Here is a 115,343-nt window from a genome sequence, read left to right as displayed (position 1 = left end):
GATTAAAGATTATTATGACGAAAAAGAAAATACCGGTTTTGAATATGCTTATATTTATCCTGGAATGAACAAGGTTGCTCAAGCAGCAGGAAGAGTAATAAGAGATAAGGATGACAAGGGAACGGTATTATTAATAGATGATAGATTTTTAAAAAATCCTTATAGAAAATTGTTGCCTAGAAGTTGGAACAGTATAAAAGTTTTAAATTCCTTAATAAGAACAAATAATAAAAGAGGTTAAAATGGTTTACAATAAAAAAGAAATATTAAAATTACTTGATAATAAAAATATTAAATATAAGTATATGGAACATGAGGCCGTAAGCTCTATAGAAGAAATTGAAAATGCTAATATTCCAAAATCGGAACAAATTGCTGTTAATCTATTTGTAACAGATAGAAAAAGAGAGAACTTTTATTTAATAGTTGCAAATAGTATGAAAAAAGTAGATTTAAAACAAGTACGTGAAAAAATAGGTTCTAAGCGTTTGAGTTTTGCTTCATCTGAAGATTTAATGAAATATTTTAAAGTCAAACCTGGAGCTGTTTCATTATTTGGTGCTTTAAATGATAAGGATAAAGTAGTTAGGATTTATATTGATGAATTTTATAAAAATAGAACAATAGGACTTCATCCTAATGACAATACAGCGTCAATCTGGATGGAAACTAATGATTTAGTAGAAATAATAAATGAAAATGGAAATTTGTTGGAGTATATTGAGATTTAAAACCAATAAGAAATATTTTAGAATCAAGTTGTAATTTTATAAAATATTATGCATAAATTGACAAATTCTTCCTATACTGTTAGGCTTTTTAAAGAAGTAATTATTAATTTAAGGAGGAGTTTTGTGAGTAATTTACCTAATTGTCCAAAATGTAATTCTGAATATACATACGAGGACGGACATTTGATTATATGTCCTGAATGTGCCTATGAATGGAATCCGGATGTTGTAATGGAGGAGGATAAGGTTAAAGTATACAAGGATGCTTTTGGAAATGAATTAAAAGACGGGGATTCTGTAACGGTAATCAAGGATTTAAAAGTCAAAGGGAGTTCAGAAGTAATTAAAAGGGGTACTATTGTTAAAAATATACTGTTAAAAGATGGGGACCATGATGTTGATTGTAAAATTCCAGGATTTGGCAATATGGAATTAAAAACGGAGTTTTTGAAGAAAATTTAAAGTTATTGAAAATTTTATCCTATTTAATTAGAACTAGTTGATAAGGCATCTACTATTTTAGTAGATGTTTTTCTTTAATATGATATTCTATATTAGTATATATTAATAATAAGGAGTGTTGTAAATGGCAGAATGGAACTCAAAACAATATTTGAAATTTGAAGAATATAGAACTCAGCCGGCAAGGGATCTAACAAATAGGCTTTTAAAATACAATCCTAATACTATTTTAGATATTGGATGTGGTCCTGGAAACAGTACTGCTGTTTTAAAGGAAGCTTTTCCAAATGCATATATTAAAGGAATAGACAGTTCTGAAAATATGATAGAAAAAGCTAAAAGGACATATCCTAATATTGATTTTGAAATTTGTGATATTTCTAATATAAAAAATAAATATGATTTAATTTTCTCCAATGCCTGCATTCAATGGGTACCGGATCATGATGTATTAATTCCTAAATTAATGAATAATATTGAAGAAAATGGCATATTGGCAATACAAATACCAATTAATAATTCTGAACCCTTGTATAAAATCGTAGATGAAATAGTACTGGACCCTAAATGGAACTTTAATCATAATAAAATACATAAAATTAGAGCTTTGGAATATGAAGAATATTTTAATATACTGTCAAAATGCAGTAGTGATTTTGAAATATGGATTACTAAATATTTACATAGGATGGCGTCTCATAAGGACTTAATAGATTGGGTAAAAGGTACAAGTTTGCGTCCTTATTTAGATGAGCTTTCAGAAGAAAAAGGAAAAGAACTGGAAAGTGAAATTTTAAATCAAGTTGAAAAAGTTTATTCTTTAATGGATAATGGTGAAGTAATTCAAGGCTTTAAAAGATTGTTTTTTATTGCTAAGAAATAAATTTTAAATAAAAATCTATAATATGAATATAATTGTAATTTTTAATATTTTTGTTTGAGAGGGGATATATGAACAAATCACATCATTTATTAGAAGGTAATATTACCAAATCCATAACAAAAATGGCCTTGCCTTTAATGGGTATAGCATTTATTCAAATGGCTTATACGCTAGTAGATTTAATTTGGCTTGGTAGACTTTCAACGGCAGCAGTAGCAGCTGTTGGAACTTGTGGATTTTTTGTTTGGGCAGCTCAAGCTATTACTTTAATTACAAAAACCGGAATGTCCGTTGGTTTGTCTCAGGCTTATGGCAGAAGAGATGAAGAGGCGATAACCAAAACAACTATAAGTGGTTTTCAAGTTAATTTAACCCTATGCCTTATAATTATGGGAATATTTATAATTTTTAGAAAACCCTTATATGAATTTTATGGCTTGGAAAAAGCTGTTGAAAAATTGGCTTTAGAGTATCATATGGTAATTTCAGTTGGGCTTATTTTTACATTTTTAAATCCGTTTTTTGCTGCTATATTTTACTCACAAGGTAATAGTTCAACACCTTTTAAAGTTTCAGTAATAGCTTTGGTTTTTAATATTATTGCAGACCCTATATTAATTTTTGGAATAGGACCTTTTCCTAAATTAGGAATGGCCGGTGCTGCAATTGCTACAGTAATGGCACAGGCAATAGGAACAATACTGTATATTTACATAGGTGTAAGGTATGGTGAATATTATGCTAAAATCAACTATTTTAAATCCTTTACACCAAGATATATTATACAGACAATAAGATTAGGATTACCTGCATCAATACAAAGTTTAGTTCACTCATTAATAGGTATAAAATTAAATCAATATATAGCAATTTATGGAGCAGTAGGAGTTGCTACCTATGCAGTAGGTTCACAAATAGAATCAATATCATGGATGAGTTCAGAAGGATTTGCAACAGCCTTTACATCTTTTTTTGGACAAAATTATGGTGCAAGGAACTTTGATAGACTTGAAAAAGCCAAGAAAGTTTGCATTAGACTTACTTTGGGAATTGGTTTATTAGGTTCGGCAATAATGATATTTGGAAATAGTTTTTTATTTAGAATTTTCACACCGAATGACCCTGCTGTAATAACAGAAGGAAGCAAATATTTAATAATTTTAGGTTTGACTTCAGCCTTAATGGCCTTGGAAATAGGAACAGGTGGCATGTTAAATGGACTTGGGCTGACTAAATATCCGGCTATGAATGCAATAGTATTAAATGCAGCAAGAATTCCAATAGCATATTTTCTTATGAAATTTTTAGGACTTACGGGAATATGGGTAACTATGAGTTTGTCAGGTGCATTAAAGGGAATTGTTATAATTATAATATTTAAATATATTGAAAAAAGAACAAATGGCTTTAGAAATAATATGGAAAAATTTCAAAGAGGTGTAAGAACCTAAGTTTTTAATTTTCATAAATTATAGTATAGGTAATTATATATTCTTTTAAGAGAATTTCATTTTGATTTAAATTATAAATTCCAACAGGATTAGGGTTAAATCAAAATGAAATTCTCTTTTTTTAGTAATGGGAAATATGTTTATTAAAATAATAGAAATGCTAAAAAGAATTAATCCTTAGTAAGTAGTTTTTTATATGTTAAGTCTATACCTAAAGCGCCTAAAGGTGCTGTAATTAAAATTGACAAGACTGCAACTGTTAATATGATTTCTCCTGAAGATAGTCCCATAGCAAGTGGGATTCCACCAATTGCCGCCTGTACTGTAGCCTTTGGCATATAGGCAATCATACAAAATAGTCTTTCTTTCATATTTAAATGAGTCTTTAGTAAACATAGAAAGACTCCAAGTAATCTAAATAATAAAACCCCAAATACCAATATTATAGCTGAAAAACCGGCAGCGAAAGCATATTTTAAATTTACTGTAGCCCCAACTAAAACAAATAATAAAATTTCAGCACCTACCCATAATTTAGAAAATTTAGAGGATAATCTATTAGCTAAAACAAGATGTTTTTTCTGTATTGTAATTGCTAAAGCCATAATGGCCAATAATCCTGAAAAAGGTATTATAGTAGTAAAACTATCTTCTATTGTAACTAAAATAAAAGCAATTCCAAGAATAATTATTGTTTTTAAAGAATCCCTTAAATGAGTTTTTCTAAAAAGTTTTACAAGAACAAGCCCTGTTATAATTCCAACTAAAGCACCGGTAAGTATTGAAATTGGTATTTGCAAGAAACTAGAAGCTGTAATTGTTTCTCCTTGAGCTAAACCTGTCAATATAGTAAAAATTACTATTACAAAAATATCATCTACTGAAGCACCGGCTAATATTAGTTGTGGGATGCTTTTTTTTGTTCCATAATTTTCCTTCATTAATTTTAGCATTTTAGGTATTATTACAGCAGGAGAAACCGCACCTACAACAGCTCCCATAATTGCAGCATCCAACATGGAAATACCTAAAAATTTTGGTGCTAATATTATCATTCCAAGCATTTCAAAACAAGCAGGAATAAAGCACATTAGAATAGCTGGTCGTCCTACTTTTTTCAAATCTTCAATATTTAAAGAAAGACCTGCTCTTGTTAAAATAATTATTAAAGCTATTTTTCTTAAATCTGCAGATATACTTAGTATTGAATTATCAATTAAATTTAGGGCATAGGGACCTAAAATAATTCCAGTTAACAACATTCCAATTAAATTTGGTAATTTTAGTTTTTTGAAAATCTCTCCTAAAAGTATTCCCAATATAAATATTAAGGCTAAACTAAATAACATATACTCCTCCTAAATAAAAAATGGTAATCTCTTACAGAGACTACCATAAATAGACATAAAAAGACCTCTGCAAAAACAGAAGTCATCAACTTTAAAAAAGTGGTTTTGGCTAAGCCAAGGGAGAACCTCATTCCCTAAAAAAATTATATTGTAATAAAAATACTTTGTCAAATCAATAGTAACTTGAAAAATATAGTATAAGATATATAATTTAATAGCTTGTATTTTTAATAAAATAAAAAATAGGGGATAAAATGACAAGAAGAAAAAAGAAAGAAATTACTGGTATTATTAAAGAAAATAGATTTCCAAATAAATCAATTATGGAAGCAGATAATAAAAAATATATATTTAAAGGTGGAATAAAGGGGCAGGAAGTTAGGATTGTTACGCAAAGAAGAAAAAAAGATTACACAGAGGCAAAACTGGTTGAAATTTTAAGTAAATCCGAAATTGAAAGAAGAATTCCTTGTCCACCATTTGGAATTTGTGGTGGTTGTGCCTACCAAACGCTAGAATACGAAGAAGAGTTAAAGTTAAAAGGAGAAATGTTAGAAAATTTATATTCTGATATCTATAGTAAAGAAATTATTATAAATCCTAGTCCAAGTTCAACAGCCTATAGGAACAAAATGGAATATAGTTTTGGAGATAGGGAAAAAGGCGGAGAATTAACTTTAGGAATGCATTCCAAAGGTAGATTTTATGAAATTTGTGAAACGGATAATTGTAATATTGTAAATGAAGGTTATGAAATAATTCGTAAGGCAGTACAAAATTATTTTAGAGAAAATAATACATTATTTTATAAAAAAAGAAACCACGAAGGATTTTTAAGACATTTAATTGTCAGGTATTCATTTAGTGAAAATGAATATATGGTAAATTTAGTTACAACTTCTCAAGAAGAACTAAATAAGGAAGAATTTATAGAATTATTATTAGGCTTAAAGTTAGATGGAAAAATAAAGACTATAATTCATACAGGAAATGATTCTTTATCTGATGCAGTAGTTCCTGAAAAAGTAGATATCTTATTTGGAGATGGTTATTTAACGGAAAAATTGTTAGGACTTGAATTTCAAATATCGCCATTTTCGTTTTTTCAACCAAATCCAAAGGCAGCAGAAGTATTATACTCAAAGGCTTTAGAATTTGCAGGTAATATTAACAATAAAACAGTTTTTGACCTATATTCAGGAACAGGTACAATTGGTCAGATTTTTTCACAAAAGGCAAAAAAGGTAATAGGTATTGAAATAGTAGAAGAAGCTGTAGAGAAGGCAAGAGAAACATGTAAATTAAATAATATTTCCAATGCAGAATTTATAGCAGGAGATGTTCTTGAAAAAATAGAAGAATTAAAGGACCAAGCAGACATTATTGTATTAGACCCTCCAAGAGATGGAATACATCCAAAGGCAATTAAAAAAATAATTAATATAAAATCGGAAAAGTTTGTATATATTTCCTGTAATCCAGTAACACAAGTAAGGGATTTAAAAATATTTTTGGAAAATGGATATAAATTAGAAAAAATGGAATTAGTAGACCAGTTTCCACGAACCGTTCATGTTGAAGCCCTAGCCCTTCTTACGAAGTAAGAGTGGCAGGTCAGCAGATGGTTCAACTCAATAACAAAAGTTTTTGAAGAACCAGTTGCATCAGACCTACTAATAAATCTTGTAAAAAGATTTTAGTTAGGTCTAGATCATGTAAAGACTTCTCAAGAAAATGAAGGTAAAGCATGAAATTTGATTGGGAACAATCTACGATTTAAGAAGATGGTTAAGTTAAATAGTAAACTGTAATTTATTATGGAAAATCATATATAAGAAATTAGATTTAAGAGAGAAAAACTTAATTGAGGGATTTAATAATGAATAAGGTTGATTTTCTTAGTTGTTATAGAATTCTGGCCAAGTAATTAACGTAAAAAAGATATATTAGAATATTTTATATATTAATATAAATAAATTTATGAAAGACTTAGATATATTTAGAAAATTAAGAGGAGAGAGAAAATGAGATTTATTTCATGGAATATTGATTCATTAAATGCAGCCTTAACGGCTGAATCGGCACGTGCTATATTAAGCAGGGAGGTGCTGAATACAATTATAAATTATGAACCGGATGTTATAGCCCTACAGGAAACCAAACTGGCTAGTACCGGTCCTACAAAAAAACACTTGAAAATTTTAGAAGAAATGTTTCCGGCTTATGAAATTGTATGGAGTTGTTCGGTAGAACCAGCACGTAAGGGTTATGCAGGAACTATGTTTCTATATAAGGAAGATTTACAACCGTCTGTTTCATTTCCAACTATTGGTGCCCCAAGTACTATGGATGCAGAGGGAAGAATTATTACTTTGGAGTTTGAAAATTTTTATTTAACCCAGGTTTATACACCTAATGCAGGTGATGGTTTGAGCAGGTTAGAGGAAAGACAAGAGTGGGATATAAAATATGCAGACTATTTGGAAAAGCTTGATAAAGAAAAGTATGTTATAGCAACAGGTGATTTCAACGTAGCCCATAAAGAAATAGACCTAGCCCATCCTAAGAACAATATGCAGTCTGCCGGATTCACCAAAGAAGAACGTCAAGGATTTACTAATCTCTTAGATAGAGGATTTACAGATACCTTCCGATACATCCATGGTGATGTTGAAGGGATATACACTTGGTGGGCTCAACGTGCAAAGACAAGTAAAATCAATAATTCAGGCTGGAGAATCGACTATTGGCTGGTTAGTGACCGTATTGCAGATAAAGTTATTAAATCCGAAGTGGTAAATTCAGGTCCTAGACAGGACCATGCACCAATTTTGTTGGAAATTGATTTATAGTAAATTTACAAAGTGAGCTAAAAAGCACTTTAACTAATTAAAGAGGGGATTTGTTTTTTGTTAAAGTAATAAAATACAATTTTAATTAAAAGGACTCAGGTTATATTCTAGCCGAACCTAGGTTATTTTCTTTTATTTGCAGAAATTCTAAGTAATGAATTATAGATTAAATAAATGTATTGCTATATAGCTAAATAATTTAAAGTACAAATATCAAAGAGAACAGTATTAAATGTTTAGGATGTGTTTAAATGAAAAATTTTAAAAGAAACAATGCTTATTTTTCTCTATGTGGGTTAAATTGTGGATTATGTAATATGAGATTAAGTGGGCATTGTCCAAGTTGTGGCTGTGGAGAACATCACTCATGCTCTATTGCAAAATGTAGTTTAAATTACAAAGGCATTGAATATTGTTTTCAATGTGATAATTTCCCCTGTGAAAAATATAAAGATGCTGATAAATATGATTCTTTTATTACACATCTACACCAATTCAAGGATATTAAAAAATTTCAAGAAATAAGTGAAGTAACTTATACTAAGGAACAGATTGCAAAAGTTGAAATTTTAAATTTTCTTCTAGAGAATTATAATGCAGGAAGACAAAAAACTTTCTTCTGCTTAGCTGTAAATCTTCTGGAATTAGAAAACATAAAAGAAATCGTAAAACATTTAGAGGAAAATGAAGATTTAAAAAATATGCAAATTAAAGAAAAGGCATTACACGCTGTAGATCAGTTTAAAAGCTTAGCAGAAAATTATGGAATAATTTTGAAATTAAGAAAAAAATAACAATAAAATAGAAATTAAAAAACAAGGTCAAGATATTAAATATTTAAAATATCTTGACCTTGTTTTTATATAATGTACTAAATTAGAAACATGAAGGTATATATGATTAAATTACAGAGGGAAAGTTATAAAATAGAATATTAAACAATACTTTCATAAGGAAAACCAGACCATGGTAGATGGACATTAGATAAGAAATAAAATATTTAAAAGAATTTGCTTGTAATAAGGACAATTATAATACTTAGGAAAAAGAGGATATAGCAAAATTCAAAATTTATAAGAAAAATTGCTTCTAAAAGCTTTATTTATAATACAATATTATAGATAATAGTAATTTATCATTCAAAACTTTTAAAAGCTAATCAATTAGTAAAGGCCATTTAAAAGTAAATTTTAAAATAAGTTAAAATAATAGTTTCTTTACATATGAAATAATGTTAATATGCTAATCATAAAGATTATAATCGGAATTGAAATAGAATCTTTAATAGAAATATTAATATTGTAGATTAGTGATTTATAATGATTAACTTTAAAAGTTTAAATTCTTAGGGGGAACTTTATGCAATGGGAACACCTGTTTGAAACACATATACTAAATAGAGGATTGGATTATTACAATAGAGGGTTAGTTGAAGATTTTAAAGAAAATAATAACTTAATTAAAGCTACTGTAATTGGAGCTGAAGATTATGAAGTTACTATAGGTATTGAAGATAGTATGGTACATCATATGGAGTGTAATTGTATGTACGCTCGTAAAGGAAATAATTGCAAACATATGGCAGCTTTACTTTATTACTTTGAAGAAAATAAATACGAAAATACCCTAAACGAAACTATTGAAAATACAGATGACTATATTAAAAAAGTCGTAGAAGAGGCTGATTTAAATATATTACGGGAATTTTTGGTGGAGATATTTAAATCGGATAAAAAAATATTTTATAAGTTTTTAACTCTACACAATCTTGATGTAGGTAATATCGATTTAGAATTATATAAAGAAGAGATTAATGATATTTTTGAGGATTACGAAGACAACGATGGATATATCAATTATTATAATGCCTATGATTTCATTTCTGATTTAGAGCAATTCATAGATGATACTGTAATGGTGTTACTAAAAGGTCACAAATACAATGAAGTATTTGATTTAATAAGACACATCTTTATTTATACTGGAGATCAAAGTATGGATGATTCAGATGGGGGAACTATTTTCTTATTTAATAAGTGTATAAAAATCTTAAGAGAAGTAATTTCTGTAGGCGATAAGATGTTAAATAGAATTATTCTTGACTGGGTTCTGAAGGAGGTAGAAAAGCCTTCAAATGATTATATAGAACATTATTTGGAGGATTTTTTATTTGATGTTTTTAGAGGAGATGAATTTATAGAGGTAAAGAAAAGGCTCATAGAGAGAAAGATAGCATATTTTAAAACTAAAGACATAGAAGAATTCAGTGAATATAATAGTGAAAAATGGATAATGAGAAACATAGCCTTAATGGAGGAAGAAAAGCTACCTGTAAAAGAAATTATGCAATATTGCGAAGAAAACATTATATTTCATAATGTTAGAGAATATTATGTTCTAAAATGCATAGAGGAAGAGGATTATTTAAAGGCGATTGAAATATTAAAAGACGGGAAAAAAGCAGATAGAGAATATAAAAGATATATTAAGGACTATAGCCTACAGTTAAAGGATTTGTATAAACTGACGGATAATATTGAAGCATATGAGAAGGAATTAAATTTATTAGTTTTAGAATATTGTCCAGGAGATGTAGAAATATTCAAGGAAATAAAACAGCTATACGCTAAAGATGAATGGAAAGAGAAGAGAGAAGAGGTTTTTTCTAAATTGCCAAACTATTATTTAGGGAATTTATTCAAGGAAGAAAGGTTGTATGACCGTTTATTGATTCATGTACAAGCTTCTGAAGGAATTGGTAGCTTACTAAGATATGAAGATGTATTAAAGGAAATTTATCCTAAAGAACTATTAGATAAATATGAATATGAACTAGAGGAGTTTGCAGCCTTTAATGTAAATCGAAAGAGTTATCAAGAACTTGTTTCTAATTTAAGAAGGATGTTTACTTACTCCAAGGGAAAAGAAAGGGTAGAAGATATTGTAAATAGATGGAAGAAAAAATATAAGAATCGTCCTGCGATGATTGAAGAATTAAATAAATTGTAAGTCTATTAATGTAAAGCTAAGTAAAGGTTGTAAAAGATAGGTATATTAATTTTTAAAATTATACTTATTAAATTATGCCAAGTAAATATATAAAGTGAGATATAAATATGATTATATACGCTACAAAACAAACATTTGAAAGATATAATTTAAAGTACCCAAAGGAATTATCCACCCAATTAGGACCTATTGTTAAGTCGATTATTAAGAAAGAAAGTGGAGATAAAATTCTTGAGTGGGGAGCGAAATTATTTTATTTCGACAGGCGAAAATGTATTCAGGTTGTAAATTTTGCAAGTAAATTGACCCTGTTTTTAATTGATATTAAAGTTGCAGATATTGAAAATATTGGGGACTTAATGGTAAATTATTTATTTGAACTCTATAAAAAAGATAAATTGATGATTAAAGCAATAGAAAAGTTAATTGAGGAACATCCAATAATTTGCTTTGAAAAACTTATAGATAAAAGTATAATTGCTACACTTAATGAGACACAAAGGTCATTTGCAGAAGATGGTTACAGGTTCTTTGATTTTATAGAGGAAGGTATTTTAAATTCTATAGAAATTAACAGACAGGTTAACTTTGACTGGATTTTTTCTTTAAAAATAAATGAAAAGAAAGAATATATTTATGCAGGAGAAAAATTTAGGGAACTTTTATTAGAAAGATATTATATGGTTTAAAACATTAAATGGAAATAAAGCAGAGGATTTTATTGCAGATATTGAAAATGTGGAAGGCAAGGAAGCTCAATTGATAAGGGCAAAAACCACAGGGAATTTTAAACGAGGGAATGAGAAAAATAATAGAATTAAGTGATACAGAATTTTTATTATATTTATACCTCTTATTTTAATCTATACGATTATATTGTACATAGATAGTCGGATGACTACCGATACACTTTGCTAATATTAATTCTGAAGGGAAGTTATTTTATGGATTCTTTAATTAATATGAATAATGCTATGACATATATAGAAGAACATTTAAAGGATGATATTGATTATAGCCAGGTAGTTAAAATAGCGCGTTGCTCAGAATATCATTTTAGACGGATGTTTTCTTTTCTATCGGGAATAAGCTTATCGGAATATGTTCGCAGAAGAAGATTAACACTAGCAGCAGTTGATTTAAAAGATTCTAACACAAGAATTATTGACATTGCAGTGAAATATGGTTACAATTCTGCAGATTCATTTACAAGAGCATTTTACAATATGCATGGTATACTTCCATCAGAAGCAAGAAGCGATAATGTTAAATTAAAAGCATATCCTAAAATGACCTTCCAACTTTCAATTAAAGGAGGGATAGAATTGAATTATCGTATTTTAGAAAAAGAACCTTTTAATCTTGTGGGATTTAAGAGAAGAGTTCCTGTTATTTTTGAAGGAGTTAATCCGGAAATTGTAAAAATGAACGAACTTTTAACAGTAGAAGCAATTAAAAAACTAAAGGAAATTTCTAATGTTGAGCCAATGGGAATTATTAGTGCCTCTACTAATTTTTCAGAAGGAAGAATGGAAGAAAAGGGAGAGTTAGATCATTATATTGGAGTAGCAACTACCAATAATGGTGAAGGTGGTTTTGATGTATTAAAAATTGATGCAAATACTTGGGCAGTATTTGAGTCCATGGGACCATTTCCGGAAACCCTTCAAAATATTTGGGGAAGAATATATTCTGAGTGGTTCCCATCTTCAGGCTATGAGCTAGCTGAAGGTCCGGAAATATTATGGAATGAAAGTGCCGATACATCAAGACTGGACTATAAAAGTGAAATTTGGATTCCTGTAAAAAGAAAATAGTTAGAACTATGAAAATGCGATTAAGTATTAATACTTAGTCGCATTTTTCTATAAAATAAAAAGAGATAAATATGAACTATTTATACAGTAAGGTAAATAATGCTAATATAGGTTATGGAGAGCTTAAAAATATTACTAATGTAACTTTTATATTTTAGAAATGTTTTCGATTAATTAGGTATTATTTTTAATAATATGTAAATTTTGACAATTGAATTTTAACATGATATCATGAAAAAATATATCGTATATTAATCTGATATTTTATTTAATAAATGAGGCGTTCTAAGGTTACCCCTAGGATATAGCATTGACTATAGGGTGGCTTAAGGAACGTTTTTTATAATTATAAGGAGGCTAAAGCATGGATAATAAAGCAATGAATAAAAATATTACCAAATCTCTACTTGTTTTTACCATTCCATTAATTTTAAGCGGATTATTTCAGCAGTTGTTTAATTGGGTCGATGCTTTTATTGTTGGTAATGTTGAAGGTGAAATGGCTTTAGCCGGAATTGGAGCAACTACATCTATTTATAATTTATTTGTTACTGTTATAATAGGTTTTACTTCCGGTTTGGCAGTATTATCTGCTCAACAATATGGAAGGGGCTTAGAGAAGAAAATAAAAACCACCCTTTCTTCTTATTCAATAATACTAGGTGGAATATTCCTAATAGTTTCTATTATAGGTGTTATTTTCACCAATAAAATTTTAATTATTATGAATACTCCTGAAAACATATTTTCAAGTGCGAAAAGCTATATGGAAATTATGCTTATAGGTATACCATTTCTTGCTATATATAATACATATTCTGCTGTTTTACGTGGTATTGGCAATAGTAGGGCTCCATTTTTTTCTATATTGGTTTCTTCTGTGTCAAATGTAGTACTGGATATTCTTCTAGTTGCTGTTTTTTCTTATGGAGCTGCCGGAGCTGCCATTGCAACAGTAATTTCACAAATAGCAATGACAATATTTATTATTGGATATACTAGAAAAAATTATCCAATGCTTAGTTTTTCCTTTTCCGATAAAAATATTTTAAATTTAGATTCTTTTAAAGAAGGAACTATGTTTGGTTTACCTCCTGCAATTCAATCTGGAGTAAGTTCAGTAGGAAATGTTTATCTTCAACAGTTTATGAATGGCTTTGGTGAGCAGACAGTTGCAGCCATTACAACAGCCTATCGTGTTGATAGTGTTATTTTTCTTCCAATAATTAACTTTAGCTCAGGTATTGCAACAATTGTTGCACAAAATATAGGGGCCGGAAATAAAAAACGGGCAAAAAAGGTCTTTAAAATTGGAACTATTATGATGGTATTTATATCTCTAAGCTTAACTTTCTTAGTACTTATATTAGGAAAATATTTAATTGCAATATTTGGCTTAACAGCTGAATCGGTAGCTATTGGAAAATCTTTTTTCTATGCCATTGCTCGCTTTTACTTGATTTATGGTCTTAGTATGGCTATTAGAGGTTATTTAGAAGGAAATGGTGATATGCTTTTTTCCGGTATTGTCGGTATACTTTCTCTACTTGTAAGAATTGTTTGCTCTTATGCTTTTAAGCCGGTATTTAATAATATGGTAGTTGCCTATGCAGAAGCATTTTCATGGATTTTCTTATTAACGGTATTTTTGTTACGTTTATATCAAAAAAATAGGAAAGAAAAATTGGAAACTTAGTTTGTATTTAAGACTATATTAGCAATAAATTTTTAAAAGAACATTAAGTCCTTTAAACTTAATGTTCTTTTTTATAGGGAAATATAATAGTTAGTGGTATTATAATTAGTAGTAAAAATATATGAAGATAAAAAACTAGTATTATTAAAGGAAGTTTTATGGTATTTTTAAATTAATAATGGAGAGAATAATGAAAATCAAAAAAATTAAGAATATTTCAGGAGAACACCTAGAAAAAGTTGAAGGAACAAATGACTGGTATTTTCAGAGTCATTTTAAGGGGGAAGTGGTGGATCTTTATGAAGTTGAAAATCTTTATAAAGAAGGATACGATTTTGAAGGAATGAATATAAGAATAATTCATTTTCCAGATGGTCAGGTATTTGCACCTTTTTCTCTACAAGAGAATGTATATAGAAAATCCTGTATGGGATGGTGAAATATTTTGGATTTTAAGAGTTGATTTTTCAAATAGATTAATAGAAATTTGGAAATATTTTCCAAAAGAAAATAAATTAGAAAAAGAAACAGTCCTATTTCTGTCTGAAATAAGAGATTGTTATAATTTGAAAATACAGCTAAGTCCCATTACACTTTATAGACAAGATGGAGGTATTTTGGATATTATATGGCCGGAAAAAAAGATTATAGAAATAGAGGACTCAGAAAGTTTTTATTATAGAGCTAATGAGGATTTGTATTTTACTAAATGGATAGAAGAACCTTATTTTTATAATTCTTCTGAGGAGGTTATTCTTAAATATCATTATTATGAGGAAGTGGTTATAAGGGAATTAAAAACTGGAAATATTAAAGAAAAATTTAAGGGAACAATAGAAAGAATGCCTAATGGAACTTTTTGGCTAGTATAATGAAAAACATTGGAGGAAACATGAATAGAAATAATTTGTTAAAAATCTTAAAAAATTGCGAAAAGAACAAAGAAATTGTAAGGATATATTTAAAATATGAAGATAATTATTATTACTATATACCTATAAAAATAAATGAAGAATTCTTTTTAGGAACAGAGGAAGAAGATTTTTTATTAGATGGATACTCAATTAGAAGAATTAAGGATATAAAATCAGCAGAACCAAGAGATGATTTAACAAGTACTATTATAAAAGAGGAAGGTCTCTTAGAGAATCTTATAATTCCGGAAATAGATTTAAATAGTTGGGAAAATATATTTTCTAGCTTAAGTAAAATAAATCAAAATATAATTATTGAAGATGAATATAATGAAGAATTTTGGATTGGAAAAATTATTGATATAAAGAGGGATTATATACTGTTTAAACATTTTGATGCAGATGGAATTTGGAGTGAAGAACCTATAAAAATAGGGTATAATATAGTTACATCAATAACTTTTAATTCACGTTATGTTGATGTATTTTCAAAATACGTTTAAGAAAAGGAAATATTTAAATAAAGTAGGCTATGGAAATAAATAATAATGATTTAGTAAGAGAAGAGTTAAGCAAACTAAAAGAAAATCCAAGGTTCTTTGAAATGGATAAGGTGTTACAACATGGAAGGACAACTGTACTTGAACATAGTGTAAAGGTAGCCTATTTAAGTCTTGCTATTGCTAGAAAATATAAGTTAAAAGTAAATTACAAATCTTTAATAAGAGGGGCTTTACTTCATGATTATTTTTTATATAATAGAAAAGATAATACTCATGAAGGGTTTCATGCTTTTACCCATGGCAAAACAGCAGTAAATAACGCAAAAAAAGATTATGAAATTAATAAAATTGAGGAAGATATAATATTAAGGCATATGTTTCCTTTAACAATTACTCCACCCAAATATAAAGAAAGCTGGATAGTTTGTCTAGCAGATACACTTTCAGCTACAAAGGAGTTTGCTTTAGGAGGAAAGGAAAAAATATTTACAATTTTTAATAGAATTAAAGAGGTACAATGAAAAATATTGAATATAAAAGAATGATTATTAATGAAATAAAATCATTAAAAGAAGATTCCAGATTTATGGAAACTGTTAATTTTATGCAACATGGAAACACATCTGTATATGAGCATAGTTTAAAAGTAGCTTATATTAGTTGTAAAATTGCATATAAATTAAAAGCTAATGTTGATTATAAAACCTTAATAAGAGGGGCACTTTTACATGACTACTTCCTATATGACTGGCATGATAAAAATGCTCATGAAGGTTGGCATGGTTTTAGACATCCAAGAAAAGCTTGGAAAAATGCAAAAAAAGAATTCGACTTAAATAGAGTAGAGGAAGATATTATTCTGAAGCACATGTTCCCATTAGTTCCATTATTTCCATTGTTTAAGGAAAGTTGGATAGTTTGTTTAGCTGATAAAATTTCTGCAGTTTATGAAACTATGGAAAGAAAAACAGTAAAAGCTTAGCCTCTAAAATAAAAAATACTGCATAGTAGTTGCTATGCAGTATTTTTATACTATAAATAAAGTAGGAGAAAAATGGATAATATAAAATATTTAGAACAAGAGCTTTTTTAAGTGAAAAATGGATTTAAACTAATAGAAAAGCAAGCAAAAATAGATTATGATAAATATACTAATTTGGAAATTAAAAATATTGCATATAGGGCTTATAAATCAGAAATCTATCAAGTAAGGATGTATAGTGTGTTTCTACTAGGGTATTTATCTAAAAATAAAGAAGAGTTGAATTTTTTAAGAGATGAAGTTTCAAAAGATGAAAATTGGAGAGTACAGGAAATACTAGCAAAATCATTTAATGAATATTGTAGTAGAATTGGCTAAGAAAACTCCTTAACTATAATTGATGACTGGCTTGAAAATAACAATCCAAATACAAGAAGAGCTGTTACAGAAGGTCTTAGAATTTGGACTAATAAGCCATATTTTAAAGAAAATCCCAAAGAAGCAATATTAAGACTTTCTATGTTAAAAGAAGATAAAAGTGAATATGTTAGAAAATCCCTTGGTAATGCAATAAGGGATATAAGTAAAAAATATCCAACACTTATAAAAGAAGAATTAAAAACATGGAAGTTAAAGAATAAAAAGATTATACAGGTTTATAAACTTGCAAATAAATTTATACAGGAGGAAAAATGAAAGAGACCTTTGCAGTACCCTGTGTTGGGGCTATTATTGAAAAAGAAATAAATGGCGAAAAACACATCTTAATTCAGGAAAGAGAAAAGCTGGAGTATTATAATCAAAATGGACTTTTAGAGTTTCCCGCAGGTAAAATTAGGGAATATAGCAGTGGATTTCACCAATCATGATATTCTTGGGAAATCCTTGCATTAGACCTGCTTACAAATCAAAGATTTGTGCTAGGGCTTAAGAAAATATATTCGATGCTTTAAGACGTGAAGTAAAAGAGGAAACTGGTTTAGTAATTACTAAAATTTTAGGGGAAGATGAATCCTTTTATACAGAGGTAAATGGAAATAGGGTTATAAACTTTACTCCTTTTTGTGTATGTCAAAATATGTCCGGCTTGTATTCAATAGTTTTAAATGTTTTTATCTGTTATGCAGAAGGGGAGCTATTGGAAAAAACCGATGAAAGCATTAATATAAGATGGGAAAGAGTTGAGGATGTAAAAAGAATGTTACAAGAGAATAAGGAAAAGTTTTTCCTTATGGATATAACTCCATTAAACAAATATCTAAATATAAAATAAAGGACTTTCTAACTAGAAAGTCCCTTATTTTTGTGTAGTTTAACTGATAAAAAATATTTCTTATAATATTTTGTAAAAAATAAAATTGCAAATATTGCAGTAACTGTTTCTGCAATAGAATGACCAAACCAAATTACATTTGCTCCTAAAAATATAGGAAATATAAAATTAAATATAGGAAGTACTATTAATCCTCTAGATAAGGACAATATTAGTGCTGATTTTGTTTCCCTTACAGATTGGAAAAAGGAAATAAATAAAATATTTAAACCAGCAAATACAAATCCCCAAAAATATAATAGGGTTTTGTCATAGGTAAAGTTTATTAACTCTATATCATCTGGTGAGAAAATTGTTATAAATGGTTTCGCAAATAATACAACAAGTATATATATTAAAATTCCGATTCCTGTTACAGCCTTAATAGAGAAGCTAATAAGGTCCTTATTTCTTTTTGAATCTTCTCTTCCGTTAAAATAGCTGAAAATAGGTTGTAGTCCTTGAGAAATTCCCAAAAATACCGTAAGAATTATCAAACTTAAATATCCTATAACCAAATAAGCTGCTAATCCTATTTCTCCGTAACCATTTTTAATTATTGTGTAATTATATATAAATGTTACTATACCAATGGTAAACTCCATTATAAAAGCTGGGAATCCTAAAGTAATCATTCTTACAATTTCTCTTATTTTTCTAACTAGATGTGAAATTATAGGTTTTGTAAAATATAGGAATCCTTTTTTAGATATAAAATGTGGTAATAGTATAAGTACACTAAAAATTGGTCCTAAAGCAGTTGCTAAAGCTGCTCCTGCAATTCCCATATTTAATGGATACATAAATACATAGTCTAAAACAATATTTGATACAGAACCAACTACTAAAGCAATCATTGCTAATTTTGGTCTATTGTCATTTCTAGCTAGTCCACTAAGTAGAAAGCTAAATAATAGAAATGGTGAAAAAGTTAGTATATACCATAAATATGTTACAGCCTGGTCATGAATATCTGGAGTAGAACCTAATAGGTTAGCTATTCCGTTAATGAAGACATTTCCAAAAACCACAATTATAATACTAATCAATCCTAAAACTAAAATAGATAAATTAAAAGTTTTATTAGCATCTTCATTTTTATCTTTACCTAAGTAACTGGATATTATTATTCCAGCTCCAGATGAAACTGCTAATGATATTGCTATTAAAAACTCAACAACAGGAACTGATACAGCAGCAGCAGCCATTGCATCTCTTCCTAAGCGGTTACCAATAAAAATACCATCAACTATTAAATAAACCGAATTTAGTAAAAGTCCAAACATCTGCGGTAAAGCATATTTAATAAACAGTTTAAAAGAATTTTCTTTGTACATAAAAGCCTCCGAATCATTATTTTAAATTGCCTAAATAAAAAAGCCAGTGTTGTGCAACACTGGCCTACTACACAAAAAAATCCCCGGCGGGAAGTTAATATATAGAATATTATCACATTGAAATGGTGTAGTCAACAAAACAATATATGAAAATAAAATAAAAATTAAAAATCCCTTATTAAAATAAAAGGGATTTTTAATTATAGAGTTATTATTTCATAATCTGAATTGATGTAAGGTTCCATTGGTGGATGTCCTAATAAATCTCCATTAAATGTTAAATTTGTATTTTCTTTAATAAAATCATATACTCCCATTTGTTTTGAACATGCTTCACAAACAGAATCAATTAAGTTTAATTCAATAACCTGCTTAAATAAAGGATTATTTTTTTCCGTCATTGTTTTTACCAATGCGGTAGATTTTCCCTCAATAACAATTTTTGTGTCTATGCCTTTCTTATGCATATCAATTGCATTAAACAGTAAATGTAAAAAACACATTTCTTCACCTTGAAAAGCAAAAAATACTACTTTTTTCATTTATTTTCTCCTCCTATATAGATTATAAATATATATTACCCCTTTATTATAGGGAAAACTCAAATATGAATATATGCTATATAAAAATCTAGGAAGTTCTGATATCATATTAAATAACATAAAAATGAAGAAAGAGCCAATCCACAAAATTGTGTTTATTATATATAAAATAATGAATTATTGTTGATTAAGTTCATTATACAAGGAGAAAGTATGAATAAGAAAAAAATTTTCGGACTAATAATTATTATAATAGGAATTATTTTTATTTTTATTACACCTATTATGAAATTTTTTATAAATAATAAAGTTGATAACACCTTAAATGATTTTGAAGAGTTAAAAGTAGAAGAAATTGAAAACAACAATGAAGAAAAGGCTGATTTTGATTTTGAGAATATTAGTGAAATTTCACCATCTAAGGTTTTACTCAATCCAGGAGAAATCAATAAAAATCTAATAGTAGGACAAATAGTAATTCCAAGTTTGGATTTAAACCTTACTATATTTAAAGGCTTAAGTGAAAATGAGTTATTTGCAGGCGTAGGTACAATGAAGAACAACCAGATTATGGGAAAAGGAAACTATGCTATAGCCGGTCATTACGCAGAAAATAATACATTGTTTGGAGACTTAACATCAATAAAAATTGGTGATATAGTAAAAATAACTGATAAAAACAATATTTATGAATATGAAATTTACGACACAAAAGTTGTTGACCCTAACCAAATAGATTTAATAGAAGATACAGAATCAGAAAAAAGAGGTAACCCAATAATTTCCTTAATGAATTGTTATTATGAAGGGAAAAAATTTACCGGAAATAGATTTTTTGCCTTTGGAGATTTAGTTAGTGTTAAAGAATATAGGGAAGAAGAAATGATAAGAAAATAAATTTAGAAACACCAAGTAATTATAAATTGTACACTTGGTGTTTTTACATTTATTTATATATTAATTTACTTTTTAATTGGTCATAGTTAAAACTTTTATTAGGGTCTATTTTTTCAGTAATTAAATAATCAATATCGTTATGGGATGCTAGATTAATATAGGAATTATAGCCGAATTTTGTTGAATCTGCCAACATTAGTTTTAATTTTGAATTATTAATCATATTCTTCTTTATTTGAGCCTGTTGGTAGTCGGCTTCATAATAGCCATTATTATCTAAGCATTTACAAGAAAGTAAGCATAGATCTGCATTAAAATCTTTAACAAAAGTAGAAGCATATTCACTAACTATTGAAAGTGAATTGGTTTTTACTACCCCTCCAGTTAAAAAAACTTCAACATTATCTGAATATCGTAGCTCAGTCGCTATTTTAATACCGTTTGTTATAACTTTTATATTGTGAAAAGATGATATATATTCAGTTATAAAATATAAAGTTGAAGATGAATCAATAAAAATTGATATGTCATCTCGTAAGAAATTTGAAGCTAAATTACAAATTCTTTTTTTAGCTTCTTTATTATCCAAGGCTCTTAAAGTGGCAGAAAACTCCGTTGTCGTGTTTGTTATTAAGGTTGCACCACCGTGGGTTCTCCTTAGTAATCCATTTTTTTCCAATTCTAAAAGGTCTCTTCTAATAGTTGAGGGACTACAGTATAGGATTTTGCATAATTCTTTTACACTAATATTTTTTTTCTCATATAATATATTTTTTATTTGATGAATTCTTTCTTCCGGTATCATATGGCCTCCTTTGAATAAATTTGAAGATTTATGACTGGTTTTATGTAACTATATGTATATATTATCATAATATCCTTCAAAAGAGTAAAAACAACAAAATGATGTTATAATTATAACAAGAAAGTTGGTGATGTAATGAAAAAAGTTCTTGCTATTGATATGGGTGCAACATCAATTAGGGGAGTTATAGGATACATCCAAGATGGGAAATTAAAAACTGAAACTGTTGATAGGTTCACACATGAAATAGTAGATTATGAAGGAAGAAAACGTTGGCAATGGGATAAAATAGTTAATAACATAATTGGAATGATTTTAAATCATAGTAAAGAGATTTCCAGCGTAGGAATTGATACCTGGGGAGTAGATTTTGGACTGATTAATAAAGAGGGTAAGCTTATAGAAAATCCGGTTTCCTATAGAGATATAAAAAACAGCCTAGGAATAAAATATGCGGAAAAATATATGTCTAAAGAAGAAATCTTTTTAGAAACAGGAAATCAAATAATGGGTATGAACTCTTTATTTCAATTATTAACATATAGAAAATTAAATCCCAATAAGTACAAAACCATCGATAAAATATTGTTTTTACCGGATTTAATAAATTACATATTAACTTCAGAAATTTGTTCTGAATTAACAATAGCATCTACAACTCAAATGTTAAATATAAAGGAGAAGAAATGGAATCTCGAGATGCTAAAAAAATTTTCAATAAATGAAAACATATTTCCTCAAATCATAAAAAACAAGTCTATAATTGGAAAAACAAATAGCTCCTTAGATGAAAGATTAAAGGAAACAAATGTAGATGTAATTTCAGTTGCATCACACGATACAGCCAGTGCAGTATATTTAACTAAAGCTTATAATGACAGAGAATATGCTTTTTTGTCCAGTGGTACTTGGTCACTAATAGGTTGTTGTACAGAAGAGGCAATAATAAACAAGGAAGTGTTTAAATCTGAATTGACAAATGAAATTGGCTTTGATTCAAAGAATATGTTTTTTAAAAATATAACGGGTCTTTATTTAATTGAAAGATTAAGAAAAGAATTAAAAAATATTTATAAAATTGATTTTAACTATTCGTATATAACTGATTTTGTAACAAAGACTAAACCATTTGAAGCTTATATAGATACTGATTATGTAGATTTTGCAAACGAAGAAATATCTATAATTGAATCTATGGAAAAATACTTGATAAATACAAAGCAAGAATTATTAGATGATAAACGCAAATATTTTAGAGTAATTTATGAAAGTTTAGTTTTTAAATATAAGGAAATAATAAATGAAATTGAAAAAATAATAGGATATAGTTTTAAAGGTATTCACATTATTGGTGGAGGAGCTAAGGCTGAGTTTTTATGTCAAATGATAGCAGATGGATTAAATAAAAAGGTTTTAGCAGGGCCTTATGAAGCTACTGCAATAGGCAATATTTTAGCACAGTTGTCAGTAGTTGAAGGTAAAAAAATAGATGTAGATAAAATTATAAAAAATACTTACAAGGTAAAAGAATATTTACCCAAAAATTGTGAGGACTGGATAAAACAAAATAAATAACCAAATAAATAGGAGGGAAAGATGAATTATCCAAAAATAGGAATAAGACCGGTAATTGACGGAAGATGGGGCGGAGTAAGAGAAAGTCTTGAAATTCAGACGATGAATATGGCTAAAAATGCAAAAAAATTAATAGAAGATAATATAAAATATGCTGATGGAACAGCTGTAAAATGCGTTATTGCCGATTCTACTATTGGTGGTGGAGCAGAAGCCGGCAAATGTGCAGAAAAAATTTGCAACAGAAAATGTAATAGCAACATTAACAGTAACTCCTTGCTGGTGTTATGGAACGGAAACAATGGATTTAGATAATAATACAATTAAAGCAGTATGGGGTTTTAATGGTACAGAAAGACCGGGAGCGGTTTACTTGGCAGCTGTTATGGCAGCTTATGCTCAAAGAGGATTACCGGCATTTTCAATATATGGAGAACATGTTCAGGATTTAGATGATACAACAATACCTGAAGATGTAAAAGAAAAAATATTTAAATTCGCAAAAGCAGCAATTGCAGTAGGACAAATGAAGGACAAAGCTTATGTAAATATAGGCTCAATATGTATGGGTATAGCAGGCTCAGATGCTAATGCAGAATTCTTCCAAAAATATTTAGGAATGAGAACTGAATGGGTAGACATGACCGAAATATTAAGAAGAATGAAACTTGAAATATATGATAAAGATGAATATGAAAAAGCATATGCATGGATAAAAAACAATTGTACAGAAGGACAAGATATTAATAAGGGGAAAGATTTTCCTGATATTATAAAAAAATCCAAGGTTGTAGATCCTGACAAAGATTGGGAATTTATTGCTAAACATGCAATAATTGTGCGAGATATTATTGAAGGAAATCCAAAATTAAATGAATTAGGATGGCATGAAGAAGCATTAGGAAGAAATGGTATAGCAGGAGGATTCCAAGGACAAAGACAATGGACTGACTGGTTACCAAATGGTGATTTTACAGAAGCTATAATGGCATCTACTTTTGATTGGAATGGTGCAAGAAAACCTATGGCATTTGCAACTGAAAATGATACTTTAAATGGAGTATCTATGTTATTAGGAACTCTTATAACAAATAAAGCACCTTTATTCTCAGATGTTAGAACCTATTGGTCACCAGAAGCTGTAAAAAGAGTTACCGGTAAAGAACTGGAAGGAAAAGCTAAAAATGGAATTATCCATCTAATAAATTCCGGTGCAACGGCACTAGATGGCACAGGAGCAGCTAAAGACGAAAATGGTAATGGTGTAATGAAAGAGTTCTGGAATATGACAGAAGAGGACATAAAAGCTTGTTTAGAAGCTACAAGTTGGGATAGGGCCAATTATGAATATTTTAGAGGTGGCGGTTTTTCATCTCATTTTAAAACCGGTGCAGAAATGCCACTTACCATAATAAGAGTTAATATTATTGATGGAGTAGGTCCAACATTGCAAATTGCAGAAGGATATACTTGTGTAATAGATGAAGAAATTCATAAAATATTAGACGAAAGAACAGATAGAACTTGGCCAACAACTTGGTTTGCACCAAGAATTGGAACTAAGGGCTTTGAAACGGTTTATGATGTAATGGCTAAGTGGGGAGCAAACCATTGTGCATCAGTATATGGACATGTAGGTGCTGATTTAATTACTTTAGCAAGTATGTTAAGAATACCTGTAGTTATGCATAATGTTCCAGATGAAAAAATATTTAGACCACATTCCTTTAATGGATTTGGGACAAAGGATTTAGAAGCTTCCGACTTTAGAGCTTGTGAATATTATGGACCAATATATAAATAAGGAGATATTATGCTAAAAAATATTCCTAAAAATTTATCTCCGAAATTAGTGAAAACTTTAATGGAGATGGGTCATGGAGATGAGATAGTTATAGCAGATGGAAATTTTCCATCTGCTACTATATCAACTAATGTTGTTAGAGCAGATGGTTTGAAAGCTGATGAATTATTGAACAGTATATTGAAATTGTTTCCCTTAGATTATGAATATAGTAAAGAACAAGTGTTTTTAATGAAAGTGGTTGAAGGTGATAATTATAGACCGGAAATTTGGGAAAATTACAAAACTATTTTAAAAGATTCAGGTGAAAAACATTCTATTGGATATATAGAAAGATTTGAATTTTATGAAAGAGCTAGGTCAAGTTATGCTGTAATAGCAACAGGTGAAGAGGCATTATATGCAAATATAATTCTTAAAAAGGGTGTTGTTAAATAAGGAGAAAGCAATGTATAGTATTCTATTGGAGATGAAAGGAATTTCCAAATCATTTGGCAAAGTTACAGCACTTAAAAATGTTGATTTTGATTTAAGAAAAGGCGAAGTCCACGCTCTTATGGGAGAAAATGGAGCTGGTAAATCCACGTTAATGAAAATATTAACAGGTATATATTCTAAGGATTCAGGAAGTATTATCTTTAATAATAAGGAAGTAGAATATAATAATCCTAGAGAATCTCAAGATGATGGAATAGCTATTGTTCATCAAGAGTTAAATATGATGAATGATTTAACAGTTGCAGAGAATATTTTTATTGGTAGAGAAACTACTAATGGAATTTTTATTAAAGATAAGGAATTAAATCAAAAGGCAAAGGAACTTATAAATTTACTAGGTGTTACTATAGATCCTAAAAGTAAAGTAGGAGATATAAGTGTTGGAAAACAACAAATGGTAGAAATAGTTAAAGCTATTAGCAGTAATGCAAAAGTAATCATTTTTGATGAACCTACTACGGCATTAAGTGAATCTGAAATTATTGAACTTTTCAAAATAATTGGACATTTAAGAGATAGTGGGATAGGTATAATATATATTTCTCATAGGATGGATGAAATAAACAGGATAACCGATAGAGTTACTGTTATGAGAGATGGAGAATATGTAGGTACTGTAAATACTAAGGAAACATCTAAAGATGAGTTAATAAATATGATGGTAGGTAGAGTTATTTATGAAGATCCTAAAAGTGAGAGTAATGTAAAAAAAGATGCGCCGGTTGTTTTAGAAGTTAAGAATTTAAATGTAGGAAAGCATGTAAAAAATGTTAGTTTTAAATTATTTAAAGGAGAAATTTTAGGTATTTCTGGACTAATGGGGTCTGGGAGGACAGAGCTGGCTAGAGCCATTTTTGGAGCGGATAAAAAAACAGGGAACATTATTATTAATGGAGAAGAAAAACAAATAAAAAACACCACAGATGCTGTAAAAGAAGGTATAGGATATTTGTCAGAAGATAGAAGAAGATATGGTTTAATAACAGACTTCGATGTATCTAATAATGTGGCAATGTGTAGTTATGATAATTTTATGAATGGTCCCTTAATTGATGATTCTAAAATAGATAGGGCTACTATAAAATACAAAGAGGATCTTTCAATAAAATTTGGTGATATAAAGCAACCAGTAAAGACTCTTTCCGGTGGAAACCAACAAAAAGTAGTTATAGCAAAGTGGCTAGAAAGAGAAAGTGATATTTTAATATTTGATGAACCAACTAAAGGAATAGATGTTGGTGCAAAGAGTGAAATTTACTCATTAATGAATGAACTTGTAAATAAAGGTAAATCAATAATTATGATATCTTCTGAAATGCCTGAGATATTGAGAATGAGTGACAGAATTCTTGTTATGTGTGAAGGAAGAAAGACAAAGGAACTTTCAATAGAGGAAGCAACACAAGAGAAAATATTAAAATATGCAACATTGAGAGAAGGAGAAGAATAGATGAAGAAGAAAGACAAAATTGAGATTAAGGAAGTTTTAAAATCTCAAAGGTTAGTTGCAACTATTGCATTAATCGCTATTTATTTGTTTTTTTACATAAAAAGTGTTCCTTTTAGATCATCTACTACTACAGCTAGTATATTTGATTCATCATATTATTTAGGTTTTCTAGCTATAGGTGTTACATTTGCAATCGCAACTGGTGGTTTTGATTTATCTATGGGAACATCAATGATATGTTCAGCACTTATAGCTGGATACATCACACAAAAATATAATTTACCAATGATAATTTGTTTATTAATGATTTTAGCAATTGCAACATTTTTTGGTGCATTTAATGGATTTTTAATTACCAAACTACATATTTCATCATTTGTAGCTACATTAGTAACTCAAATGATTACAACAGGATTAGGTTCAATAGTCACAAACGTTCAAACCATAAATTATCCATTAAGAGGAGCGGAAGGCGGGTGGTATAAATCCATCTTTAAATTAGATAGTGGTTTTCCAGTAGGAATAATTGTAATGTTAACAATAGCTTTATTTATGGCTATTATATTGAGAAAAACTAAATTTGGTAGATATATACTAGCAATTGGAAGTAATAAGGAAGCGGCAAGATTATCAGGTATAAATGTTGTAAAGTATGAATTTTTAGCGTATGTTTTATGTGGTTTTTTTGTAGGATTAGGAGCTATAGCATATGTAGCTACTTATACAACAGTAATGCCAGGAAATGGTGGAGGGTTTGAATTTGAGGCCATAGCAGCAGCTGTAATTGGAGGTACATCTTTAGCTGGTGGTTCAGCAAGTATAGTAGGAACTATAATAGGTTTATTTATAATGACAATATTAAAAGTTGGTTTACCTTTTATAGGATTCCAACCACATTATCAAACTTTTATTACCGGATTTGTTATATTGCTAGCTGTTTATTTAGATATATACAAGAGGAGAAAAAACAACCAATAGGTTGAAAAAATAAAAAAGGAGACAAACATGAAAACTAAAAAAATTTTAGCAGTTGGGTTAATATTTTCAGTATTATTATTAACAGCGTGTGGGAATGGTAAAGATAATACAGCAACAACAGGTGGAGAAAACACCACAGCAAAGAATAGTGACGATATGCATATTGAAGTAGTTGCAAAGGGTTTTCAACATCAATTTTGGAAATCCGTAAATACAGGGGCAGAAAACGCAGCTAAAGATTTAGGAGTAACTATTAGTTTTAATGGTCCACAAAATGAAACGGCTATTCAAGAACAAGTTTCTATGTTAAGTAATTCAATTAATTTGAATCCAGCAGCAATAGCATTAGCTTCATTGGATACCACTTCGCAAATTGATTTATTAGCACAAGCAAAAGACAAAGGAATACCAATAGTCGGATTTGATTCAGGAGTTCCAGGTGCACCGGAGGGAGCAGTAGTAGCAACTGCTGCAACAGACAATAAGGTAGCGGCAGCTATGGCAGCAGAAAAACAGTTTGAGGTTATTAAAACAAAATTGGAAGCAGCAACATCAGATAAACCGGTAAGATTAGGTGTTGTCTCTCAAGAAGTTAACTCACAATCAATTTCAGATAGAACATCTGGGTATATAGAAAAAATGAAAGAATTAGCTATGGGATTAGAAAATGTTGGAGATAAAGTTGCTGTAATAGGGAACGATAAATTCAATGAAGGTAATGAAGCGGAAGCAGTAGTTATTATTGAACTTAGAGTTCCTGCTCAAATAACAGATGCAGATGGACAAACTCAAGCTCAAACTCTATTAAACAAAGAAGATTTAATAGGAATATTTGGTTCAAATGAATATGGAGCTAAAGCGGTAATAAATGCAGATAATGCAGTTGGTGGCGTAATAGGAAAAGAAGAAGATCAAATATGTGCTGTAGGATTTGATTCAGGAGCTATACAGATAGATGCTATTAAAAATAATAAATTTATAGGATCAGTTACACAAGACCCTATTCAAATAGGATATAAAGCAGTTGAATTAGCAGTAAAAGCAGCTAAAGGTGAAAAAGTAGAAGATGTTGATACCGGTGCCGTTTGGTATGATTCAACTAATGTAGATTCTGAAGAAATAACTCCATTGTTATATGAATAAAATAAAAGGACCTATAGGTCCTTTTATAAAATGGGAGGATTAGAATGTTAATGGAAGAAGCTCGTTATGAGTTAATTAAATATGGAAAAAAATTAGTAGAAAATAATTTAACAAAAGGAACTGGAGGCAATCTCAGCATATATGATAGAGAAAAGGAACTAATGGCTATTACACCTTCAGGAATAGATTTTTTTGATATACAACCTGAAGATATTGTTATCATGAATAAAGAAGGAAAGGTCATAGAAGGCAACAGAGTACCATCTAGTGAATGGTCTATGCATAAGATATTTTATGATAAAAGGGACGATATTGATGCAATTATTCATGCCCATACAACTTTTTCAGCAGTTATTGCATGTTTAAGATGGGAATTGCCGGCAACACATTATATGATAGCTGTAGCAGGAAAAAATGTTAGATGTGCTGAATATGCAACATTTGGTTCGGAGGAATTGGCACAAAATGCTTATGAAGCTATGAAGGATAGAAAAGCTGCCTTATTAGCAAATCATGGAATTATTGCAGGAGCAAAAGATCTTTTAAATGCTTTCAATATTATAGAAGAAGTTGAATACTGTGCAGAGGTTTTCTATAGAGCAAAAAGTATTGGGGAACCTGTTGTCCTAGATGATGAAGAAATGAATAAAATGGCTATAAAGTTTAAAACATATGGTCAAAGAAAATAAAAATATTATTAATAATGATTTTAAACTTTTTCTAAATAGAAACTACAAGTTCTATTGGTTCTTTGTCAAATGGTGTTGGTATACAATAAAATAACAAACTACTTTTATATCAGGCAGCTATATAGTTGCCTGATAATTCTTTATTGGCTTCATTAAATTTTTAATTATAAAAACTCTATTTCTAAAATTATAAAATGACCTATATCCAAAAACTATTCTTTTTATACTTTTAATAAGATTATTAGTACCTTCCAAGGGTCCATTTGTAATGTTCGTACTTAAAGTGTTTTTCACATATTCAAAATATTTTAACAAGGTGTTTATAGCTACTTCCATTTGTTCACTTACTGTATCCTTAAATAAAGTTAAATGTTCCCTTAATCTTTTAGAATTTTCACATCTAATATCAGATAAAAGAATTTGATAAACCTCATATGTTTTCTTTAAATTATCATCAACGGCTATAGTTTCATTTACTACATCAGATGTGCTTTTCCACTTATTAAAATGTGTCCATTTACTAAAGTGGATTATATCAAGTTTAGAAGAATCCTTTTGAATTAGCTTCCAATATCTTTTTAGTCTTTTATATTCAATAGAGGAAGTACTAAAGTTTTTCATTATTTCAATCCTTGTTTTTAACAAAGCCCTGCCAATAAGATTTACAATATGAAACTTATCTAAAACTATTTGAGCATTAGGAAAAACATCCTTAATTAATGACATATAAGGTTTATATATATCTATACAAATATATTTCACATTTGCTCTTGCTTTATAGGTAAACTTTCTAAAATATTTAGTTAAATAAGGGAGAGTACGATTTTCAACAATATCTATAATATTAAAATTCTTCCTATCACCATTACAAAAGATAAAGCTCATACTGCCCTTAGCATCTTTAGTGGATTTGAATTCATCAAAACACAAAGTTTCAGGCAGATATGACTTGTTAACTCTAAAAGCCTTATAATTAGCCTCTAAAGAACGACTAACAGTATTAGAAGATACGTAATTTAACCTAGCAATATCCTTTTGACTTATTTTCATAGTTAGATTTTCAGTTATATGTAATTTTACCCTATTTGAAATAAAACAATTTTTCTCTACAATATTGGTTTTTGCTGTAAAAGTATGAGAACATTCTTTACAAAAAAATCTTTGTTTTCTTAATTTTAAAATAGTAGGATCTCCATTTAGTGGAAGAAGTTTAATATTTGATATTTTATTTCCGTGCTTAATAATTGCATTCTTGTCCATATTTCCACAAATTGGACAAACATTAGGAGTATAAGAAAGTTTAGCGTCTATAACTTTATATGTTACATTGTTCTTTCTCATGTTATTGCTGAATTTAATAAATTTAATATTCTTATCTTTTATTCCTAAGAAATCTAAGATATAATTACTTGTAGACATAATGACCTCCGATTGGTATTTTGTAGTGAATTTATTGTATCGGAAAAATGGTTGTTATGTCTCTTTTTTTATAAAAAAATGGTGCTGGAGAAGATTTTCATTTTTCTTCACCAACACCATAAATTATAGAACCTCTTTTTTTGTATTTTTATAAACTTTGTTTTAAATTGTTAAAAATTTTCACGTAGGCGACAAATTCATGTAATTAATTTTACTTTACTTTAGTTCTCCTATTTCTGTATGAATATATATGTTTTATAAATGCGAAAAATATATTTACATATTAAAAGATTGGTATTTCAAATTTCTTTTATTATTGCGGGAAAACTTAAATTTGTTTGAAAGTAAAATATTTAATTATTTTTATTTTCTTTAGAATTTAACTTATTGTCAGCAATCTTCAAACTGGATTTTCTAACTCTTTCCCAGTGATTATACATAATGTCCTTTGTTTTTTCTATATTTTTTTCAGAGATAAATTCTAAAATCTTTTTATGCTCGTTAATAGAAAATTTTCTCATGTCCTCATCATCAAAATACAAATATTTCAATCTGGTAACATGTAGTTGTAGCATATTAATTATGTCTATTAAATAGGAATTGTTTGATAGATTAACCAAATAATCATGAAAATCATTGTCTAATTTTACTACATCTTGTAAAGAGTTTTTCCTAGAAGCTATATTAAAATTATCCAATAATATATTTAAATATTCTATGTCTTCTTCTGTTATATTAGGAAAAGCTTGTTCAATGGCAAAAACTTGTAAATTAGTAAGTACTAGGTAACAATTATCCATATCCTTTAAATTTATAGTTTCAACTATAGTAGATTGTCCTGGAATTATTTGAACTAATTTTACTTCTTTTAAAAGTTGAATTGCTTCTCTAATTGGAGTTCTACTTACTCCAAAATAGTCTGTCAATTCGGCTTCATTAAGTTTTTCTCCGGGTTTAAGTGTTCCTTTTACAATTAAATCCAACATTTCACTGTATACTATATCCTTTGTACTTTTTTTTGGTACTATATTCTCTCTATTAGGTAATGGCATTATTTTCTCCTTATATATATAATGATAATTTATTATCGTAGTTTATTTTCTATATTTTATCATATATTAAGAAAAGTATAGTAAAATTTAAAATCAAAGACCGTTATACTTTAAATAGAATAGTTAAAAAATTGACGGTAAAATCGGAATAATATATACTATAGGCAAAGATATATGCGATATATCGCATATTACAAAAGGAGGAAATAATATTGAATTGGTTTAAAAAAAATTTAGATTTAACCAAAGGTTTAATTTCTAAGCAATCGTATTCAGGCAATGAAAAAGAAGCTGTTGATGTTTTAAAACAATTTTTTAAGAATAATGGATTTGATGAAATAATAGTCGATAAATATGGTTCTTGTATTGGTGGAATTCAAGGAAAAAGAAATGACGGAAATAATCTTATTACCTTATTTGATGGCCATATTGACACAGTACAAGTAGATGAAAGTAAATGGACCTATCCTCCATTTGATGCTATAGAAGATGATGGAAAAATTTATGGTCGAGGAGCTTCAGATATGAAGGGAGCTTTAAGCTCAATGGCTGTAGCAGTAGCAAGATTTGCTGAGGAAACCAAGAAAGATTTTTCAGGAAAAATCTATGTTTCCGGTTCAGTATTTGAAGAAATATTTGAAGGTGTAGCTCCAAGATCTGTTAGTGATATAATTAATCCGGATTTTGTAATAATAGGAGAAGCCTCAGAACTAAATCTTAAAATAGGTCAAAGGGGTAGAGCTGAAATAGTTGTAGAAACATTTGGAACTTCTGCCCATTCTGCTAATCCGGAAAAAGGTATAAATGCAGCTTTATTAATGTCTGAACTAATACAGGAAATTGATAAACTACAACCGCCATTCCAGGAAGATCTAGGAGAGGGAATATTGGTACTAACGGATATTATTTCAAAACCTTATCCTGGCTCATCTGTTATTCCGGATTACTGTAGAGCCACTTATGATAGAAGATTATTAGTAGGAGAGACAGTTGAATCTGTATTAAAACCAATAGAGGAGATTGTTGCTAAATTTAAAGAAGAAAAAGGTATAGAGGCAAGGGTTTCAATAGCCGAAGAAGAAAAAACTTGTTATACTGGTGAAAAAATATCTAGTAGTCGTTTTTTCCCTGGTTGGATCTATAATAAAGATGAGTTATTAATTAAAAAGGCTTATGAGGGCTTATTAAATAGTGGTTTAGATCCAGAAATTACAAATTATTCTTTCTGTACTAACGGTAGTCATTATGCAGGAGAAAAGGGAATTATAACAATTGGCTTTGGCCCATCCCATGAAAATATTGCTCATACAGATGATGAATATATAGAAGTGGATCAATTGGATAAGGCCCTTAATGGATATTTTAATATTTTAAAAGAAATATATAAATAAAAAAGGAATAAACATGAATGAATTATTATTGGTCAATGGACAAATTGTAACAGTAAATCCAAATAGAGATATTATAGAAAACGGATTTATTTATATTGTTGGTAATAAGATAGTGGATATTGGGGATATGAATTCTCTTGATAGTGAAAAGTACAGAGAAGCAAATACTAGAAATTTAAAAGGGAAAGTTGTATTTCCTGGTTTTATAAACACCCATAATCATCTATTTCAAGTATTATTAAAAGGGCTTGGAGATGATATGAAACTGGATAAATGGTTATCAACCATGACCTTTCCCGCTTCAACAATATTAACTGAAGAAGATGTGTATTATGCTGCTATGGGTGGAGTAATAGAAGGAATAAAGAGTGGTATGACTACTAACTTAGATTATATGTATGCACATAATAGGGCGAATTTATCTGATGGAATAATTAAAGCCTTCTTAGATATTGGACAAAGAGGGATACTAGCAAGATGTGTTCAAAACACAGGTGAAGAATATGGAGTACAGAAAGCTACTATTCAGGATTTAAGTACAGTAGAAAATGATATACGTAGGCTTTTTGAAAATTATCATAATTCTAACAATGGTAAAGTAAAAATTTGGACTGGACCTGCTGCTATGTGGGAGTGTACTTTAGAAATGCATAGACTACTATATGATTTAGCCAACGAGTATGATTCTTGGTATACATCTCATATTTCAGAAACACCTTTTGATAGACAGGCTACAACTGAGCTTTATGGTTGTAATGATTTTGAATTATTGGAAAAATTAGATATTACAGGAAGTAATGTTTTAATGGTTCATACAGTTTATTTAACAGAAGAAGAAATAAAAAGAGCAGCTAAATATAATATGAAAATTTCTCATAATGTACTTAGCAATATGTATTTATCATCTGGAATTGCTCCAATACCAGAAATGCTTAGGGCTGGATTAACAGTAGGTTTAGGAGTAGATGGTGCTGCTAGCAACAATGCACAGGATATGATTGAATTAATGAAAACTACAGCTTTATTACATAAAGTAGATAAATTAGATCCAGTGGCCATGACAGCTGAAAAAGTTTTAGAAATGGCAACAATTGATGGTGCAAAAGCTATAGGAATGGAAAAGGAAATTGGTTCTATAGAGAAAGGAAAATTGGCAGATTTAGTTATATTTAATCCATACTTAAATCCAAAAGCAATACCTTTACATAATCCAGTATCAACTTTAGTGTATTCATCATCATGTCAAAATGTTGAAACGGTTATTATTGATGGGGAAATTATATTGGATAATGGGAAAATAACATCTATTAATGATGAGAAAAAGCTATACGAGGAAATTAATAATATTGCAGAGGACCTATGTTTAAGGGCTAATATTACAAATAGAGGTTCTGGACATAAATGGAATCATTATTTAGATAATAATTAAGACTATTATTTATAATTTTTCTAAGATTTATTATAAAAGGCAGAGGGTAGCAATGGAATTATTAGTAAATAATAAAAAATATAAGATAGATACTTCACCTGATGAAAAACTTTTAGATACCTTACGAAAACTTGGTTTTAATTCTGTAAGACGTGGGTGTAATACCGCTTCTTGTTGTGTCTGTACAGTTATTGTAGATAAAAAACCTGTTTTATCCTGTTCTTACTTAACTAATAGAGCAGCTGGTAAAGAAATTTTTACAGTTGAAGGCTTTGGTGATAAAGCAAAAAAAATTGCAAGTTTATTAGCTGAAGAAGGAGCAGATCAATGTGGATATTGTGGACCGGCTCTTATTAATACAATAATAGGTTTAGAATTTGAGAACGACAAACCTACAATAGACGAAATAAATGATTTTTTAAAAGCTAATTTATGTAGATGTACAGGCTATCAAGGACAATTAAGAGCTATCGAAAAGTATTTTAATATATAATGAGAGGAAAATAAAATGGAATTAAAAAAATATTTTACTCCCAGCACTATTGAAGAAGCGTATGAGGTTTTAAATAAAAGTAAAAGTAATGTTATTCTTGGTGGAGGATGTTTTTCAAGTATTTCTAAAAGGAAAAAAAATATAGGTATAGATTTAAATTCTTTAGACCTAAATTATATAAAAGAAGATGAAAATACTATATTTATTGGTTCTTCAAATACTTTAAGAGATGTGGAAATCAATCCACTAATAAAAAATCTAGGAGATGGAATTCTTACTAAAGCTATAAATGAAATAGGTGCAGGTATACAATTGAAAAATACCGCAACTATAGGAGGTTCTGTTTGGGCTAAATATGGTTTTTCAGATATAATGCCTGTATTGTTGGTTCTTGATGCAAAATTAAAGTTCTTTAAAAAGGGAATTATCTCTGTTTCTGAATATATGGATAGTGAAATAGAAAGAGATATTTTAATGGAAATAATTATAGAAAAAACTTTTAAAAAAGGAGTTTATTTATCAAGACGATTGACTAAAATGGATATACCACAGTTGAATCTAGCGGTTTTATTAGATAAAGACATAAAAATAGCAGTTGGTGCTAGGCCACAAAAAGCAAAAAGGTTTGATTTTTTAGGAAAATATATTAAAGAGGATAGAAAAGTTTTAAAAGATGATTTGAAAAGGTTAGAATTAGGAACTAATATTAAAGCTTCTGATTTTATAAGGAAAAGGCTATTAGAGGATATGCTTATAGAAATAAGAAATATAGCGGGTGAGTATTATGATAGGTAATTCCATAAAAAAAATAGATTATGAAGGAAATTTACTTGGTGGCAAAAGCTATACTGAAGATTATATAGACTATAGGAATTTATTATATATAAAAGTTAAAAGAAGTCCCTATGCCTTTGCCGAAATAATTGATATAGATACTAGTAGGGCTGAAAAATTAGAAGATATTGTTGCTATATATACATACAGAGACGTTGAACAAATCAGATATACAGAATGTGGCGAATCCTATCCGGAAGCATCTCCTCATGATAGAATTTTGTTAGAAAAAATAGTAAGGCATGTAGGTGAAGAAGTTGCCATAATTGTAGGAGAAAATATTGAAGCTTGCACTAGGGCTGAAAAACTTATAAAGGTAAAATATAAAGTTTTTGATCCGATTTTAACCAAGAAGGATTCATTGAACCTTAAAGATATCATACATAAAGAGGATGATGGATTTGAACCTTTTGACTTTGGATATGATCCTAAAAAAAATATAGTTAGTAAATTTCATATAGGCTATGGAGACATAGATTCTGAAATTGAAAAATCTGATATTGTTTTTTCAGGTTCCTATTCTACCCATGCTCAAGCTCATGCAATGATGGAAACATTAAGGGCCTATGCAAAAATTGATGAAAGAGGAAGACTTGAAATAATATCTGCCAATCAGTCCATATATCATATGAGAAGACAAGTTGCCAAGGTTTTAGGCTTAAGTTTAAATCAAGTAAGAATGCGACGAATAAGAATAGGTGGGGGTTTCGGTGGAAAAAATGTTTGTATAACAGAACCGATAGTAGGTTTTGTAACATGGAAAACAAAACGACCTTCTATGATTATTTACGACAGAATAGAAAATTTTAATGCTACCAGTACTAGACATGAAATGGATTTTGATTTAGTAATAGGTGCCAATAAAGATGGTAAAATCAATGGAATAAAAATGAGAGGCTACAATAATACAGGCGCCTATGGTTCAAATGGTCCAGCGGTTACAATGGAGGCAGGTCAAAATACTCTACCAATTTATTCGGTAATTAATGCAGTAGATTATAAAGCCTTAACATATTATACTAATAGAGTTTCTGCAGGTGCAATGAGAGGATATGGAACACCTCAAGGAACCTTTGCCTTGGATTCTGCTATAAATGAGCTATCGGAAAAATTAGGCCTTGATCCGGTGGAAGTTAAATTAAAAAATACTATAAGAACTGGACATATAGGCGGATTAAATAAAAGTACTATTGGAAGTTTTAATATAGAAGAATGTATAAAAAGAGGGAAAGAATTAATAGATTGGGATAATAAAAGATTTAAATTAAAAGATGAAGGTCATATTAAAAGAGGCGTTGGAATGGGACATGCAACTCACAGTTCAGGAGTATCCAACATTGATGTTGCAACAGTCTTACTAAGACTACAAGAAGATGGGACTTTTACGGTGTTTACCAGCTCCTCCGACTTAGGTACAGGTTCAGATACCATCTTGCTTCAAATAGCCGCAAAAGCCTTAAATACGGACATGGAAGGAGTGAATTTAGTATCAGGTGATACAGATAGTTGTCCATACGATAAAGGAGCCTATGCTTCTTGTACAACGTATTTAACGGGGAATGCAGTTGTTAGGGCTTGTGAAAAAATTAAAGAGAAAATATTTGAAAAAGCTAAAAAATATTTAAACGTAAGTACAGAAAAAATGAAACTGGAAAAAGGAAAAGTTGTTAATAGTGAAAATAATAAATCAGTTACATTGAAACAACTAGGTATTGATTCAGCTGTTAGTCCTAATGCAGAAGCCATTATGGCAGATGCAACATTTGGAATAGGAAATACTCCAAGACCTTATGCTGTAAGCTTTGTAGAAGTAGAGGTAAATACATTAACAGGAAAAGTTGATATTTTAAAATATGTTTCAGTAATAGATTGTGGACAAGTAATCAATCCTAATCTTGCTAGAATACAAGCAGAAGGTGGAATAACTCAAGGAATAGGTTTTGCATTATATGAGGATGTAATATTTACCGATAAAGGTAAATTATTAACAAATAATTTTTTTAATTACAATATTCCAACAAGAAATGATATAGGAGAGATAATAGTGGATTTTTGTCCAGAAAAAGAACCAACAGGTCCTTTTGGAGCTAAGTCAATAGCGGAGTTAGTAACAAATTCACCGGCACCGGCAATAGCAGATGCAATCTTTAATGCTTGTGGAGCAAGGATAAGATCTCTTCCAATAACTCCTGAAAAAATAATAAGGGCTTTAGAAAAAGAGGAGGATTAATTTGTTTTTAGTAAAATCTAAATGGATAATTAGCAGTAGCAATAAGGTTATAGAAAATGGTGGAATTCTTATAGAAAATGGAAAAATAAAAAAAGTTTTTACCGATATTTCTCAAGTAAATTCCCTAGCTAATATTAAAATAATAGATTATAAAGATTCAATATTAATGCCATCTTTTACAAATGCTCACACTCATTTGTATGGAATTTTATCATGGGGAATACCTAAACTTGATAATTTTAATGATTTTGAAGGATTTTTAAAAGTTTTTTGGTGGCCGTTAATAGAAGATAGATTAAGAAAAAAAGAATTTGTGCTAACTACAAAATCATCTTGCCTAGACATGATCAGTTCAGGAGTAACAGCTTTTTGTGATACTGCAGAAGGTCCTCTAACAGAAGAAGATACATTGGAAGCGCAAAGTAAAGTAGTAGAGCAGTTTGGCTTAAAGGCAATACTTTCTTTAGAATCAAGTGAAAGAATAAACTGGGAAAATGGAATAAAATGTCTTGAGCAAAATCAAAGATTTACAGAAACTACAAAAAGCAATAAAAATATTAAGGGATGCATATGTACCCATACAACATTTACCTGTTCTGATAAATTTATTGTAAAGGCTAAGGATTTAGCCAAAGAGAATAATACATTTTTACAGTTTCATCTATCAGAAAGTATTTATGAAAAAAATTATGCATTAAAAAATTTTGGACTAACACCAGTTGAATACTTAGATAAATTGAATATTTTAGATGAGAACACTTTAATGTCGCAATGTGTAAAAGTAGATTCTAAAGAAATAGATATAATAAAAAAATCAAACTGTAATGTGGTCCATAATCCTATTAGTAATTGTGAAGTAGGTGGCGGAATAGCACCTATTCAAGAGATGTTAGACAAGGGGGTAAATGTTGCTTTAGGAACAGACGGTTATGTAAATGACTTCTTTGAAGTAATGAGGTTTGCCTTTTTAATTCATAAGGCGAATTTAGAAAATACAGAAGTAATGAATGCTAAAGATGTATTTAAAATGGCTACAGAAAATGGAGCAAAGGCTTTAGGATTTAATCAAGGTAAAGTAGAAGAAGGATATGATGCAGATTTTATTATTGTTGAAGATATGTTTTCTACACCAGTAAACAAAGAAAATATATATGACTTACTTGTAGTTAAAGGTGAAAAGAGAATGATTAAGGATGTTTATATAAATGGTTTTAAACATGACCGTAAAGAAATAGAAAACCAAAAAGACAATATGAGAAATGAAATAAAGACATTAGCAACTGATTTTTGGGGAGGTATAAAATAAATGTATGAATTTTTAGGTGTAGAAATACAATCTCCTATAATTATTGGCTCCGGTCCATTAACATATAGTGCTGAAGGAATAAAAAAACTTCATGAAAATAAAGCTGGTCTTTGTGTTACAAAAACCATAAAATTAGAAGCTGCTGTTAATCCTGTACCACATATGCAAATGTCAGAAAATAAAAGTTTAATAAATGATGAATTATGGTCTGACTACAACTATGAAACTTGGATAAACAAAGAATTACCAGAGTTGAAAAAATCTGGAATTCCTGTAATAGCATCTTGTGGTCATTCAGTAGAGGAAACAAGTTTAATGGTAGAAAAACTAGAAAAAGAAGGGGCTACTTTCTTAGAATTGGTTTCCTATAACGAAGATGATTTATTACCAATGTTATTAGATACAAAAAAAAGAGTTAACATACCAATTATAGTAAAATTACCTTCCAGAGTTAATAATATGGTAGAACTTGCTAAAACACTAGAAGAAAATGGAGCTGATGCTTTAACAATTAGTGACTCAATTGGACCTGCTATGCGAATTAATATAGATACAGGACTATCAACATTAGGAAATAAGTCTAAAGGTTGGTTAACGGGAGAAGCCATCCTTCCCTTTAATATAAATAATATATATGAAGTAAGAAAAAATATTGAAATTCCCATTATAGGTTTAGGTGGAGTAATGTCCTACAAAAATGCTATAGAGGTTTTTATGGCAGGGGCTAACTTTGTAGGAGTTTGTACATATCCAATAATTTATGGAGAAAAGGCTATAGAAAAACTAGTTAATCAAATTGAAAAATGGATAGTTGACAATAACTATAATTCATTAGAAGAAATAATAGGCTTAATACATAGAAAAACCGAATCTATAGTTGGAGAATTTAAATTTAACAAGGATAAATGTATAAAATGTAAAAAATGTGAAATAGTTTGTGCATATGATGCAAGAAAGGTTTCTGAAGATATGTATTTAGATAAGAGTAAATGCAGAAAATGTGGATTATGTTCATCAATATGTCCGACTACAGCATTAGAATTTTATTAAAAGGTGTAAAAAATGTATATAGATCTTCATTGTGACACAATTATTAAATACATAAAGGACGAAAAGGTTGAAAACTTTATGTATGGTGAAAACTCAGATATAAATTTAAAAAAACTATTGGATAATAAAGTAAAAGCTCAATTTATGGCAATTTATTTATACAATGAGGATTATGGGGATAATCCAAAAATAGGAAAAATTTCCGATTGGGATTACATAGATAAATGTATTGATTTTTTAAAAGAGACTTCAAAAGAATATAGTAAGGAAATAGAAATAGTTAAGAATTATAGCCAATATGCTAGGGCAAAAGAGGATAATAAATTATCATTATTTATAACAATAGAAGATGGAAGATGTATAAGGGAAATAGATGATATAAAGAAACTGAAAAACAAGGGAATTTCCCTAATAACTTTATTATGGAACAATAGAAATAAAATAGGACATCCCCATTCGAAACTTGAAGAAGAAAACAAGCTAGGATTAACTGATTTTGGAATTGAAGTTATCAAGGAAATGAATAAAAATGGAATTATAATTGATGTTTCCCATTTATCTAAAGGTGGTTTCTGGGATGTTTATAAATATTCAAAATATCCATTTATGGCTACTCATTCTAATGTGAAAAGTATTCAGGACCATTCTAGAAATTTAGATGATGAACAAATAAAAGCCATTGTAAACAAAGGGGGAGTTATTGGATTAAACGTATTTCCACCATTTACAAATGGAACTAATAAAGCTGAATTTAAAGACTATAAAGAACACTTACAATATATTTTTAAGATTGGTGGGGAGGATATTATAGCTTTAGGGACAGATTTTGATGGTATAAATGGAAATTATGGCATTAACTCTCCAAGTAAAGTTTTAGAATTTATGAATTATTTAAATATAAATGGATTTAGTATGGAATTAGTTGAAAAATTTGCCTATAAAAATGTAGAAAGATTTATGCAGGAATTTAATTGGGGATAATATGAAAACTTTATTTAAAAATGGATTAGTATATAATTCATTAAATAAAAAATTTATAAAAAAAGATATTTTAATTAGCGGAGAAAAAATAGAAAAAATAGAAAATAACATTAATGATTTTGAAATAAAAACCATTAATTGCGAAAATAAATTTATTATTCCAGGAGGAATAGATGCTCATACCCATTTAGATCATAATATGGGAGATGGATTAATAACTATAGATGATTTTAAAATGGGAACTAAAGCTGCCTTATATGGTGGAACAACATCAATAATTGACCATGTATCCTATGGAAATAAAAACAACAATATTTTAAAAATAATCAACGATTATCATAAAAAAGCTAAAGATTCATATATAGATTATTCTTTTCATGGAGTGGCTTTTAAAAATGATAATAGAACATTAGACGAATTAAAAGAATTGAAGAATCTTGGAATATCAAGTGTAAAAATATATACAGTATATGGTGAGAAATTAGAAGATGAATGGATTTTAAAACTTCTAACAATTGCAAAAGAAGAAGATATAACAGTCTGTGTCCATTGTGAAAATGAAGAAATAATAAACTATTCAGAAAATATACATGGTGAAAAAGTTTCTGACTTTCCTCTTTCAAGACCCGTTGAAGCAGAGGCGGAAACAGTTGAACGATTAATTTATTACTCGAAAATAACAGGTTATCCAAAATTATATTTTGTTCATATTTCTTCAAAAGAGAGTTTGGAAAATATAATAAGAGCAAAAGAAAAAGGACACAAAAATCTTTTTGTTGAAACCTGTATTCAGTACTTAACTTTTACAGATGAAGTTTATAGTAGAGAAGAAGGTGGAAAATATATTTGTTCACCACCATTAAGAAAAAAAGAAGACGTGGATTTTTTATGGAAGAATATAGAAAAAGAAAATATAGATGTTATAGCAACGGACCATTGTCCATTTAGTTTAGATAAAAAATTAGGAATAGAAAATTATAAAAATATTGCCGGGGGAGTTCCAGGTATAGAAGAGAGAATTTTAGTAACCCTATCGGAATCTGAAAAAAGAAATATAGAAATAACTAAAGTCATTGATAAATTATCAACTAATCCGGCTCAAATTTTTAATTTAAAAAACAAAGGTACCTTGGAAATAGGTAAAGATGCAGACATTGTAATTTTAAGTAAGAAAAACTGGAAATTCAAAAATATACATGGAAATAGTCAATATTCCATATATGACAATAGAAAGTTAAACTATACTGTTGATGCAATTTATATTAGGGGCAATAAAATATTAGAAAAAGAAAAAATACTAGATGAAGATTTTAAGGGGAAATTTATAAAAAGGTAAATTTATACAGAATGAATAATCACAAGGAGGATTTTTATGGAAAATTATTATCTTAATATAAATGGTAATAATTATAAGATTATAGGAGATGAAAATGAAAGCCTTCTAAATATTTTAAGGGAAAAATTAAATTTAACAGGAGCAAAGTGTGGATGTGAAACAGGAACATGCGGTACATGTAAGGTAATTATAGATGGTAAAGCAGTAAAATCTTGTAGGGTAAGAGGATTTGATTTACAGAATTCTAAAATAGAAACAATAGAAGGATTAGCAGATGGTTATAAATTACATCCAATACAAGAGGCCTTTATTGAAGCTGGAGCTATTCAATGTGGATTTTGTACACCAGCCATGATACTAACAACTAAGGCTTTACTAAATGAAAATAAAAATCCTACAGAAGAAGAAATTAGATTTGCCTTTAGGGAAAATTTGTGTAGATGTACTGGATATGTGCAAATAGTTGAAGCTGTGAAACTGGCAGCTAAAAAACTTGGAGGGATGTAGTGTGAAGGAAAAAATAATTGGAAAAGGATATCCTATAAGAGATTCTATTTTAAAGGCAACGGGACATAAAATTTATGTAGATGATATGAAATTTCCAAATATGTTATATGGGAAAATTTTGTATTCTACAATCGCTCATGGAAAGGTTAAAAGTATAGACACTACAGAAGCAATGAAAGTTGAAGGTGTAAAGGCAATAGCTACATGTTTTAATACCCCTCATATAAAATACAATAGTGCATTAAGATTTTATGATCATGATATACCATTTACAGAAACTATATTTTCTAAAACTGTAAGATTTGTTGGGGATAGAGTTGCAGCAGTAGCAGCTGAAACGATGGAAGCAGCTGAAAAAGCAGTGAATCTTATTAAAGTTGAATATGAGGAGTTGCCAGCAGTATTTGATGTAGAGGAGGCAGCTAAAGAAAATGCTTATCCAATACATCCTGGTGGAAATGTACTAAATGAAATAAAAGCAAATGCAGGTGATGTAGAAAAGGGTTTTGCTCAAGCCTATAAAATTTATGAAGATAGATATGAAGTACAACCTGTCAATCATGGTGCATTAGAACCTCATACATGTATAGCACAATATACTATAGATAATAGACTTACAGTTCATAGTTCCTGTCAAAATGTATTTGCTTTTAGGGTAATATTGTCTCAAATTTTAGAAATGCCATTACATAAAATTAGAATGATAACTCCATCTATAGGAGGATCCTTTGGTGGAAAATTGGAAATGACTATAGAACCTGTAGCGGCTATTTTATCTAAAATGACAATGCAACCGGTAAAAGTAACATTAACAAGAAAAGAAGTATTTAAATCGACTAGAACAAGACATGCTGCAGTAATGTATATAAAAACAGGTGTTAAGGAAAGTGGTGAAATAATAGCACAGGATATTAATATCCTATTGAATACAGGTTCTTATGCGTCAAGTTGTTACAATGTTTTAGGAGCCTTAAGTCATAAGATTTACAAAGTGTACAAAATACCAAACTTAAGATTTAGAGGAGTTCCAGTATATACTAATATACCAATTGCAGGTGCAATGAGAGGTTATGGTTCACCACAAATATTTTTTGCACAACAAGCTCAGATGGGGAAAATTGCTAAAGATTTAAATATTGATTTAGTAGAATTGCAAAAAATAAATGCTGCACTTCCAGATGGCGTTGATCAAAGGTTTAATTCTCCACTAGGAAATCCTAGAATATTAGATTGTCTGAATGAAGGTAGTGAAATATTTCAATGGGAAAGGAAGAAAAACATAGTAGGGGAAAAAGGATATAAACATGGTGTAGGTATGGCAATAGGTGCCCATGGAAATGGTGTATTTGGTGCACATAGAGATTATATATCCCTGGCTTTAAAATTAAACGAAGATGGAACTACTACTCTACTTACAGGAGTACATGATATGGGAAACGGATCTGTAACACTGCAAACACAAATGATAGCAGAAGTACTAGGTATTACTCCAGATAAGGTTGAAACCCTTGAAGCTGATACAGATGCGGTACCGTGGAATTTAGGAGATTACGCAAGTAGAGGCTTGTATGTAGAAGGAGCTGCTGCAAAAAGAGTTGCTGAAAAATTAAAGAGAAAAATAGTTGAATTAGCTGAAGAAATCCTAAAGACCAAAGATTTGATTTTAGAAGATGGTTATGTAGTAAGTCAATCAGACAGTAGCAAAAAAATTTCCCTTTCAGATATAGCAGTTTATTCTCAGAAAGAAAAAGAAGCTGAAATAACAGTAGTTGAAAGCCACCGATCCGAAGCTGGAATAACTTCTTATGGGGTGCATTTTGCAGAAGTTTTAGTAGAAGAGGAAACAGGGAAAATAAAAGTAATTTCTTATACTGCTTGTCATGATTCCGGAAAAGTTATAAATCCTTTAGCAGCAACAAATCAATTAGATGGTGGAATACACATGGGATTAGGCTATGCTTTAACAGAAGATTATGTATTTGATGAAAAGGGAAATATGACAAACGATAGCTTTGGTAGCTATAAAATGTTTAGAGCACATGAAATGCCAGAAATTAAAACACATTTTGTAAAAGGCTTTGAAGAAACAGGACCTTATGGTGGAAAAAGCATAGGAGAATGTGCAGTAGTACCAGCGGCTCCTGCAATATTAAATGCAGTATATGATGCAACAGGTATTGAAATAAAGAAATTGCCAATAAAAATAAATAAGGAGGATTTAAATGACTAAAATATTAGGAATATGTGGAAGTCCCAGAAGAAATGGTGCAACAGAATATGCATTAAAAAGAGCATTGGAAGTATGTGAAACCTATCCTGATATTGAAACGGACTATTGGACAGTTAGAGGAAAGAAAATTGGATATTGTATTCATTGTGATTCATGTATAAGAAATAAAACTATGTGCATCATTAAAGATGATTTACAAGAATTAGAAGCTAAAATATTAGAAGCAGATGGAATAATAATTGCTTCTCCTGTTTACGATATGAATATAACAGCACAACTAGCTACAGCTTTAAATAGACTTCGTCCAATTTATTTAGTATATTCAGGTCATTTACAAAATAAAGTTGGAGGAGCAATAACTACTGGTGGAACAAGATATGGAGGAGAAGAAACAGCGAAGTCACCGATTATAAATTTCTTCCTAATGCATGAAATGCTAGTAAGCGGTGGTTTAGGAGGATGTTACATAGGGGGAACTATTTGGAGTAAAGATCAGAAAGAACAAGGGGCTATTGATGATACCGTCGGAATTGATAGTGTGGAAAGATTTGCAAAAGGACTTACAGAGGCGGTTATAGTTACAAAAGCCGGTAGAGAAATATGGGATAAAGAAAAGGTTAATCTTAAAATAGACGATAGTAAATCTCCTTTAAGAGATCATTAAATATATTAGTTTTAACTATTTATGTTCTTAATTCTCTTAATTTAGAAATTAGAATATGATGAATTTACGAAAGGAAAGTTTAATGAATAAAAATAATTCAAAAAAAATGGATTATGAAGGTTTAGATCAAGAATTGTTTAAATTAGATGGTAAACCTTCATTTATAAAAGCTTTGCCATTATCCTTGCAACATATATTTGCAATGATTGTTGGAACAGTAACATTACCAAGAATGGTTGCGGAAATTTGTGGATTAAGTCAAACAGAAACTACATTATTGGTACAAGCTGCTTTAATAGTTTCAGGAATAGCTACTTTACTACAACTTTATCCAATAGGTAAAACTGGATCTAAATTACCAATTATTTTTGGAGTAGGATTTACCTACCTTCCAACACTATCTGTAATAGGTACAAAATATGGAATAGATGGAATACTAGGAGCTCAATTAGTTGGTGGTATATTTACAATATTTATAGGTTTATTAGGAAAAAGGATATTAAAATTCTTTCCTCCTCTTGTAACTGGTGTTGTTGTAACAACTATAGGATTATCTTTATATCCTATTGCAGTAAATTATATGGCAGGAGGATTAGGAAGTCCAAATTATGGAGATTTATCAAATTGGATTTTAGCTATAGTTACATTGGTGACTGTGGTGGTATGTAATAATTTTTTAAAAGGATATATAAAATCAGCATCTATGATAGTTGGAGTAACTGTAGGTTATATATTGGCACTAATAATGGGTAAAGTTGATTTTTCATCATTATCTAGTGCAAGTTTATTATCTGTTCCTAAAATAAGTGATTTTGGAATGACATTTCATTGGCCTGCAATTATAAGTATGTTGGTTTTATGTTTAGTAAATGCATTACAGTCAATAGGTGATTTATCAGGTACAACTATGGGAGGAATGGGGAGAAAAGCTACAGATACCGAATTATCTCAAGGAATAATAGGTAGTGGTATTGTTACTTTACTGGGATCGTTTTTTGGAGGATTACCACCTTCATCCTATAGTCAAAATGTAGGTTTAGTATCTTTAAATAAAGTAATTAGCAGATTTGTTTTAGCATTAGCAGCGGTTTTTATGTTGTTGGCAGGTTTTGTTCCTAAATTTGGTGCTTTAATGACGACCATACCTACGGCAGTATTAGGTGGGGCTACAATAAGTATTTTTGGAATGATAACAATGACTGGTTTGCAACTAATACTACATGATGAACTTACACCTAGAAATATATCAATTGTAGGATTGAGTTTAGCCCTAGGAATGGGAATTACTTCTGTACCTGATAGCTTAAAAGCTTTTCCAGATATTATTAGAATGGTATTTGGGGAGTCTCCAATTGTAATAGCTGCTCTTGTAGCCTTTACATTGAATTTAGTACTACCCAAAAATGAAAAGAAAGAAAAAATATAATATATATTTAAGAATAAGCAAATATTTATTACAATAAGTATTTGCTTATATTGTAATAACTTTAGGAGATAGATATGATAGATATTCTTATTAAAAATGGAATTATTGTAACGGTTAATTCAAAAAGGGAAATATTATATAATGGTGCTTTGGCAATAAAGGATAATAGAATTATAGATGTTGGGGAAAATAAATCATTAACCAATAAATATACTGATGTAAAAAAAACAATAGATGCGAAGGGAAAAGTAGTTTTTCCAGGGTTTATTAATACACATACACATTTGTTTCAAAGCTTATTAAAAGGTCTCGGCGACGATATGGAACTACACCACTGGTTATCAGATATGATGTTTCAAGCAGCTATATATCTAACGGAAGAAAATGTATATTATGGTGCAATGTCTGGAGGAATAGAAGCTATAAAAAGTGGAGTAACAACAACAGTAGATTATATGCACACCCATAGCAAGCCGAAACTAACAGATAGTATAGTTGAAGCCTATAAGGATTTGAAAATCAGAGGAATTATAGGCAGAGGAATGATAAATACTGGCAATGAATTTGGTACTCCTTTAGAACTTACACAAGATATTAAAACTGTAGAGGAAGATTTATACAGACTATTTGATAGATATCATAATATTGAAAATGGAAGAATACAAATAGGTACCTCTCCATCATCTGTATGGGCAGCAACAGATGAAATGTTAAAAAGAGTTTATGATATTACAAATGAGTATAATGCTTTATTTGCCGTTCATTTATCAGAAACTGATTTTAATAATGTTGCTTCAAATAAAATTCATGGAAAAGATGATTTTGATACTCTTATAGATTTAGGTATAAATGGTGAGAATGTTTTAATGGTTCACTGTGTTGTTTTAAATGATAAGCAATTACTAAAAGCAAAAGAATATAATATGAAGGTATCTCATAATGTTGTAAGTAATATGTATTTGGCTTCAGGGACGGCCCCCATTACAAAAATGATAGAAATGGGACTTACTGTAGGTTTAGGAGTTGATGGGGCTGCTAGTAATAATTCTCAGGACATAATTGAGACTATGAAAATAACTGCATTACAGCAAAAAGTAAAAACTTTAGACCCGGTTTCTATTACAGCTGAAAAAGTGTTAGAAATGGCGACAATAGATGGAGCAAAAGCTATTGGACTGGATAAAGAAATAGGTTCTATTGAAATTGGTAAAAAAGCGGATTTGCTTGTATTTAATCCAATGTTAAATCCTAAAGCAATACCTATGCATAACCCGGTTTCAACATTAGTATATTCTTCAGGAGTTGAAAATGTAGAAACGGTTATTATAGATGGAAATATAGTTATGGAAAATAGGAAAATTCTTACTCTTGATTCTGAAGAAGAAACTCTTAAAAAAATACAGAATTCAGCAGAGGATTTATGTAGTAGAGGGAATATAACAAATAGAATGTCTGGACATAAATGGAATAGGTGATGATATGAAATTAAATATTAACAATAAATTAATAGATGTAGATGTTAGACCAGATGAATTTTTGTTAGAAACATTAAGAAAATTAGGTTATTTAAGTGTGAAAGAGGGATGTCAAAGTAGTTCATGTGGAGTTTGTGGAGTTTTATTAGATGAAAAAATAATTTTATCATGTACTTATTTAACATTAAGAGCGGAAGGGAGAAAAATTACAACCTTAGAAGGAGTAAGGGAAAGGTCTCAATATTTAGTTGATTTTTTAGCTGAAGAGGGAGCAGATCAATGTGGATATTGTGCTCCAGGATTAATAATGGCTGTTATGTCATTAGAAAATGAAATAGATAATCCTACAGAAGAAGAAATATATCATTATTTAGATGGAAATTTATGTAGATGTACAGGGTATAAAGGACAGATTAGAGCCATAAAAAAATATCTAGATTTAAAAAGTACACGGAGTGAAGTCATATGATTACAATAAAAAATTATATCGCACCAAATACAATTGAAGAGGCATATGATTTGTTAATTGAAAAGAAGAATAACCAAATATTAGGTGGTTGTGCTTTTATAAAAATAGGATCAAAAACAATAGGATTAGGAATAGATTTAATTAACCTTAATTTAAATTACATAAAAGATGAGGAAAAGGAAATAAGAATAGGTGCAACAACAACACTAAGGGAAATAGAAACCAGCTTAGTTTTAAAAAATTACTGTAATGGAATATTATGTGAAAGTGTTAGCAGCATAGTTGGTGTTCAATTTAGAAATATGGCTCAAGTTGGAGCAGGTGTTTTTTCTAAATATGGATTCTCAGACTTGTTACCATGTCTATTGGTCTTAGATGCAAAAGTTAATCTTCATTCAGAAGGGATTATTGACTTAAAGGATTTTTTAAAAAGGGAATATAAAAAAGATATCTTAAAAGAGATTATTATTCCTAAGAAAGATGGAAAGGCTGTATTTGAGAATATTAGGAAAACCTCTGGTGATTTTTCAATTTTAAATGGAGCTATGTATATTGGAAAAGATGGTACTGCAAAAATAGCAATAGGGGCAAGACCTACAAAAGCAGAAATAGCAGAAAAAGCTAGTAAAGCTTTGGAAGAAAAGCAAAAATTAGATGAAATTAGGAAGCTTGCTTGCGAAGAATTAAACTTTGGTACTAATGTAAAAGGGACTAAAGAATATAGAAAAGGTTTATGTGCAGTATTGATTACCAAAATGAAAGAAAGAATAGGTGATTAATATGGTAGTAGGTAAAAGCTATAAGAAATTAGATAGTGAAGCTATATTAACAGGTAGACCAATTTATACAGATGATTTAATAGATCAAAAAAATGTTTTAAGTATAAAGATTTTAAGAAGTCCTTACGCATTTGCAAAAATAAAGGATATAGATGTAGAAAAAGCAAAATCTCTTGATGGAGTAGTAGATGTTTATACATATAAGGACGTTGAACAAATAAGATATTCAGAAGGAGGGGAGGCTGCTCCGGAAATGGCTCCTCACGATAGGATATTATTAGAACCTATTGTCCGATTTGTAGGAGATGAAGTTGCAATTGTAGTTGCAGAAGATGAAAGAATTGCTGAAAAGGCAAGGAAATTAATCAAAGTTGATTACGAAGTCCTTGAGCCTGTTTTAGATATGGAAAAAGCCTTAGATAATGAAATAATAATTCATGAAGGTAAAAGACATCATGGTAAACCTTTTACGAAATATGATAATAGCCGAAATTTAGTTTCTGATTTTAGCGTATCTCAAGGCGATGTTGATGAAGAGTTTAAAAATTGTGATGTTATATTAGAAAGAACTTATAGAACACAAGCTCAGCAACATTGCAGTATGGAAACAAATAGATCCTATGCATATATAGATGATAAGGGAAAGTTAACAATTGTATCTGGAAATCAAACTATATCCCATATGAGAAGACAAACTGCTCAAGCAGTAGGTTTACCAATAAAGGATGTAAGATTGAAAGCGGCAAAAGTAGGTGGAGCTTTTGGAGGAAAAAAACTATCAATAACGGAACCTTATGTAGCCTTTGTAACTAATAAAACAAAAAGACCTAGTAAATTAATAATGGATAGGGAAGAAATGTTTATGGCCACAAGTGTACGTCATCCTATTATAAGTAAAATAAAAATAGGTTCAGATAAAGAAGGTAATATAAAAGCCATTGATATGAAGGTTTTAAGTAACACAGGGGCTTATGGTTCAAATGCTGCCGCAGTAACCATGGAATCTGGGCAAAATGTTCTTCCTATGTATGCAAGAGTTCCAGCAATAAGATTTAATGGAAAATCTGTCTATACAAATATGGTACCATCAGGTCCATTAAGAGGTTATGGTACAACTCAAGGTACTTTTGCCATGGCTTCAATTATGAATGAGTTAGCAAGGGAAATAAATATGGACCCAGTGGAATTATTGTTGAAAAATACAATAAGAAAAGGCGCTGAAGGCGGAATATTACCTCATAAAATGAGAAGCTTTAATGTAGAGGAATGTATTAATAGAGGTAAAGATCTTATAGAATGGGATAAGAAGTATCCTAGGGTTAAAGTTGGAGAAAATAAAGTTAGAGGAGTAGGTGCTGCTTTGGCACTTCATACTTCAGGAATTGCAGGACAGGATACAGCAACCGTTATTTTAAGGCTAGAAGAAGATGGAAGTTATATGTTAATGGTAGGATCTTCTGATTTAGGAACAGGGGCAGAGACAGTTTTATGTCAAATAGCAGCAGAATCCTTAAATACGGATATGGATAGTATAAGTATATGTACAGGTGATACAAATACAGCACCGTATGAAACAGGAGCTTATGCTTCATGTACTACATATATAACAGGTAATGCAGTAGTAAGAGCAGGAGATAAGTTAAAGGAAAAATTATTAGAAATTGCTAGTAAAAAAATGTGTTTAGCAAAATGCGATTTAGTATTAGAAAAAGATAGAATTAGACATAAAAAAGATGAATCAATGTATGTTTTATTAACTGAAATAGTTAGAGAATCACTTATTGGAGAAAATACAGATCAAATAATGGTAAAAGCATCCTATGGTTCTAGGGAAAAGCCAAGACCATTTATGGCAGGATTTGCAGAAGTTGAAGTTGATACATTAACAGGAAAGGTAGATTTAATAAAATTTGTATTAGTAGCTGATTGCGGAACTATAATTAATCCTAATCTAGCTAAGGTTCAAGCAGAGGGAGGTTTAATGCAAGGGATAGGTTTAGCTTTATACGAGGATGTTGTATATGACAAACGAGGTAATTTGCTAACAAATAATTTCATGCATTATAATATCCCAGTCAAATCTGATGTTGGAGAAGTTATAGTTGAGTTTAAATCTGATTATGAGCCGACAGGTCCTTATGGAGCAAAATCAATAGGTGAGGCTGTTGTTCATACTCCAAGCCCGGCAATAGCAAACGCGATATGTAATGCAGTAGGCTTTCAAGGAAGAGAATTACCAATTACACCAGAAAAAGTTTTTATGGGAATGAGAAAAAGGGAAGAAAAGTAAGGTCTTCTAAAAAAATAACTAATAAAAACTTCTTCTTGAATATAAAAAACGATATAGAATTCATTATGATTTTGTGAATACAAAAATTGGAGGGAAAATATGATTAATAAAAAAAATAAATCCAAGTTTGATCTTGATGGAATTCCACCGTTAAGAGAAGCCGTACCCCTTGGTTTGCAGCATTTATTTGCAATGGTTTTTGGAAATAGTGTTACAGCGTTATTAATTACACAAATTCTTGGATTAAGTCAAGCTCAATCAACAATGCTTGTACAAGGAGCAATGCTAGCAGCAGCAATTGCTACTCTAATTCAGTTATATCCACCACCATTTATAAAAGGTTACAAATTTGGAGTCAGACTACCTGTAATAATGGGAACCAGTTATTTATTCCTAGGTGGCTGTCTAGGAGTTGTTGAAGAATATGGAATGGCCGCTATGGTAGGTGGTCAAATAGCAGGAGCAATTTTTCATATATTTTTCGGTTTATTTATAGTTAGTAAAATTAGAAGAATTTTTACTCCTGTAATTTCAGGTACAATAATTACATGTATGGGTTTAGGGCTGTTTCCTACAGCTATTAATAATCTAGCGGGAGGGGCGAATTCTCCTGAATATGGTTATATTATAAACTTTGTAATAGGATTAATAGTAGCACTTATAATAATTGTGTTACAAAATTATGGTAAAGGTATTATAAAGGATATTGCAATTTTAGTTGGAATAATAGCAGGATTTATAATATCTGCAGCAATGGGAATAGTTGATTTTTCGGCAGTAAAAGAGGCGGCGTGGGTATCTATACCAAAACCTTTAGCATTTGGAATAGAGTTTAAACCTCACATAATAGTCATGTTTATATTGTTATACATAGTTTCTGTAGCGGATTTAATGGGGAATTTAACATTAACTACAGTAGGCGGATTAGATAGAGATGTAACAGAAAAAGAATTATCCTCAGGTGTTATGGGAGTAGGATTAGGATCAATATGTGCATCTTTACTAAATTCAATACCTGTAGCAGCATTTAGTCAAAATGCAGCTATAGTATCTTTAAATAAAGTAGTTAGTAGATTTGTAATAGCTACAGCAACATTTTTCTTAATATTAGGTGGTATTTCACCTAAAATAGGTTCAATAATAACTTCAATGCCTTCTTGTGTAATTGGAGGAGCTACATTAGTCATATTTTCACAAATAGCAATGGCGGGAGTTAATCTTCTTACAAAGGAAGAGTTTACTAAGAAAAATATGTTAATTGCAGGAGTAGCAATTGCAACAAGTCTTGGTATAACAGGAACAAAAGAAGCTCTTGTATATTTTCCGACAACATTAGCAACAGTTATAGGGGATTCTAGCGTAGTATTAGGAGCTTTAATAGCTTTATTCTTACAAGGATTATTCTATATTATTGAAAAAGTATTAAAAAAGGGTAAGAATTAATAGATGATTATTTTAACTTTAGAACATTAATTAGGAATATATAAAAAGGTATTTTGATTTTCTACTAATCAAAATACCTTTTTTATAATGAAAACTATTTACTGGATTTTAAAGCTTTGCTTTTAAAAATCATTATAATAATAAATAGTAGTATAAATATTATATTTGGAGCAATATATCTAAGAATTAAAAAATTTAAATTTGAAGAAGTATGAATATCCATTACAGATATATATTGATAGTATAGGGAAATACCATAAAATATTAGTGATAATATTTTTAACAAATAATAATCCTTATAGTATAGGAACATAATAGTACATATTAAAGGAAGTAAATAGGGAATTATTAAAAATATGTATTGTCCTGATAATTCTAAAACTAAATTAGAATATGGAATATATTGGTTAATAAGGTCTGTAGGTATGAATGGAATAACTAATGGTAAAAATAAAATAACTACTATTAATAAGGACAGTAGAAATTTTATAAATTTATGGGAATTAAATTTATCATACTGATATAAAAAACTATTTTTCATGTAATTCACCCTGTCTTTCTTGTATATAATTTTAGCATATTTAACTTTTATATACTAAAAATAAAAAAATATTTAATTTTACTTTTTAACTGGATAAAAACGTGGAAATTAGTTGACTTTTCAATATTCAGGTGATAAAATGTATGAGTGCAAAAAATAGAATGCTAGTGCATTTCTTTTTTTATGTAAAATTTTCAAGGAGGTGGAATAATGCCAACAATTAATCAATTGATAAAACAAGGTAGACATGCTAGAACTTATAAGTCAAAGTCTCCAGCTTTAAGTGTTAACTTCAATACTTTAAATAAAAGAACAACTGAAGTTAGATCACCACAAAAAAGAGGAGTTTGTACTGCTGTAAGAACAGTAACACCAAAGAAACCTAACTCAGCTTTACGTAAAGTAGCAAGAGTTCGTTTAACAAATGGAATGGAAGTTGCTGCTTATATACCTGGAATAGGACATAACCTACAAGAGCATAGTGTTGTACTTATTAGAGGTGGAAGAGTAAAAGACTTACCAGGGGTTCGTTATCATATAGTTCGTGGTGCTTTAGATACAGCTGGTGTAGCTGATAGAAAGCAAGGACGTTCTAAGTATGGAGCTAAAAAACCTAAATAATTTTGAAATTGATGCTTTAATGTAATAGGATTAATATGATAAATACAGTAATTTATACTTTAATATATACATTTGAGCACAACGACGAAAGTCGAGTACCAATGAAACTACTAAAATGGTAAGGAGGGAAGTAAAGTGCCAAGAAAAGGACATGTGCCTAAAAGGGAAGTAATGCCTGATCCAGTTTACAATGATAAGGTGGTTACTAAATTAATAAATAATATTATGCTAGACGGTAAAAAAGGTACTGCACAAGGAATTGTGTATAAAGCTTTTGAACAAGTAGCAGAAAAATCTGGTGAAGATGCTTTAGAAGTATTTTACAAAGCATTAAATAATATAATGCCAGTATTAGAGGTAAAATCTAGAAGAATTGGTGGTGCAAACTATCAAGTTCCAATTGAAGTAAGACCAGAAAGAAGACAGACTCTAGGCTTAAGATGGTTAACAACTTATTCAAGAGCTAGAGGGGAAAAAACTATGGTAGATAGACTAGCAAAAGAAATCTTAGACGCTTCAAATAACACTGGTGCTAGTGTTAAAAAGAGAGAAGACGTTCATAAGATGGCAGAAGCTAATAAAGCATTTGCTCATTTCAGATTCTAGTTTCTGTAGTTAGGAAGGAGTAAAAAACATTTATGGGAAGAGAATATTCTTTAGCCAATACTAGAAATATAGGGATAATGGCTCATATAGATGCTGGTAAAACAACAACTACAGAGCGTATACTATATTATACTGGTAAAATCCATAAAATAGGTGATACTCATGATGGTGCTGCTCAAATGGACTGGATGGTTCAAGAGCAAGAAAAAGGTATCACTATAACATCTGCTGCAACAACTTGTATATGGAAAGATAATAGAATCAATATAATTGATACTCCAGGACACGTTGACTTTACAGTTGAAGTTGAAAGATCATTGAGGGTTTTAGATAGTGCTATAGCCTTATTTGATGCTAAAAGTGGTGTAGAACCACAATCTGAAACTGTTTGGAGACAAGCGGATAAATATGGAGTTCCAAGAATCTGTTTTATTAATAAAATGGATGCAACTGGGGCGGATTATTTTGAATCAATAAAAACAATAAGAGATAAACTAGGTGCAAATCCTGTACCTATAGAAATTCCAATAGGAAGTGAAGATAAATTCGTAGGAGTAGTTGATTTAATCACTATGAAGGCTACAGTTTATAAAAATGACCTAGGAACAGATATTGATATAACAGAAATACCTGATGACTTAAAAGAGTTAGCAGAAGAATATAGAAATAATTTACTTGAAAATATTGCTGATCATGACGAAGATGTTATGATGAAATATTTAGAAGGTGAAGAAATTACAGAAGAAGAAATTAAAAGAGCTATTAAGACAGCTACAATTAATTTATCAATGAATCCAGTATTATGTGGTTCTGCATATAAGAATAAAGGTGTTCAACCTTTACTTGATGCAATTATTGACTTCATGCCTTCACCATTGGATGTACCATCAATTAAGGGTACAGACCCAAATACAGACGAAGAAATAGAAAGAAAATCAAGTGACGATGAACCTTTTGCTGCTTTAGCATTTAAAGTAGTAACAGATCCATTTGTTGGAAAATTAACCTATTTTAGAGTTTATTCCGGTAAATTAGATGCTGGTAGTTACGTTTATAACTCCTCAAAGGGCAAAAGAGAGAGAATGGGACGTATACTGATGATGCATGCCAATAAGAGAGAAGAAATAGATACTGTTTATGCAGGAGATATTGCTGCAGCTGTAGGACTTAAAGATACAGGTACAGGGGATACATTATGTGATGCAAACAACCAAATTATTTTGGAAAAAATGGAATTCCCAGAACCGGTTATTTCCGTAGCAATAGAACCAAAAACAAAAGCATCTCAAGAAAAAATGAGTATAGCTTTACAAAAATTATCTGAAGAAGATCCTACTTTCACAACTCATACAGATGAGGAAACAGGACAAACTATAATTTCAGGTATGGGTGAACTACACTTAGAAATAATAGTTGATAGATTATTAAGAGAATTCAAAGTTGAAGCTAATATTGGTAATCCTCAAGTATCCTATAGAGAGTCAATTACTAAAGAAGCAGAAGCTGAAGGAAAATATGTAAAACAATCCGGTGGTCGTGGACAATATGGTCATGCTAAGATTAGAGTTGAACCACAAGAACCAGGCAAAGGCTTTGAATTTGTTAATGCAATAGTTGGAGGAGCTATTCCTAAAGAATATATAGGATCAGTTCAAGAAGGTATTGAAGAAGCAGCACAATCAGGTATTTTAGGTGGATACCCAGTACTTGATATTAAGGTTACCTTGTATGATGGATCATATCATGATGTAGACTCATCAGAAATGGCATTTAAAATAGCTGGTTCAATGGCTTTAAGATCAGCACTTGCTAAGGCAGGTCCAACATTATTAGAACCTATGGAAAAAGTTGAAATAACTACTCCTGATGAATATTTAGGAGATGTTATGGGAGATGTTAACTCAAGAAGAGGTAAAATTCAAGGAATGGATCCTAAAAACGGAGTTCACATTTTAGATGCATATGTACCATTATCAGAAATGTTTGGATATGCAACAGATCTACGTTCAAATACACAAGGTAGAGCAACTTATTCAATGCAATTTGATCATTATGAAAAAGTACCTGCTTCAATTGCAGATGAAGTACTTGGCGATAAAAATACAGATAAATAGTCAGGAGGATATCAATGGGAAAAGAAAAATTTGAAAGAACGAAACCGCACGTAAATATAGGAACAATAGGTCACGTAGACCATGGTAAAACAACAACAACAGCAGCAATCACACTAGTATTAAATAAAAGATTTGGAAGTGGAGAATTTGTTGACTATGCAAATATAGACAAGGCTCCAGAAGAAAGAGAAAGAGGTATAACAATATCAACTTCTCACGTAGAATATGAAACTCCAAAAAGACACTACGCACACGTAGACTGTCCAGGCCATGCTGACTATGTAAAGAACATGATTACAGGAGCAGCACAAATGGACGGAGCAATACTAGTAGTATCTGCAGCAGATGGTCCAATGCCACAAACAAGAGAACATATATTACTTGGAAGACAAGTAGGAATACCAAAAATTGCAGTATTCTTAAACAAAGAAGACCAAGTAGATGATCCAGAATTAATAGAATTAGTAGAAATGGAAGTAAGAGATCTATTAAACGAATATGATTATGATGGAGACAACGCACCAATCGTAGTAGGATCTGCATTAAAAGCATTAGAAGATCCTGACGGAGAGTGGGGAGACAAAATCGTAGAATTAATGGAAGCAGTAGATGAATATATTCCAGAACCAGAAAGAGACGTTGACCAACCATTCTTAATGCCAGTAGAAGACATTTTCTCAATAACAGGAAGAGGAACAGTAGCAACTGGTAGAGTAGAAAGAGGAGTAGTAAAAGTAGGAGACAACGTAGAAATAATAGGTTTAACAGACGAAAAGAGAACAGTAGTAGTAACTGGAGTAGAAATGTTCAAGAAAATGTTAGACGAAGCACAAGCAGGAGATAACATAGGAGCATTACTAAGAGGAGTACAAAGAGAAGAAATCGAAAGAGGACAAGTATTAGCGGCTCCAGGAACAATTCAACCACATACAAAATTCGAATCAGAAGTATATGTATTAACAAAAGATGAAGGTGGAAGACATACACCATTTTTCTCAGGCTACAGACCACAATTCTTCTTTAGAACAACAGATGTAACAGGAGATATTCAATTAGAAGAAGGCGTAGAAATGGTAATGCCAGGAGATAATGCTAAATTTACTATAGAATTAATAACACCAATAGCAATAGAAGAAGGATTAAGATTTGCTATAAGAGAAGGTGGAAGAACAGTAGGAGCAGGAGTAGTAACTAAGATTTTAGGATAATACAAAACTTTACTGGTAAGGGCAAGGGAGACCTTGCTCTTTTTTTATTTTATATTAGATATGTTATTATTAAAGATAAGTGTTTTTATTTATTCTATAAAAAAATAAAACATTGCTAAGTTAAGTAAATATTAATATAATTTTTAATATAGTTATTTGCTAAAAAAGAAAGGTGGTTATGATTATGAACAAACAATTATTATATGCAGAAGTTGCCTATGATATAAAAAAGGATATATTTAATGGAGTATATGATTTGGATGACTATATACCTACTGAAATAGAATTGGAAAAAAAATATGGTGTAAGTAAAATTACAATAAGAAGAGCTGTAGATATACTTTGCCAAGAAGGATATTTAGAAAAGAAAAGTGGGAAGGGTACTAAAGTAATAAGCAATAGGACATTTAATAAATTATCAAAGGCCTCCTCCTTTACCTATTATCTAGAAAATATAGGCAAGACTTTAAAAAAAGAGGTTATTTCAGTTGAGGTAATACCTAATCCTAATATTATAGAAGAACAAAAAAGTATGGGGGAAAAAGTAGTTAAGTTTGTTAGGTTATATTATTTAGATGACGAACCCTATATATTTTTTACCTATTATTTACCTTATTTTGATGGTTATGAAAAATTAAATGAAGAAGATATATCCCTATATAACTGGTTGAGAGATAAGGGGGTTTTAATTTATAACATTAAGGATAGTTTTAAAGTAGGGGAATTAGATGAGGAAGGTAAAAAACTTTTAAAAATGACAAAACCTACAGTGTTAGAAAGACATAGGCAGTCCTATGATAATTTAAATAGGCTAGTAGAATTGTCAATTGCATACTATAATTCCGATAAACAAGAATATGAGATACAGTACGAGGTTTAAAGGAAGAAAAGCTTTGCAAAATCGCTTTACATTATAACATTATAATGTTATAATGAATCTAATCTTAAGGAGGGAGAAAAAGATGAAAAAACTAATCAATTTTTTGGAAGAGAAAGTTGCCCCTATTGCAGGAAAAATTAGTGGTCAAAGACACATGATGGCAGTTAGAAAAGGATTAGTGGCAACAATGCCATTAATCATAGTAGGTTCATTCTTTACTATATTTAATAACTTTCCAATTGACTCAATAAAAGCCCTAATAGATCCCTATATGGATATTTTAGATATTCCATTTCGGTTTACAGTAGGTGTAATGGCACTTTATGCTACATATGGAATAGCAGCAACGTTGGCTGAAAGTTACAAACTAGATACACTATCTAGTGGAATGATGGCAGTATTGGCGTTTTTAATAACTACAATTAAGCCAATTAGAGTTCTAGAGGATGTAGATGGTGTAATAACGGCAGGAAGATACTTAAACATCGGATCATTAAGTGCATCATCGCTATTTGGTGCTATTGTAACAGCTTTAATTTCAGTAGAAATTTACAGATTTATGAAAGAGCGTAATTTTACTATAAAATTACCAGCAGGTGTTCCACCAGAGGTATTAAATTCTTTTATAGCCTTAATACCAACATTAGTTGTAATTTTATTATTCTGGACTATTAGACATATATTGGGTTTTGACCTTAATGCATTTTTAAGTTCACTATTAATGCCATTGAAGAATATTTTGGCAGGAAACAGTTTAGCCGGTGGATTGTTAACAGTATTTTTAATTTGTTTCTTCTGGTTACTTGGAATTCACGGACCTGCAATTATGGCTCCAGTAATAAGACCTTTCTGGGATATATCTATAGCAGAAAACATGGATGCTTTTACAGCAGGAGTTGCTGCAACTGAATTACCAAATATTTTTACAGAACAATTTATACAATGGTTTGTGTGGATTGGTGGAGCAGGAACAACACTGGCCTTAGTAGTTTTATTTATGTTTTCAAAATCAAACTACTATAAGAGTTTAGGAAAATTGTCATTTTTACCAGGATTATTCAATATAAATGAGCCTATAATATTTGGTGCTCCAATAGTAATGAATCCTATTTTAGGAATTCCATTTGTTATAGCACCACTGGTTACTACAATTTTGGCATATGCTGTAACAATAACGGATATTATTCCTCGGATGATGATGAAACTACCATTTACCATGATTTCACCTATTGCGGCTTGGATGAGTACAGAATGGAATGTATTTGCAGGAATACTTGTAATAATAAATTTCTTTATAGCGATGATTATTTACTATCCATTCTTTAAACTGGCAGAAAAACAACAAGTACAAAAAGAAGAAGAAGAATTAGCAGCGGAAGCAGCAAGGGAAGCATCTAAGTAATCTAATGAAAGGAAGGGTAATTAAATAAATTACCCTTTTGGTGATAAAAATGAAAATTTATGAATTTGTTATTTACACTATATTTTTTTTAGTATCTCAAATTATAGTTGAAAAAGAATTGTTGCCAAAATATTTAACCAATAAAAACCTATTTAAAACCAGTTTAATAGGAGTAGGATTTATGTTAGTAGGAGCAATAATTGGAGTGTTTTTAAAAACAAGATTTATTCCAATTCTATTTACAATATTATCGTCTTCATTAATGGCTTGGAAGTTTCGAAAAAATGCAGATGATTTTGAAAGAGGAGCAAAAATATGAAACGTAGATTAGGTTTGTCAGTTTATCCGGATAATAGTGATTTTAATAAAGATAAAGAATATTTAGATTTAGCTGCAAAATATGGATTTTCTCGTATTTTCATGAGTATGTTAGAAGTTAAAGACGGAAAAGAAGCAGTATTTAATAAATTTAAAAATATAATAGGCTATGCAAAAGAAATAGGTTTTGAAGTTATTTTGGACATTGCACCAAATATATTTGATGCTTTAGAAATTTCATATGATGACTTGTCTTTTTTCAGTGAAGTTGGAGCAGATGGTATTAGATTAGACGTGGCTTTTGATAGTAACAAGGAAGCAATGCTATCTTTTAATCCATATAATTTAATAATTGAATTAAATATGAGTAATGATGTAGCATATTTAAACAATATTTTAACATACCAACCAAATAAACCCTTTATATATGGTTGTCATAATTTTTATCCACAAGATGGATCTGCTTTACCTTTAGACTTTTTTACATCTTGTTCAGAAAGATTTAAAAAAGAAGGAATTAGAACTGCTGCCTTTATAAATTCACAAGTTGGTACTTTTGGACCATGGGATATAAACGATGGTTTACCAACTGTAGAAATTCATAGAAAGCTTCCGGTAGAAGTTCAAGCTAAACATCTTTTTGCTACAGGATTAATAGATGACGTTATAATAGGCAATGCCTATGCGTCAGAAGAGGAATTAAAAGCTTTATCTGAAGTAAACAGATATCAAACTGTTTTTAAAGTGGAATTAGTTGATGATATTAATGATGTTGAAAAGGAAATATTATTTAAAAATCAACATTTTAGAAGAGGCGATATTACATCTCAAATGATTCGTTCAACAGAGGTTAGAAAGAAATATAAAGAGAAAGACAACAACCCTCACGATAATGAATTGATGTTTAAACGAGGAGATATAGTTATAGGAAATGACAAATTCGGTAAATATAAAAATGAATTGCAAATTGTTTTAGAGGACCATAAGGATAATAGAAAGAACAAAGTTGGAAAAATTATAGATGATGAGTTAATATTACTAGACTATGTAAAGCCTTGGAGTAAATTTAAATTTAATGAATAGTAGGAGCTAGAATGCTAGACTTAGTAATAAAAAATGCTAGAAGGATAAATAATAAGAAAATTGAAATAGGAATAAAGGATGGAAAAATTGTAAATATTTCAAAGAGCATTACAGAAAAATCTAAAGAAATCTATGAACTTGAAGATGGGGATTATATTTCTCCAGGTTGGATAGATGCCCATGTACATTGTTATGAGAAAATGAAACTATATTATGATTTCCCAGATGAAATAGGAGTAAAAAAAGGCGTTACAACGGTAATAGATGCCGGAACTGCTGGAGAAAACAATATTAAGGAGTTTTATGAACTAACAAAACAAAATAAAACAAATGTATATGCTCTTATGAATATATCTGAAAATGGAATTGTTGAGCAAAATGAACTATCTGATTTATCAAAAGTAAATGAAGGTAAGAATATAGAAAGAATTAAGGAATTTCCGGATTTTATAGTTGGAATTAAGGCTAGAATGAGTAAAAGCGTAGTTGGAGATAATGATACTATACCTTTGAAAATGGCTAAAAAATTACAAAAAAAATTAAATGGTATTCCTTTAATGGTTCATATTGGTTCTGCTCCACCAGAATTGGCAGATATTTTAGAATTACTGGATAGTGGAGATATAGTAACCCATTGTTATAATGGTAAACTAAATGGAATTTTAGACAGGGAAGGCAATATTAAGGACTTTGTTTGGGAGGCCTATAGAAAAGGTATAGTCTTTGATATAGGACATGGTACTGACAGCTTTAACTTTACTGTTGGTAAAAAAGCCATAGCCGATGGAATGATATGTAAAACCATAAGTACCGACATATATCATAGAAATAGAGAAAATGGTCCGGTATATGATTTAGCAACAACTATGGAAAAAGCATTATCTATTGGAATTCCATTAGAACAAATAATTAACATGATAACTAAAAATCCAGCCCAGATATTTAGATTAAAGACTAAGGGAAGTATAGAATTAGGTTTTGATGCGGATTTTACTATATTTACTGTGGAAAATAAAGAAAAGACACTAATTGATTCCAATGGTAATAAAGAAAGAATAAACAAGACAATAGTTCCTAAAGTATCTATAATAAATGGAAATATTTATAAAATCAAATAGGAAGTGTACAGTGGATATTTTTAAAAAATACGATTTAAAAAAAGTTATTAATGCAAGTGGTAAAATGACCATACTAGGAGTTTCAAAAGTCAGCGATAAAGTAGCAGAAATGCAAAAAATAGCAGGACAAAACTTCTTTGAAATGGAAGATTTGAAAATAAAAATAGGAAAGTATATTGCTAATCTTTTGGAAGTTGAGGCTGCTACAGTTGTATCTTCAGCAAGTGCAGGAATAGTACAATCTGTAGCTGCCTTAATAGGAAAAGGGGACAATTACCATTTAATGCATCCATATACAGATAGAATAGAAAAAAGAGAAATTGTTATTCCAAAAGGTCATAATGTTAATTATGGCACTTCAGTGGAATTGATGATTGAGCAAGGTGGAGGTATTGTAGTAGAAGCAGGTTACTCAAACCAATGTAGCGCTGAGCAAGTTGAAATGCAAATTACTGATAATACTGCAGCATTAATGTATATAAAAAGCCATCACTCTGTACAAAAAAGCATATTAAGTGTATCGGATATGATTACTGTATCTAGAAAATATTCCATTCCCTTAATAGTAGATGCAGCAGCAGAAGAGGACTTAAATCTATATTATAATTTAGGTGCAGATATTGTAATCTATAGCGGAGCTAAAGGAATAGAAGGTCCTAGCTCAGGATTACTAGTAGGTAAAAACCCTTATATTCAGTGGGTACAAGCCCAATCAAATGGAATAGGTCGTTCTATGAAAATTGGGAAGGATAATATTTTTGGCATAACAGTAGCATTGGAAGAATATGTAAAAAATGGTACTGAAACAGGGGAAAGTCAAAAAAATAGACTAAATCCATTTGTAGAAAATCTCAATAATATAAAAGGTATAAAGGCAACAATAGTTCAAGACGGTGCAGGTAGGGATATTTTCCGGGCTAAAGTTGAAATAGGGTCAGATAAAATTTCAGCTAAAAAAATAGTGGACCTTTTAAAAACAGGAGAAGTTGCTATTTACACAAGGGAATACAATGTAAACAATGGAATAATAGAGTTTGATATTAGATCTGTAAATCAAGAGGAAATGGATATAATATATAAAAGATTAAAAAATATAATGGAGGATTGTGTACATGAATAAAAATCCTAAATTTTATAAGGGCAGAGTTTGTTTAAATGTGTTGGCAAATTCAATTGAAAATGCAGTAGATTGCTACAAAGCTGCAGATGGTCATGTGGTTTTAGGGGTCTTATCAAAAAACTATAAAACAGACGAAGAAGCTATAGAGGATATGAAGAAATACCAAAAAGCTATAAATAATGCATTATCAGTTGGTTTGGGAGCGGGAGACCCAAATCAAAGCAACATGGTTACTAGATTATCGGAAGTTTTACAGCCTCAACATGTAAATCAAGTATTTACCGGTGTAGGTGCTACTAGATCAGTTTTAAAACAAGATGAAACTGTTATTAATGGCCTTGTTTCACCAACTGGAAGAGTTGGATATGTAAATATTGCAACAGGACCTTTAAGTTCGAAACTAGAACCGGTAGAAGTTAAAATTGAAGATGCAATAGTTTTATTAAAGGATATGGGAGGTACATCAATAAAGTTTTTTCCAATGAAGGGCCTATCCTGTATTGATGAATATAAATATATTGCAGAAGCTTGTGCTAAGAATGATTTTGCTTTAGAGCCAACAGGTGGAATAGATTTAAATAATTTTGAAGAAATTTTAAAGATAGCCGTAGAGGCTGGCGTTAAAAAAATAATTCCACATATCTACAGCTCTATAATAGATTCTCAAACAGGGGACACTAAGCCTGAAGATGTTGAAAAAATATTTGAAATTACTAAAAACATATTAAATTAGCAGAAAGGTATAATATGAATATTTTAGCATATGGCGAAGTTATGATGAGATTAACGGCTCCATTTTATAGAAAGCTTTCTCAAATAGAAAATCTTGAAATGTCTTTTACAGGAACTGGAGTCAACCTATTATCATCTTTAGCTTTAAATGGATACAATACGGAAATATTAACGACTTTACCTAATAATAATGTTGGAAAAACAGCAGCATCAGCAATTAGAAAGTTAGGGATATCAGATAAGAAAATAAGTTTTTCAGGTAACCATATTGGAGTTTATTTTTTAGAATTAGGATATGGAAAAAGACCATCGGAGGTTACATATTTAAATAGGGAAAATAGTAGCTTCGGTGAAAGTAAGTTATCTGAAGAAGATATTATTAGGGCATTAGAAGGTGTAAATGTAGTCCATATTTGTGGAATAGCACTTTCTGTATCTGAAATTACTAGGAAAAATGCTGTTTTAATTGCACAACTTGCCTCCAGCAGGGGAATAAAAATATGTTTTGATTTTAATTATAGGCCTACCTTAAATAGTGAGAAAAATAAAAGTAAATTAATAGAATCCTATACTAAAGTATTAAAGTGTTCAGATCTGGTATTTGGTTCTATTAGAGACTTAAGGGACTTAATGGGAATCAGTGGAAAAGACGAGTCTGAAATTATAAAAAAATTCAAAAGTCAATTTAATATAGAATACTTTGCAGGAACTAAAAGACATGAAATAGATGGGAAAAAATATATAGATGGATTTATATATAATCAAGAAAAATATTTCATTTCTTCTAAAAAAGAAATTGAAGTTTTAGACCGAATTGGTACTGGAGATGCCTTTGCCGCCGGAATAATAACTGGTATTTTGGATAAGTGGGATATGGACTATACAGTTGAATTTGCTATAACCTGTTCTGAATTAGCACATACAACATATGGGGATTCTCCAGTTTTAGACAAGGATTTTGTAAAAAATTACATGATAAACAAAAATGATTTAATAAGATAGTTTCTTGTTAAATTAGGAAAAATAATTTAATAAATATAGGAGGATAATATGTTAAATATTTTATTGGTTTGTAGTGCAGGAATGTCAACAAGTATGTTAGTTCAAAGAATGCAAGAAGAAGCAGATGGAAGAGGATTAGAAGCAAAAATTTCAGCTGTAGGTTCAGCGGAAATAGACAGTGCTAGTAAAGATGCTGATGTTATTCTATTAGGACCTCAAGTAAGATACCAATTAAAAAGTATACAGGGAGTAGTAAACAATGAAAAACCTGTAACAGTAATTAGTTCTAATATATACGGATTAATGGATGGTAAAAAGGCATTGGACTTAGCTATTTCAGAAATAGAAAACTTTAACAAGTAAGATAGGTAATTAAAGGAGAGCGGTATGGAAGGTATTGAACTTATAGCATTTGAAATTATTTCAAATGTAGGAGAAGCAAAATCATGTTACATCCAAGCAATTCAGGAAGCAAAGGAAAAGAACTTTGATGAGGCTAATAAATTAATAGAAGAGGGTAATAAGGCCTTTATAGAAGGCCATCACGCCCATACTAAATTAATACAAAGGGAAGCGGAAAAAAATGATGTTACCGTTAATTTGATAATAATGCATGCAGAAGATCAACTTATGGCAGCAGATTCCTTTAAAATAATAGCATCGGAGTTTATTGATCTATATAAAAAAATATAAATAGTAGTATTGTAAATAAAAATACATTGAAGGTCATTGGTAAATTGGTTTTCAATGTATTTTTGTTTTGAAAAATATTAACACAAATGTATATAAAATATATATGGAATATAAATATGTTATAATAGTTAGATGGTAACGTTGTTAGGTATGTTTTTTACAATACAAGGAGTGTTTAAATGATAGAATTTAGAAATGTTTCGAAAATTTATCATGGGGGAAAAATTGCAGTTGAAGATATTAATTTATCTTTTGATAATGGGGAGTTTGTAGTTTTTATTGGTACAAGTGGTAGTGGAAAAACCACCTGTATGCGTATGATAAATAGAATGATAAAGCCTAGTAAGGGAGAAATATTAATAGATGGTAAAAATATTAAAGATATTGATGAGGTAAAGCTTAGAAGAAAAATAGGCTATGTTATACAACAAATTGGCTTAATGCCTCATATGACCATTTATGAAAATATTACCCTGGTTCCTAAATTATTAAAATGGGACGAGAAAAAACAAAGGGAATCTGCTGAAAATTTAATAAAAAAAGTAGATCTGCCTTTAGAATATTTAGATAGATACCCTAGGGAACTATCTGGCGGCCAGCAGCAAAGAATTGGCGTTATAAGAGCTTTAGCAGCTGACCAGAACATAATACTTATGGATGAACCCTTTGGTGCTCTAGATCCAATTACAAGGGATTCATTACAAAAGTTAATAAAAAGACTTCAAAGAGATATGGGAAAAACTGTTGTATTTGTTACTCATGACATGGATGAAGCCTTAAATATGGCTGATAAAATTGCCATATTGGATAAGGGTAGATTAATACAATTTGATACACCTGAAAATATTTTGTTAAATCCTGCTAATGAATTTGTAGAGGAATTCTTAGGCGAGGAGAGAATAAATCAGGCTAAATCAAAAACTCAGACTGTTGATGAAATAATGTATACAAAGCCAATTCATATTAAAGGCGATAAAACAGTAGGACAAGCCATAAGACTTATGAGGGAAAAGCGAGTAGATACATTATTTGTAACAGGTGATGATAATGTTCTTGAAGGATTTATAGACATATTTGATATTGGTAGAGTAGATAGAAAGAAAACTAAAGTAAAGGATATTTTAAGGGAAGCAAATTTTATTGAATCCGGTACCTTAGTAAGGGAAGCTATATTTTTAATATCAGAATGTGATTATAAAAACCTACCTGTTGTTGATAGCAACAACAAATTAATAGGTATTTTTACAAGGGCAAATATAGTAGACAGTTTGTATGATGCTTCTTCAGATGAAGATGAAGAAGACCTACAAGAAGAAGAACTTGTGCATAGCACATCAGAAATAGAATAGGTGATTTAATGTTAGAATTTTTAAAATTAAACTATATGGATATTTTAAATAAAACATTAGAACATTTATATATATCTTCAATGTCCTTATTTCTAGGAGTAATAGTAGCTGTACCTTTGGGAATAATATTAACAAAAACAAAAAAATTATCCAATTTAGTTATAGGACTGGCTTCCTTACTTCAAACCATACCTTCATTAGCCTTACTTGCTATAATGATACCAATATTTGGAGTAGGAAAATTTCCAGCGATTATAGCTTTATTTATATATTCCCTACTACCTATTTTAAGAAATACCTATTTAGGAGTAGTAGGAGTAGATGAAAATATAGTAGATGCAGCTAAAGGAATGGGAATGACAAAAACCCAATCGATATTAAAGGTTGAAATTCCATTAGCGGCACCTGTAATAATGGCGGGTATAAGACTTTCAGCTGTATATGTAGTAGCTTGGGCTACATTGGCATCCTATATAGGTGCAGGTGGTTTAGGAGACTTGATTTTTTCAGGATTAAACAACTATAATCCTAATTTAATAATATTTGGAACAATTCCTGTTACAGCCCTTGCTTTAATAGTTGATTTCCTACTGTCAAAAGTTGAAAAAATCGTTACGGCTAAAACTGGAATGGAGGAGGTATAATTGAAAAAGAATTTAACAAAAATACTTTTATTAATTATAACTTTAGGACTATTAACATCATGTTCATTTCCAGGTCTTGGAGCAAATATCAATGAAGAAAATATTTTAATTGCAAGTGGAAATACTACAGAAAGACAAATAGTTTCGGAAATAGTTCGTCAAATGCTTGAACATTATGATGATGAAATAAAGGTTGGAATAATCAACAATTTAGGTTCAACCAATTTAATACATCAAGCCTTAATGAGCAATAACGCTAATATTTCAGGTGTAATGTATACAGGAACCTCCTTAACCGGAGAACTGGAAATGGAACCGATTATTGACACTGAAGAAGCCATGAAGGTTGTAGTTAAAGAATACAAAGACAGATTTAACCAAAAATGGTATCCGTCATTTGGATTTGAAAATACCTATGCCTTTATGGTTACAAGACAATTTTCTGAAGAAAATAATATAACTAAGGTAAGTGAATTAGAAAATATGGCTTCAGAATTAAAAGCAGGAGTCGATACAGCCTGGATGCAAAGACAGGGTGATGGGTATGAGGACTTTAAGAGAATATATGGTTATGACTTTTCAAAAGTATATCCAATGGAAATTGGCTTAGTATACAATGCTGTAGAAGCGGGAGAAATGGACGTAGTCTTAGGTTATACTACTGATGGAAGAATTCAATCTAACGATTTAGTGGTTTTAGAAGACGATAAAAATTTGTTTCCTCCATATGATGCCAGTCCAGTTGTAAAATATGAATTAATAGAAAAGTATCCTAAAATAGATAAAATAGTTTCAAAACTAGAAGGTACAATATCAAGTGAAGATATGCAAAAGCTCAATCGTAGAGCAGATGAAGATCTAGTTGAGCCAAAGAATGTAGCAACGGAATTTTTAAAGGAAAATAACTATTTTAAGGACAAAGAACCGATAATATCGGAGGTAAAATAATGGAAATATTAAAAGGATTAATTGAATATTATAAAATAAATGGTATGTATGTAACAGAACAATTTATAAGACATTTTTTAATATCCGTCTATGGAGTTTTATTGGCGGCAATAATAGCCATACCATTGGGCTTTATAATAGCAAGACATTATAAATTAGCTGATTGGATTATAGGTATTGCAAATGTAATTCAAACAATTCCTTCATTAGCTTTACTTTCCATATTGATGTTAGGACTTGGTCTAGGTACAAATACAGTAATAGCCACAGTGTTTTTATACTCCCTATTACCAATATTAAAAAATACTTACTCTGGAGTAGTAAATGTAGACAGAAGTTTAATTGATGTTGGTAAGGGAATGGGAATGACAAGGTGGCAATTAACTAAAATGGTTGAACTACCACTGTCAATGTCTATGATAATGGCAGGAATTAGAAATGCATTAGTAGTAGCTATTGGAGTTACAGCAATAGGAACATTTATTGGAGCCGGTGGCTTAGGAGACATTATTTCAAGAGGAGTAAATGTTAGTAACGGCTCTTCAATAATAATAGCCGGTGCTTTACCAACAGCGTTGATGGCCTTACTTGCAGATTTAATCTTAGGTTATTTAGAGAAAAAAATTAATCCATTAAAGGAAAATTAAATATAATTAAAAAAACAAAGTTCTAGGATTATCTAGGACTTTGTTTTTTGTATTTACTAATTTAAACTTGTTATGATATTGTAATAAGAAATCTCTTAAAAAATATATTTTTGTGATATAATAACAAACGAATTCAATATTTGGAGGATAATATGTGTGGATTTGTAGGTGTATTTAACCCTAATAAAATAGATGAAAATTACAAGCCAATTTTAAAAGAAATGGCTGATGAAATCATTCATAGAGGGCCTAACAGCGACGGATACTTTTTTGATAATTCAGTTGCTTTTGGTTTTAGACGTTTAAGTATGGTTGATTTATCTTCTTGTGGTGACCAACCTTTTTATACAGAGGACAAAACAAAAGTAATGGTTTTCAATGGAGAGATTTATAATTATAAGGAAATAAGAGAAGAATTAATAAAAGATGGATATGAATTTATTTCTAACACAGACTCTGAAGTACTTTTAAAAGCTTACGATAAATGGGGAGAAAAAGTATTAAATAAATTAAGAGGAATGTTTGTTTTTGTTGTATGGGATATGAAAAATCAAGAGTTGTTTATGGCAAGGGATTTTTTTGGTATTAAACCCTTGTACTATACAATGAATACAAAAGATGGAAGCTTATTATTTGGTTCAGAAATTAAAGCCTTTCTTAAAAATCCTAATTTTATAAAGGAATTTAATAAAGATGCTTTAAAACCATATTTAACTTTTCAGTATTCAGCTTTGGAAGAAACTTTTTTTAAAGGGGTTTATAAGTTAAAACAAGGCCATTATATGAAAATTAAAAATGGCAAGATGGATATTACAAGATATTGGAAACCTGAATTTAAGCCAACTAATAAATCTTTAGATGAATATGTTGAAGATATTAGAAAAGTAATGGAAGAAACTGTAGATTTATACAAGGAAACAGATGTAAAATGGGGCTCTTTTCTTTCAGGAGGAATTGACTCGTCCTATATTGCCTGTTTAAGTAAACCGGAAAAGACCTTTAGCGTTGGCTTTAAGGACTATGAAGGTGATTATAACGAAACTCATTTAGCTAAGGAACTTTCAGATATTATTGGAGCAAAACATCATGTTAAATTAATTGGAGCAGAGGATTGTATTGGAAATCTTCCTAAAATACAGTATTTAATGGACGAGCCTCATTCAAACCTTTCTGCAATACCACTATATTTTCTTTCTCAAATGGCAGGTGAACATGTAACTGCGGTCTTATCTGGAGAAGGTGCCGATGAATTATTTGGTGGATATTTTCCTTATGGTGAAACGGAAAACCTAAAAAAATATAAAAAGCTACCATTTGGCTTAAGAAGATTTTTGAAAAACATTACTAAAAATATGAAGCGTACAAGACTTACTAAATTATTTGATAGAGGTGGAAGCTATCTTCATGAAGAGTTTATAGGAGAGGCAAAGATATATGAGCCTGAACATGCGGACAAATTGCTAAAACCGGAATATAGAAAAGGTAGAAATCCTTATGATATAGCTAAGGAGTTTTACTCAACAATTCCAAATGAATCGGAATTAACTAAAAAACAATTAATGGATATGGAATATTGGATGCCGGGAGATATTCTTTTAAAAGGCGATAAAATGAGTTCGGCTCATAGTATAGAAGTAAGAACTCCTTTCCTAGACCCTAAAGTAATGGAAGTTGCAGCAACTATTCCCGAGGAGTTTAGGGTTAACGGCGATAAGTTTAAATACGCCTTAAGAAAAGCTTCTGAAAAATCCTTGCCTGATGAATGGGCAAATAGAAAAAAAGTTGGTTTTCCTGTTCCAATTAGGTATTGGTTAAGGGAAGAAAAATATTATAATATTTTTAAAGAGGAATTTACCTCAGATATAGCAAAGAAGTTTTTTAATACCGATGAATTAGTTAAATTACTAGATGAACACTATGAGAAAAAAGCCTTAAATCAAAGGCTTCTATGGACACCATATGTATTTTTAATATGGTATAAAGAATATTTTGTAAAAAGATAAATAAAAATCCTTTTTGAGATAATTTTTCTCAAAAAGGATTTTTTTATTTCTTACTATAATACATTTTTAAAGCATTAAGGGAGCCGGAAGCTTTTAAAAGAATTTCATCGTATTCTTCTAAAGGGTTACTTAAATCTATAATAGCTCCACCAACTCCTATGGTAGTTTTATCTTTTTCAATTACTGAGGTTCTAATTACTATACTTAAATCAACATTTTTGTTTAAAGAAAAATAACCAATGGCACCACTATAAATACCACGACTTGATTTTTCCAATCTATCTATGATTTCCAAGGTTCTTTTTTTAGGTGCTCCTGTCATAGAGCCTCCGGGAAATGTTGCTTTAATACAGTCCATAATAGTACTATTGTCCAACAGTTCACCTTCTACTGTTGAAACTAATTGATGTAGGGTTTTGTAAGTTTCAACATCAAGAAGTTTTGTTACCTTAACAGAGTGTTTTTTACATATTATGCCAAGGTCGTTACGTAAAAGGTCGACTATCATTAAATTTTCAGAATGAAATCTCTCATCATTTTTCAACATTTGAACTAATTTTTCATCTTCTTCCTTGTTTTTTCCTCTAGGCAATGTACCTTTAATAGGTTTTGTTTCTACAATGTTTTTAGAATTGATTTTTAAAAATCTTTCCATTGATGATGAACATATTTGAAAATCATCAAATAAAAGTAAGGCACCATATTGGGAAGGAGAAACAGCCCTTAGACATTTGTAGTAATCAATGGCTTCAAGACTTTCTTCAATAATAAGCCTATTTGTTAGGCAGATTTCATAGGACTCACCTTCTTTTATGTATTTTAAGCATTTTTTAATATCGTTAATATAGTCCTTTTTCTCAACTTCTAAATAATATGAAGGTAAATTTTCGTTTTTAAAATCAATATTCTTTTTTATAAAATTATCTAAAACAAATTCATCATCAGAATAATAAACTAAGGTTAATTCCTTTGTTAAGTGGTCCTTAATAACTACCCTATCTGCAAATTTAAACATTGCATCAGGATGATTGGAGTTATGATTATAAGAACCTAAAGTTTCTCCCTTTAATTCATATCCTAAGTAACCAACATAACCAAGAGAAAAAGGTAAATTTAAATCATTTTTATTTTTTTCTAAAAAGTCATCCATATAGTCAAAAATAGATTGGTTAATGGTTTTATTAATATTGCCTGAAATTTCTATTCTTCTATCTTTACTATAATATTTTAAAATATGACCTCTTTTAGACGATAGTGCAAAAATAGAGTATCTGGAATCATCTTTTACAATTTTACTGGAATCCAACCATATAATATTTTTATCTAGGCTATGTAGAGTATCAAATAAAGTTAGGTCATCAATATTCGATTTATATTTTTTATACTTTACATAGGGAGATTGTTTTTTAGTGATTTCATTAAAATTTTCTATTATTTTATATCCGTATTCCGTTGCTACGGATTCGGGATGAAACTGCACGCCGTAAATCGGTCTTGTTCTATGTTCTAATCCCATAATAACATTATCGCTAGTGGCTGTAACATTTAAATCTTTAGAAATATTTTCAACAACTAGAGAATGGTAACGCATTACTTTAAAAGGTGAGGGAATATCTTTGAAAATGCCTTCCCCTTTATGACTAACAAGTGAAGTTCTACCATGCATACATTTTTTGCATTTACAACAGATGAGCCGAAATAGTATCCTATACCTTGGTGACCTAAACAAACTCCAAGGATTGGTTTGTTTAAATTTAAAATAATATCCTTACAAACACCAAAATCCTTCGACTTATCGGGACTACCTGGACCAGGGGATATAATAACATTATCAAAGTCTAGCTTTAAAATTTCCTCATAGGTTATTTCGTTATTCTTTACAACAATAGGTTCAACATTAGATACAGACCAAACCAACTGAAATAAATTGTATGTATATGAATCGTAATTATCTATAATAAGGGTTTTCATATAACCTCCTCCTGTAATAAACTAATTAAACTATAGCATAAAAGAATATTTGTTAATATGTATGATATATTAATAATGGTGATTAAATGATAATCTTTAAAAATAATGAATACATAGAAGAAAGTAAAAGCTTTGTAAATACTAATACGGAAGCCTTTAATTATGGAATAAGTTTTTTTGAAACTATTAAATATGAAAATGGGAAATGCCAATATTTAAAAGAACATTTAAATAGATTAGAAAATTCCATAGGAATGTTAAAAAATAAGAAGTTTAATATTTTAGAAGTAGAAGAAATAGTTGAAAACTTATATAAGATTAATAAATTATCCGGTAAATTATATACAGTAAAAATCATCTACAGTCCATTAGATGATATTTTCATAGTGGAGTTTAAGGAAAATAGATATAAAAATTTAAAAAAATTTTAAAAACTTTAAAGTAAAATACGCCAGAGATAGAAGAAATGAAAATAATAGATTAATTTATATGAAAACATCTAACTATCTAACAAATAAAATTAATCTACTAGAAGTTAAAAAAGAAGGATATGATGAATGTATTTTCCTAAATAGTAAGGGATATGTAACAGAGGGATCCTATACCAATATATTTTTTGAAAAAGATGGATATTTCTATACACCTAAAATTTCAGACGGTATATTACCGGGAATAATGAGAGAAAAAATTATAGAAAAAATAAATAAGAATGGTAAAAAAGTTGTAGAAAAATCCATTAGCAGAGAGTTTTACAAAACCTGTACAGGAATCTACTTAACAAATTCACTAATGGGGTTTTTAAAAATAAAACAATTTGAAGAAAGAGTTTTTTAAGAACAAGAATTTTCTTGTTCTTTTTTAATAGAATCGAAAAATACCCCCATATATATCTATGAAGGAGTTTAAATTTAGTATATAGTAGAAAATAAATAAAATTTAAAATGATAGAAAGAATAAAATATCTTCGTATATATTGGTGAAAGGCACTGTAGCTACAGAAACTTATATTAAATAATAGGAAATGATTTTTTTCCTAAATGATAGAAATAAAAATAATATTACGTATATATAGGTAGAATGGTATGTATTTTAGCATACAGGAGGTAAAAAATGAAAGATGACAAGCTTGTTAAAGAAATAAAAAAGGGAAATGAGAAGGCGTTAGAATCATTAATAGATAAATATGGCTGGATTGTAAAAACCGTAGTGTCTAAACATCTATTTTATTTTGAAAATTTACAAGAAGAATGTATAAATGATATTTTTCTAGGTGTTTGGAATAATATTGAAAAATATAATCCGGAAAAAGCATCACTTAAAAATTGGATAGCATCAATATCAAAATATAGGGCAATAGACTATTTAAGAAAGTATTATAAGGAATTAAATGAAGAAAATATTGATGGTATTACTAACCTTACAAGTGAAGAAGATGACTATAAAGAAATTATAGAAAATGGAGTAGATGAGGAATTAGAGGAGTTAATAGCACCTCTAAAGGAAAGGGATAAGATTCTATTTCGGAAATTGTTTTATGAAGAAAAAACTGTTGAAGAAATATCTTTAGAAGATAATATTTCTCCAAGCAATATTTACAACAGGGTATCAAGGGGAAAGAAAAAAATAAAAAAGGCTTTAGGAGCTAAGGAGGCTAAATAATGAAAGATATATATGATTTAGCAAATGAAACAAAAGTTGACTTAGATAAATATGAAAAGAAGAATTTAAATGATTTGGAAAAACAAAAAATTAAAAATAATATAAAAACAAAGAAGAAAAAAACTATTTGGAAAAAAGTTATGGGGGTGTCTGTAGCTGCAGCCTTTGCCTTAGTGGTATTTGGACAAACTACCATGGGACAAGAGGTTTATGCGGCAGCAAAAGAGTTTATTTTTGAAAAATATAATGTAGTATTTAATACAGGTAGTTATGGAAAGGAAGATTTAACTAGCTTAGTTGAAAAAACCGGAATTGTTAAAGAATTCGATGATTATAATATTGAACTTAGATATGCTGTTAGAGATGGAAATAAAGGGTTCTTCAGATTATTATTGGAGTATAAAAAAGATATAGACTATGAAAATGCAAGACTTGCTCCATCAAATAACGAGAAGGAGCACTTTACAGAAAATGGTGAACCGATGACTGTAGATGAAGATTTTACTTTTTCTCTTTTAGTAGATGGTAAAGAAAATTCTTGGGATTCAGCTAGTTTTAGGCAAGAATTAATAGATAAAGAAAACAATATTTTTCAAATGGATATAGATATTTCGGGCATAGACGAAATAAAAGAAGGTTCAAAAATTGAATTTAAATTATCAGGTTTAAGCTTTGAATTTGATGGAGAGCAAACACCATTACAAGAAGATGTTGTATTTGATATAAGCAATAGCTTTAAAGACATGGCACATTTAAATAGAAAATATGAAATTGTTGAGGGTAAAAATTTTAAAGATGAAAAAACCGGAATTGATTTCGAGGTTAAAGATGTTAAGCTAAATGAATTTTCTCAAACAATAGAATTAAATTACAAAGGCGACAATAAAGAAACAATGACTCAATCAGAAAGTGAAGTTACATTATTTGGAGTGACAGATGAAGGAAAACAATTTGGGATTACTGGACATGCTGATTTAGCCGATGATACAAAGGGCACAATAGAGTATGATTATTATGACAATACAAAGAACCCGGAAAACATATCTCAGGTTATAAGCTTTAAAGAATTGTTTAAAGATTCAGCTAAAGAAGATTTTTACAAGGGGAAATTAAATGTAAATCTAGACTATTTAGGAGATAAATTTACAGGAGAAGCTTCATTAGAAGATTTATTAAATGCTAAAGAGCTTAAAATCGTGGCAGTTTTCGATGAGCGAGGTTTAGAAATAACAGAAAATGAAAATGGTGAAAAAGTATATAATAGGACAGGTTTAGTAGAAATAAGAGATATTGGAGAATTTACAATTAAATTAAAATAATACACCCCCTATAAAGCAGAGAGAAATCTCTGCTTTTATTTTATTTAAATTGAAAATACCTTATAATACTCTATAAGGTTAATTTGGAGGTATAATGAAAGAATTTAATTTAAGGCAAGCTTCAAGAGAAGATACGCCGATAATATTTGAACTTATAAAAGATTTAGCTGTTTATGAAAAAATGCTAGATGAAGTTGTTGCAACAGAAGAACTATTAGAAGACCATATATTTAATAAAAAAAGAGTAGAGGTTTTAATAGCTGAAGAAGATAATAAGCCAATAGGCTTTTGTCTATTCTTCTATAATTTTTCTACCTTTGTTGGTAGGTCAGGAATTTATCTAGAGGATATCTATATAAAACCGGAATATAGAAGTAATGGCTATGGAAAAATTATTTTTAAAGAACTAGCAAAAATTGCAGTAGAAAGAAATTGTGGAAGAATGGAATGGGTTTGCTTAGATTGGAATAAATCAGCAATAGAGTTTTATAAAAAAATGGGAGCAGTTCCAATGGACGAATGGACTATTTATCGTCTAGCTGGAGAAAGTTTAAAAGAAGTAGCAGAAAAGGAGGACTAATGCAATATAAAAATATTGAATTAAAAAATAAAAATAATCTAACAATTAGGGGAGTAGAAAATTTACCGGACAAATATGATGGAGTGAAAAAACTACCAACAATAATCATTGTTCATGGCCATACGGGAAATAAAATGGGCAATGCTTTTTTCTATGTAAGAATGTCTAAATACTTTACATCTAAAGGGTACGCTACCTTTAGGTTTGACTTTACCGGCAGTGGAGAATCAGATGGGGAGTTTGAAAATATGACATTAACATCGGAAATTAAGGACATGGATTGTATAATGGATTATGTTGAAAATTGCGAAAATGTAGATACAGATAATATATTTATTATTGGTCATAGTATGGGTGGACTTATTACAACATTAAAAGCATATGAATATAAGCCTAAGAAAATTATATTATTAGCGCCGGCAAACGATATGTATAATTCTGTTGTTGAACTATATAGGAATTATGGAGAAAACATGGAGGAAATTGAATATTTAGGCTTGAAGATCAAAAAGGAGTTTATGCTCGATATGGAAAAATATAAGCCCTATGAAAAAGCAGCCTTATATAAGGGAGATGTTTTAATATTTAGAGGAAGTGAGGATACTGCAGTTACTAAAGAAACCTGTATAAAAACTGAAAGAAACTTTCCAGGAGTAGTTGAATACTACGAACTTGAAGGCATAGACCATAGTTTTGTAAATTATGATATACGCCAATATATTATTAAGAAAATTTGTAATTTTATTGAACAGGAATAAAGTTAGTTCTTCTTAACTTTATCGAAAACAGGAAGGGTAAATTGTATATGAATAAAAACACCTTAATTGAAGTTTATTGTAAAATAAAAATCAATTAAGGTGTTTTTTCTTGAATAATATCAAGTAATTTATAGGGGAAAAATTATTTTGAAAATCTTATTTATCATTAGATTTACAGGGTATATAAGTGAAAAGAAATAAAAAATAAAAGGGGGTAAATTATGTCAGGAGTAACATTGTTATTAGTACTTATAGCTGCAATAATTGTAATGATTTTAGCTATAACAAAATTAAATATTCATCCTTTTCTATCTATAATGGGTGTATCTTTAATTATGGCAATCATCGTAGGAATTCCAATAACTGAAATACCAAAAGTTATTGGAGAAGGTTTTTCAGGTGCTTTTGCAAGTATTGGTATTGTAATAATACTTGGAGCATTAATAGGATCAATTCTAGAGGCTACTGGTGGAGCTGTTAAACTAGCGGATATGGTTATTAATTTAGTAGGGGAGAAAAGACCTACTTTAGCTATTATGATTATGGGGTGGATAGTCTCGATTCCGGTATTTTGTGATAGTGGTTTTGTTATTTTAAATCCTATTAGAAAAGCAATGGCAAGAAAAACTAAAACATCATCTGTATCTATGACAATAGCCTTATCTGCCGGATTGTATGCAACACATGTCTACGTTCCACCAACTCCGGGTCCAATTGCTGCAGCAGGTAATATAGGTGTTGAAAATAATCTTCTAACAGTAATACTAATGGGGATAATAGTTTCTATACCAGGACTTATTTTAGCTTATTTTTTTGCGAAAAAAGTAGGACCTACAATTAAATCCTCAGATGAGATTTCAGATTCTGAAATTTTTGATGATTATAAAAAAATAATGAAAGAACATGAGCTACCAAATGGATTCTTATCCTTAGCTCCAATAATAGTTCCAATTATTTTAATGGCAGTAGCGTCAATTGTACAAATGGTAGGAATGGAAGGAGCAATAGTCAATTTTTTAATATTTTTAGGTAATCCGGTAATCGCTTTAACAGCAGGGGTTTTATTTTCAGTATTACTTCTTTTAACTACTAGGAATATGGATAAATTCAATAGGATTACAGAGGACACATTAAAAGTTGTTGGACCTATTTTGTTTATAACAGCGGCAGGGGGAGTTTTAGGGAAAGTTATAAGCTCTGCAGGTTTTGTAGAATACATAGAAGCAAATGCAACAGTACTTAGCAAAGTAGGTATTTTCTTTCCATTTGTTATTTCAGCAATACTAAAAACTGCTCAAGGTTCGTCAACTGTAGCTTTAACTACAACTTCTGCCATTATGGGTTCTTATATGTCACCAGATTCTATGATGACAGCATTAGGCTTAACCAATCCAATGACAGCGGTACTAGTGGTATTAGCTATAGGGGCAGGGGCAATGACAGTATCTCATGCCAATGATTCATATTTTTGGGTAGTTACAAATATGGGAGGTTTAAAAGCTGAAGATGGATATAAAACTCAAACTCCAATGACATTGATTATGGGACTTGCAGGAATGGCTACAGTATTTATTTTAAATATATTTTTAGGTTAGATTGAGTTTGAGGAGGTGCTACTTTGAAAATTGTAGTTTCAGTCGACTCCTTTAAAGGTTCTTTGGAATCAATAGAAGCGGGAGAAATAATAAGACAGGGAATATTAGAAGAGATTAAAGAAGCAGAAGTTATTGTAAAACCTTTAGCCGATGGAGGAGAAGGAACTGTTTCGGCCTTAGTAACAGGACTTAATGGTAAATTTATAGAAGTAGAAGTTACAGGTCCTATTGGAGAAAAAATTTTAGCAAAATATGGTGTAGTAGGAGAAAAGGCTATAATTGAAATGGCTACTTCATCAGGTTTAACCTTAGTTGAAAAAGAAAAAAGAAATCCAATGAATACCACTACTTTTGGACTTGGTGAAATAATAAAAGATGCTTTAAATAAAGGCTATAGGGAATTTATAATTGGTATAGGTGGTTCAGCTACTAATGATATTGGCTTAGGAATGTTAACGAGTCTAGGCTATGAATTTTTAGATGAAAATGGAAATAAGGTTGGTATAAAGGGCAAGGATTTAAAGAATATTACAAGTATAGATGATTCTAAAGTCGATAAAAGAATAAAGGAAGCTAATTTTGAAATTGCCTGTGATGTAGACAATCCACTTTTTGGACCTAATGGAGCGGCAAGTGTTTATGGTCCCCAAAAAGGAGCAGGAAAGGAAGATATAGAAAAATTAGACAAATGGGCTAGGGGATTTTCTGAAATAGTTAAAGAAAAATATGGGAAATCCTATGAAGATTGTAATGGAGTAGGAGCAGCTGGTGGCTTAGGCTATGCTTTTAAAACATTTTTAGGTGGAAATCTCTTAAGGGGAGTAGATATTATTACTGAGTTTTTAAAACTTGAAGATGATATTAAAAATGCAAATTTAGTCATTACCGGAGAAGGTCAACTAGACTATCAGACTATGATGGGGAAAGCTCCTAGTGGAGTTGCAAAAATTGCCAACAAATATAAAGTTCCTGTTATAGCCATGAGTGGTGCTTTGGGAAAAGATGTTGAAAAAATAAACGAAGAGGGAATAGATGCATATTTTAGTATAACTCCCTGCCCGGTAAGTTTGGAAAAGGCTATGGAAGGAGATTTTGCTAGTAAAAATTTGAAAGATATTACAAGGCAGATAATAAGAGTTTATAAAATAAACTTATAAAGAATATATTTATTTTATATTATGATAGATTGTAAAATTAAGTACACCAAAAGTTTAAAATAAAATTAAAAGTTTAATGAAGTATATAGAAAATTATCAGGCAGCTATATAGCTTGCCTGAAACAAAAATAATTTATTATTTTATTGAATACTAACACCATTTGACAAATAGCCAATAAATAACTATTAAAAAGAGTGAGTTCTATTAAATATAAAACTCACTCTTTTAACATAGCCTAAATATTATCCAATTTTAAAATTGGAAGATTATTTTTAGTAATATTTGATTATTTCATTAATTTTAAATGCAATAGTTATTTTGTACCTATCTTCAAAGGAGTTTAAATCACATTCAAGTATTTTCTCGATTTTTTTAAGCCTATAAGTAAGGGTATTTCTATGTATGTATAAATTTTTTGAGGCTCTTAAAGTATTACAACCAGTTTTTAAATATTCATATAGAGTTTTAAATAAATCCAAGGAATCTTTGGATTTATTGTCTATAATATTTCCAATGGTGTTTTCTATGAATTGTTTTAAATAGTAGTTGTCTTTATTTTTCAAAAAGAACTGTTCAATAATAGTATCTTTTTCATAGATGAAAACTGCTTTATCCTTTTTTAAAAAATAAATAGATAATGCTAATTCTAAATCATGTATTTTATTGGGGATTTTATCTAACTTATCTATACTATCTCCAATAATACAGAGAGGTTTTATGTTACAGTAATTGTTTACTTCATTTATTGTATTGTTTATAGACTGTTCTATAAGTTTTTTATCAAAATTATTAGAATTAATTATGATGTAGAAATCATTGTTTAAAGATGTTATTTTAATTTTAGGATCATTTTTATAGAACTCTGCATTTATAATACTATAAATGTCTTTTTTAAAAACAACAATTTCAGAATTGTCTTTATTGGCAAATAAATTATTGAATTTTTTTGAATGTAAAAGGATAATAGTATATGGTAAATTTGGCCAATTTAAAGACTCAGCTTTTACTTCTATTTGTTCATTTGAATTAAAATTATTTTCTAAAATTTCAGTTAAAAAAATATTATCTAAATCGAATATATTTTTACTAACAGATTCTAGCTTTAATATTTCTAGTGAAAGAAGCTTTGTAGCCTGTTCTAATACAATATCTATAGTATTGGTATAATCTTTAGACACTAAATTTAAAACTATAATATATGCAATTATTTTTTTCTTAACAATAACTCTCTTTATTAATACATCGAGATCGATCTCGGCTAAATAAGTAAATCCATCTTCATTTAATAAATTTAATGAACTTTTTAAATAAGGAATAATTTTTTTGTTTTTATCATTGTCAACATAAGTTCTAAAATCTTTATCTAATATTAAGACATCAGAATTAATAATATTTGAAATTAATGTGGAAATTCCTTCAATACCTAAATTTTCTATTCCAATATTAATAAACCTATTATACATATCTATAGATATTTTATTTTGCAAATTATCCATTTCTACAATTTTCTTCATTATTGGAGTTGATAAATCTGAAAAACTTATATCATCTGGGATATGAATTATAGGTATTTTTAAAGTATTAGATAAAGTTAATACATTATTATTTATTTTTTTAATAAATCTAGTTTTTATAGCTAATCCTGCACATTTCATTTTAGATAAGTTTACAATTAAATCTTCCATTTTTTTAGGACTATCCTTTATTGAATATCCTGTTGTAATAAGTAATTCACCTTCAGAAAGCCAATCTGTTATATCGGGTATTTCCATAGAATTAATGGATTTCACTATATTATTTATACCACTTTCTCCACTTATTAATTTACATCTACTAAATTCTTTCATTAAAAGAATATCTTTTATTGTAATAAGCATAAATCACCTCATCTATAAGAAATTTTACTATTTTAGCATATTAATGTCAAAAATATGTTGTGCAATTTGCACAAATTAATGGCAGATAATTAGGTTAATTCGTCAATAGTAAATATATTTCAAAATTGATATACTGGAATAAATTAAGACTAAGGAGGTTATCATGAAGGAAAATTCAAGGACAAAGAAGAACTCTGGAGTTAGAAATGCGGTTATTGCAACCCTAGTAGTTTGTATTATAGCGGAATTTATTGGACCCTTAAAATTTAAAATCAAGGAAATCGATATCCAAATAGGTACATTAATATGGGCCATTGTTTTTGCTATCTTACTATCTCCAGACTTATTAGGAAGGGTAATTCCAAAATTAAAGGAATTTATTGGAGAAAAGGAAATAAAAATTTCCCCACATTTATTGTCATTAACACTTTATCCATTGGGAATTATGTTTGGAATTAGCGCAGGACCACAAATCGGGGTAGTATTTAGAGCAGGACCAGCATTATTGTTACAGGAATTCGGAAATCTTATGACAATGTTTATAGCTTTACCATTAGCGATGATGATGGGATTAGGAAGATCTTCAGTAGGGGCTACATTTTCACTATGTAGGGATACTGCTTTAGGAATTATAGGCGATAAGTATGGATTAGAATCTCCGGAAGGAATGGGAACATTAGGCGTTTACATAAGTGGAAGTGTTTTTGGTACTATATTTTATTCAATATTAGCTCCAATTGGATTAGCTATTGGTTTTCACCCATTTGCTTTAGCTATGGCATCAGGTATGGGTAGTGCCTCTATGATGGGAGCAGCTACAACTTCATTAATAAATAGTACAGTTCCGGTATTGCATGAACAAATACTGGCATACTCAGCAACAAGTGGACTGTTAACAGCAGTAACAGGTATATATTCAGAGATATTTATAGCTTTACCTCTGGCTAATTTCTATTATAAGAAATTGTCTAAGTTGAAAATTGGCAAGAACAAAGAGATTGGAGGGAAATCATAATGAAAAAAACTATAGATGAAATATTAGAACAATTGAAAATTATTATTTTCATATATATCGTAGTTTTTACTTTACATATTTTATTTGGAAGTAAAGATTTTTCAACAATAGATTTAATAAAGGCTACCTTACTATCTTTTGCTATGGTAATTTTAGCGGTAACTATAAAGAATTTTGTTAAAAAACCGAATTTGCCAGGTTTTGCTTGGGCAACTCTGGTAGCTTTTTTCTTGACTTTACCTGTATCACCTGTGCAAAGCTTTGTAGTTAATACAATGAAGCCTTATATTTTTTCTTTAGTGGTTTTACCATTATTAGGATTTGCAGGAATTTCAGTAGGTGATCAGTTAGATGTGCTTAAGAAATTAAGTTGGAAAATAGTGTTAATTTCATTTGTTGTAATGGCATCAACTTATTTTGGCTCAGCATTAATTTCAAATATTGTACTATCAATGCAAGGTTTAACAAATTAATTAGGAGGATTATATGATAAGTAAAGATAAAATAAAAAAAGAAGTAGAAATATTATATTCAGAGAAACAAGAACAACTTGAAAAAATTAGTCATTATATACATGATAATCCGGAAATTGAATTTACAGAATACAAGGCACAAAAAATATTGTCTGATTATTTGGAAGAAAATGGATTTGATGTTAGAAGAGGTATTGGAGGAATTGAAACATCTTTTGAGGCTGTCTATAATAATGGTGAAAAAGGAACGAATATAGCTTTTCTAGCAGAATATGACGCATTAAAAGATATAGGTCATGCTTGTGGACATAACATCATAGGTACAACTTCTACTGGAGCAGGGGTAATTGTTAAGGAATTAATGGAGAAATATGATATTCCGGGAACAATTAGAGTAATAGGTACACCAGCGGAAGAAGGTGCCGGTGGAAAAGTTATTATGCTGGATCATGGTGTTTTTAAAGGTTTAGATGCTGCTTTAATAATGCATCCGGCAGAGGATTCCATGCCTGATGATATATCTTTTGCATCTGCAAATATAAAATATACTTTTACAGGTGTTCCTTCCCATGCAGCAGCGTTTCCGTGGAAGGGAAAAAATGCTTTAACCGGAGTAATTCAAATGTTCAATATGGTGGATAGTCAGAGAATACATTTAAAAGACTATTCAAGAGTACATGGAATAATTCTTGAAGGAGGGACAGCGCATAATGTTATAACAGAAAAAGCGTCAGCACTCTTTAATATTAGAGCATTAAATTATGAGTATCTATTAGAGATTATGAATATGCTGAAAAATTGTGCAGAAGGTTCAGCTTTAGGAACTGGTACTAAAGTAGAAATAGAAGTTCAAGGGAATATATTAAAAGATATTAGAAATAATAATAAACTTGTAAACCTAGTTAGAAATAATATGGAATTATTTGAAGAAGATTATATTGAAAGAGATTTAAGTCAAGGAATTGGGTCAACTGACATGGCTAATGTAACCCATGAAATTCCAGCGATACAATTTTATATAAGATTAAGAGAAAATACAGGAACTCATACTAAGGAATTCGAAATAGCTTCTGGCGATGAGCATGGAGAACGAACTTTAAAACAAGCAGTCAAAGTATTAAGTATGACAGGTTTAGAGTTATTACTTGAAGCTAAGGAGAATTAAATATGCCTTTAAAACATTTAATTGAATTGTATGATAAATTAGATAGTTCTAAAATAAATATGGAAGAAATAGTGGATTATTTTAAAAACATCTATGAGGATTTTGAAATTGAGACTTATGTCTTAATGGGAGAAAATGGATTCACCAATATGATTAAAATATTAATTCCTGGCATAAATGGTAAAAGAAATGGTGGAAATGCTAAAACCTTAGCAATACTGGGGAGACTAGGTGGTATAGGAGCAAGACCCAATGTAATAGGTTTTGTTTCAGATGGAGATGGTGCCCTAGCTGTATTAGCAACAGCTGCTAAAATATTATCTATGAAATCCAAAGGAGATCATTTAAATGGAGATATATATATATCGACTCATATATGTACTCATGCTCCTACTGTGCCTCATGAACCAGTTGATTTTATGGGATCTCCTGTAAACATATCTCAAATAAATGAGGAGGAATTAGTTAATTCAAGGGTAAAAATAGATGGAGTTTTATCAGTAGACACAACAAAAGGAAATAGGATTTATAATAAAAAAGGATTTGCTATTACACCGACAGTAAAAGAAGGATATATTTTAAGAGTAAGTGAGGATTTACTAGATATTATGGAATGGGTAACTGGTGAGCTCCCGGGTGTTTTGCCAATAACTACTCAAGATATAACACCTTATGGAAATGACATATATCATATTAACAGTATATTGCAACCTTCGGTTGTAACAGATTTACCAACAGTAGGAATAGCAATAACAACAGAAACCATAGTACCAGGTTGTATGACTGGCTCTTCTCATATTATGGATATAGAAACGACAGCAAAATATTTAGTTGAAGTGTCTAAAGCCTTCGGCAATAATAAATGTAATTTATATGATGAAGAAGAGTTTGAAAAATTGAAAAACAAATATGGTAGTTTAAAAAAATTACAGACCATATAAAATAAAAATCGTAATTAGATAGTCTAATTACGATTTTTATTTTATATATGCCTATATGTTTATTTTTGAAAAAATATAGGCATATATAGAATAATAACAACACTTAATATTATTATCACTACTATTTTTAATATAGTAGTATTGATATTTATAGGTTCTCCATTTAGTTTTCTAGTTCTTATTCTAAAAAATATTATAGGGAAAGAATTTGAAATTATACTTACCAATAATATAATATTAACGGCTATATGAAAGGTACCTATTATTTTTTGACTTAATATTAAAATCAAAAGACATATATTTGTAATTAAAGGTGGAATAGATTGTTTTTTCATAGTTTTTAATTCAGATTGTTCTTTAATATTTTTCACTACCTCATCCCCCCTCAAGTAATAAATTATCTAAGGATAAATCATATAATTTTGCTATTCTAATTAAACTATCTATATCAGGAGTAGTTCTTCCTGTCTCCCAATTAGAAACTGATTTTTTTGAAACAAATATTTTTTCAGCAACTTGTTCCTGTGTTAAATTTAATTTTTTTCTTCTATCTTTTAAAATATTTTTGATTTCCATTTATTCCCCTAATGTATTTAACTTAATTGTATAACTATTTTAATATTTTATCGACCTAAGCTTGTTCCCTTTTAACATTAAATTGTAGCAATCTAATTCCACTATAAGTTTTTTATAGATGGTAATAGATTGCTACTTGATTTTAGTGCATATTTTTATTTAATTACTTTAATAGATTCTGGTCTTATTATTTTTATAATATCTATTAGATTTGTAAAGTTATTTTGTTCTTTCTTTTATTATACCTTGTTTATAAGCTTCAAATAAATCGGTTAATTCTTTAATACGTTTTTCTATTTCCTTACCCTCATCGGTATCCTTCACCAATAATCTTTCAGGGAAGCGTTCAGTTATATGAAGCTTTGGTGTATAGGCACCATGAACGGATTCCATTACTTCATAGTTACTATGCTCAGCCAAGGCTAGGTAGTGGGAGTTAAACATTAACGTGTAGCCGGCAATACCGGTTTTAGGTTGGTATGCTTTTGAAATTCCACCATCAATCACATACATTTTTCCATTTGCCGAAATAGGTTGTTGACCATCTTTTAATTTTACAGGAATATGACCATTTATTACATGGGAGGTCTTAGGATTTAAGTTAAATTCCTCGAAAATCTTATCGACAAACTCTTCTTTTTTACTAAGTTTAAAATATGGATCTGAAACTTCCTTACTAATAGGTAAATCTCTACCTATGAAGAAATTTTCAAAGGTGGACATTTTATGTTTACCAAATAAGGGAGATATTGGTCCACACCACATGTACCAAAATAAGTCTAAAACCTTTTGCCTTTCTTTTGAATTCAAAGATCTTGGTAGGTAAGCTGTCTCTCTAGCTTTTTCATCGAAGAAATCCATTAGGGATTTTCCGGAGTATTCAACACCGTCATAAACAAGGGTTTTGAAACTACCATCTTCGTTCATAGGTATACATCCATGGAAGAGCAAATTTGAATTAGTAACCTTGTAAACACTACCTTTATCGAACAAGAATTTTAAATGGGTTTGCATTTTTTCGCTATGTCTAAAGGAAGTATTTAAACTTTCAATAACCTCATGTTCTCTATCGGTTAATTCAATAGGATTGTCTCTATCTATTGTAGGGAAATTAGTATCAAGTAAAGGATATTCTTTTCCATCTTCTGGAATATAAACATTTTTGTCAAAGTCTATATTTTCTAAGGTAATTCTATGGTCCATGTTATATTGAGGATTTCTTTTTAAAATTTGACAGGCTAATTTAAACTGTATAATTGAAATTGCTTTATGCATTTTTGCAGTAGCATATTTATTAACACTGTAATATTTATTTTCATCAACTATTCTAGGCATAAATCTATCGCAAGGGTCATCTTTATAAACATCCATTGCAAAAGAATATAATGGTCTTAAGTTTATCCCATAGCCATCTTCAAGAGAATCAAAATTATTGTAACCTAAGGCTATTCTTACAACGTTTGCTACTAAGGCTCTGTTTCCAAGGGCAGCTCCCATCCAAATTATATCGTGGTTACCCCACTGTATGTCAATGTCGTGATGATCCATTAATACATCCATTATAATATCCGGTCTAGGACCTCTATCGAAAATATCACCAACAATATGCAAACAATCCACTGAAACATTTTGAATTAAATGACATAATGTTGTTATTATTTCTTTAGATGCATTTATTTCGATTATTGTATCAATTAAAGTATCAAAATAATCCTGTTTATTTATTTCAACATAGTCAATATGAAGCATTTCATCAATTAAATCCCTGTATGCTTCAGGTATTTTGTTTCTTACCTTTCTTCTAGAATATTTAGAAGTAACTACTTTTAACAATTTAATAAGGTTGAAAATGGTTTTCCTAACCCAGCTATCTGTAAAGTCACCGGATTTAGTCATTAAGGTTAGGAAATTAGATGGTTCATAAATTAAATTTGAAAGTTCATTCATTTGATCTTCTGTCATTTCATATTTAAATTCCTGGGAAATTTTTTGTCTTGTATTTCCGGAAGCAGATCTTAATATTCTTATAAATGAAGTATATTCACCATGTAAATCACTTAAAAAATATTCAGTCCCTTTTGGTAAAACGGAAATAGCTTTTAGTTTAACAATTTCACTAATAGTTTTTTCTATTGTATTAAATTCCTTCGACAACAATTTTAGGTATTTTAAATCATCCATTAAATATGCCTCCTTATATATATAATACTATAAAATAGTCAATATAAAGAATTTTAATACTATAAATTGTAAGAAAATATACAAAATAAATAAAATGTAAATATTAATTCAAAATAATAAAGAAATACTAGGAAATGGTGTATAAATATTCAAGAATGATTAAATGTTTAAAAATCTTAGTGTTGAAATTTCAACACTATAAAAAAAATATAATAAAATATACTAAAATATATCATTTTTTTTAAAAAAATATAACTTTTAGTCTAGTAAAGTTCCCATTTATTTGTTATAATATTAAACATTATTATAAATGAGACAGGAGTGACAAATTTGAAAAAGAATATTTTAAAAGTATTATCTACAGTTCTTGTTTTATCCTTTTTAGTAACAGGTTGTGTAGGTAATAATGACGCAGAAAAATCGACTGGTGCAGGAAAAGATGGTGCATCAAGTTCAGAAGAAATTTTAATAGGTGGAATATCGCCAATGACAGGTGAAAATGCTATCTATGGTATAACAGCTACAAACGGTGCTACATTAGCATTTAAAGAAATAAATGAAGCTGGTGGAATCTTAGGAAAACAAGTTAAGTTTGAAATTCTTGACGATAAAGGTGACAACACAGAAGCTGTTAACGCATTTAATAAGTTAGTATCCCAGGATGCAGTGGCAATAATAGGAGCAGTTACTTCAGCACCAACAGAAGCTGTTGCTCAACCGGCTGTTGATGAAAACATGCCTTTATTAACACCAACAGGAACACAATTTGGACTTACTAAAGACAGACCAAATGTATTTAGAGTTTGTTATACTGACCCATTCCAAGGTGAAATTTTAGCTCAATACACTGCTGAGAATTTAAAAGCAACAAAAGCGGCAGTTCTAACAAATAATTCATCAGATTACTCTGATGGTATTGCAAAAGCATTTGTAGAAAAAGCTAAAGAATTAGGTGTTGATATAGTTGCAGAAGAATCTTACGGAAAAGGCGATACAGATTTTAGAGCACAATTAACTAAAATAGCAGCTGAATCTCCGGAAGTTGTAGTTATTCCAGATTACTATAAGGAAATTGCATTGATTTCACAACAAGCTAAAGAAGTAGGAATTGAAGCTACTTTAATAGGTGGAGACGGCTGGGATGGAGTAGTTGAACAATTAGACGAATCATCTTATGCAGATGTAGAAAATTCAGTATTTACAAACCACTATTCATTACAGGATGAAAGTGAAAAAGTTCAAAACTTTATTGAGGCTTATAAAGGTGAATTTAATGAAAATCCATCATCATTTGCAGCTTTAGGTTATGACGCGGCTTATCTTTATAAAGAAGCAATAGAAAAAGCTGGCAGTACAGATAAACAAGCTATAGTTGATGCTATGAAAGAAATTGATTTTGAAGGAGTTACAGGAAACTTAAAATTTGATGAAAATAATAACCCTGTAAAATCAGTTTCAATGATTAAAATAGTTAATGGAGAATATACTTTAGATTCAGTAGTGGCTCCAAAATAAAATAAGGTTTTTAAAAGCCATCTCAAAAGAGATGGCTTATTTAAATAGTAAGGGGAGATTATATGAAAGAATTAATACTTCAAATAATCAATGGATTACAATTAGGAAGTATTTTTGCCTTAGTTGCTTTAGGATATACTATGGTTTACGGTATTGCCAAGTTAATAAACTTTGCCCATGGTGATATTCTTATGGTAGGTGCATATGTTGCCTTAGCGTCGGTTCCGATGTTAAGTAGTGCAGGATTGCCAATTTGGTTAGCAGTTGTACCGGCAGTGGTTTTTTGTGCTGTTTTAGGTATGGTAATAGAAAAAGTAGCCTATACTCCTTTAAGAAATTCTCCTAGAATTTCAAATTTAATTACGGCAATAGGAGTAAGTTTGCTTTTACAAAACGTAGTTATGACTTTTATTGGAGCAAATCCGCAATCATTTCCAAAAGTTTTCAATGTAAAACCATTGAATATATTTGGAATAAAAATTAATTTTAGTATTATTGTAACTATATTAGTTACCGGTATTTTAACTATATTATTACAATTGTTTTTAAGAAAAACAAAATTCGGTAAAGCTATGAGAGCTACAAGTGAAGATTATGGAGCTTCAAAATTAGTAGGAATTAACGTAAATCATACTATTTCAATGACTTTTGCAATAGGTAGTGGCTTAGCTGCAGTAGGTAGTATTTTATATCTTTCAGCCTATCCGCAACTTTTACCTAGTATGGGTTCTATGATGGGGATAAAAGCCTTTGTTGCAGCAGTTTTAGGTGGAATAGGAAATATTCCTGGTGCTGTTTTAGGTGGATTGATTTTAGGTTTAGTAGAGGCTTTAACTAAAGCCTATATTTCATCTCAATTAGCAGATGCCTTTGTATTTGGTATTTTAATAGTTGTATTGTTAGTTAAACCTACAGGTATATTAGGTGAAAATGTTAAGGAGAAGGTGTAATATGACAAGTACTAGAAAAATTTCATATGTAGCAATTGTTGCCTTAGTTGCCTTATTATACTTTGTAATATTTTTACTTAATGTAAATGGAGTGCTGGGAAATTATGAACTAGGTATAATGAATTTTATCTGTATAAATATAATTCTGGCTGTAAGTTTAAATATTACCGTTGGTTGTTTAGGACAAATAACATTAGGCCATGCAGGCTTTATGTCCATAGGAGCTTATGCAGCGTCCTTGTTTGTAAAATCAGGCATATTAACAGGACTTCCAGGATACTTAGTGTCCTTATTAGTAGGTGGAGTAATTGCCTTAGGAGTTGGAATATTAATAGGTATTCCAGGCTTAAGACTTAAAGGTGACTATTTAGCAATAATTACATTGGCTTTTGGAGAAATAATTAGAACATTAATAGAATATTTTGATTTTACAGGTGGAGCTCAAGGTTTAACGGGAATTCCAAGATACAGGGACTTTACTACTATATTTGTAATAACAGTTCTTTCAGTAATGTTTATGTACTCAATTATGACATCCCGTCATGGCAGGGCTGTTCTTGCCATTAGGGAAGACGAAATAGCAAGTGATGCAGTAGGCGTTAACACTACTTATTATAAAGTTTTTGCCTTTGCACTATCTGCAATGTTTGCAGGAATAGCCGGCGGAATGTATGCTCAAAATATGGGAAACATTACTGCAAGATACTTTGACTACAACAACTCAATCAATATACTTGTTATGGTAGTACTTGGAGGAATGGGTTCATTTACCGGAGCTACAATATCAGCCATAGTGTTAACAATACTTCCGGAAATGCTAAGGACATTTGCAGATTATAGGATGATTATATATGCCTTAGTATTAATTATAATGATGATATTCAGACCTACAGGATTACTTGGAAGAAAAGAATTCCAAATAACAAAAATTATTGATTTTATAAAAATAAAAATAAAAGGTTCAGATAAAGCAGGAGGTCATTTGAATGAGTAAATCCATATTAACAACAAAGGATATTTCAATAACCTTCGGTGGACTTAAGGCTGTAACAGATTTTAATTTAGATTTAAAATCCGACGAACTACTAGGCTTAATAGGACCAAATGGTGCAGGAAAAACCACTGTGTTTAATATTTTAACAGGGGTTTATAAACCTACATCAGGAGAATACAAGTTCAATGGAAGAAAAATCAATGGGGAAAAACCTCATAAATTAGTACAATATGGAATGGCTAGAACATTCCAAAATATAAGATTATTTTCTAATATGACTGTACTGGATAATGTAATAGTAGCTAATAACTTCAATATGAAATACGGTTATTTAACAGGAGCTTTAAGATTACCACGATATTGGAAAGAAGAAAGAGAAGCAAAGAAAAAAGCAATAGAATTACTTGAGATTTTTGACCTTGCTAAATATGCTAACTATACAGCTGGTAATATGCCTTATGGTAGGCAAAGAAAACTTGAAATAGCAAGGGCCTTATCAACAGGGGCAAAAGTGCTGTTTTTAGATGAGCCGGCTGCCGGTATGAACCCTAAAGAAACTGAAGAATTAATGGACACAATAAAACTAATAAAAGAAAAGTTTAATATAGCAATAGTTCTAATAGAACATGATATGAAACTGGTTTTAGGTATTTGTGAAAGATTAATAGTTTTAGACAGAGGTCATATAATAGCAGAGGGAGATCCTATAGAAGTAGTAAATCGTAAGGAAGTAATAACAGCCTATTTAGGTTCAGACGATGATGAAGAAAAGGAGGATGAATAATGGCTTTACTGGAAGTTTCAAACTTAAATGTTTATTATGGCAATATTCATGCTCTTAAAGGAATAGATCTAATAGTAAATGAGGGAGAAATAGTTTCGCTAATTGGAGCAAACGGTGCAGGAAAAACTACAACACTACAAACTATTTCAGGTCTACTTAGATCAAAAGCTGGATCAATTACTTTTAATGGAAAAGATATTACTAAGGAAAGAGCTCATAATATAGTTCGTTTGGGAATTGCACAAGTTCCTGAAGGTAGAAGGGTATTTGCTAATCTTACAGTTAGTGACAATGTAAGACTTGGTGCCTATACAATAAAGGACTCCCATGAAAATTTAAAGAGGGACAGAAAGAACTTCTATGATGTTTTTCCTAGAATGAGGGAGCGTAAAAAACAAATAGCCGGTACCTTATCTGGAGGGGAACAACAGATGCTAGCTATGGGACGTGCTTTAATGTCACGACCTAAACTTTTAATCTTAGACGAGCCTTCAATGGGGCTTTCACCATTATTTGTAAAAGAGATTTTTAATACAATAAAAAAATTAAATGAGCAGGGAACTACAATTCTTTTAGTAGAACAAAATGCGAAAATGGCCTTGGCCATATCGGACAGAGCATATGTACTTGAAACCGGAAGAATTTCTTTAGGAGGAGAAGCTAAAAAATTAGCTGAAAATCCTAGAGTAAAACAAGCTTATTTAGGAGCGTAAAAAGAAGGGAACCACCCTTCTTTTTTTGTGTAAAGCAGTTATTTAAAATCCTATTTAAAAATATTGAAAATATAAAATACCTACAAAACCATTTAGCTAAATATAAGAGTATAAATGAAGTTACAAAGACCATGATATAATTAATACTAGGACTCTAGATAGATTTAAAAAGGAGATTATTATCTTATGAAAAGATTACTAGCAGATATTCATATGCACACATTGGCCAGTGGTCATGCCTACGGAACAATAAGGGATATGGCAGCAGCTGCAAAAGAAAAAGGATTAGAGCTTATAGGAATTAGTGAGCATGGACCGGGAATTCCAGGTACTGTTGACTCGTTTTATTACTCAAACTTAGAGGTAATACCTAGAATTATTAAGGGAGTAGAAGTAATTCACGGATGTGAAATCAATGTTTTAAACAATGGGAAACTATCACTTGAAGAAGAATATATCGATTTATTAGATTATGCAATTGCAGGAATTCATAGATTATGCTACAAGGATGAAGGAAGGGAAAAAAACACCGATAATGTTATTAACTGTATGAAAAATCATAAGGTTCGCCTAATTTCCCACCCAGATGATGACAACACTCCTTTAGATTATGAAAGGCTAGTACAAGGGGCAAAAGAGTATAGGGTAGCTTTAGAAGTGAATAATAGTTCACTAGGAAAGAAAGAACAAAGGTTGAATTGCTATGAAAACTATAAAACAATGCTAAAACTATGTCACCAGTATAAAGTTCCAATAATAGTTAGTTCCGACGCCCATGATCCGAGTTGGGTAGGTAAATTCGATTTAGCCTATGAATTACTGGAAAAATTAGAAGTAGATGATGATTTAATCTTAAATAATAATGTTGAAAAATTAAAAAAATTTATTGGCTTAAATTAAGGGTAGAATTTTAAAATATAAATAATAGATATAGAAGAAAAAGAAGGGTTACGCCTTCTTTTTTGTGTATGATAAAATTAATGATAATGGGTATTAAATAATTACTATAAAAACAAAGGTGATAGATTTGGATATAAAAGAATATGAAAATATACTAAGAAGAAATTATGATTATAATAAAGATTCAGAAACGATGTGGGACAATAGGGCAGAAAAATATAATATTTCCCAGTTAAAAGATGATGACTCTATTACAGAACAGGTTTTAGATTATTTAGAAAAAAAGAATATTTTAAATAATGCAGATATTATAGATATTTGTGGTGGTAGTGGAAGGTATGCAATTCCCTTAGCAAAACAGGCTAGAACTGTTACAGTAACGGATATTTCCAATAATATGCTAAAATTTGCAGAAGAAAATGCAAAAAGGGAAAAGCTTACTAATCTTAAATTTGTAAAAACAAAGTGGGATGAAGTTGAATTGGAAAAGATGAATTGGAATAAAAAATTTGATTTATCATATGCCTCAATGTGTCCACCAGTAAGAACTCCTGAAGGCCTTAATAATCTAATAAAGTCTTCAAAAAAATATTGTATGGTCAATCAATTTATAGAAAGTAAGGACAATATAGAGGAATACCTAAAAACTAAAATACCAAAAATAAAGCGTTATGACCCTCACAATGACAGAGAATCGGTACAGGCAATTTTTAATATACTATGGTTAAAGGGCTATAGTCCTGAAATTTCATATGTAGAAGAAGAAACAGAAAAAAACATTACAGCAGAAAAAGCCTATGAAAGATATTCTAGAAAATACGAAAAAATATTTGAGGAAAACAAATTGGATTTTAAAAAAACAATATTAGAAATATCAAAAGACAAGGTAGTAAATATAAAATATAAAACTAAAATGGCAATTATATTTTGGGATATTAGAAAATAAAACCTGCTCTAAAAAGAGTAGGTTTTTTTAAGGAATAAAACTCTCCCATCTATTTCCAATAACTTCTTTAGCATCAACAACTATACAAAAGGCATTAGGATCAACTTGAAATATTTTACTTTTAACTGCTACTATTTTCTTTTCCGGAAAAGTACATAATAATACGTCCTTTTTTTCTTTAGAATAAGCCCCCTGACCTTTTAATAAGGTTGCACCTATTTGTAGTGAACGCATTAATTCAGAAGTTAAAAATTCAGTTTTATTAGAAATTATTAATGCGGTTTTTGCCGGAGTTCCTCCTGACTGTACAATATCTACAGTTTTTCCTATTATAAATAGAGATATAGTTGAATAAAGTCCTGTTGTAACATCAAAAAAATAAAAAGCTCCAAGTAATATTAAACCATCAATTAAAATTATAGATGTTCCTAGAGGTATCTTAAACTTATCATGAATAATCTGTTGTAAAATAGCAGTTCCACCACTTGAGCTTCCAGCTTTAAAAATTAAACCGGCGCCAGTTCCTGTAAATACTCCTCCAAAAATAGTTGCAATAAAAATATCGCCTGAATATTGGGGAATAAAATTAAAAATCCTAATAAAAACAGGAAGTAAAAAAGCACAAAATATAGTATTCAATGTATATTTCTTTCCTAAGAAATATAGGCTTAATCCTAATAAGGGTATATTTGAAATAAGTATAGAAACATCTGGGGAAATTCCTATTGTATGGTACAAGATTACACTTATACCACTAATACCGCCGGAAACTATTTCACTAGGGACTAGAAATACATTAAGTCCTATTGTAATAAAAAATGTTCCTAATATCATATAAAAATAATTTATAAAACTATTTTTCTTTATAGTTTTCATATTTTCACTTCCCTTCAATAAAATTTACAAGGAAATTATACCATAATTTACAAAAGATTGTAACAGATTAAACAATTTAATTTACTTATATGCCAAAAAGTGTATCAGTAAATTGTTATTAATAGAAAAAAATAATTTAGTTTTAAAAAGCTAATTAGGTTAAATAAATAGTGTATTTACAAGGCTTACATATATTTTAATTGGATAATTTATGTTTAAAATAATAAATATTTTAAATATAAGAATTATAATAATTTAAAGGAAAATTTGAGGAAATAAAAAATATTGGATTAAAAAGTTATTGTAATAGTATAATGTTTAAAACTACTAATTAGTGGTATATATAACTCGGGAAATTTATTTGGCATAAATACAGTAACTAATAAAAAATTATCTACCATAAATTTAATGTTTAATGTCACTAATTAGTGGTATAAATGACTTGGAGTAAAAAATAATTATAATGGATTACTGTAAAATAATTGTAAACATAAGGGATGAAAACCAAGGAGGAAGTAATATGTTAAAAAGAATAAACAACGAATACCTAGGACAAAGTGATTTAGGTTGGTTAAGAAGTAGATTTCATTTTTCCTTTGCAGAATATTATAATCCAAATAATATAAATTTTGGAAGACTTAGAGTTATTAATGATGACTTAGTTAAAGCCGGCAAGGGATTTACTTTACATCCACATATGAATATGGAAATAGTATCCTATGTAGTTGATGGTCAATTAACTCATACAGATAGTATGGGTAATGAACATACATTAACAAGAGGCCAAGTTCAATATATGAGTGCCGGTACAGGAGTTTACCATAGTGAAATGAATTATGGTGATGAAACTTTAAGATTTCTTCAAATTTGGGTAGTGCCGGACAAAAATGGGTATACACCTAACTACGGGGATTTTAGATATAATTGGGATGACAGAAAAAACAAATGGCTTCATATAGTTTCAAGCGTAGATGGAGATGCAAATGTAAAGCTACACCAAGATTTCAATATTTATGTTACTGAACTAGATGAAGGAAAAGAACTTGAATTTAAAGTAGAAGAAGGAAGACAAGCCTATATAGTTCAAATTGAAGGTAAGAGTAAAATAAATGACATTGAAATGTTTATGCGTGACGGAATGGAAGTAATAGAGGAAGATTTAAAAATTGAAGCTGTAGAAAAGTCCCACATTATGATATTAGAAATGAATAAAGAATAATTATAGGGGGATAGCATGGAAAAGAAAACAGAAGAAGTATTATTAAATGAAGGATACCGTAAATATAGTGGAAACGAAATAGACGTGTATTTTAATAAAGATATTTGTCAACATGCCGGCAAATGTGTTAAAGGAGATCCTGAAACATTTAACTTGGAAAGAAAGCCTTGGATACTTCCAAAAGATGAAAGAGTTGAAAAAATTAGAGAAGTAATTGATATTTGTCCGTCTGGAGCATTAAAATATAAATTAAAAGAAGAAGAATTTGTAAGACCATAGGAGAAAAAAATGATAGAATATAAAATTGAAGAAAAAAGATTTGCTGCTTATGATGGGGATAAGGAAGTTGGAGAATCAACTTTTTCTAAATCTTCCAATGAATTCATTATAATTGACCATACCTTTGTAGATGATAATTATAGAGGACAGGGTATTGCAGGGAAGTTAATAGAAACTGCAGTTAACTATGCAAGGGAAAATGGAATTAAAATTATTCCCTTATGTCCAACAGCAAGAATGATGTTTGACAGACATCCTGAATATAAAGAAGTAGAATACGGAAAATAATAAATATAACCTAAAGAAATAGTAGATACTATTCTTTAGGTTTTTTTTTATTTAACATTTTTATAAAAAAATTAAATAATTAAAAGAATAATTTAATAAAATAACAAAGTTTATTCTACGGAGAAATAAAATAGGATATAATATAAAGAAAAAGGGGAAAAATAATGAAAAAATTTTTGCTTAAAAAGAATATTTTTATTAGTCCAAGAATATATTTAATAGATGCAATGGGGGCTATGGCTTATGGACTATTTGCCTCACTACTAGTAGGAACAATACTAAATACTATTGGACAGGAATTATATATAAAATTTTTAACAGATGTCTTATGGCCGGTTGCACAAAGCGCAACAGGACCTGCAATAGCAGTGGCAATTGCCTATGCTTTAAAAGCTCCGGATTTGGTTTTATTTTCATCGGCTGTAGTAGGAGTGGCAGGCTATGAACTTGGAGGGCCGGTAGGTGTTTATATTGCAACGATATTTGCAGTGGAATTTGGAAAAGCAATTTCTAAAGAAACAAAATTAGATATTATTTTAACTCCTGTAGTGACGGTTCTAATAGGAATAATAATTGCTAACTTCATTGGTCCTAAAATAAACTATATAATGAAATTAATTGGAAATTTTATAATGTTTGCAACAACAACTCAACCATTTTTAATGGGAATATTAGTGTCTGTTGTAGTAGGAATAGTTTTAACCCTACCTATTTCTTCAGCTGCCCTATGTATGATGTTGTCATTATCTGGTTTAGCAGGAGGGGCGGCAACAATTGGTTGCTGTTGTCATATGGTAGGCTTTGCAGTTATATCCTTTAAAGAAAATGGATTAGAAGGGCTTGTTGCTCAAGGAGTCGGTACATCAATGTTACAAATGCCAAATATAATTAGGAATTGGAAAATAATGCTTCCTTCAATAGTATCTTCAGCCATAATTGGACCAATAGCAACCTTGGTGTTTAAAATGGAAAATACTCCCTTAGGTTCCGGAATGGGTACAAGTGGTTTAGTAGGTCAAATTGGAACCTTTAATGCAATGAGTGGAAATTATTCTACCACCTATATTCTTGGTGCCATATTTTTATTACATATAGCATTACCGGCCTTAATTTCCTATATAACCTATAAAAAACTATATAATATGAATTGGATTAAAGACGGGGATTTAAAATTATCAAATTAAAAAAATACTTTAAAGATTAATTTTAAACTAGGAGAAAATATACTTTTTATACTTTTTTATATATACTTAATTAAGTAATAATTAACGAAAGGAGGTATTGGTTTTGAATATATGGGAAACATTGGAAATAGAACCGACAGTTAATAAAGAAGAAATAAAAAAAGCATTTTATAGAAAAACAAATAAAATATCTGACAAAAATTCACAGGAATTTAAAGATTTATTAAAGATTTATAGTTTATTAATTAAAAAAATTGATGCTCCTAAAAAAGAAAATAGTGAAGATAAAAATAATAATAAGGAACATAATAAAGTTGAATCAAGTAAAGACAAGCCAAATAAACTTAAAATTACAGAACTTGAAATATCAAAAAAATTTAAAGAAATTATTACAATAGAATATTGGAATAATTACTATGATAAATTGGACCAGTCTATAGGAATAGTATATGATAATTTAATTAAGAATTTAGAAAAATTTGTATATTATAATTATCAAGCAATACCTAGGGAAACCTTAGAATTTATAATAAAAAAATTCAATCTTTTTAAAAATAAATCAGAAATAAAAGATGAAATTCTAAATACACCAAATTATATGATTTATAATATTGATGATTTTAGTTTTGAAGAAAATCTTAAATTCTATAATTTAAGATATGAAATCTTCTTTCAACTAAATAATGGCTATAAGGATATTAAAAATTTGGAAATACTATTTAATAAGGCAGAAAAACTTAATCCTAAGGACAAGGATTTAAAACTACTAAAGGTAACAGTTGGATTATTAGATGATATTGAAAAAAGTAAAGCTAATCCATTAGATTTAAAAAATACCTTAGAGATATTTAAACAAGTAGAAAAAATTGAAGATGATATATATACTTTTTATGAAAAAATATTAGAAGGAAACTCCTTAGAGGATTTTTCTAAAATAGATGAAAGTATTTTCGAGTTAAATACTAAGGACTATGTACCGGAATATTTAAATATATTTTTAAAAGGATTTGTAGAATATTCAAAAAGTGAATATGACCTAGCATATTCTATTTGGTTTGAAAATAAATTAGACCTTATTCCAACTAATTTGAAAAATATAAGCAAGAATTTAATTATAGATAAATATGAATATCTTTCTAAGGACCTTAAGAAGATACTAGTAAAAAAGGACTATATAAAAGGTAACTTTACCATAGAAGAAATAATATCAGACCAGGAATTATACTCAAATATAGAAAATTGGGAAAATTCCTTAAAATATTTAAAAGATTCAGAATTGGATATGGAAAATATTTTAAACTTTTTAAAAGAGAAATATATTGTAATACCTAAAGCTGTAATAGATTATTTATATAATACAATGGAAATAAATAGCGTAGATGAAAGTTTAATATCAAAAGAATTAAAAGATGAAATGAAAAATATTCCTAATTTTAATTTTAATAATAATATTCCAGAAAATCAGAAGGAAGATTTTTTCAGAAAAAGATATGAGTATTTTATTTTAAGTACAGATGAAAACAACCAAGACCTAGCAAACATTATATATGGGGAATTAAAGAAATATGGATTTGATTATTCCGTTGAAACAATAAGAGTTCAACAACTTTTTTTTAGTGAGTTAAAAAGTAATGTTCTTGGTAAAGATAGATTTGTAGAAACAGAAAAGAAAATAGAAGAATTAGCCTATTTAATTCCAACAAAAACCATAGAATTATATGAAATATTTTTAAAAGCTTATAAAAACGAAAATATTACTGAAGAAGAAGTTAATAAGGTTAAAAGCATGAGTAAAGATTCCTTAATAATTAGTTCAGATATTTACAACTTTATGATTTATTTTATCTATAAAATTGCCAATAAAAAAGAAGAGGCCTTGTATATAAGAGAATTACAAGCTAATATTTTCATAGAAGAATTGGAAAAAACTTCACTAAAAACAGAAGAAAAAGAAAGTAGTACAATATTAAGTAAAATAAAAAATATTTTCAATAAAAATTAGAGCGAAAGCTCTTTTTTTATTGAAAAATTAAAATATATAACCGAATAAATAATGTCTAATGCAATAAACATATACCATAAAGAATGGTATAATAAACATAGTTCAATATTTTAATAAAAAAATATAAAAGGTGACTTTATGAAAAATAAAAAAAATAAAAGAATGCAGGTAGCTAGAATAATGAAAGATTATTCCCAAGAGGATTTAGCTAATGTAGTTGGCGTTGCCAGACAGACCATAGGACTTATAGAAAACGGAAAATATAATCCTTCTTTAAAATTATGCATAGACATTTGTAAAGCGTTGGATAAAACATTAAATGACTTATTTTGGGATGAAGAGGATATATAGTTAGGAGGAAAAATGACATTACTTAGGGCGATATTTAAAAACAAAAAAATCAAATTAGATGAAAGGGAATTAATAGAATTTAATAAGATCTATAGATTATCTTATCTCTTGTTGTTAATTTGTACTTGGGTGTACTTTGAATTTTTTGAGAATTTAGAGTATAGCAGTTTTATATTTGCAGGCTATGTAGGAGTTATTTGTCTAATAGGCGTACTTAGAATGACAATGAAAGGCTTAAGAATATCCTTTAGAAATTTAGACTTATTAATACCAGGAGTTTATTTTAATGGACTTAATTCAATAGGGATTTTATCGTTTGTATCACCAATAATTACTGATATATATATTTATTTATTATTGTTAATTATTTTTGGTATATTAATTTGGATAATATTTAGTATATCCTATAAGTATGGAATAAAAAAACTAGAAAAGGAATTAGAAGAATAACTATAACTTTATTAATCTCCTACAATAGAAAAATAATGTTTTAGAGCCTTAAATAAGGGCTCTTTTTATTTTGCTTAATTTAGAAGAAACATTTGACAATGTAACTTTAAGGAGTATAATAATAACTATAAGCAATATAAACATTGCATAGAGTAATGAAAAGGTGGTTATTATGAAAAGTAAATATATTATTGATTATACGGACAAAAAACCCTTATTTATACCTATTATTGGAGAAATATACTTAATTGAAAAAATAATTGATAATTTTAGTAGAAAATCTTCAAATAATATTATACTTGCTATTTACATTGTATTTTTAATAGTAGCAGTAATACTTCATTTAAGATATATTGTGAAGTATTTTGCAAATAGAAGTAATAAATAAAGGAGCCTAGTAGCGTGAATGAAATTATTAAAGAAATTATTAAAGAAATTCTTAAGAACAAGAACATATATATTTTTTTGATTTTTATTTTTTTCAGTTACTTTCTAGGGACAATCCTAGGTAAACTCCTATATTATCTATCTCACTAAATAATATAGGAGTGTAATGTGAAATATTTAGGTATTAATAGTTATTAAATGCGTTAAATATTGTTGTTAAAGTCAGCTATATTTCAAAGGGTTTATAAATATAAAAATCAAAAATTATAGGGAGAGTAATAAAATGCCCAAGGTTAAAAATAAAAGAAAAAGAACTTCCAGCTTAGTACTCTTATGTTTAATTATAACAATAATGTTTTCTACCAGCAGTTTATATCAAGGAGAAAATATTTATGGGAAATATGGAGAAAAGGTAGGAAAGGCTATATATTGGTTTGGAAAAGGACTTGGCAAAATGGGGGAAGATTTGGGAAACGGATATTACCCTGGTATAACCACAAATCATTAAAGTACAATTTTTTCAGGTATAGTGTTTGGAGTTTTTATTATAAACAAAAAGACAGCAAATTTTCAATTGCTTAATTTAGTCTTGTGCCATCCTATATATTGTAAGTAGATTTGTTGAGCATATTTTTTAAACTAAAGAAATAAAGTAATATAATATTGGAATAGCTGTTTTGTCAATAAATTAAAAGGGAAGGTTAAAGATAGATAGTAATGCAAGAACAATCAACGGGAGAAAAATGAGAAGAATAGTTTTTTTTATTTGTTTTATAATATTAAATTTAATTCCTGATTTAATAATGGTTGATATAAATTTAAATCAACCAACTTTAATATTATTATACTCAGCTATGTTTATATTTATTATTATTTTCATAGTAAAAAAATATAATAATCAACTAAATACTTATAATCCTAATGGTTTTGGTAAAAATCCATTAAGTAAAAAACTTATTCTGTTTCTTTTAGGAATGTTATTTATAAATGAGTTATTTATTTTAATTTTTAATTATTTTATCCAAAACATTTCTTCAAATCAGCAAGCAATAATTGAATTTATAGGATTAAACCGGATTATTACATTTTTAAGAGTTGTTATTTATGGACCTATATTAGAAGAATATATTTTCAGGGGAATATTTTTTAATTATTTCTTTAATAAAAATAATTTTTTTAGTAATTTCTTAGCTGTGTTTGTATCAGGAATTGTTTTTGCTTTAGTACACGAGGCTTCACTGTCTCTTAATTTGTTGTTGTATTGTATTGGAGGATGGATATTTGGAATAACATATATGTACACTAAAGATATACGTTACTCAATAGCTCTTCATTCCATACACAATTTAATTCCTATGTTAATTCTAATAAATATACTTTAATAAGTTAGATAGGTCATAAAAAGTAGTTGTTTTACTGGTAATATAATTAGAAAAACTAAAAAAATGTTCAGACTTACATTAAATGTAAATGCATAAAATTTACTAGATACTATAAAGGTTAAGGGAGAAAAAACATGAATGCTTTAAGAATAGTTAATACTATATCCATTGTGCTAGTAATAATTACTTGGGAGAGTATAGGGAAGAAAATAAATAAAAAAACAAAATATGTTGGTTTATTTGTTTCATTTCTAACAATAAGTAATATCGCACAATTTTTTCTGTCTAACATAGATTTAGATAGTGTAATTACCAGTCTATTAATGTCATTAATAGTAGTACTGCTCTCATTTTTTAATGATTTAAACAAGGAAAAAATAAAAAAATGAAGTTATGGAATATGAAATATTTACTGTAGGTGGTATTTTTAAAAATAAAATAAATTATAAAAAGCTTTTGATTAGTTTTACATCTAATCAAAAGCTTTTTTAAGTTGGTGGAACAAATTGTTTCTTCACCAGCTTCATCTTATTAGTCTGGTATTTCTATTTATTTTTCCTCTATTTCTATTAATGCTTCAATTTCAACAGGAATATTTCCGGGAAGTACATTTACACCAATGGCAGAGCGTGATGCAATACCAATTTCTTCTCCAAAAACATCATATAATAATTTTGACGCTTCATCAGCTACTTGAGGTTGATTAAAAAAATTGTCATTACTAGATACGAATACAAGTATTTTTGCAAAGGTTTTAACATTATTTAAATCACCTATGTTGTCTTCTATAACTGATAATACATTTAAAATACATCTTTTAGCAGCTTCTTTTCCCTGTTCTTCAGTTAATTCTCCTCCGATTTTTCCAATTAAAACCTCTTTATTCTTATCTTGTGGACCACAACCGGAAATATATGCTAAATTGTTTCCGAATTTTTTTAAGGGAGCATACACCCCTCCTTTAGCAGGTGTTTCTGGTAATTTGTAACCTAATTTTTCTAATCTTTCATAAACATTCATATTTATTATCTCCTATTATAAATTTTTTATATTCCTATAAAGATACTTAAATCCTTTTAGTGCAAAAGGTATATTATCATTAGGAAAAATTGTGTTTTTTATATAATTTGAATTTTGCAAGAGTATTTTAAAAGTGTTTTGTATATTAGAATTTCCTATAACTATTGCTGTTTTACAATCCTTCCAGTAGGACTTACAGTATTTTTCAAGGGATTGTATTACACCACCGTTAATTATTCCTTGTAAATATGATAATCTGTAGTTTGAATCCTCATAGTTAAAAGTTTGCATAATTTGTGTTATATATAATGCTCTTGTAAATCCAAATTTTTTCAAATTAGCAAGACCTAAAGTCAGAGCCTTATCAACTAGTGAAAAATCATCTGTTTTTGAAATTGGGCTTAAGATAGTATCCTGCAATATAGCATGATATAATTCGCCCGTAAAATTTGAAATTATATCTAGTATTGTATTATTTTCTACAAGAATTATCTGTGTATGAGACCCTGGAATTATTATGGCGATTTTATCGTTTTTTAAATTTTTTGGAATATTAGAAAAGACTCCAATAGTTTCCATTTCTTCACCACGCATCATATTTGTAAATTCTATACTATCTTTGCTAGTTTTCACTCCAGGTATTAAAAAGATATCTTTTTTGAAAAATCTATTTTCAAATACTCTTTCCAATTCATTGGAAAAATCTTTTAGACTGACAGGAGTGTTTAAATGAGGAATTTCCTTTAATCCAAATTTAGATGTAATCATTCCGGATGCATAAATCTCATATACTTGCTTGTATTCAATATTATTTTTATTGAGAATTTCCAATAATAGTTCATATAATTTATTTACTAATATTTCATTTGACCCGTGTACTGCCGAATCCTTGGAACCGATAGGATATTTTTTTGAATCTAATAATTCTAAATTACTATTTAGTAGGTAAATTCTAGTATTAGTAGTTCCTGAATCATAATAAATAATATATTTATCCATAACTATCCTATAATTTGCTTATATAATTCAGCTTTTTTAGTAATGTTGTCAAAATTTTTATTTAAAACATCATTAACATTAACTAGATTACTTCCAAGTCCAAATATATTTATTCCTATTTTTTTAAAATCCTCAATATTATTTTTATCCACTGCTCCAACAGCGGCAAATTTTAAATGGCTTAAAGGAGCCATTATAGACTTTAAATAAGAAGAACCGAAATTCCCGGCAGGAAATATTTTTATAATATCTGCTCCGAAGTTATATGCATTCATAGCTTCAGAAGGAGTCAATGCTCCAGGTATGGAGATTTTATTTAATTCCTTGGTTCTTTTTATAACATCTTCATCTACATTTGGAGATATTATATACTCAGCTCCTGCTTCTACAGCCTTGTCAACTTGGTTGGCAGTAAGGACTGTACCAGCACCTACAAAAAGTTCGTTTTCATATTTGTTTTTTAATTTGGAGATACTTTTTAAAGTATTTACTCCATCAATATCATCTTTGTGATTAAAAGTAACCTCAAGGCAATTAATTCCGCCCTTAAGAAGAGCGTTTGCAACTGGTAGAATGTCGTCACTACTTACTCCTCGAATAATTGCTATTATCTTTGAATTCAAAATTTTTTCAAAAGCTTTTGTCATGTTCTTGTCTCCAAACTTTATAATTTATGTCTTAAAACTTTTCCAAGTCCTGTATTTATAAATGTATCTGATTTGTTTGTTATTTCTCCAGATATAAATATATAGTCAAAACCGGTTGGCGAAAAAGTAGGATTAACATAATCAGCGTGATTTTTAATATTGCTTAAATCGAATATTGCTAAATCTGCATCATATCCTTCTTTAATTCTTCCCTTATTTTCAATTCCAAAGATTTTAGCTGGCAAATATGTCATTTTATATATTGCTTCTTCCAAGGACAATATATTTTTTTCTTTAACATATTCTTCAAGAATCTTAGCATGAGTTCCTATTTGTCGTGGATGAGGTAGACCTCCATCAGGATATACAGAATCGGATATGATAGAGGTAAAAGGATATTTTAATATAGTTTCAATATCTTCATCTGAAACTATAAAGTTCACCATAGAAACATTTAAATCCTCTTCTACAAGTAGATCAAAAGCTACATCGTATGGATCTCTCCCAAGTTCTTCTGCAATTTCACTAACTCTTTTACCTACAAATTTTTGATTTTTTTCCTTTTGAACAGTTGTAATCATAATTGAATGCCAACCTACAGAATAAAGTAGATTTTCAAAATATTCTTGTTTATTTTCTAATATATTTTTGCATTCAGCTCTTTTTATTGGATCCTTTAATCTTTCTATGGTTTTATCATGGCCGCCTTCTAAAAATTCAGGAGGTAATAACTGAACTAGTTGAGTAGAACCTGCAGTCCAAGGATAAATATCGGCTGTAATTTTCATTCCTTCATTTTGTGCCTTCATAATAACTTCAGTGGCATCCTTTAAAAGATGTCCCCAGTTATGTGGACCAACACATTTATAATGACTTACATGTAGAGGAATGTTCAATTCTCTAGCAATAGCAATAACCTCCTCTAAGGATGGTACAAGTAAATCACCTTCACCTCTAATATGGGTAACTAAAGGTATATTTTTATTGCGTATAGGTTCTAGTGCCTTAACAACACCGTCGAAATCATACATATTTTCAGGCATATAAACTATTCCCATAGTTACACCAAAAGCTCCTGAATCAATAGCATCATTTAAGAATAAATGTAATTTTTCATATTGCTCATCAGTTAATTCACCATCGTTAAATCCGTTAACAGCCATTCTCAAAGTACCATTTCCTACATGCATGCCGAAATTAATAGGAAGTTTCAATTTCTCCACTTCATTTAAATATTCAGAAAAAGTTTCAAAATTTACATCTTTGGGAACAGACCCTATTATAGGACTTAAATAACTATAAATCTCATCTTTCCATTCATTTGGACAAGGAACAACACTTAAGCCACAATTTCCATTTATTGTAGTAGTAATTCCCTGCCTAATTTGTATTTCACCATAATTTTCCTTAAAAACAAAGGCATCACTATGTCTATGTGCATCTATAAAACCCGGTGAAATGATTTTGCCGCTAGCATCAATTACAGTATCAGCTTCTTCGTTAATAGATTTGTCTATTTTTATTATTTTCCCCTTATCTACAGCAATATCTCCTATATAACCTTTAGTGTTTGTTCCATCTACTATGAAACCATTTTTTATTAAAAGTTGGATCATGATTTTCACTCCTTGATAAATTGACTAAAAAAAAATTAGTTAAATATCAAAAAAAATATTTTGTATAATTAAATAATACCAAAAAAAGATAAAAAACACAACAAGGCTTGAAAAAATAAGGAAAGAAACATTTTCATAAATTAGCTTGACAAAAGCTATGATAACGTTGTAGAATTAATTTAATCAAAATAACAAAAAAATATTTTGGTTTAATATTTTTAATATCAAAAAAATATTTTGTAAATTATTAAATTTAAATAGGAGGTTTAAAATGGCAGGCACAAAATACGCTACGTTTTTTATAATTGGATTTGTAATATACACGGCGTTAATGATTTTTATTGGCTGGTATTCATCTAGGGGAAAATCTTCAGGATCCGATTATTTAACAGGTGGAGGAAATTTACCAATATTTCTAATATTTGGTACTATGGGGGCAACTTTAATAGGTACAGGTTCTTCTATAGGAGCAACGGCAAATGGATTTAGAAGTGGTTGGGCAGGAGCAGCTTATGGATTAGGAGCGGCTTTAGGAATTTTTGTATTGGTATGGTTTACTAAGAAAATGAAACTACGCTCTAGAGGTTTTACAACAATGACTGAAGAAGCGATGTATCATTATAACGGAAGTCAGCAAATGAGAATGGTAATGGCCATTATGATGTTTATTATAGAAATAGTATGGCTTGGAAATCATATGAATGGTGGAGCTACATATTTATCATTTATAACTGGAATCGATATGGTATATGCTAAATTAATAATGGTTTTAGGCTTTAGTATATATATATTAATTGGAGGTTATTTAGCTGTTGTATGGACTGACTTTATACAGTTTATTATAATCTGTGTGGGTTTCGTTGCTATTACAGTTGTTGCGTTATCAAAGGCAGGCGGTTGGACTAATATTAAAGATGTTATTACTGCAACAGGAAATGCTGGTAATTTAAGCTTATACGGAGTAAAGACACTAGGTGTCATGGGGCTAATAAATTTGATATTCTCAATAGCAATACCAATGGGAGGAACACCTACTTACAGGCTTAGAATATACACATCTAAAGACGATAAATCCGCATGTAAAGCTTTAAGTATGTCAGGAATTGCATTATTTATATTTTCATTTTTACCAGCAATAATAGGTATGGCAGCTTATGTAATTGCTACAAAAAATAATGCTACTGAAGTATTGAATAATCCGGACTTCTCCTTTACCTATATAGCAACTTCTGTATTGGGGCCTGCATTGGGATTAGTATTTATGATCTCAGGCTTATCTGCAACACTATCATCAGGTGATTCAGATGCTATAGCAGCTGTAAATATACTTTTAACAGATGTTTATCCAATAGTTACAGGTGGAAAACATATTTCTGAAAAGAAAATGACAGTTTGGAGTAGAGTTGCTACAGTTGGTACCTTAGCCCTTGCATTTGTTGCAACATTATTTGCCAATGATGTTATGAGCTATATAACAAATGTAATAGGATCAATTATACCTGGAGTTTCAGTAGCTATGTTTGTAGGTGCTTTATGGAAAAAAGCTACTTGGCAGGGAGGAATAGCAGCAGTTGTTGGTGGAACTGGTTTTGGAATAGTATTCTTATTAGTACCGGCTGTAAATGACTTTATCTTAAATACATTTAAAGGACCTTCAATTCCAGCAACAATAATATCTTTAGTATTGGTAGTTGTCGTATCATTAGCTACTAAAAATAAAATATTAACTCATGAAGAGAGAATGAAAGAAATAATGGATACTAGAAATCCAGAAACACTTTAATAAAAGCGTATATAAATATACGCTTTTATTAAAATTATGTTAATGATAATATACTAGTAATAATAATTTAAATAGTATAGAGGAGAATATAATGAAAAGTGTAATGGATGATATAGATAATTTAAGTAGATTGGTAAAGATGTTAGCATCTCAATTTGGACCAAAAACAGAAGTGATTTTACATGATCATGTTTATCATGATTATAATAATTCAGTTGTAGCAATAGAAAATGGTCATATAACAGGAAGAAAAATAGGAGATGGTGGAACTAATTTAGGCCTAGAAGTAATTAGAAAAAATACAAATAAACAAACAGGAGATAGTTACTGTTATTTTACAAAAACCAAGGATGGAAAAGTATTACGTTCATCAACATATTATTTTAGAAATGACAATAATGAGGTAATAGGTTCCCTCTGTATAAATACGGATATATCTGATTATTTAAATATAGGTAAGTCTGTAGAAAATATAACAATGTATACTCCCGACAAGGAAATCAATGAGGTATTTGCCAGCAGTGTAGAAGATTTAACAGAACATTTTATAAAAGAGGCAAAGGCATTATTAAATAAATCTGTGGAAGATATGTCAAAAGAGGATAAAATAGAAGTTTTGACTTTTTTAGATAAAAAGGGATTTTTCTTAATTTCCAAATCAGGAGATATAGCATGTGATTATTTAAAAATATCTAAATATACATTATATAAGTATTTAAATGAAATAAGAGAAACCGATGAGGATAAAAGTTATAGTAGATAAATTGGATTAAGGAGTATTAATATGTCAGAATTAAACACACCAGCAGTTCATATAAACATGAATCAAGTTGAAGAAAACATAAAAGAAATAGTTAATAATTTAAAGGAACAAGGAATAGCACATAGACCTCATATTAAAGTTCATAAATCTGTTTATTTAGCCCAACTTCAGCAAAAATTAGGAGCAGAAGGTATTACTGTAGCGACTTTAGGTGAAGCAGAAGTTATGGCCAATGGTGGAATATCAGATATTTTATTAGCTTTTCCTGTAATAGGTGAAGAAAAACTAGAAGGTTATGAAAAACTTTTAAAAAGAAAAGGACTTACTATTAGAACTGTTATAAATTCTATAAAGGGAGCTAATGATCTATCAGAGCTTGGGTTAAAGTTAAATATAAAAATACCTGTATTAATAGAAGTAGATGGTGGAATATTTAGAGGTGGTGTTCCTTTAGGAGAACCACTTGTGGAATTTGGGAAAAATATAAAGGACTTAGCCGGAATAGAAGTGCAAGGAATCCTATATTATGGTGGAGATATTTATGGCTTGAAAGACATTAAAGCCATGGAAGAAAGAAGTAAAAGGGAATCTGAAGAAATAGTATCTGCAGCAAAATCCTTAGAAGAGATAGGATTTAAAATGGATATTTTAAGTGGTGGAAGTTCATTTTCTGTAAGATTTCCAAAAGAACTTAAGGGAATAACAGAAGCAAGAGCGGGAAATTATATTTTTAATGACTGCGCTCAACTTACTACAGGAGTAATTCCGGAAGAAAAATGTGCTCTAACTATTTTGGCAACAGTTATTTCCAGACCGGATGAAAATACTGCTATTATAGATGCTGGAACTAAGACTTTAAGTAGTGATTTAGTTGGATTTAGAGAAGGTTACGGATATATAAAAGAAGATCCTTCAATAATAATTCATAAATTAAATGAAGAGCATGGATATTTAAAATCTGAAAATCCAATATCTTTTGAAATTGGCGATAAAATAAATATTATTCCAAATCATGCTTGTGTCATCCCTAATTTAGCAGGTAAAGTATACTGTATGAGAGATGATATTTTGGAAAGAGTAATATGTATAGAAGCACAAAGTAAAATACAGTAGTTTTATTTTATAATTTAAAATTAATTTTTGATTATACTTAAATTGGATTAAGTTTAAATATATATTTAGACTTAATCCAATAAATTTTTTATTAATCTTGTGGAACAAATTGTTTCTTCACCATTTTTCATTCTTATTGTTCTGGTTTTTCTGTTAATTTCAGATATATTGTATTTATTTACTACTATGGATTCATGACATTTAATTAATCCCAGTTCTTCATTTACAATTTCTTTAATCTTCCCATAAAACTCAATTATTCCATTATCCAGATGGATTTTAATTTTATGGGGTGTAGTTGAGGTTTCAAAGAACATTATGTCCTTATAGTTAATAAATCTGATTATGTCCCCATCTTTAAATTTAAAGACATTTCTACTAATATTTGGATTTTCAACAGCTCTTTCTACTATTGTATTTAAACATTCACTTATGCGTTTTTTCATATTTACCGGGTTTGATTTTAATATATAGTCCATAGCTTCAACCTTGTATTTGAAGGTTAAGTTGGAAAATTCTTCGTAGCCTGTTACGATAATAATTTTTGAAGATTCATCAATTTGTTTTATTTTATTTCCTAAACTAAATCCTGTTAATTTATGGTGTAGGTTAATATCTAAAAAATAAATACCGCCAAGTACTTTGTTTTTTCTAATATGCTCTATTAGTTCATCCGGATTAGTAGTAGCTAGATCTACAGCCATGTCATAACCCTGCAGCAAGGTGAAATTTGTAATGTATTCTTTTAATTCTTGAAGTTGAGTAATGTCATCTTCACAAATATAAATCTTTTGCATTTTTTAATCCTTTATTTCTAATTTGTGTAAAAACTTATTGTTTTCTATTTGTATTTCATGGGTAATGTTTTTATATTTTGAAAGTATTTCATCTAAAATAGAAAGACCTAAACCACGGTTGCTACCTTTTGTGGAAAAACCTTCCTTTTTTAATTCAAATAATTTCTGTATATTTTTTCTACTGTTATTCTCTACAATAATAATCTTGGAGGTTTTTGTAGTAAGAAAAACGACACTAACTTTTCCTTGTCCAAGGCTTTCCACTTCTTCAATAGCGTTGTCCAGTATAATTCCCAATATTCGAATTAAATCGACATTTTTAATATTAATATTTTCAATATAATCAGATATATCTAAAAAAACATCAACATTTTTTTCTTCCGCTTCCCTTATTTTATTAAAGAGAAAGCCTTTTAAATATTTAATATGAATATTGGAAAGTCTGTCTAAATTAAAGGATTTATTAAATATTATTTCCTTGTCCTCGTCGGTGATACTATAATAAAAATCTTTAATTCCATCTAGGTCATTTTGTTTTATAAGTCCATTTAAGGTTATTAGTATATTTTTATAATCATGTCTAAACTTTCTAACTTCATTATAGT

The 115,343-nt window shown here is 29.5% G+C and carries 118 protein-coding genes, 2 pseudogenes and 1 riboswitch (2 of these 121 running past the window's edge); of the genes and pseudogenes, 100 read left to right on the top strand and 20 right to left on the bottom strand.

Annotated elements, in window-relative coordinates; all coding sequences use genetic code 11:
• From JFY71_RS02525 to JFY71_RS02505, 5 genes are all read left to right on the top strand, one after another.
• On the top strand, positions 1 to 241 hold the end of the coding sequence (locus JFY71_RS02525; RefSeq protein WP_243661481.1) for an ATP-dependent DNA helicase. It extends 2,063 nt beyond the left edge of the window; the window shows 241 of its 2,304 coding nt (coding positions 2,064-2,304); its start codon lies off the left edge, out of view; the stop codon is at positions 239 to 241.
• Position 242: 1 nt separating this feature from the next.
• On the top strand, positions 243 to 731 hold the full coding sequence (locus tag JFY71_RS02520) for a prolyl-tRNA synthetase associated domain-containing protein (RefSeq protein ID WP_243661480.1): 489 nt from the start codon (positions 243 to 245) through the stop codon (positions 729 to 731).
• A 123-nt stretch (positions 732 to 854) separates the two neighbouring features.
• Positions 855 to 1,193, top strand: a complete 339-nt coding sequence (locus JFY71_RS02515; RefSeq protein WP_243661479.1) for a zinc ribbon domain-containing protein YjdM — start codon at positions 855 to 857, stop codon at positions 1,191 to 1,193.
• 124 nt (positions 1,194 to 1,317) lie between these two features.
• Positions 1,318 to 2,076, top strand: a complete 759-nt coding sequence (locus JFY71_RS02510) for a methyltransferase domain-containing protein (RefSeq protein ID WP_243661478.1) — start codon at positions 1,318 to 1,320, stop codon at positions 2,074 to 2,076.
• 68 nt (positions 2,077 to 2,144) lie between these two features.
• The gene (locus JFY71_RS02505; RefSeq protein ID WP_243661477.1) at positions 2,145 to 3,527 is read left to right on the top strand and encodes an MATE family efflux transporter; all 1,383 of its coding nucleotides are present in this window, start codon (positions 2,145 to 2,147) and stop codon (positions 3,525 to 3,527) included.
• Between the two features lie 170 nt (positions 3,528 to 3,697).
• Here the strand turns inward: JFY71_RS02505 and JFY71_RS02500 are convergent, their stop codons facing one another.
• Positions 3,698 to 4,876, bottom strand: a complete 1,179-nt coding sequence (locus JFY71_RS02500) for a cation:proton antiporter (RefSeq protein WP_243661476.1) — start codon at positions 4,874 to 4,876, stop codon at positions 3,698 to 3,700.
• A 69-nt stretch (positions 4,877 to 4,945) separates the two neighbouring features.
• Positions 4,946 to 5,020, bottom strand: a riboswitch (Fluoride riboswitch).
• Between the two features lie 110 nt (positions 5,021 to 5,130).
• On the opposite strand from JFY71_RS02500, the gene rlmD reads away from it, so the two are divergent.
• From rlmD to JFY71_RS02420, 16 genes are all read left to right on the top strand, one after another.
• Positions 5,131 to 6,480, top strand: coding sequence for a 23S rRNA (uracil(1939)-C(5))-methyltransferase RlmD (gene rlmD, locus JFY71_RS02495; RefSeq protein WP_243661475.1), 1,350 nt, complete (start codon positions 5,131 to 5,133; stop codon positions 6,478 to 6,480).
• Positions 6,481 to 6,900: 420 nt separating this feature from the next.
• Positions 6,901 to 7,728 carry an exodeoxyribonuclease III gene (locus tag JFY71_RS02490; RefSeq protein WP_243661474.1) on the top strand — a complete coding sequence of 276 codons (828 nt, stop codon included), beginning with the start codon at positions 6,901 to 6,903 and terminating at the stop codon, positions 7,726 to 7,728.
• Between the two features lie 251 nt (positions 7,729 to 7,979).
• Complete coding sequence (locus JFY71_RS02485) at positions 7,980 to 8,522, top strand: DUF3795 domain-containing protein (RefSeq protein ID WP_243661473.1); 543 nt, start codon at positions 7,980 to 7,982, stop codon at positions 8,520 to 8,522.
• 565 nt (positions 8,523 to 9,087) lie between these two features.
• A complete protein-coding gene (locus JFY71_RS02480) occupies positions 9,088 to 10,737 on the top strand; it encodes an SWIM zinc finger family protein (protein ID WP_243661472.1) in 1,650 nt (549 codons plus the stop codon).
• A 107-nt stretch (positions 10,738 to 10,844) separates the two neighbouring features.
• A complete protein-coding gene (locus JFY71_RS02475) occupies positions 10,845 to 11,426 on the top strand; it encodes a DUF6933 domain-containing protein (protein WP_243661471.1) in 582 nt (193 codons plus the stop codon).
• A gap of 255 nt (positions 11,427 to 11,681) precedes the next feature.
• Entirely contained in the window at positions 11,682 to 12,554 is an 873-nt protein-coding gene (locus JFY71_RS02470) for an AraC family transcriptional regulator (protein ID WP_243661470.1), read from the top strand.
• 364 nt (positions 12,555 to 12,918) lie between these two features.
• The gene (locus tag JFY71_RS02465; RefSeq protein ID WP_243661469.1) at positions 12,919 to 14,250 is read left to right on the top strand and encodes an MATE family efflux transporter; all 1,332 of its coding nucleotides are present in this window, start codon (positions 12,919 to 12,921) and stop codon (positions 14,248 to 14,250) included.
• A gap of 190 nt (positions 14,251 to 14,440) precedes the next feature.
• On the top strand, positions 14,441 to 14,689 hold the full coding sequence (locus JFY71_RS02460; RefSeq protein ID WP_243661468.1) for a hypothetical protein: 249 nt from the start codon (positions 14,441 to 14,443) through the stop codon (positions 14,687 to 14,689).
• Positions 14,658 to 15,122, top strand: a complete 465-nt coding sequence (locus tag JFY71_RS02455; protein WP_243661467.1) for a hypothetical protein — start codon at positions 14,658 to 14,660, stop codon at positions 15,120 to 15,122. Before JFY71_RS02460 ends, JFY71_RS02455 begins: the two co-directional genes overlap by 32 nt.
• A gap of 20 nt (positions 15,123 to 15,142) precedes the next feature.
• Positions 15,143 to 15,667: a hypothetical protein gene (locus JFY71_RS02450; protein WP_243661466.1), complete on the top strand. Its 525-nt coding sequence runs from the start codon at positions 15,143 to 15,145 to the stop codon at positions 15,665 to 15,667.
• 29 nt (positions 15,668 to 15,696) lie between these two features.
• On the top strand, positions 15,697 to 16,188 hold the full coding sequence (locus tag JFY71_RS02445) for an HD domain-containing protein (RefSeq protein ID WP_243661465.1): 492 nt from the start codon (positions 15,697 to 15,699) through the stop codon (positions 16,186 to 16,188).
• Positions 16,185 to 16,649, top strand: a complete 465-nt coding sequence (locus JFY71_RS02440) for an HD domain-containing protein (RefSeq protein WP_243661464.1) — start codon at positions 16,185 to 16,187, stop codon at positions 16,647 to 16,649. Before JFY71_RS02445 ends, JFY71_RS02440 begins: the two co-directional genes overlap by 4 nt.
• A gap of 111 nt (positions 16,650 to 16,760) precedes the next feature.
• A complete protein-coding gene (locus JFY71_RS02435) occupies positions 16,761 to 17,027 on the top strand; it encodes a hypothetical protein (RefSeq protein WP_243661463.1) in 267 nt (88 codons plus the stop codon).
• Positions 17,028 to 17,042: 15 nt separating this feature from the next.
• The gene (locus JFY71_RS02430; RefSeq protein WP_338041877.1) at positions 17,043 to 17,345 is read left to right on the top strand and encodes a DNA alkylation repair protein; all 303 of its coding nucleotides are present in this window, start codon (positions 17,043 to 17,045) and stop codon (positions 17,343 to 17,345) included.
• Complete coding sequence (locus JFY71_RS02425; protein WP_243661462.1) at positions 17,342 to 17,518, top strand: hypothetical protein; 177 nt, start codon at positions 17,342 to 17,344, stop codon at positions 17,516 to 17,518. Before JFY71_RS02430 ends, JFY71_RS02425 begins: the two co-directional genes overlap by 4 nt.
• Before the next feature lie 68 nt (positions 17,519 to 17,586).
• A complete protein-coding gene (locus JFY71_RS02420; protein ID WP_263457759.1) occupies positions 17,587 to 17,922 on the top strand; it encodes an NUDIX domain-containing protein in 336 nt (111 codons plus the stop codon).
• A gap of 8 nt (positions 17,923 to 17,930) precedes the next feature.
• On the opposite strand, the gene JFY71_RS02415 is transcribed toward JFY71_RS02420, so the two are convergent.
• Positions 17,931 to 19,298, bottom strand: coding sequence for an MATE family efflux transporter (locus JFY71_RS02415; RefSeq protein WP_243661461.1), 1,368 nt, complete (start codon positions 19,296 to 19,298; stop codon positions 17,931 to 17,933).
• Positions 19,299 to 19,498: 200 nt separating this feature from the next.
• A complete protein-coding gene (locus JFY71_RS02410; protein ID WP_243661460.1) occupies positions 19,499 to 19,840 on the bottom strand; it encodes a cytoplasmic protein in 342 nt (113 codons plus the stop codon).
• 213 nt (positions 19,841 to 20,053) lie between these two features.
• Here JFY71_RS02410 and JFY71_RS02405 point away from each other — a divergent pair, with 213 nt between their 5' ends.
• Entirely contained in the window at positions 20,054 to 20,737 is a 684-nt protein-coding gene (locus tag JFY71_RS02405; RefSeq protein ID WP_243661459.1) for a class A sortase, read from the top strand.
• 49 nt (positions 20,738 to 20,786) lie between these two features.
• Here the strand turns inward: JFY71_RS02405 and JFY71_RS02400 are convergent, their stop codons facing one another.
• Positions 20,787 to 21,542, bottom strand: a complete 756-nt coding sequence (locus JFY71_RS02400) for a DeoR/GlpR family DNA-binding transcription regulator (RefSeq protein ID WP_243661458.1) — start codon at positions 21,540 to 21,542, stop codon at positions 20,787 to 20,789.
• Positions 21,543 to 21,677: 135 nt separating this feature from the next.
• Between JFY71_RS02400 and JFY71_RS02395 the strand changes: the two genes are divergently transcribed.
• Genes JFY71_RS02395 through JFY71_RS02360 form a run of 8 tightly spaced genes read left to right on the top strand, consistent with a single transcriptional unit; the run spans position 21,678 to position 29,679 of the window.
• On the top strand, positions 21,678 to 23,117 hold the full coding sequence (locus JFY71_RS02395) for a rhamnulokinase (RefSeq protein ID WP_243661457.1): 1,440 nt from the start codon (positions 21,678 to 21,680) through the stop codon (positions 23,115 to 23,117).
• A gap of 21 nt (positions 23,118 to 23,138) precedes the next feature.
• Positions 23,139 to 23,432, top strand: coding sequence for a hypothetical protein (locus JFY71_RS02390; protein WP_243661456.1), 294 nt, complete (start codon positions 23,139 to 23,141; stop codon positions 23,430 to 23,432).
• Positions 23,341 to 24,921: an L-fucose isomerase gene (locus tag JFY71_RS02385; RefSeq protein ID WP_243661455.1), complete on the top strand. Its 1,581-nt coding sequence runs from the start codon at positions 23,341 to 23,343 to the stop codon at positions 24,919 to 24,921. Before JFY71_RS02390 ends, JFY71_RS02385 begins: the two co-directional genes overlap by 92 nt.
• 9 nt (positions 24,922 to 24,930) lie before the next feature.
• Positions 24,931 to 25,359, top strand: a complete 429-nt coding sequence (locus JFY71_RS02380; protein ID WP_243661454.1) for an RbsD/FucU family protein — start codon at positions 24,931 to 24,933, stop codon at positions 25,357 to 25,359.
• A 10-nt stretch (positions 25,360 to 25,369) separates the two neighbouring features.
• Positions 25,370 to 26,869, top strand: a complete 1,500-nt coding sequence (locus tag JFY71_RS02375) for a sugar ABC transporter ATP-binding protein (RefSeq protein WP_243661453.1) — start codon at positions 25,370 to 25,372, stop codon at positions 26,867 to 26,869.
• Entirely contained in the window at positions 26,870 to 27,847 is a 978-nt protein-coding gene (locus JFY71_RS02370) for an ABC transporter permease (protein WP_243661452.1), read from the top strand.
• Between the two features lie 27 nt (positions 27,848 to 27,874).
• Entirely contained in the window at positions 27,875 to 28,990 is a 1,116-nt protein-coding gene (locus JFY71_RS02365; RefSeq protein WP_243661451.1) for an ABC transporter substrate-binding protein, read from the top strand.
• Between the two features lie 44 nt (positions 28,991 to 29,034).
• Entirely contained in the window at positions 29,035 to 29,679 is a 645-nt protein-coding gene (locus JFY71_RS02360) for an L-fuculose-phosphate aldolase (RefSeq protein WP_243661450.1), read from the top strand.
• A 117-nt stretch (positions 29,680 to 29,796) separates the two neighbouring features.
• Here JFY71_RS02360 and JFY71_RS02355 read toward each other — a convergent pair whose 3' ends face one another.
• A complete protein-coding gene (locus tag JFY71_RS02355) occupies positions 29,797 to 31,098 on the bottom strand; it encodes an ISL3 family transposase (RefSeq protein WP_243660471.1) in 1,302 nt (433 codons plus the stop codon).
• A gap of 353 nt (positions 31,099 to 31,451) precedes the next feature.
• The gene (locus JFY71_RS02350) at positions 31,452 to 32,150 is read right to left on the bottom strand and encodes a GntR family transcriptional regulator (protein WP_243661449.1); all 699 of its coding nucleotides are present in this window, start codon (positions 32,148 to 32,150) and stop codon (positions 31,452 to 31,454) included.
• Between the two features lie 212 nt (positions 32,151 to 32,362).
• Here JFY71_RS02350 and JFY71_RS02345 point away from each other — a divergent pair, with 212 nt between their 5' ends.
• The 18 genes from JFY71_RS02345 (at position 32,363) to JFY71_RS02260 (ending at position 54,483) form a co-directional block, all read left to right on the top strand.
• Positions 32,363 to 33,541 (top strand): YgeY family selenium metabolism-linked hydrolase, encoded by a 1,179-nt coding sequence (locus JFY71_RS02345; protein WP_243661448.1) that lies wholly within the window; start codon positions 32,363 to 32,365, stop codon positions 33,539 to 33,541.
• Positions 33,542 to 33,554: 13 nt separating this feature from the next.
• Positions 33,555 to 34,970, top strand: coding sequence for an amidohydrolase family protein (locus JFY71_RS02340; RefSeq protein WP_243661447.1), 1,416 nt, complete (start codon positions 33,555 to 33,557; stop codon positions 34,968 to 34,970).
• 52 nt (positions 34,971 to 35,022) lie between these two features.
• Positions 35,023 to 35,463 carry a (2Fe-2S)-binding protein gene (locus tag JFY71_RS02335; protein WP_243661446.1) on the top strand — a complete coding sequence of 147 codons (441 nt, stop codon included), beginning with the start codon at positions 35,023 to 35,025 and terminating at the stop codon, positions 35,461 to 35,463.
• Between the two features lie 15 nt (positions 35,464 to 35,478).
• Positions 35,479 to 36,258 carry an FAD binding domain-containing protein gene (locus JFY71_RS02330; protein ID WP_243661445.1) on the top strand — a complete coding sequence of 260 codons (780 nt, stop codon included), beginning with the start codon at positions 35,479 to 35,481 and terminating at the stop codon, positions 36,256 to 36,258.
• Positions 36,248 to 38,527 (top strand): xanthine dehydrogenase family protein molybdopterin-binding subunit, encoded by a 2,280-nt coding sequence (locus tag JFY71_RS02325; protein WP_243661444.1) that lies wholly within the window; start codon positions 36,248 to 36,250, stop codon positions 38,525 to 38,527. Before JFY71_RS02330 ends, JFY71_RS02325 begins: the two co-directional genes overlap by 11 nt.
• Position 38,528: 1 nt before the next feature.
• The gene (locus JFY71_RS02320; RefSeq protein WP_243661443.1) at positions 38,529 to 39,833 is read left to right on the top strand and encodes an amidohydrolase family protein; all 1,305 of its coding nucleotides are present in this window, start codon (positions 38,529 to 38,531) and stop codon (positions 39,831 to 39,833) included.
• On the top strand, positions 39,834 to 40,883 hold the full coding sequence (locus JFY71_RS02315) for a 4Fe-4S binding protein (RefSeq protein ID WP_243661442.1): 1,050 nt from the start codon (positions 39,834 to 39,836) through the stop codon (positions 40,881 to 40,883). It begins immediately after the preceding gene.
• A 12-nt stretch (positions 40,884 to 40,895) separates the two neighbouring features.
• Complete coding sequence (locus JFY71_RS02310; RefSeq protein ID WP_243661441.1) at positions 40,896 to 41,864, top strand: dipeptidase; 969 nt, start codon at positions 40,896 to 40,898, stop codon at positions 41,862 to 41,864.
• 1 nt (position 41,865) lies between these two features.
• Positions 41,866 to 43,200, top strand: coding sequence for a dihydroorotase (locus JFY71_RS02305; RefSeq protein ID WP_243661440.1), 1,335 nt, complete (start codon positions 41,866 to 41,868; stop codon positions 43,198 to 43,200).
• 36 nt (positions 43,201 to 43,236) lie between these two features.
• Complete coding sequence (locus JFY71_RS02300) at positions 43,237 to 43,707, top strand: (2Fe-2S)-binding protein (RefSeq protein ID WP_243661439.1); 471 nt, start codon at positions 43,237 to 43,239, stop codon at positions 43,705 to 43,707.
• 1 nt (position 43,708) lies between these two features.
• On the top strand, positions 43,709 to 45,937 hold the full coding sequence (locus JFY71_RS02295) for a xanthine dehydrogenase family protein molybdopterin-binding subunit (protein ID WP_243661438.1): 2,229 nt from the start codon (positions 43,709 to 43,711) through the stop codon (positions 45,935 to 45,937).
• The gene (locus JFY71_RS02290; protein ID WP_243661437.1) at positions 45,930 to 46,601 is read left to right on the top strand and encodes a flavodoxin family protein; all 672 of its coding nucleotides are present in this window, start codon (positions 45,930 to 45,932) and stop codon (positions 46,599 to 46,601) included. The genes JFY71_RS02295 and JFY71_RS02290 overlap by 8 nt, the downstream gene beginning before the upstream one ends.
• A gap of 82 nt (positions 46,602 to 46,683) precedes the next feature.
• Positions 46,684 to 48,027, top strand: a complete 1,344-nt coding sequence (locus tag JFY71_RS02285; protein WP_243661436.1) for a uracil-xanthine permease family protein — start codon at positions 46,684 to 46,686, stop codon at positions 48,025 to 48,027.
• 74 nt (positions 48,028 to 48,101) lie between these two features.
• The gene (locus JFY71_RS02280) at positions 48,102 to 49,502 is read left to right on the top strand and encodes an amidohydrolase family protein (RefSeq protein WP_243661435.1); all 1,401 of its coding nucleotides are present in this window, start codon (positions 48,102 to 48,104) and stop codon (positions 49,500 to 49,502) included.
• Positions 49,503 to 49,506: 4 nt separating this feature from the next.
• Positions 49,507 to 49,971 (top strand): (2Fe-2S)-binding protein, encoded by a 465-nt coding sequence (locus tag JFY71_RS02275; protein ID WP_243661434.1) that lies wholly within the window; start codon positions 49,507 to 49,509, stop codon positions 49,969 to 49,971.
• On the top strand, positions 49,968 to 50,750 hold the full coding sequence (locus JFY71_RS02270; protein ID WP_243661433.1) for an FAD binding domain-containing protein: 783 nt from the start codon (positions 49,968 to 49,970) through the stop codon (positions 50,748 to 50,750). Before JFY71_RS02275 ends, JFY71_RS02270 begins: the two co-directional genes overlap by 4 nt.
• 1 nt (position 50,751) lies before the next feature.
• The gene (locus JFY71_RS02265) at positions 50,752 to 53,040 is read left to right on the top strand and encodes a xanthine dehydrogenase family protein molybdopterin-binding subunit (RefSeq protein WP_243661432.1); all 2,289 of its coding nucleotides are present in this window, start codon (positions 50,752 to 50,754) and stop codon (positions 53,038 to 53,040) included.
• Positions 53,041 to 53,139: 99 nt separating this feature from the next.
• On the top strand, positions 53,140 to 54,483 hold the full coding sequence (locus tag JFY71_RS02260; RefSeq protein ID WP_243661431.1) for a uracil-xanthine permease family protein: 1,344 nt from the start codon (positions 53,140 to 53,142) through the stop codon (positions 54,481 to 54,483).
• 94 nt (positions 54,484 to 54,577) lie between these two features.
• Here JFY71_RS02260 and JFY71_RS02255 read toward each other — a convergent pair whose 3' ends face one another.
• Positions 54,578 to 55,024: a hypothetical protein gene (locus JFY71_RS02255; protein WP_243661430.1), complete on the bottom strand. Its 447-nt coding sequence runs from the start codon at positions 55,022 to 55,024 to the stop codon at positions 54,578 to 54,580.
• Between the two features lie 210 nt (positions 55,025 to 55,234).
• Between JFY71_RS02255 and rpsL the strand changes: the two genes are divergently transcribed.
• From rpsL to asnB, 19 genes are all read left to right on the top strand, one after another.
• Positions 55,235 to 55,645 (top strand): 30S ribosomal protein S12, encoded by a 411-nt coding sequence (rpsL, locus tag JFY71_RS02250; protein ID WP_243661429.1) that lies wholly within the window; start codon positions 55,235 to 55,237, stop codon positions 55,643 to 55,645.
• A 135-nt stretch (positions 55,646 to 55,780) separates the two neighbouring features.
• Complete coding sequence (gene rpsG / locus JFY71_RS02245) at positions 55,781 to 56,251, top strand: 30S ribosomal protein S7 (RefSeq protein ID WP_243661428.1); 471 nt, start codon at positions 55,781 to 55,783, stop codon at positions 56,249 to 56,251.
• 32 nt (positions 56,252 to 56,283) lie between these two features.
• Positions 56,284 to 58,365: an elongation factor G gene (gene fusA, locus JFY71_RS02240; protein ID WP_243661427.1), complete on the top strand. Its 2,082-nt coding sequence runs from the start codon at positions 56,284 to 56,286 to the stop codon at positions 58,363 to 58,365.
• A gap of 14 nt (positions 58,366 to 58,379) precedes the next feature.
• The gene (gene tuf / locus JFY71_RS02235) at positions 58,380 to 59,573 is read left to right on the top strand and encodes an elongation factor Tu (protein ID WP_243661426.1); all 1,194 of its coding nucleotides are present in this window, start codon (positions 58,380 to 58,382) and stop codon (positions 59,571 to 59,573) included.
• A gap of 184 nt (positions 59,574 to 59,757) precedes the next feature.
• Positions 59,758 to 60,453, top strand: coding sequence for a GntR family transcriptional regulator (locus tag JFY71_RS02230; RefSeq protein ID WP_243661425.1), 696 nt, complete (start codon positions 59,758 to 59,760; stop codon positions 60,451 to 60,453).
• A gap of 82 nt (positions 60,454 to 60,535) precedes the next feature.
• Positions 60,536 to 61,855, top strand: coding sequence for a PTS sugar transporter subunit IIC (locus tag JFY71_RS02225; protein ID WP_243661424.1), 1,320 nt, complete (start codon positions 60,536 to 60,538; stop codon positions 61,853 to 61,855).
• Positions 61,856 to 61,904: 49 nt separating this feature from the next.
• A complete protein-coding gene (locus tag JFY71_RS02220; protein ID WP_243661423.1) occupies positions 61,905 to 62,174 on the top strand; it encodes a hypothetical protein in 270 nt (89 codons plus the stop codon).
• Positions 62,171 to 63,256, top strand: coding sequence for a DUF871 domain-containing protein (locus JFY71_RS02215; RefSeq protein WP_243661422.1), 1,086 nt, complete (start codon positions 62,171 to 62,173; stop codon positions 63,254 to 63,256). Before JFY71_RS02220 ends, JFY71_RS02215 begins: the two co-directional genes overlap by 4 nt.
• A gap of 11 nt (positions 63,257 to 63,267) precedes the next feature.
• Complete coding sequence (locus JFY71_RS02210) at positions 63,268 to 64,374, top strand: amidohydrolase/deacetylase family metallohydrolase (RefSeq protein ID WP_243661421.1); 1,107 nt, start codon at positions 63,268 to 63,270, stop codon at positions 64,372 to 64,374.
• 10 nt (positions 64,375 to 64,384) lie between these two features.
• Positions 64,385 to 65,494: a DgaE family pyridoxal phosphate-dependent ammonia lyase gene (locus JFY71_RS02205; RefSeq protein WP_243661420.1), complete on the top strand. Its 1,110-nt coding sequence runs from the start codon at positions 64,385 to 64,387 to the stop codon at positions 65,492 to 65,494.
• Positions 65,487 to 66,227, top strand: coding sequence for a 2-dehydro-3-deoxy-phosphogluconate aldolase (gene dagF / locus JFY71_RS02200; RefSeq protein ID WP_243661419.1), 741 nt, complete (start codon positions 65,487 to 65,489; stop codon positions 66,225 to 66,227). The genes JFY71_RS02205 and dagF overlap by 8 nt, the downstream gene beginning before the upstream one ends.
• A 14-nt stretch (positions 66,228 to 66,241) precedes the next feature.
• Positions 66,242 to 67,228 (top strand): sugar kinase, encoded by a 987-nt coding sequence (locus JFY71_RS02195; RefSeq protein WP_243661418.1) that lies wholly within the window; start codon positions 66,242 to 66,244, stop codon positions 67,226 to 67,228.
• Between the two features lie 48 nt (positions 67,229 to 67,276).
• A complete protein-coding gene (locus JFY71_RS02190) occupies positions 67,277 to 67,591 on the top strand; it encodes a PTS sugar transporter subunit IIB (RefSeq protein ID WP_243661417.1) in 315 nt (104 codons plus the stop codon).
• 24 nt (positions 67,592 to 67,615) lie between these two features.
• Positions 67,616 to 67,921 (top strand): PTS sugar transporter subunit IIA, encoded by a 306-nt coding sequence (locus tag JFY71_RS02185; RefSeq protein ID WP_243661416.1) that lies wholly within the window; start codon positions 67,616 to 67,618, stop codon positions 67,919 to 67,921.
• A 179-nt stretch (positions 67,922 to 68,100) separates the two neighbouring features.
• On the top strand, positions 68,101 to 69,270 hold the full coding sequence (locus tag JFY71_RS02180) for an ABC transporter ATP-binding protein (protein WP_243661415.1): 1,170 nt from the start codon (positions 68,101 to 68,103) through the stop codon (positions 69,268 to 69,270).
• 8 nt (positions 69,271 to 69,278) lie between these two features.
• Positions 69,279 to 69,914 carry an ABC transporter permease gene (locus JFY71_RS02175; protein WP_243661414.1) on the top strand — a complete coding sequence of 212 codons (636 nt, stop codon included), beginning with the start codon at positions 69,279 to 69,281 and terminating at the stop codon, positions 69,912 to 69,914.
• Positions 69,915 to 70,862 (top strand): osmoprotectant ABC transporter substrate-binding protein, encoded by a 948-nt coding sequence (locus tag JFY71_RS02170; RefSeq protein WP_243661413.1) that lies wholly within the window; start codon positions 69,915 to 69,917, stop codon positions 70,860 to 70,862.
• Positions 70,862 to 71,509, top strand: coding sequence for an ABC transporter permease (locus JFY71_RS02165; protein WP_243661412.1), 648 nt, complete (start codon positions 70,862 to 70,864; stop codon positions 71,507 to 71,509). Before JFY71_RS02170 ends, JFY71_RS02165 begins: the two co-directional genes overlap by 1 nt.
• 152 nt (positions 71,510 to 71,661) lie before the next feature.
• Complete coding sequence (gene asnB, locus JFY71_RS02160) at positions 71,662 to 73,512, top strand: asparagine synthase (glutamine-hydrolyzing) (protein WP_243661411.1); 1,851 nt, start codon at positions 71,662 to 71,664, stop codon at positions 73,510 to 73,512.
• Positions 73,513 to 73,555: 43 nt separating this feature from the next.
• Here the strand turns inward: asnB and pabB are convergent, their stop codons facing one another.
• Complete coding sequence (gene pabB / locus JFY71_RS02155) at positions 73,556 to 74,992, bottom strand: aminodeoxychorismate synthase component I (protein WP_243662119.1); 1,437 nt, start codon at positions 74,990 to 74,992, stop codon at positions 73,556 to 73,558.
• A pseudogene (locus tag JFY71_RS02150) lies at positions 74,993 to 75,483 on the bottom strand (anthranilate synthase component II); the annotation flags it as partial. It abuts the gene before it with no gap.
• An 86-nt stretch (positions 75,484 to 75,569) separates the two neighbouring features.
• On the opposite strand from JFY71_RS02150, the gene JFY71_RS11995 reads away from it, so the two are divergent.
• From JFY71_RS11995 to JFY71_RS02115, 8 genes and pseudogenes are all read left to right on the top strand, one after another.
• A complete protein-coding gene (locus JFY71_RS11995; protein ID WP_263457745.1) occupies positions 75,570 to 75,914 on the top strand; it encodes an aminotransferase class IV in 345 nt (114 codons plus the stop codon).
• Positions 75,915 to 75,939: 25 nt separating this feature from the next.
• Positions 75,940 to 76,317, top strand: a pseudogene (locus JFY71_RS11990) (aminotransferase class IV); the annotation flags it as partial.
• Positions 76,318 to 76,593: 276 nt separating this feature from the next.
• The gene (locus JFY71_RS02140) at positions 76,594 to 77,142 is read left to right on the top strand and encodes a sigma-70 family RNA polymerase sigma factor (protein WP_243661410.1); all 549 of its coding nucleotides are present in this window, start codon (positions 76,594 to 76,596) and stop codon (positions 77,140 to 77,142) included.
• The gene (locus tag JFY71_RS02135) at positions 77,142 to 78,461 is read left to right on the top strand and encodes a hypothetical protein (protein WP_243661409.1); all 1,320 of its coding nucleotides are present in this window, start codon (positions 77,142 to 77,144) and stop codon (positions 78,459 to 78,461) included. Before JFY71_RS02140 ends, JFY71_RS02135 begins: the two co-directional genes overlap by 1 nt.
• 94 nt (positions 78,462 to 78,555) lie before the next feature.
• Positions 78,556 to 79,041, top strand: coding sequence for a GNAT family N-acetyltransferase (locus JFY71_RS02130; protein ID WP_243661408.1), 486 nt, complete (start codon positions 78,556 to 78,558; stop codon positions 79,039 to 79,041).
• Positions 79,041 to 79,799, top strand: a complete 759-nt coding sequence (locus JFY71_RS02125) for an alpha/beta hydrolase family protein (RefSeq protein WP_243661407.1) — start codon at positions 79,041 to 79,043, stop codon at positions 79,797 to 79,799. Before JFY71_RS02130 ends, JFY71_RS02125 begins: the two co-directional genes overlap by 1 nt.
• Positions 79,800 to 80,020: 221 nt before the next feature.
• A complete protein-coding gene (locus JFY71_RS02120) occupies positions 80,021 to 81,394 on the top strand; it encodes a GntP family permease (protein WP_243661406.1) in 1,374 nt (457 codons plus the stop codon).
• Positions 81,395 to 81,417: 23 nt separating this feature from the next.
• Positions 81,418 to 82,551: a glycerate kinase gene (locus JFY71_RS02115; protein ID WP_243661405.1), complete on the top strand. Its 1,134-nt coding sequence runs from the start codon at positions 81,418 to 81,420 to the stop codon at positions 82,549 to 82,551.
• 273 nt (positions 82,552 to 82,824) lie between these two features.
• On the opposite strand, the gene JFY71_RS02110 is transcribed toward JFY71_RS02115, so the two are convergent.
• Positions 82,825 to 84,429 carry a PucR family transcriptional regulator gene (locus JFY71_RS02110; RefSeq protein WP_243661404.1) on the bottom strand — a complete coding sequence of 535 codons (1,605 nt, stop codon included), beginning with the start codon at positions 84,427 to 84,429 and terminating at the stop codon, positions 82,825 to 82,827.
• A gap of 163 nt (positions 84,430 to 84,592) precedes the next feature.
• On the opposite strand from JFY71_RS02110, the gene JFY71_RS02105 reads away from it, so the two are divergent.
• The 4 genes from JFY71_RS02105 to JFY71_RS02090 are packed head-to-tail and all read left to right on the top strand — an operon-like array spanning position 84,593 to position 88,023.
• The gene (locus JFY71_RS02105; protein ID WP_243661403.1) at positions 84,593 to 85,444 is read left to right on the top strand and encodes a DUF3100 domain-containing protein; all 852 of its coding nucleotides are present in this window, start codon (positions 84,593 to 84,595) and stop codon (positions 85,442 to 85,444) included.
• On the top strand, positions 85,444 to 85,917 hold the full coding sequence (locus JFY71_RS02100) for a hypothetical protein (protein WP_243661402.1): 474 nt from the start codon (positions 85,444 to 85,446) through the stop codon (positions 85,915 to 85,917). The genes JFY71_RS02105 and JFY71_RS02100 overlap by 1 nt, the downstream gene beginning before the upstream one ends.
• Positions 85,918 to 85,930: 13 nt before the next feature.
• On the top strand, positions 85,931 to 87,082 hold the full coding sequence (locus tag JFY71_RS02095) for a M20 family metallopeptidase (RefSeq protein WP_243661401.1): 1,152 nt from the start codon (positions 85,931 to 85,933) through the stop codon (positions 87,080 to 87,082).
• A gap of 2 nt (positions 87,083 to 87,084) precedes the next feature.
• Positions 87,085 to 88,023 (top strand): DUF1177 domain-containing protein, encoded by a 939-nt coding sequence (locus JFY71_RS02090; protein ID WP_243661400.1) that lies wholly within the window; start codon positions 87,085 to 87,087, stop codon positions 88,021 to 88,023.
• A gap of 59 nt (positions 88,024 to 88,082) precedes the next feature.
• Here JFY71_RS02090 and JFY71_RS02085 read toward each other — a convergent pair whose 3' ends face one another.
• The 3 genes from JFY71_RS02085 to JFY71_RS02075 form a co-directional block, all read right to left on the bottom strand.
• Positions 88,083 to 88,394 (bottom strand): hypothetical protein, encoded by a 312-nt coding sequence (locus JFY71_RS02085; RefSeq protein WP_243661399.1) that lies wholly within the window; start codon positions 88,392 to 88,394, stop codon positions 88,083 to 88,085.
• A 4-nt stretch (positions 88,395 to 88,398) separates the two neighbouring features.
• Entirely contained in the window at positions 88,399 to 88,599 is a 201-nt protein-coding gene (locus tag JFY71_RS02080; protein ID WP_243661398.1) for a helix-turn-helix transcriptional regulator, read from the bottom strand.
• A 219-nt stretch (positions 88,600 to 88,818) separates the two neighbouring features.
• Positions 88,819 to 90,780 carry a fructose-1,6-bisphosphatase gene (locus tag JFY71_RS02075; protein WP_243661397.1) on the bottom strand — a complete coding sequence of 654 codons (1,962 nt, stop codon included), beginning with the start codon at positions 90,778 to 90,780 and terminating at the stop codon, positions 88,819 to 88,821.
• A gap of 321 nt (positions 90,781 to 91,101) precedes the next feature.
• On the opposite strand from JFY71_RS02075, the gene JFY71_RS02070 reads away from it, so the two are divergent.
• From JFY71_RS02070 to JFY71_RS02040, 7 genes are all read left to right on the top strand, one after another.
• On the top strand, positions 91,102 to 92,295 hold the full coding sequence (locus JFY71_RS02070; protein ID WP_243661396.1) for an ABC transporter substrate-binding protein: 1,194 nt from the start codon (positions 91,102 to 91,104) through the stop codon (positions 92,293 to 92,295).
• A gap of 62 nt (positions 92,296 to 92,357) precedes the next feature.
• Positions 92,358 to 93,245 carry a branched-chain amino acid ABC transporter permease gene (locus JFY71_RS02065; protein ID WP_243661395.1) on the top strand — a complete coding sequence of 296 codons (888 nt, stop codon included), beginning with the start codon at positions 92,358 to 92,360 and terminating at the stop codon, positions 93,243 to 93,245.
• A gap of 1 nt (position 93,246) precedes the next feature.
• Positions 93,247 to 94,239: a branched-chain amino acid ABC transporter permease gene (locus JFY71_RS02060; RefSeq protein ID WP_243661394.1), complete on the top strand. Its 993-nt coding sequence runs from the start codon at positions 93,247 to 93,249 to the stop codon at positions 94,237 to 94,239.
• Positions 94,232 to 95,023: an ABC transporter ATP-binding protein gene (locus tag JFY71_RS02055; protein WP_243661393.1), complete on the top strand. Its 792-nt coding sequence runs from the start codon at positions 94,232 to 94,234 to the stop codon at positions 95,021 to 95,023. Before JFY71_RS02060 ends, JFY71_RS02055 begins: the two co-directional genes overlap by 8 nt.
• Entirely contained in the window at positions 95,023 to 95,736 is a 714-nt protein-coding gene (locus JFY71_RS02050; protein WP_243661392.1) for an ABC transporter ATP-binding protein, read from the top strand. The genes JFY71_RS02055 and JFY71_RS02050 overlap by 1 nt, the downstream gene beginning before the upstream one ends.
• 186 nt (positions 95,737 to 95,922) lie before the next feature.
• A complete protein-coding gene (locus JFY71_RS02045) occupies positions 95,923 to 96,636 on the top strand; it encodes a phosphatase (protein WP_243661391.1) in 714 nt (237 codons plus the stop codon).
• 127 nt (positions 96,637 to 96,763) lie between these two features.
• Positions 96,764 to 97,582, top strand: coding sequence for a class I SAM-dependent methyltransferase (locus JFY71_RS02040; RefSeq protein ID WP_243661390.1), 819 nt, complete (start codon positions 96,764 to 96,766; stop codon positions 97,580 to 97,582).
• 27 nt (positions 97,583 to 97,609) lie between these two features.
• On the opposite strand, the gene JFY71_RS02035 is transcribed toward JFY71_RS02040, so the two are convergent.
• Complete coding sequence (locus tag JFY71_RS02035; RefSeq protein WP_243661389.1) at positions 97,610 to 98,458, bottom strand: YitT family protein; 849 nt, start codon at positions 98,456 to 98,458, stop codon at positions 97,610 to 97,612.
• 520 nt (positions 98,459 to 98,978) lie between these two features.
• Between JFY71_RS02035 and JFY71_RS02030 the strand changes: the two genes are divergently transcribed.
• The 11 genes from JFY71_RS02030 to JFY71_RS01980 all read left to right on the top strand — a co-directional run bounded on the left by JFY71_RS02030 (position 98,979) and on the right by JFY71_RS01980 (position 106,389).
• Complete coding sequence (locus tag JFY71_RS02030; protein WP_243661388.1) at positions 98,979 to 99,677, top strand: pirin family protein; 699 nt, start codon at positions 98,979 to 98,981, stop codon at positions 99,675 to 99,677.
• Positions 99,678 to 99,692: 15 nt separating this feature from the next.
• Positions 99,693 to 99,956, top strand: a complete 264-nt coding sequence (locus tag JFY71_RS02025; RefSeq protein WP_243661387.1) for a (4Fe-4S)-binding protein — start codon at positions 99,693 to 99,695, stop codon at positions 99,954 to 99,956.
• Between the two features lie 9 nt (positions 99,957 to 99,965).
• Positions 99,966 to 100,244 carry a GNAT family N-acetyltransferase gene (locus tag JFY71_RS02020; RefSeq protein ID WP_243661386.1) on the top strand — a complete coding sequence of 93 codons (279 nt, stop codon included), beginning with the start codon at positions 99,966 to 99,968 and terminating at the stop codon, positions 100,242 to 100,244.
• Between the two features lie 164 nt (positions 100,245 to 100,408).
• Positions 100,409 to 101,428 (top strand): PTS sugar transporter subunit IIC, encoded by a 1,020-nt coding sequence (locus tag JFY71_RS02015; protein WP_243661385.1) that lies wholly within the window; start codon positions 100,409 to 100,411, stop codon positions 101,426 to 101,428.
• A 103-nt stretch (positions 101,429 to 101,531) separates the two neighbouring features.
• On the top strand, positions 101,532 to 103,430 hold the full coding sequence (locus tag JFY71_RS02010) for a hypothetical protein (protein WP_243661384.1): 1,899 nt from the start codon (positions 101,532 to 101,534) through the stop codon (positions 103,428 to 103,430).
• Positions 103,431 to 103,568: 138 nt separating this feature from the next.
• Positions 103,569 to 103,781: a helix-turn-helix transcriptional regulator gene (locus JFY71_RS02005; RefSeq protein ID WP_243661383.1), complete on the top strand. Its 213-nt coding sequence runs from the start codon at positions 103,569 to 103,571 to the stop codon at positions 103,779 to 103,781.
• 12 nt (positions 103,782 to 103,793) lie between these two features.
• Positions 103,794 to 104,231 carry a hypothetical protein gene (locus tag JFY71_RS02000; RefSeq protein ID WP_243661382.1) on the top strand — a complete coding sequence of 146 codons (438 nt, stop codon included), beginning with the start codon at positions 103,794 to 103,796 and terminating at the stop codon, positions 104,229 to 104,231.
• A 172-nt stretch (positions 104,232 to 104,403) separates the two neighbouring features.
• A complete protein-coding gene (locus JFY71_RS01995; protein ID WP_243661381.1) occupies positions 104,404 to 104,619 on the top strand; it encodes a hypothetical protein in 216 nt (71 codons plus the stop codon).
• Between the two features lie 282 nt (positions 104,620 to 104,901).
• Positions 104,902 to 105,126: an enterocin 1071A family bacteriocin gene (locus JFY71_RS01990; RefSeq protein WP_243661380.1), complete on the top strand. Its 225-nt coding sequence runs from the start codon at positions 104,902 to 104,904 to the stop codon at positions 105,124 to 105,126.
• A gap of 235 nt (positions 105,127 to 105,361) precedes the next feature.
• Positions 105,362 to 106,000, top strand: coding sequence for a CPBP family intramembrane glutamic endopeptidase (locus JFY71_RS01985; RefSeq protein ID WP_243661379.1), 639 nt, complete (start codon positions 105,362 to 105,364; stop codon positions 105,998 to 106,000).
• A gap of 134 nt (positions 106,001 to 106,134) precedes the next feature.
• Positions 106,135 to 106,389, top strand: coding sequence for a hypothetical protein (locus JFY71_RS01980; protein ID WP_243661378.1), 255 nt, complete (start codon positions 106,135 to 106,137; stop codon positions 106,387 to 106,389).
• A 160-nt stretch (positions 106,390 to 106,549) separates the two neighbouring features.
• Here the strand turns inward: JFY71_RS01980 and JFY71_RS01975 are convergent, their stop codons facing one another.
• The 4 genes from JFY71_RS01975 to JFY71_RS01960 are packed head-to-tail and all read right to left on the bottom strand — an operon-like array spanning position 106,550 to position 110,282.
• Positions 106,550 to 107,020 (bottom strand): RidA family protein, encoded by a 471-nt coding sequence (locus tag JFY71_RS01975; RefSeq protein WP_243661377.1) that lies wholly within the window; start codon positions 107,018 to 107,020, stop codon positions 106,550 to 106,552.
• 15 nt (positions 107,021 to 107,035) lie between these two features.
• Entirely contained in the window at positions 107,036 to 108,019 is a 984-nt protein-coding gene (locus JFY71_RS01970) for a 2-dehydro-3-deoxygalactonokinase (protein ID WP_243661376.1), read from the bottom strand.
• 2 nt (positions 108,020 to 108,021) lie between these two features.
• Positions 108,022 to 108,666 (bottom strand): bifunctional 4-hydroxy-2-oxoglutarate aldolase/2-dehydro-3-deoxy-phosphogluconate aldolase, encoded by a 645-nt coding sequence (locus JFY71_RS01965; protein ID WP_243661375.1) that lies wholly within the window; start codon positions 108,664 to 108,666, stop codon positions 108,022 to 108,024.
• 17 nt (positions 108,667 to 108,683) lie between these two features.
• Positions 108,684 to 110,282, bottom strand: coding sequence for an N-acyl-D-amino-acid deacylase family protein (locus JFY71_RS01960; RefSeq protein ID WP_243661374.1), 1,599 nt, complete (start codon positions 110,280 to 110,282; stop codon positions 108,684 to 108,686).
• A gap of 271 nt (positions 110,283 to 110,553) precedes the next feature.
• Between JFY71_RS01960 and JFY71_RS01955 the strand changes: the two genes are divergently transcribed.
• The 3 genes from JFY71_RS01955 to JFY71_RS01945 all read left to right on the top strand — a co-directional run bounded on the left by JFY71_RS01955 (position 110,554) and on the right by JFY71_RS01945 (position 113,941).
• On the top strand, positions 110,554 to 112,065 hold the full coding sequence (locus JFY71_RS01955) for a sodium:solute symporter family protein (RefSeq protein WP_243661373.1): 1,512 nt from the start codon (positions 110,554 to 110,556) through the stop codon (positions 112,063 to 112,065).
• A gap of 91 nt (positions 112,066 to 112,156) precedes the next feature.
• Positions 112,157 to 112,828 carry a helix-turn-helix transcriptional regulator gene (locus JFY71_RS01950; protein WP_243661372.1) on the top strand — a complete coding sequence of 224 codons (672 nt, stop codon included), beginning with the start codon at positions 112,157 to 112,159 and terminating at the stop codon, positions 112,826 to 112,828.
• Between the two features lie 21 nt (positions 112,829 to 112,849).
• Positions 112,850 to 113,941, top strand: a complete 1,092-nt coding sequence (locus tag JFY71_RS01945) for an alanine racemase (RefSeq protein ID WP_243661371.1) — start codon at positions 112,850 to 112,852, stop codon at positions 113,939 to 113,941.
• Between the two features lie 71 nt (positions 113,942 to 114,012).
• Here JFY71_RS01945 and JFY71_RS01940 read toward each other — a convergent pair whose 3' ends face one another.
• Entirely contained in the window at positions 114,013 to 114,738 is a 726-nt protein-coding gene (locus tag JFY71_RS01940) for a LytR/AlgR family response regulator transcription factor (protein ID WP_243661370.1), read from the bottom strand.
• Between the two features lie 3 nt (positions 114,739 to 114,741).
• Positions 114,742 to 115,343: the 3' portion of a sensor histidine kinase gene (locus JFY71_RS01935; protein ID WP_243661369.1), read on the bottom strand. The gene runs 796 nt beyond the window's last position; 602 of the gene's 1,398 nt are visible here — the last part of the coding sequence; its start codon lies beyond the right edge, outside the window; the stop codon is at positions 114,742 to 114,744.

Source organism: Miniphocaeibacter halophilus (genome assembly GCF_016458825.1).
Lineage (GTDB): Bacteria > Bacillota > Clostridia > Tissierellales > Peptoniphilaceae > Miniphocaeibacter > Miniphocaeibacter halophilus.
Note: the sequence above shows the minus strand (reverse complement) of the source record. Positions and strands in the feature narration are given on the sequence as shown.

Coding starts and splice junctions, on each gene's coding strand:
- JFY71_RS02520 (WP_243661480.1), top strand. CDS start 243: ATGGTTTACAATAAAAAAGAAATATTAAAATTACTTGATAATAAAAAT.
- JFY71_RS02510 (WP_243661478.1), top strand. CDS start 1,318: ATGGCAGAATGGAACTCAAAACAATATTTGAAATTTGAAGAATATAGA.
- JFY71_RS02505 (WP_243661477.1), top strand. CDS start 2,145: ATGAACAAATCACATCATTTATTAGAAGGTAATATTACCAAATCCATA.
- JFY71_RS02500 (WP_243661476.1), bottom strand. CDS start 4,876: ATGTTATTTAGTTTAGCCTTAATATTTATATTGGGAATACTTTTAGGA.
- rlmD (WP_243661475.1), top strand. CDS start 5,131: ATGACAAGAAGAAAAAAGAAAGAAATTACTGGTATTATTAAAGAAAAT.
- JFY71_RS02490 (WP_243661474.1), top strand. CDS start 6,901: ATGAGATTTATTTCATGGAATATTGATTCATTAAATGCAGCCTTAACG.
- JFY71_RS02485 (WP_243661473.1), top strand. CDS start 7,980: ATGAAAAATTTTAAAAGAAACAATGCTTATTTTTCTCTATGTGGGTTA.
- JFY71_RS02480 (WP_243661472.1), top strand. CDS start 9,088: ATGCAATGGGAACACCTGTTTGAAACACATATACTAAATAGAGGATTG.
- JFY71_RS02475 (WP_243661471.1), top strand. CDS start 10,845: ATGATTATATACGCTACAAAACAAACATTTGAAAGATATAATTTAAAG.
- JFY71_RS02470 (WP_243661470.1), top strand. CDS start 11,682: ATGGATTCTTTAATTAATATGAATAATGCTATGACATATATAGAAGAA.
- JFY71_RS02465 (WP_243661469.1), top strand. CDS start 12,919: ATGGATAATAAAGCAATGAATAAAAATATTACCAAATCTCTACTTGTT.
- JFY71_RS02460 (WP_243661468.1), top strand. CDS start 14,441: ATGAAAATCAAAAAAATTAAGAATATTTCAGGAGAACACCTAGAAAAA.
- JFY71_RS02455 (WP_243661467.1), top strand. CDS start 14,658: ATGTATATAGAAAATCCTGTATGGGATGGTGAAATATTTTGGATTTTA.
- JFY71_RS02450 (WP_243661466.1), top strand. CDS start 15,143: ATGAATAGAAATAATTTGTTAAAAATCTTAAAAAATTGCGAAAAGAAC.
- JFY71_RS02445 (WP_243661465.1), top strand. CDS start 15,697: ATGGAAATAAATAATAATGATTTAGTAAGAGAAGAGTTAAGCAAACTA.
- JFY71_RS02440 (WP_243661464.1), top strand. CDS start 16,185: ATGAAAAATATTGAATATAAAAGAATGATTATTAATGAAATAAAATCA.
- JFY71_RS02425 (WP_243661462.1), top strand. CDS start 17,342: ATGAAAGAGACCTTTGCAGTACCCTGTGTTGGGGCTATTATTGAAAAA.
- JFY71_RS02415 (WP_243661461.1), bottom strand. CDS start 19,298: ATGTACAAAGAAAATTCTTTTAAACTGTTTATTAAATATGCTTTACCG.
- JFY71_RS02410 (WP_243661460.1), bottom strand. CDS start 19,840: ATGAAAAAAGTAGTATTTTTTGCTTTTCAAGGTGAAGAAATGTGTTTT.
- JFY71_RS02405 (WP_243661459.1), top strand. CDS start 20,054: ATGAATAAGAAAAAAATTTTCGGACTAATAATTATTATAATAGGAATT.
- JFY71_RS02400 (WP_243661458.1), bottom strand. CDS start 21,542: ATGATACCGGAAGAAAGAATTCATCAAATAAAAAATATATTATATGAG.
- JFY71_RS02395 (WP_243661457.1), top strand. CDS start 21,678: ATGAAAAAAGTTCTTGCTATTGATATGGGTGCAACATCAATTAGGGGA.
- JFY71_RS02390 (WP_243661456.1), top strand. CDS start 23,139: ATGAATTATCCAAAAATAGGAATAAGACCGGTAATTGACGGAAGATGG.
- JFY71_RS02380 (WP_243661454.1), top strand. CDS start 24,931: ATGCTAAAAAATATTCCTAAAAATTTATCTCCGAAATTAGTGAAAACT.
- JFY71_RS02375 (WP_243661453.1), top strand. CDS start 25,370: ATGTATAGTATTCTATTGGAGATGAAAGGAATTTCCAAATCATTTGGC.
- JFY71_RS02370 (WP_243661452.1), top strand. CDS start 26,870: ATGAAGAAGAAAGACAAAATTGAGATTAAGGAAGTTTTAAAATCTCAA.
- JFY71_RS02365 (WP_243661451.1), top strand. CDS start 27,875: ATGAAAACTAAAAAAATTTTAGCAGTTGGGTTAATATTTTCAGTATTA.
- JFY71_RS02360 (WP_243661450.1), top strand. CDS start 29,035: ATGTTAATGGAAGAAGCTCGTTATGAGTTAATTAAATATGGAAAAAAA.
- JFY71_RS02355 (WP_243660471.1), bottom strand. CDS start 31,098: ATGTCTACAAGTAATTATATCTTAGATTTCTTAGGAATAAAAGATAAG.
- JFY71_RS02350 (WP_243661449.1), bottom strand. CDS start 32,150: ATGCCATTACCTAATAGAGAGAATATAGTACCAAAAAAAAGTACAAAG.
- JFY71_RS02340 (WP_243661447.1), top strand. CDS start 33,555: ATGAATGAATTATTATTGGTCAATGGACAAATTGTAACAGTAAATCCA.
- JFY71_RS02335 (WP_243661446.1), top strand. CDS start 35,023: ATGGAATTATTAGTAAATAATAAAAAATATAAGATAGATACTTCACCT.
- JFY71_RS02330 (WP_243661445.1), top strand. CDS start 35,479: ATGGAATTAAAAAAATATTTTACTCCCAGCACTATTGAAGAAGCGTAT.
- JFY71_RS02325 (WP_243661444.1), top strand. CDS start 36,248: ATGATAGGTAATTCCATAAAAAAAATAGATTATGAAGGAAATTTACTT.
- JFY71_RS02315 (WP_243661442.1), top strand. CDS start 39,834: ATGTATGAATTTTTAGGTGTAGAAATACAATCTCCTATAATTATTGGC.
- JFY71_RS02310 (WP_243661441.1), top strand. CDS start 40,896: ATGTATATAGATCTTCATTGTGACACAATTATTAAATACATAAAGGAC.
- JFY71_RS02305 (WP_243661440.1), top strand. CDS start 41,866: ATGAAAACTTTATTTAAAAATGGATTAGTATATAATTCATTAAATAAA.
- JFY71_RS02300 (WP_243661439.1), top strand. CDS start 43,237: ATGGAAAATTATTATCTTAATATAAATGGTAATAATTATAAGATTATA.
- JFY71_RS02290 (WP_243661437.1), top strand. CDS start 45,930: ATGACTAAAATATTAGGAATATGTGGAAGTCCCAGAAGAAATGGTGCA.
- JFY71_RS02285 (WP_243661436.1), top strand. CDS start 46,684: ATGAATAAAAATAATTCAAAAAAAATGGATTATGAAGGTTTAGATCAA.
- JFY71_RS02280 (WP_243661435.1), top strand. CDS start 48,102: ATGATAGATATTCTTATTAAAAATGGAATTATTGTAACGGTTAATTCA.
- JFY71_RS02275 (WP_243661434.1), top strand. CDS start 49,507: ATGAAATTAAATATTAACAATAAATTAATAGATGTAGATGTTAGACCA.
- JFY71_RS02270 (WP_243661433.1), top strand. CDS start 49,968: ATGATTACAATAAAAAATTATATCGCACCAAATACAATTGAAGAGGCA.
- JFY71_RS02265 (WP_243661432.1), top strand. CDS start 50,752: ATGGTAGTAGGTAAAAGCTATAAGAAATTAGATAGTGAAGCTATATTA.
- JFY71_RS02260 (WP_243661431.1), top strand. CDS start 53,140: ATGATTAATAAAAAAAATAAATCCAAGTTTGATCTTGATGGAATTCCA.
- JFY71_RS02255 (WP_243661430.1), bottom strand. CDS start 55,024: ATGAAAAATAGTTTTTTATATCAGTATGATAAATTTAATTCCCATAAA.
- rpsL (WP_243661429.1), top strand. CDS start 55,235: ATGCCAACAATTAATCAATTGATAAAACAAGGTAGACATGCTAGAACT.
- fusA (WP_243661427.1), top strand. CDS start 56,284: ATGGGAAGAGAATATTCTTTAGCCAATACTAGAAATATAGGGATAATG.
- tuf (WP_243661426.1), top strand. CDS start 58,380: ATGGGAAAAGAAAAATTTGAAAGAACGAAACCGCACGTAAATATAGGA.
- JFY71_RS02230 (WP_243661425.1), top strand. CDS start 59,758: ATGAACAAACAATTATTATATGCAGAAGTTGCCTATGATATAAAAAAG.
- JFY71_RS02225 (WP_243661424.1), top strand. CDS start 60,536: ATGAAAAAACTAATCAATTTTTTGGAAGAGAAAGTTGCCCCTATTGCA.
- JFY71_RS02220 (WP_243661423.1), top strand. CDS start 61,905: ATGAAAATTTATGAATTTGTTATTTACACTATATTTTTTTTAGTATCT.
- JFY71_RS02215 (WP_243661422.1), top strand. CDS start 62,171: ATGAAACGTAGATTAGGTTTGTCAGTTTATCCGGATAATAGTGATTTT.
- JFY71_RS02210 (WP_243661421.1), top strand. CDS start 63,268: ATGCTAGACTTAGTAATAAAAAATGCTAGAAGGATAAATAATAAGAAA.
- dagF (WP_243661419.1), top strand. CDS start 65,487: ATGAATAAAAATCCTAAATTTTATAAGGGCAGAGTTTGTTTAAATGTG.
- JFY71_RS02195 (WP_243661418.1), top strand. CDS start 66,242: ATGAATATTTTAGCATATGGCGAAGTTATGATGAGATTAACGGCTCCA.
- JFY71_RS02190 (WP_243661417.1), top strand. CDS start 67,277: ATGTTAAATATTTTATTGGTTTGTAGTGCAGGAATGTCAACAAGTATG.
- JFY71_RS02185 (WP_243661416.1), top strand. CDS start 67,616: ATGGAAGGTATTGAACTTATAGCATTTGAAATTATTTCAAATGTAGGA.
- JFY71_RS02180 (WP_243661415.1), top strand. CDS start 68,101: ATGATAGAATTTAGAAATGTTTCGAAAATTTATCATGGGGGAAAAATT.
- JFY71_RS02175 (WP_243661414.1), top strand. CDS start 69,279: ATGTTAGAATTTTTAAAATTAAACTATATGGATATTTTAAATAAAACA.
- JFY71_RS02165 (WP_243661412.1), top strand. CDS start 70,862: ATGGAAATATTAAAAGGATTAATTGAATATTATAAAATAAATGGTATG.
- asnB (WP_243661411.1), top strand. CDS start 71,662: ATGTGTGGATTTGTAGGTGTATTTAACCCTAATAAAATAGATGAAAAT.
- JFY71_RS11995 (WP_263457745.1), top strand. CDS start 75,570: ATGATAATCTTTAAAAATAATGAATACATAGAAGAAAGTAAAAGCTTT.
- JFY71_RS02140 (WP_243661410.1), top strand. CDS start 76,594: ATGAAAGATGACAAGCTTGTTAAAGAAATAAAAAAGGGAAATGAGAAG.
- JFY71_RS02135 (WP_243661409.1), top strand. CDS start 77,142: ATGAAAGATATATATGATTTAGCAAATGAAACAAAAGTTGACTTAGAT.
- JFY71_RS02130 (WP_243661408.1), top strand. CDS start 78,556: ATGAAAGAATTTAATTTAAGGCAAGCTTCAAGAGAAGATACGCCGATA.
- JFY71_RS02125 (WP_243661407.1), top strand. CDS start 79,041: ATGCAATATAAAAATATTGAATTAAAAAATAAAAATAATCTAACAATT.
- JFY71_RS02120 (WP_243661406.1), top strand. CDS start 80,021: ATGTCAGGAGTAACATTGTTATTAGTACTTATAGCTGCAATAATTGTA.
- JFY71_RS02110 (WP_243661404.1), bottom strand. CDS start 84,429: ATGCTTATTACAATAAAAGATATTCTTTTAATGAAAGAATTTAGTAGA.
- JFY71_RS02105 (WP_243661403.1), top strand. CDS start 84,593: ATGAAGGAAAATTCAAGGACAAAGAAGAACTCTGGAGTTAGAAATGCG.
- JFY71_RS02100 (WP_243661402.1), top strand. CDS start 85,444: ATGAAAAAAACTATAGATGAAATATTAGAACAATTGAAAATTATTATT.
- JFY71_RS02095 (WP_243661401.1), top strand. CDS start 85,931: ATGATAAGTAAAGATAAAATAAAAAAAGAAGTAGAAATATTATATTCA.
- JFY71_RS02090 (WP_243661400.1), top strand. CDS start 87,085: ATGCCTTTAAAACATTTAATTGAATTGTATGATAAATTAGATAGTTCT.
- JFY71_RS02080 (WP_243661398.1), bottom strand. CDS start 88,599: ATGGAAATCAAAAATATTTTAAAAGATAGAAGAAAAAAATTAAATTTA.
- JFY71_RS02075 (WP_243661397.1), bottom strand. CDS start 90,780: ATGGATGATTTAAAATACCTAAAATTGTTGTCGAAGGAATTTAATACA.
- JFY71_RS02065 (WP_243661395.1), top strand. CDS start 92,358: ATGAAAGAATTAATACTTCAAATAATCAATGGATTACAATTAGGAAGT.
- JFY71_RS02060 (WP_243661394.1), top strand. CDS start 93,247: ATGACAAGTACTAGAAAAATTTCATATGTAGCAATTGTTGCCTTAGTT.
- JFY71_RS02055 (WP_243661393.1), top strand. CDS start 94,232: ATGAGTAAATCCATATTAACAACAAAGGATATTTCAATAACCTTCGGT.
- JFY71_RS02050 (WP_243661392.1), top strand. CDS start 95,023: ATGGCTTTACTGGAAGTTTCAAACTTAAATGTTTATTATGGCAATATT.
- JFY71_RS02045 (WP_243661391.1), top strand. CDS start 95,923: ATGAAAAGATTACTAGCAGATATTCATATGCACACATTGGCCAGTGGT.
- JFY71_RS02035 (WP_243661389.1), bottom strand. CDS start 98,458: ATGAAAACTATAAAGAAAAATAGTTTTATAAATTATTTTTATATGATA.
- JFY71_RS02030 (WP_243661388.1), top strand. CDS start 98,979: ATGTTAAAAAGAATAAACAACGAATACCTAGGACAAAGTGATTTAGGT.
- JFY71_RS02025 (WP_243661387.1), top strand. CDS start 99,693: ATGGAAAAGAAAACAGAAGAAGTATTATTAAATGAAGGATACCGTAAA.
- JFY71_RS02020 (WP_243661386.1), top strand. CDS start 99,966: ATGATAGAATATAAAATTGAAGAAAAAAGATTTGCTGCTTATGATGGG.
- JFY71_RS02015 (WP_243661385.1), top strand. CDS start 100,409: ATGAAAAAATTTTTGCTTAAAAAGAATATTTTTATTAGTCCAAGAATA.
- JFY71_RS02005 (WP_243661383.1), top strand. CDS start 103,569: ATGAAAAATAAAAAAAATAAAAGAATGCAGGTAGCTAGAATAATGAAA.
- JFY71_RS02000 (WP_243661382.1), top strand. CDS start 103,794: ATGACATTACTTAGGGCGATATTTAAAAACAAAAAAATCAAATTAGAT.
- JFY71_RS01995 (WP_243661381.1), top strand. CDS start 104,404: ATGAAAAGTAAATATATTATTGATTATACGGACAAAAAACCCTTATTT.
- JFY71_RS01990 (WP_243661380.1), top strand. CDS start 104,902: ATGCCCAAGGTTAAAAATAAAAGAAAAAGAACTTCCAGCTTAGTACTC.
- JFY71_RS01985 (WP_243661379.1), top strand. CDS start 105,362: ATGAGAAGAATAGTTTTTTTTATTTGTTTTATAATATTAAATTTAATT.
- JFY71_RS01980 (WP_243661378.1), top strand. CDS start 106,135: ATGAATGCTTTAAGAATAGTTAATACTATATCCATTGTGCTAGTAATA.
- JFY71_RS01975 (WP_243661377.1), bottom strand. CDS start 107,020: ATGAATGTTTATGAAAGATTAGAAAAATTAGGTTACAAATTACCAGAA.
- JFY71_RS01970 (WP_243661376.1), bottom strand. CDS start 108,019: ATGGATAAATATATTATTTATTATGATTCAGGAACTACTAATACTAGA.
- JFY71_RS01965 (WP_243661375.1), bottom strand. CDS start 108,666: ATGACAAAAGCTTTTGAAAAAATTTTGAATTCAAAGATAATAGCAATT.
- JFY71_RS01960 (WP_243661374.1), bottom strand. CDS start 110,282: ATGATCCAACTTTTAATAAAAAATGGTTTCATAGTAGATGGAACAAAC.
- JFY71_RS01955 (WP_243661373.1), top strand. CDS start 110,554: ATGGCAGGCACAAAATACGCTACGTTTTTTATAATTGGATTTGTAATA.
- JFY71_RS01950 (WP_243661372.1), top strand. CDS start 112,157: ATGAAAAGTGTAATGGATGATATAGATAATTTAAGTAGATTGGTAAAG.
- JFY71_RS01945 (WP_243661371.1), top strand. CDS start 112,850: ATGTCAGAATTAAACACACCAGCAGTTCATATAAACATGAATCAAGTT.
- JFY71_RS01940 (WP_243661370.1), bottom strand. CDS start 114,738: ATGCAAAAGATTTATATTTGTGAAGATGACATTACTCAACTTCAAGAA.